The sequence below is a fragment of the Psychrobacter cibarius genome (genome assembly GCA_030686115.1).
Classification (GTDB): domain Bacteria; phylum Pseudomonadota; class Gammaproteobacteria; order Pseudomonadales; family Moraxellaceae; genus Psychrobacter; species Psychrobacter cibarius_C.
The window spans coordinates 2,478,903-2,594,245 of the sequence record CP131612.1 but is presented as its reverse complement, the minus strand read 5'-3'; the positions used below and the strand labels follow the sequence as shown (position 1 = coordinate 2,594,245).

Genomic DNA, 115,343 nt, shown 5'->3' with positions numbered 1-115,343 from the left:
CCAATCAAAAAAAGCATCTCAAAGAAAACGCTTAAAAAAAGACAGCCCATATAAAGTGAGCTGTCTTTTTTATTCTAAGCTTAGTTTATTTTAAGCTTGGTTCATGCTGCTAAGAGTCTTTTTACCGAAATATTGAGCTGTCTGCCACTTTAGCCAAGCGTTTTTCTGTGCGCTTAAGGTCTCTCACTAGCATGGCTGCAAACCAGCCAGCGCCATACAACGCAATGCTATCTGTCTTCGACTTTAATTGATAGCGCTGTTGGTACATTTTATGATTATGATATTTATTCAAAGTCTTTTGCGCTTTTGCTAAGTATTTTAGCCAGCGTTTACTTTCCTTCTTGGCTTTTTTCTTTTTTGACTTTTTCTTATCTAATAATGGCGTGGCAAACTCACTGATATAAAGTAAGGTGGTTAACTGCTCATGCAGCTCGTGCTCTGCATTATTATCGTCTAGATCAATATTTTCTATATCGTCACTTTTTGAATCTACGTTTTCTAAGTCACTATCGTCTAAGTCAACACTTTGTAAATCATCATCTTTTAAATCATTGCTTTCTATATTAATGTTATCTGAGCCAACGTCTTTTTTACTCTGTAGCTCTTGTACTGCCTTGCCAAGCTTTGCCTGCTGTTTGGATAAGGTTTTTGCCAGTTTATCGATGGCGAGTTGATTAGCTTGCGGTTCAAGGCTTGGGTCGCTCATGGTAAAGGCGATCAGCTCAAGTAAGGTCATCTGAAAATCGTTGGCACTGATGGCATCTTTCGGAGTAATCTTCAGCGCATCCATATCTGTTGCCCAATCGACAGTAGGTGCACCTTGTTGTTGCAAATTAGGCTCTATATGTGAGGCAAGATGGGCAAGCTCTTGATATTCATTCAATAACATAGCTGTTGGTTTCAGTATCGGCAGCCAGTCTGGATTGATTTCGTCAGAATAGCTGGCAAATGCTTGTAGGGCAGCTTGCAAGCGGACAATACCAATGTATAGTTGTAATGCATGGTCGTCCTCTTCGCTGCCAGCGACGATAGCGCTGCTATTGGGCAGTATTTGCAACAGACAGTTATGTACCGCTGCGCGCACAAAGGCAGGCATGCTGATTTTTTTATCGATATTTAGCTGATCAAGGTCAGCGTGGACAGCTGGACTATGCTGCTGTTCTGTGATGAGTAAACCACCGCGCTCAGCTTTGGTCACCGTAGACAAACAAAGCTTGTAGCGCTTACACCAAGTTTTGGCGGTTGCAAATAAAAAATCGATATCTCCTGATATCAGCTCAAACTCAATCTCTTGAATAGCATCGCGCTGAGTATCATCGTTACCGTGAATAATCTCTCCATAGTCGTACGCCATCTCGACATGGTTATTTGCATCACTATCACCGCCATTATCATCCACTAGCAATCGTGTGGTACGCTCTACATCGGTCACATATAACCGTGTGAGATTTTTAGCCAGTTTTTTTAGCTTAAATTCAGCTAGGGCAGGGGCGACAGAGGTGTTTTTATAAATAGTTAAATCAGGCATGAGCGTATTATTATCGAGCATCGCTTGTACTTGTTCATTATCCAGTACCGCATTATGCTCTAGGCGTGCTGCAATGCCATCGCTGCCCGCTTTGATGGTCTGTACCCAAGCATCACCTTCTTTACGGATACGCAAGCCAATGCCTGCCTCTGCAAGCTGTTGGTCTGGGGTATCATAATAATGGGCAGCCAGTTGCGTCACCTCAGAAGATTTGACTCGTGCTTGGCGCATCAAACCTTTCAGTCGCGACTCTGGTACCAAAAACTTTAGCTCTATCTCTTGCATGATGGCTCCCGATTATTTTAATAAATTTGAATGACTACCATCGTATGAAAGCTATCGGCGAATAACAAGCAAAATTTTTTCTATAAATACTCTGAGCCAATATTAGAGATATACTTTTAGTAAGTAATCATTATAATTAACGTAAATTATTAAACAAAAGTAGGATAAAGGTGGTTGGCTTTATAATAAAGGCTGAAATATTTTTATCCAATATGTTTACCATATCTCATAAAATGCCGGATTATAAAATAATGACGCAATGCAATCAAAAGAAGTATGACACGCATCAATCTCATTCAATATTACTGCCTAAAGCCTTGTTTCCATCAGTTTTATGTCTACCAATAATGCTTGGGTCTGTTTTATTGATAGGCGGCTGCGATAGCTCTTCTGAATATGCAGAAAGCAGCGCAGATCTGACAGAGGTGGTAACCGAAGAAGTTGCAGACGCTACAGAAGGGGAGATGGTTGGCATCATGTCCGATGTGGCAGCTGATAATGCCTCTAACGCTGATGATTTAGAGGTTGCAAACCTATCGAGCACTAGTGAACAGACCCTTGGTAGTCAGGCAGCAGACATTAAAATTGCGGGAAAAGCGCTATTGATAACTGCCAGTGCTGATTTTAAAGTTGAAGATGTCGTCAAAACTAGTGATGCTATTGAGAGTTTGACACGGCAACAGGCTGGTTATGTGGCACTTAGCAATATTAGTAATCATCCACGTGATAGTCGAACCTTTGTACAAGGCAATAAAAATATCACGATTACAACCTACACTCGTCAAGCTGACATGACGGTTCGTATTCCTCGCGCCAATGTCAGTAAGTTCCTAGCGCAATTACAACAGCAAGTCGCATTTTTAAATGGGCAGCAGTTTAGTGCTCAAGATGTGACATTAGATATTTATCGTGAACAGCTAGCGAGCCAGCTAAATAGTGATATGGCAAGCGAGCTTAGCCAAGAACGCCTCAATAGTAAAAATGATAAAGACCAAGGTAGCAATGTTGATGCTATTACCGCGACTTATGCGGCACGTCGTCAGCAAGAGCTTGCCAAGCTTGAGCAACTGGCTATCGCTGATAAAGTTCAATATAGCACCATTAACCTGACCTTTATGCAACCAGATATCAGTTATAAAGAAACCACACAAAATCTGGATGTGCTATTAGATGCTGAGCAGCCAAGTTTTAGTAGTCAAGTGAGTCAAGCATTTAAAGATGGCTGGGAGATACTTAGATCAGTAGCGCTTGGATTGATACAACTGTGGTGGCTGCTTGTACTTGGCGGTATTTTTTATCTAATTTACAGAATAATAAAAGCAATCTATCGTAGATTTTTTAAACATGATCCCCGTATAAAAAATATGAAGCGTGAGCTGATGGGTGAAAATCCAAAAAGTCACGATTCAGTCGGTATACAGAGCAGTCAGGAAGAGGGTAATAGCAATAATATGAAAGAGACTGATAGTAAGGATAATAAGCACTCAAATTAAGAATTAACAAGCTCACAATGCTCAAAATCTTACAATAATAGAGTGCAAATAAGTAGACATAAAAAAAAGCCGCCCTATAAGATAGGACGGCTTTCTCTATAACTGGTACTTACGAGATGTACTTATAAGTGGTCGGTGATTAGAACTGGTTCATCGTGTTCTTGCCGCCGCCAGCTTTAAGGGCATTTTCACCAGAGAAGATCTCTTTGTGATCATCGCCAAGGTCAGAGCCCGCCATTGCTTGATGCTTAACACAAGCGATGCCTTCACGGATTTCTTTACGTTGTACGCCAGCAGCATAAGCAAGCATACCATCTTCACCGAAGTAGCCTTTAGCAAGCTCATGCACGCTAAGCGCAGTGGTGTGATAAGTAGGTAGCGTGATTAAGTGATGGAATACACCTGCTTCACGTGATGCATCACGTTGGAAGTTTCTAGCCGCTTCGTCAGCTGCTGTATCAAGTTCAGTACCATCGTAATCCGCACTCATCAAGTCATCTTTATTGTAGGCAGATAGGTCTTTGCCTTCTTCTTCCCACTGAGCGATGATTTGCTTACGGAAGTTCAGTGTCCAGTTGAACGATGGGCTGTTATTGTATACAAGCTTAGCTTTTGGCTGTTGCTCTTTAATACGATCAACCATCATTTTGATGTGTGCGACGTCTGGAGTCGGTGTTTCGATCCATAGTAGATCCGCGCCATTTTCTAGAGCCGTTACACAGTCAAGTACGACACGGTCGATGTTCGTTTCTTCACGGAATTGATATAGACCATTTTGAAGACGAACTGGACGTACTAGTTTGCCGTTATGCTTAAGCAAGCTGTCGTTCTCTTTGGCGTTTTCTAGCGTGACTTCTTCCATCTCGATAAAATCGATGTACTGAGAAGCAAGGTCGCCTGGCTCATTTGATACTGGGATTTTTTGCGTTAGTGACGCGCCTTCAGAGTCAGTACGAGCAACGATAACGCCGTCTTCAACACCAAGCTCTAAGAATGCATAACGAATAGCGTTGATTTTTGCGATATAGTCTTCATGCGGTACAGTGACTTTACCCGCTTGGTGACCACATTGCTTCGCGTCAGATACTTGGTTTTCAACCTGAATAGCACAAGCACCCGCTTCAATCATTTGCTTGGTTAGCAAGTAAGTGGCTTCTTCGTTACCGAAACCTGCATCGATGTCAGCAATGATTGGCACAACATGTGAATCAAAGTTTTCGATTTTTTCTAGGATGGCTGAGGTATCTTGACCCGCTTCTTCTGCAGCGTTTAGCTCACGGAAGTAGTCGTTCAATACTTTAGCATCAGCTTGACGTAAGAAGGTGTAGATTTCTTCGATTAGCTTAGGTACAGAGGTTTTTTCATGCATAGATTGGTCAGGAAGAGGACCAAACTCAGAGCGAAGGGCTGCAACCATCCAACCTGATAGGTAGATGTAAGTTTTAGCTGTTGTACCGAAATATTTTTTCTTAGCGTACATGGTTTGTTGAGCCACAAAACCATGCCATGCACCTAAAGACTGCGTGTACTGAGACGTATCATTGTCATAGTCTTCCATGTCTTGACGCATGATTTTTGCAGTATATTTGGCGATATCTAAGCCCGTTTTAAAACGGTTTTGTGACATCATACGTGCCGCATCGGTTTCGCTGATATTCTGCCAGTTACCGTGCTTTTGCTTTAATTCACGTACTAAGTCGATCGCTGATTTATATGCAGTTGACATCTATGTCTCCTTGGGGTGGTGAAAATTAGTAACTTAGAAAATTACAAGTATTGAGGTAATTTTGATATATGTAGAAAGATGCTGGCAGAAGTGAAAATCTAAAATATAAACCTTATGCGTTAGCAATCTCTACTAAACTATAAGAAAATTATGATAAAAGCAAATAAAACCTGTCGAATTGGTCAGCTTTTATTATTGGGTCTTTCGTTTTAGGTTGAATGCGCTTTTTTATAAGTCTTTTTCAACTGTTAAAGTGCTTATTGCCCTAAAAAGTGCCAACTACTAATTCAAGCTTAAAAAAATAAGAGCAAAAAATTAAGTTTGCGTAATAAATGTTATGTCCGTATTTTCGCATGAAAATGCGATAAAATACTTATGGTAGTCAATCCATCAAAACGCACGGCGACTGCCTAACATTAAACAAGAACTGATTAAGCGCTTGCTAGCCACTATAGCTAGGTTACCTTGATTTATCTAGTTTATGATTATTATCTTGGGTATTTAATTTTATGATAGTACATATAAAACAATGACTTATGATGAATGATTTCAGTTATAATAAGCATATATCAAAATAATTAATATAAAATTGTCCTTATTTCATGCTGTTATAGATGATTTATGCTAAATAGCAGGGCAAAAAACGCCGCGTTTGTAGTGGTATTTATTTTAAGGTAAAGAGACATATATGAATTTGCAGCGGGTAGATTTAAATTTATTGGTACATCTAGATGTGTTGTTACGAGAAAAAAACGTTACTCGTGCAGCTGAGCAGCTTGGCATTACCCAACCTGCGATGAGTAATATTTTGCGCCGGCTGCGTAAGCTATTTAATGATCCATTGCTGGTACGCTCATCTGAAGGTATGACGCCGACTGAACGCGCATTGGAGTTACAGCCTCGTATCCGTGAAATACTTGCGGATTTGACACAAGTATTAGAGCCACGCACAGAATTTCGTCCTTACAGTACCTCGCGCGTTTTTCGTATCATGACCTCAGACTATGCTGAAGCGACATTGGTACCAAAATTGGTCAAAGCATTGCGCTCAGAGGCACCAAATGTCATCTTAGATTTCTTAACGCCATCGGACGTCTCATATCGTGATATGGAGCAGGGGCGAGTGGATTTGGCGATCAACCGCTTTAATGAAATTCCGCAAAGCTTCCATCAAGTGTTAGTATGGCGTGATACTTTTAGCTGTTTATTGTCCTCTGACAGTCCTTATGCTCATCGCTTTAATCTCAAAAATTATCTTAAGGCGCAGCACGTTTGGGTCTCTAAAACTGGTATGGGTGTGGGATTTGGTGTCAATCCAGAAAAATCTGGTGGCCTAGGTTCAATTGATCAAGCACTGCAACGTTTAGGTCAAAAACGTCAAATCAGTGTTTTTACCCGCCACTATCAAATGCCAGCCATGCTTGCAGCCAATAAAGATTTGGTTGCAACTTTGCCTACGCGTGTGGCAAAAATGCAGGCTAATAACGACAGTATCATGATGGTCGAGCCACCATTTTTTATCCCTGAATTTGAGCTAACGATGGCGTGGTCGCCTTTGTTGCAGCATCATCCCGCCCATCGTTGGTTGCGTCAGCTTATCATGCATGTGGCTCGTCAAATTGTTGACGAAGAAGAGAATCCACCCCAAGAAATTCCTGTGATGAATCATTTGTTTTAAGCCATTTGTTTGTGGCTATCGATTGCTTATTTATTAAACCAGCCCAAGCGCTGGTTTTTTATTGGCGTAATTTTACTGAAAAATCTCGTCCAAGATTTTGACCTAATAAATCAGTCAGTCACATTCTTAACATCTTAGGAACACTTCTTTATAACTTGTAAAACTACTCGTTGTACATTTTGCTATGATAAATCCCACTTAAGAAAAAAGACAAATACATAGCCTATTGTTAAGTTATACGACAGTATCGGATTTCATAAAATCGTTGATGAAGTTGTCCAATTTAACCATATCCATTTATAAAAATGACGATTCTCGGCTTATGTGTCTTTTAAAACTTCAAATGTTGAAGCGATCAATTTTCAAACCAATAAAATAGTGTAATGAATAAGGATAATAATCATGGCAGATATTACTACTATAAACCCAGCAACGGGTGAAGCGATCAAAGAATACGATTATATGAGTAATGATGAGGTGAACAAGATTGTTGAATCCTCGCACCAAGCATTTACTGAGTGGCGTAAAACCAGCCACGAAGCGCGTGCAAAAGTCATCAATTCTATCGGTGAGACATTGCTCAAGTACAAAGAAGAGTTGTCTAAACTTATGACTGAGGAGCGTGGCAAGCTCTATAGTCAGAGTTTGCAAGAAATAGATTTGTGTAAAGCAATTTGCGACTATACCGCAGAAAAAGGGGTGGCTGCACTTGCTGACGATGAGCGTGATATTGAAGGCTTGAAGAAAGGTATTGTGACTTATCAGCCTATCGGTGTCATCTATGGCATGCAGCCATGGAACTTTCCTGCTTACCAAGTATTCCGTTATACCATCGCAAATTTGATGGCAGGTAATAGTATTTTACTCAAGCACGCGTCAAACGTGACTGGTTCAGGCTTGTTAATCGAAAAAATCTTCCATGAGTCAGAGTTACCAAACGATTTGTTCCGTACGATTTTAATCGATCACGACCAATCAGAAGCATTAATCGGTCATGACAAAGTGCGCGGTGTCACACTGACAGGTAGCGACGGCGCTGGTAGCATTGTGGGTCAGCAAGCAGCAAAAGCCATTAAAAAGGTGGTGCTAGAATTAGGCTCAAACGATGCTTTTATTGTCTTAGAAGATGCTGATGTAGAGTTAGCGGTAGAAACTTGTACCCAAGCGCGTCTCATTAATAATGGTGAAACTTGTGTCGCCGCTAAGCGCTTTATCATCGTTGATAGCTTATACAATGATTTCCGTGAACGCATTGTCAAAAAGTTTGCAGACGCTAAATCTGGCGATCCGATGGATGATGCCTCTGATCTTGGTCCATTAGCTCGTAAAGATTTACAAGAAAAATTGCATGAGCAAGTAGAAGATAGTGTGGCAAAAGGCGCAACGATTGCTGTTGGTGGTCAATTGCCAGAAGGCAAAGGCAGTTTTTATCCAGCAACTATCTTGGAGAATGTCGAAAAAGGCCAACCTGCCTATGATGACGAATTATTTGGTCCTGTCGCCTCATTAATACGAGCCAAAGACCAAGATGATGCATTACGCATTGCCAATGACAGTCGCTACGGTTTGGGCGGTGCTATCTTCTCTAAAGACGAAGACAAAGCCATTCGCCTAGCGCGTGAAGAGTTTGATACGGGCATGGTCTACATCAATGGTTACGGTCTTGCAAATCCAGCGTTGCCATTTGGTGGAGTGAAAAACTCAGGTCATGGTCGCGAGCATGGCGGTTTTGGTATCAAAGAATTTGTAAATATTAAAGGGCTACATGTTCATAAAAGTCAATAATAGCTGACGTCTTCGGGATTAATATGCTTTAGAAGATTTTAAAGGTAGCTATTAGAAAGCCCAGTCATTCATTGAGTGACTGGGCTTTTTTATGCAAAGAGTTTAAGCTTGATAGTTGGTGCCTGATAATTTGTGACTGTCGCTACTTACTCAGTCGTTCAAATATAGTTTTAATGGTAGCGTTGGTAAAGACATACTTTGTTGATTGGCTGCTTGAGCATGGTCTAGCGAGAGTGCGCCTTTGGCCAATAATAAAATCGTCCAAGGGAGCAATTGATGCTCAAGCTTTTGCACGCGTGCTTGCAAGCTATCGGCAGTGTCTCTTTGATGTATCTCTAACAGCGCTTGGGTCAAAACAGTACCCGCGTCGAGCTCAGCGGTGACGACATGAATACTACAGCCATGATGTCGCTCACCTGCTTGTATCGCACGCTGATGGGTATCAAGGCCTTTATAGATAGGTAGTAAAGAGGGGTGCAGATTAATCATCGGCGCTGGTGCATTATCGATAAAATCTGCACTCAAGACACGCATAAAACCAGCTAACACAATGAGATCTGGTTGCCATAAGGCTAGTTGGCTGCTGGCATGATTCTCAAAGGTCTTGATTCCCATGCGTTTGCCGCTAGCAACATGTGACAATACGGCTACGGGAATGTCAGCGTCTTTTGCACGGGTGATGGCATAAGCATCTTCACGGTTACTAATGACGCCAACAATCTCAATCGGCAGTGCGCCAGCTTGCATCGCATCTATCAGTACTTGCAAGTTGCTACCACTACCAGAGACCAGTACAGCAATCCGTAAAGGGTTATTATCAATTTTTTTTTGACTGTCTGACATTAACGGTACACCACAGAATCCGCTTCGCGCTTCACCATTTCGCCTAATTGCCAAGCTTTTTCACCAGCATCGTTCAAAGTTTGAATGGCCGCATCTGCTTTATCTTTAGGCACGACAATGACAAAACCAACGCCGCAGTTAAAGGTGCGGTACATCTCGCTTTGTTCAATATTTCCTTGGGTTTGTAACCAAGTGAATAGCTCTGAGAACTGCCAGCTAGTCGTATCAATGCTAGCAGCTAAATTCTCTGGTAATACACGTGGTAAATTATCGGTTAAGCCGCCACCAGTGATATGTGACATTGCATGCAGCGCTGAGCTACCAAGAGTATCTTGCAACGCTTTAATCGCTTTAACATAGATGCGAGTAGGGGCCATTAACGCGTCTTGGATAGGCTGACCGTCTAATTGCTCATCACTGCTCGTCACATCAATGCCGCTGACTTCGATGACTTTACGTACCAATGAATAACCGTTTGAGTGTGCACCACTTGAGGCAAGAGCGATCAATACATCGCCTTCCGCGACGTTTTCGCCAGTGATGACTTCTGCTTCTTCGACCACACCGACACAAAAGCCTGCCAAGTCATAATCGTCGTCTTGATACATACCTGGCATCTCAGCGGTTTCGCCGCCGATCAGGGCACAGTTTGATAACTTACAGCCTTCACCAATACCAGTGACCACAGTCGCTGCTACATCAATATCAAGCTTGCCAGTCGCATAGTAATCTAAGAAAAATAATGGCTCTGCACCGCAAACCAATAAATCGTTGACGCACATGGCGACCAAGTCGATACCGATCGTGTCGTGACGGTTTAGCTGTAACGCCAGTTTAAGTTTGGTGCCCACACCATCAGTACCTGAAACTAATAACGGTGAGGTGTAACCAGTTGGTATACGACAAAGCGCTCCAAAGCCGCCAAGTCCGCCCACAACTTCAGGACGAGAGGTGGCTTTTGCCACTGATTTAATACGTTGTACCAACGCATCGCCAGCATCAATATCAACACCAGCATCTTTGTAGCTTAAAGAAGGCTTGTTACTCATGGTCATCTCACAAATTTTATAGGGAATGAAGGTCTGTCAGTAGAAAATCGAGTTGGTCGTGTTAATTCTGAATATAGTGCGCGCATTATACCCAAAAATGACCCTTACTCGCAAAGCAACTTGCGGATATTTGGCGGATATTTCACGAAGACTGACTTTAAGTAGTAAATAAAAAGTTAAGAAACAAAAAATGACGGATTTTTTGCTGTACTCTGCGATAATGGAACGCTAAATTTATTGTCGATAACAGTTCGCTATTACGCCGTTGTTGTACGATAAGACGTATCATTTCTTTCAATTATACCTCCATCTTAAATCAGCCTATCATAGGATTCCTTGTCATGATGAACCAACCAATAGATCCTTTTTTTCGGCGCTTATTTATTGTCGTTGCGATGGTGGTGGGTATATTGTTACTGTATTTGATGATGCCAGTCATTATACCGTTTGTCTTTGCTTTCGTACTGGCTTATTTGTTCAATCCGCTGGTCAAACGCTTATCGAAGTATATCAAACGCTGGGTGGCGATTATCATTGTCTATTCCACCATCACTTTAGGAATGGTGCTACTGCTTTGGTGGTTAATACCGACTTTGTGGCATCAGTTGCAAGCGGCGTGGGAGTATCTGCCTAAGGTCTTAACTTGGTATAATGAAGTCGTACGTGAATGGTTCGTTAACAACAGTCGTATCAATCTGCCAGAGTTGGAGTCTAAAGGGTTTTCTGAGACATTGGTTGAATACATGCAGACCAATTATAAGTTTGAAGATGCCAGTACCATGATGAACCAAATATTGGTGTCGAGCATGAACTTCATCAATAATGCTGGACTCATTGTGCTAGTACCGATTTTAACCTTTTATTTTTTGTTCAATTGGGATCAGCGTCTGCAGACATGGAAGCTGGCGATTCCCGCTGCGTATAGCGAAAAAGTCATTCAGATTGCTCGAGAGTGTGACCTTGCATTGATGGCATTTATCAAAGGTCAGCTATTGGTGATGGTCTTATTGGGCGCTATTTATGCGGTGCAATTACAGCTTATTGGGCTTGAGCTTGGGCTTATTATTGGTATGGTTGCCGGTATTGCTAGCTTTGTTCCTTATTTGGGTTTTGGCATTGGTTTTATCGCTGCCATTATCGCCTGCCTGTTCCAGTTTGGGCTAAATTGGACGTATTTGTCGCTGATTGTCGGAGCGTTTTTAGTTGGGCAAGCCGCCGAAGGTTATATCCTACAGCCGTTACTATTGGGTGATAAGATAGGTCTATCGCCGCTTTGGGTGATTTTTGCAGTATTGGCAGGCGCAAGCTTATTGGGTTTCGTTGGTATGCTCATCGCACTGCCAGTGTCTGCCGTGCTTAATGTACTGTTTCGCCATTTATACATCTACTATCGTTCGACTGATTTTTATAAAGGTCGTAAGCAATTGGCTTTGTTTGAGAAGAGATAAGTATTTTATCGTTAGAGTAACGAGGTCATCATAATGGGATAGTAAAATTGATGACGGATAATAAATGGTGATTGATAAGGCTTAATAGGTAAAAGACTTGTCAGTCATTTTGCAAATATGTTATATATAGGCGCAGTATTGACAGTATCAGCCGTTATCCAGTTGGTCGTTAACAAGATGACTTTTGATTAGGTAATTCTCAGATATACTCTCGATTAAAACAACGAGATGCTAACGCAGCAAGTTTATATCAGGTAGTATAAGAGCATCTCAAAGACAGTTATTAATAATTTATCCTTTTATTTATTGCATTACGCAAAACGAGTTGATGATTCATGGCAGAAGCACAGCTAAGTCTCAATCTGGACATTAAGCATGATGCAAGTCTAAGTGACTTCGCCGGTCCTGGTTGGATGTCAATTATTGATGCAGTGCGGCAACTACATGTCGGCCTGATTGGTCAGCTGTACCTATTTGGCAGTCCTGCTACGGGCAAGTCGCACTTATTATCTGCTATCTGTGAGTCATTTATTGAGATGGACAAGTCCGCGATTTGTTTGTCACTCAATGAGTTGATTCATACCGATGTGCACGTCCTCTCCTCTCTAGAAAACTTCGATCTAATCGCGATCGATGATTTAGAGGTGCTGGAGCAAAGCAGTCAATGGCAAGAAGCCTTATTTCATTTGATTAACCGCAGTCGTGAAGGTCAGCGTCAATTGTTGTTTGCAGCCAATAAGCCTGCTGGTGATTTGCCCTTTCAATTGAGGGATTTGCTGACTCGTTTGGCACAAGCACCTACGTTTAAAGTACCCAATGGTCATGACTTAGCCGACCGTCAGGCGTTATTACAATCCATCTTGCGTCGGCGTGGTTGGCAGTTTGATGATCGAATTATTGATTATTTGCTTACTGAAGGACCACATCGCATCGGTGCGATGATGGAAGTACTCAATTATATTCAGCCGATGTTTTCGAACCTTGGGCGTAGCAATATATCCAAAGCAGTCATCACTGACGCATTGCGTACCATTGATGAGCAGACACTAGCAGCAGAGCTTGCTGATATTGCGCAAGAGACACAAGTAGATAACGATTCAGCGGAACAAGATCAACATACGATGCCACTCGATTTTTAGCATTAACAACTAAAGTCTTTTATCCAAAACGCTTTTACTATTGCCAAAACGTTTTCACTATTAATGGAATCACTTATGAAATCCAATGCTTCTTTGCTAAAAAAACTGACCATCAGCACGTTGCTTATTGGTGCAGGCTCTGTCTCTATGCTGTCGCATGCTGAAGTAACGCTACTGGTTGATGACCATATCAAAGTCACGGCTATTAATGGGCAAGAAGTGCAGCAGAGCGCTTTTCAACCATTGACTAAAAAGTTTACGCTTCAGCCGGGTCAACATGCGATTACTGCGAAGTATGACCGCTTATATGACTTGCGCCGTGATGAGCATGACTATTTACGTTCGGGTAATGTGAGCGTGACGGCAGAATTGGCGGACAATCAAACCTATCGTCTGACCATGCCGAATCAGCCAGAAGAGTATGCAGCAGCTAAAGAATATGCCAAACGTCCGATACTGGCAGTAGAGAAAAACAATACTGTGGTTGCAAGTCAGCAAGGTATCGCTGGTAATCAAGGTGGATTGTTGTCAGGTTTAGGCAAGGCGTTCGGCGGTGTGTTTGGCGGAGCAGATGATGCAGAGCTACAGAATCAGCGTGCGATTGCCGCATTAGATCAACCGAATGTGAATACGGGTACGGTAGCGACCACTAAGCAAATCACTAGCGTTAATTCATCTGCTAATACCTTAGATCAATTTATGCAAATTTGGTTACAAGCCACGCCTGCTGAGCGCGAAAAAATGCGTCAATGGATGCAAAAATAAGGTTTCATTAGCAACAGCAAGTACAAAAAAAGCACCTAAAGTAGGTGCTTTTTTATGATTTAGATTTTAGTTATGTACTGTTTTTTTAGCAATGATTAACCCAAAAAGGCGTTATACATCCAGATGAGCTTTTCTTGCTCTTGTACATAGGCATCTACGAGGTCAGCTGTTCCTTGATCTTCGCTGTCTGCTGCTAGAGCAGATACTTTACGCTGCTCTGTAATCAAAGCTTGTAAACCCGTTACCACACCTTTCACACAAGCATTGCCATCTTTGACGTTTTTATCTTCTTGAATGCTAGTATGCTGAGTAAAATCGCTATAAGCATGCAGCGGTGTGCCGCCCAAAGTTAAAATACGTTCAGCGATTTCATCAATTTGTAATTGTAGCGCGGTATACAATTCTTCAAACTTTGGATGCAAGGTGAAAAAATGCTCACCTTTTACATTCCAGTGATAGCCACGGACGTTTAAATAAAATACGTGATAAGTTGATAATAAATTGTTTAGTTGTGCAATGACTTCGCTCATGTCAGCTTTTTCTAGACCGATTTGATTAGTAGCGTTACTCATAATATTATCCTTATAGTTTGAGTGTTGAGATAAAACATTAAATGAAGAAGATGAGAAGTGTAGCAACTCGTGTGCTGCATTACTATGCTCGTTAATATATTAACGCTTTTCAGCCTTAAAAAGTAACAATCTTAGAAAATAGTATGATAAAACTGCCATATAGAATGGCGTCAGCTTAAGCTAAAATCATAACTATACATTCATATAATTTAGAGCAATTATCACCTTTCTTTTGATAACTATTATAATAGCAGAGCACCATCGATAAGTTAATTTCAATAAATTTATAATTATGATTGGTTTTGTAAAAAGTGTTTTTTATTGATCATTTCTTTATCGCTCATATAGTAAGCGATAAAGAAGTCTTCTACTATTTTATGCTGGCGGCTGTAAGTTTTCAGGATTTAAGCCTTTAACGGGGATAACTTCTTGCAAATGCTGACGTACCGTATCGATCGGAAACTTCTGTGCTTCTAAGCGTTTTGGTACAATTTGGCTGCCTTGTTGACCTTTCATCTCAAACATCATAAAGATATAGTCGTCCGTCTCATCCCAGCTTTTGACAGCTGACCATGGAATGACGGCTTGCTGGGTCGTGCCTGCTCGCATTTGCATGCCGCGCATTTGGTTGTTATTAAATGTGTCAGGCTGATTCACTGGCATTGCCATGACGAGGCCATGCTTTTGTACGCCCAATTTCATCTGACGCATCTCGTCTGGCATCTCTTGATCGGCCACTTGCTTGTCAAACTCTCTTTTCACATACCATTTAAAGCCAAGGGTACGAACCAGTAAATAAATGACGACTGAAACTAACATCAGCCAAAAGATAATGGTTGAGTAGCCGGTGACAAAAACCAACCCTGCGATCGCTAGTACCACGGTTACCGCCATAATGATCCATTCTTTCATTTTGATGCTTTTTAGACCGAAAGAAGGGCTGGCACTGGCAAATAGCTCGTATTGTGCTTGGTGAAATTCTGCCTCAGTTAGGTTTAAGGCGACAGGTTGTAGCGTATAGGGGTACAAGGCCATAAAGGTTTCTCAAATACTTGTATTGAAAGTGTTGGGTTTAAATCGACAAAACGTAGCAGCTACGTCGTACTTGGCTAGAAGTCGAATAAAAGGTATGCGCTTATCTTACCGAAAAGTACCTCTAAATGAAACATATAAGCCGCTCTGTTCGTTGATAGAGGTGATATTAATGGTTTTAATAAAGATGGGCGAGGCTTATTGAGGTAAGCTGAACTTTGAGAGATGTATTTAAAGCAAATATAACTGGCTACGGATAATGAAAGTAATAAATGAAAATTCAATCAGCAGCGGTCAAAACATGGTCAAATCTGCTGTGTCTTGGTATTATAGCGGCTATCACTTATTTTGATAAAATCAGCACCTTTAAAAACAGTATCTTTAAAAATAACACTTTCGAACCTCTTCCTCACTTCTAGCGTTACAGGCAACTATTATGATTGATCCAAAACTCTTACGCGGCGATTTAAGCGATTTACAACAGCAACTGGCCACTCGTGGTTATGCACTTGACATAGATTTTTGGCAAACGGTTGAGTCAGAACGTAAATCTTTGCAGATCAAAACCGAAGAGTTGCAGTCGAGCCGTAATGCGGGTGCTAAGCAAGTGGGTGCTTTGAAAAAGTCAGGCGAAGATGCCAGTGAGCTATTGGCTGAGATGCAGAATGTCAGTGGTGAGATTAAAACAGCCGAAGACGAGCTGCGCACTCTACAAGAGCGTATCAACAAAGCTGCTATGCAAATTCCAAATATTCCAGCAGCCGATGTGCCAGTGGGTACGTCAGAAGATGATAACGTAGAAGTGCGCAAGTGGGGCACGCCGCGTACGTTTGATTTTGAGATTCAAGATCACACTTATATTGGCGAGACACTTGGCATGCTCGACTTTGAAGCAGCGACCAAGCTGACTGGTAGCCGCTTTAATGTGCTAAAAGGACAGTTGGCGCAAATGCATCGCGCCCTGATTCAATTTATGCTCAATACCCATACCATGAAGTACGGCTATCTTGAGACCTATGTGCCTTATATTGTGAATTCAGATAGCCTAAAAGGTACAGGACAGCTGCCTAAGTTTGAAGATGATTTGTTTAAGCTCAAAAATCATACAAACAACGAAGATATGGACTTTTATCTCATTCCTACTGCTGAAGTGCCAATGACCAATTTGGTACGTGGCGAGCGTTTGGACATCAGTGAATTACCGCTTAAGTTTACCGCGCATACGCCTTGTTTCCGTAGTGAGGCGGGCTCTCATGGGCGTGATACTCGTGGTCTGATCCGTCAGCATCAGTTTGAAAAAGTCGAGATGGTCAATATTGCCACGGCTGAGCAGTCTGATGAGTTACTAGAAGCAATGACTGGACAAGCTGAATATATCTTGCAGCAGTTGAACCTACCATACCGCACTGTTCAGCTATGTACTGGTGATATGGGTTTCGCAGCACAAAAGACCTATGACATCGAAGTATGGTTACCGAGCCAAGATACCTATCGCGAAATCTCTAGCTGCTCTAACTGCGGTGACTTCCAAGCGCGCCGTATGGGCACACGTGTCAAAGACGGCAAACAAACCAGCTTAGCACACACGCTAAATGGTTCAGGCTTGGCAGTGGGTCGTACACTATTGGCAGTGATGGAAAATCATCAAAACGCTGATAGTAGCATCACCATTCCAGAAGTATTGCGTCCGTTTATGGGCGGTGCTGAGACTATTTCAGTTTAATAGCTATATTGCTTATACTAGCTGTGAGTTACTAAGATGACTCACAGCTTTTTAATATAGGGTAGTTTGATAAAACTGATATGAATAATTATTAAACACAAACGATTCTGTCATACCATTTCTTAGCTAGCCTCATAGCAAATATGTTAATATTATACTTTGATTTTATAGTCTATAACTTAGGGGCGCATTTGGCGTCCTTATGCTTATACTCCTTTGAGTAAACTCTCCTCTTAGCCCAATACTAGGACACTCTATGCCAGCTCCAATTAGCGAACGTAAATTAGCCAATGCCATCCGTGTACTGTCGTTTGATGCGGTTCAAAAAGCCAACTCTGGACATCCAGGCGCGCCAATGGGTATGGCCGATATTGCCGAAGTTTTGTGGCGCAAGTTTTTGAAGCATAATCCTGCTGACCCGCAGTGGCACAACCGTGATCGCTTTGTATTATCGAACGGTCATGGCTCGATGCTTATTTACTCATTGCTGCATTTATCTGGTTATGACGTCAGCGTTGATGATCTGAAAGGTTTCCGTCAGCTGCATTCAAAAACCCCAGGTCATCCTGAGCTTGGCTATACACCAGGTGTCGAGACAACTACTGGTCCGCTAGGTCAAGGTATTGCCAATGCGGTTGGTTTTGCGATTGCAGAGAAAACGCTAGCGGCACAGTTCAATCGTGAAGGCCATAATGTCGTAGACCACAATACCTATGCATTTTTAGGCGATGGTTGCTTGATGGAAGGTATCAGTCATGAAGTGTGTTCACTGGCTGGCACGTTAGGTCTTGGCAAGCTGGTCTTCTTCTATGATGACAATGGTATCTCTATCGATGGTAATGTCGAAGGCTGGTTCACAGATGATACTGAGGCGCGTTTTGAGTCTTATGGCTGGCAAGTTATCAAAGTCGATGGTCATGATGCGGATGCGATTACGCAAGCAACTGAACAAGCGCTAAAAGAGACTACTAAACCAAGTCTTCTGATTTGTAAAACCACAATCGGTGCGGGTAGCCCGAACAAACAAGGCTTAGCAGCCAGTCATGGCGCACCACTAGGTGATGACGAAATCGCCTTGACTCGTGATGCATTGTCTTGGAAACATGCACCGTTTGAATTAGATGATGAAATCTATGAAGCGTGGGATGCTAAAGCTAAAGGTGACGTACAACAAAAGAACTGGGATGCTGACTTTGACGCGTATAAAAAAGCCTATCCTGAACTGGCGTCTGAGCTATTGCGTCGTCTAAATGGTGATTTGCCTGCTGACTTTGATAGCCAAGCACAAGCCTACATTCAGCAAACACAAGAAGCGGGCGGTGATGTCGCCAGTCGTAAAGCCAGTCAAAATGCTATTAATACTTTGCAGCCATTATTACCAGAATTGCTAGGCGGTTCAGCGGATCTAGCTGGCTCGAACCTCACGCTATTCAAAGGCGCTAAAGGCATCGAGAAAGATGCTGACGGCAATTATATCTATTATGGCGTACGTGAGTTCGGCATGACCGCGATTGCTAATGGCATCGCATTGCATGGCGGTTTTATCCCTTACGTCGCAACGTTCCTGATGTTTATGGAATACGCACGTAACGCGGTACGCATGGGTGCACTCATGAAGCAGCGCGTCATCCATGTCTATACGCATGACTCTATCGGTCTGGGTGAAGATGGCCCAACGCATCAGCCAGTTGAGCAATTGACTAGCCTACGTACCACGCCAAATCTACGCACATGGCGTCCTTGTGATGCGACCGAATCTGCCAGTGCTTGGGTAGAAGCTATTAAGTCTGAACATAATCCATCAGCATTGATTTTTAGTCGTCAAAGCTTGCCACATCAAGCCCGTGATAGCGAGCAAGTAGCGAACATCACTAAAGGTGGTTATGTACTTGCGAAAGAGCAAGGCGAGCTACAAGCCATCATCATCGCGACTGGTTCAGAAGTTGGCCTAGCGATGCAAGCATATGAAACGTTGAGCGCAAATGGTGTTGGCGTTCGTGTCGTTTCTATGCCATGTGCTGAGATTTTCGTTGAGCAAGATGCTAGCTATCGTGAAGCGGTATTGCCTGCCAATATTCGCGCTCGCGTTGCAGTCGAAGCCGCGCATGTGGATTACTGGTATAAGTTTGTTGGTTTAGATGGCAAAGTCATCGGCATGACGACTTATGGTGAATCTGCTCCTGCAGATCAGTTATACAAAGAGTTCGGTATTACCACTGATGCTGTGGTTGAAGCAGTAAATAGTTTGGTGTAATAAACCTAACTTAGTCAGTATTTAAAAAAAGAGCTGCCGGAGAAATCTGGTGGCTCTTTTTATTGGCTAAATAATCAGTGTATTCATAGTGGTATTTAGTCCATAATTAAAAAAAACAGAGTACGGACTAATTATGAACTGGGATTTGTTGAGTATTTTTATCACGGTCGGCTTGGCGCATTTTCTTGCACTATTGAGTCCTGGACCGGATTTTGTATTGATCGTAAAGAGTGCGATTAAGAACGACAGTAAAGACGCAATAGGGGTTGCGCTCGGTATCACCTTTGCTAATGCAGTGTACATCGGTCTATGTCTAATTGGTGTTGGCTCAATTTTAGCCGCCTCTGCACCTATTATGATTACGCTAAAAATCATTGGTGGGTTGTTTTTAATGTACCTTGGGATACAGGCGTTACGCGCACGAAAAGATGCGTATGACCAATTTCAGGTAGCCCAATCAGCCCATTCAAATATACCTAAGACAACTTTTTTAAAGGAATTTACTGCAGGGTTTTTGTCTGGAATATTTAATCCTAAAAATCTACTCTTTTATCTCAGTTTATTCACTGTAGTGTTGACACCAGAAATAAGTTTTGTGTTCAAATTGGGCTTAGGTGTTTGGATGACTGTTGTGGTATTCGCGTGGGACACTGCTGTCATATTTCTATTGTCGACTCGCAAAGTACGCGCTAAATTTACCCAAGTTGCTTATTACATCGATAAAGTTACAGGGGCATTGCTTGGCGTCATTGGTTTAACTATCGTCAGAACAGCAATTGTAGATCGGTAATTTTAACCAAAAGTAATTAGTATATTGATATTGAACGTTATTTATTTTTTCATAACCACTTTCAAGAAAAAAACCATGTCCCTAAAATCCAGCTTTAAAGGTTTCCTAGGTGAAACCGTCATCAACGTCGCCATGTGGCTAAAATTAGAAAAAAATGTCTATCACCGATTAAACAGTATTACCTTGCCAAGAGCCAATGGTGGCAGTACCCAAATCGATCATATTATCGTCTCTGTATACGGCATCTTTGTCATCGAAACCAAGAATTATAAAGGCTGGATATATGGTAGCGAAAAGCAAAAGCAGTGGACGCAAGCTTTCCCAAATGGAAGTAAGTATAAATTCCAAAACCCATTACGCCAAAACTACTTGCACATTAGGACTCTCGCAGATTTATTAGGATTGGAGCTGAGCTACTTTCATTCGATGATTGCTTTCATCGGTGAGTGTGAGCTGAAAACTCGTGATGAGTTACCTGAACACGTATTGACAGGTGGGATGGTCTCTTATGTGAAGAAGAAACAAGATGAGATACTGACTGAAGACGAGGTCAAGTCTATCGTTGAGCAGATTAATAGCAACAGATTTAGCAAATCTTGGCGCACCAATAGAGAGCATAAAGCCTATCTAAAAGACAAGCATAGCCCCTCAAACAAACAGCCTAGCAGTAACTCTACTGATAAAACAATTGCTAAAACTGCCAGTAAGCCTACACTCGAGCCGGTAATAAAAGAAACCGCTAAACGAGCCACGCTGAAAAGTAGAGAAGTGCTGCGATGGTCGGGTCAGACTGAGATTGAATCTAGCGATTTACCAGTTGATAGTTTTAGTACTCAGCAGACAAATACACCATATGATATGGCTAATAAAGTGTTTCTTACACCGTTTGAGGTTGTAGAGCTTGAGCCACAGGTGGAAGCACCTGCAATATTTGAGGCGACAAACCCTACTGCTAATCTCGTTCAAGCGCCAACTTGCCCGAAATGTAATGGAGAGATGATCAAGCGAGTAGCAAAAAAAGGCCTGAATCAAGGTCAAGCCTTTTTTGGTTGTAGCAAATTTCCTAAGTGCCGCGGTGTGGTAAATATTGCTTAGCCTTTAAAGAACACCGACGCATGCTTCGCATATTTCCCCGCTTTTAAAGCATCAGATGCTGAGGCTAATATTTTTGTTTTTTTGCTTGGTTTTGTTCACGAAAACCCAGCGACAAGATGACCGTCGAAACAAGTTTTATCGATGCGCTGGGTACACTCTACAAACTAAACTTTACTTCATAATAAAAGCCACATCAACATCGTGCGTTGGCATAAAGTTAGTCTCTTTAATCTCAAACGTCGTTGCGCTTACCTTTTTGACTTTACCCTTTCCTTTCCAGCAAAACGACACCAATTCATTAGGATCGCGTTCTACGGTAAGTTTGAAATTGCTAATCGGTTTGGCCCAGTTAGCCCCCGTAGTCAATATATAGCTTAAGGCATGATAGGGACGACCACCACCCTTGTGAAATCCTCTCTGAGTTGAACTGTCTACGCAAAAATCTGGGAATTGTTCTTCACCTAGATGAACTGAGCCACCTACAAGCGGTGTATATGAATGCTTGATTTTGGTCGTCGCATTGGCTTTGAATTTTTGCTCCCAACTATAGATAACCTGCGAATCCCAAGGTATATAAAGACTTTCTCTATCATAGATGAATCTATCTAGTGCCTTATTATTACAATCTAAAAGCTGTTGATTGACATATTCAGTGTCAACTTGATACGTCCAAGGTCCCATCATATCAGCCTCGTTAAGACCACAGGATTTAAATATTTCAGTCGTATCAATAGAGGTGTCTGCATAGGTTCTATCGCCATCTTTGAAGACTATTGGGTACATAAAAGTGCGAACATGTAGTTCTGGATCAATGGGTTTGCCATTGACCCAAAGTTTAAAATTATTATAAGTTTCGCTAGTATCAGCAAAATCTGAGCCTGTAAAACTAGGAACAGCGGGCATAGGAAATAAAACGGTTTCGGTAATATCCTTATTGCTTAAGTTTTTAAACTCATAATTGACGCGGATTTTATCTTTGGAGATATATAAGTCTTCACTGTGCATGCTGATATTTTTATTTTTAAGATATTCAACACCGCCTGTACCTATGTAGCCAGTAGAGTCGTTTGCTTGGGCAGCAGTCATTGCTAGCAGCACAGTGTAAGCTAATGTACCGCTAAACATCAGATGGCGCTTATCCATATATTTCTTCTAAACGTAAACAAGCCACCAATCGACCGTCCCACTCGCGCAGTTGCGGCTCTATCTCGCTACATTGCTGCTTGGCATATGGGCAGCGTTTGTGCAGGGCGCAGCCACTTGGTGGATTGAGCGGGCTTGGTAGCTCACCTTGTAGCGTTAAATCGTTCTTATGACCATTTACCGTTGGTGCCGCAGCCAATAGGGCGATGGTATATGGGTGTTTTGGCGCATTATAAATCGCTTCTTTAGGACCGTGTTCGACAGCCTGACCTAAATACATCACCATCACATCATCAGCCACATGACGCACGACTGACAAGTTATGCGAGATAAAGACGTAAGCAGTACGATACTCGTCCTGCAAGTCCATAAACAGATTCAAGACTTGCGCTTGAATCGATACATCGAGCGCGGAAGTTGGCTCATCAGCGACGACAATTTTAGGGTTGAGCATCATGGCGCGGGCGAGGGCAATACGTTGGCGCTGACCTCCAGAAAACATATGCGGATAACGGCCAGCGTGTTCGGGACGCAGACCGACATTTCGCATCATCTCGTTGATTTTGTCACGCTTTTCATCTTTGGACAGTTTGGTATGAATATCTAATGGTTCCGTCAACTGATAACCGATAGTATGGCGTGGATTGAGGCTGCCATAAGGGTTTTGAAACACCATTTGAATTTCGGTACGCAGCTCTTTTAGCGCTTTTCTGCTATAGCCGGTAGTGCCTTCATCATTGATAAATAGCTCGCCATGAGTAGGTTCTTCGATGAGTGTTAGCTGGCGGGCAAGAGTAGATTTACCGCAGCCTGATTCACCGACGACGGCCAGTGTCTTGCCAGCCTCAAGCTCAAACGACACACCATTCAATGCTTTAACGTAAGCTTTTGCTTTACCCAACCCTTGCGATACTGGGTAGTGTTTATGTAGATTGTCTGCTTTCAGGACCACTTTATTACTCATACTTGTGACTCCAAGGTAGCAGCGTGAGAGGTAGATGAATTAGAAGGCAAGCTCGGCAACTCTGGATGAATACAGCGCACCTTGCCATTGGGCGTATCCAATATGGGCGGTGGCACTTCACAAGCCGATTCTTTGTACGGGCAGCGAGGAGACAATAAGCAACCACTCGGGCGATCGTATTGGCTGGGTACGACACCGGGTAAGCTGTTCAGACGGTCTTGACCGATAGCCAGCTCTGGAATGGCTTGTAGCAACGCCTCAGTATAAGGGTGAGCAGGCTTTTGAAAAATCTCCGGCACGGTACTGGTTTCGACCATTTGTCCGGCATACATGACCGCGACATCACGCGAGTTTTGCGCGACCAAACCCAAGTCATGGGTAATCAGTATCATTGCCATCTGTTTTTCGCGTTGTAATCGGTTGAGCAAATCCATGATTTGTGCTTGTACCGTGACATCCAGTGCAGTGGTTGGCTCATCGGCGATGAGTAGTTTTGGCTCACAAGCAATTGCCATCGCAATCATAACTCGTTGACTCATGCCGCCTGAGAGTTGATGTGGGTAAACCTTGAGTCGATTTTTGGCATCGGGCATTTCGACCAGCTCTAACAGCTCTAAGATACGTGTCTGTACTGCTGAACCACGCAAGCCTAGATGCTTACGTAATACTTCACCCAGTTGCATCTCAACCGTAAAGCTTGGATTTAAGCAAGACATGGCATTTTGAAAGATCATAGAGATATCTTTGCCCATGATGCCGCGTTTTTCTTTGGCTGACATACTGAGCATGTCTTTATCATCGAACATCACACGCTTGGAACGGACAGTCGCAGAGGGTGGCAGTAGCCCCATCAGTGCCATCATAGTGACCGACTTACCCGAGCCAGATTCACCCACGACTGCGATGACTTCGCCTTGTGTAATCTTTAACGAAACATCATCGACTGCACGAAAAGCGCGCACACCTTGCCCGAAAGTAACCGAAAGATTTTCAATATCTAACAACAATGGTGATTCTTTTTTTGATGCGTCATTCATAGAAGTGTGAGTGGTAGGCGTTTTAATTAATGGTTCAGTCATCTTAGGTCACCTGCTTTAATTTGGGATCTAGCGCATCGCGTAGGCCATCACCAGTCAAGTTAATCGACAATGCGGCTAAGAAAATAGCGACACCGGGCCAAATCGCTAGCCAAACATTACTCTGAATATACTGACGTGCTGTACCGAGCATCGCGCCCCATTCTGCATCGGGTGGCTGTACACCAAAGCCTAAGAAACCAATTGCACCTGCTTCTAAAATAGCAGACGAGAAAATCATCGTCGCCTGCACGATGAGTGGTGCCATACAGTTGGGCAAAATGGTGATAAATAACAATCTAAGCACACCAGCGCCCATCACTTGTGAAGCGATAAAATACTCACGCTGTAGCTCTACCATTGCAGTAGCACGAGTCAGCCGAATAAAAGGTGGCGTACAGACCAAGGCGATCGTAATAATCGTATTGGTCATAGAAGGCCCTAAGATAGCGGCAATGATGATCGCCAACAGTAAACTCGGGTAAGACATCAAAATATCATTGACCAGCATGACGGCTTTGCCCCAAACCTTGGGCCAAAATGCAGCACTAAGTCCTAATGAAACACCGACTAACATGGCAAGAGTCGTCGCGCTCAGACCGATAAATAGAGAATAACGCGCGCCATACATCACCCGAGATAATGTATCTCGGCCAGCATCATCCGTGCCTAGCCAAAACATTGTATTGCCGCCATCTAGAAAGGCAGGCGGCAACTGCTCTTGACCAGTAAATAACTCGTAAGGGTCATGGGGCGCAATGGCAGGCGCAAGGATGGCAATAATGACCATCAATGCCAGTACAATAAAACCAAGCACCGCGCCTTTATTTCGGCAGAATGTCGATAAAAATAGCTGCCAAGATGACGGCGGTGTGGCGGCCATAAGATTGATATCAGAGGGAAGAACAGAAGGCTTCATGAGCAGTTCCTATAGTGGCTAACGCGTTACAAGTATGTAGAGTTCCATTTCTAGCAATCATTTAAAATGTGCTAAAACTCACTCAAGACCATACAAACACTAATAACCACTATTTATAATATGAGTATTTATCAATGTTAAATTAAGAAGTATGTCGAATACGCGGATTGATAAGACCATACAAAATATCAATAAATAAACTAACCAAAATCAGGGCGGTGGCGACCAATAAAATACCGTTTTGCACGATAGGATAATCACGAGTGAAAAACCCATCGAGCAGCCAATTACCAACACCTGGCCAACTAAAGATAGTCTCAGTGATAATAGCCCCCGCGAGCAAGGTCGCCATCTGTAAACCAATCACCGTCACCACAGTTATCAGGGCATTGCGCATGACGTGTACCAATATCACGCGGCGCGGCGATAGGCCTTTGGCGCGCGCTGTACGCACGTAGTCCTCATCTAACACCTCTAGCATCGCCGAGCGTGTCATGCGTGCAATCATTGCGAGTGGTATGGTCGATAAGGCAATAGACGGTAGGATAAAGTGTTTTACCACGTCCCAAAACGCGCCAGGTTCTCCTGATGTTAAAGAGCCCAATAACCATGATCCATATAAAGGTTTGACGTCTAAAAACTGCGCGACAGATATGACACCGGCGACGGGTAACAGGCCGAGATAATGGGCGAATATACCCGTGAGAATAGGCCCTAATAAATAGATGGGCATAGAGTAGCCAGCCAGCGCCCCTGACATTAGAGTGTAGTCAATCCATGTACCACGTCGTAGCGCGGCAAAGATACCTAAGCTCACACCGACAACGCTGGCAATGACAATGGCACACAAAGCCAGCTCTAAGGTTGGTACAAAATGAGCAAAGAAATCTTGTAATACCGGAGTACGAGTACGAAAGGATTGACCAAAATCACCGGTCAATATTCCGGTTAAGTAATCCCAATATTGGACAATGAGGGGTTTGTCTAAGCCAAGTCTTTCTAACGCGCGAGCATGTAGCTCTGGATCTACCATACGCTCACCCATCATAATCTCGACAGCATCTCCAGGGACGAGCCGAATTAGGGTAAATGTCGATAGTGTTAAGCCAAGATAGACAGGAATTAGAATGGCAATGCGACGCAAAATATAAAGTAGCATGGGCTGCTCAATTCAATAGTTGTGGTTCAATCGTTTTAGATCGATGAGTAGAATGTTGGCAGAGATGAGAGAGTCGGTGACAAAATGCTTAATAAGTGCTTAATAAGTGCTTAATAAGGCGCTTAACTCATATAAATACGGCTGGAGCAGAGTGTCTGACCCAGCCGAATATAAATTAAACAATCATGCATGTCTTACCGGACGTCATCAGCTCAGGTTATTCAACCTTTACACCATCGAAGCGTATTGAGCCAAGCGGACTAATTTTATAATCGACGACGTTTGGTGCGGTGAATACCGTGACCACCGAATGCGCCATTGTCGTCCAAGGCAATTGCTCTTTGAATATCTGCTGAGCTTGTACATAGTCGTTGACGCGCTCATCTTGATTGGTAATCTGACGGGCGTTAGTCACCAAAGTGTCAAAGTCTTTATTACACCAGCGTGAGTAGTTATTGCCACCGACCGCATCACAAGATAGTAGCGTACCAAGCCAGTTATCAGGATCCCCATTGTCACCAGTCCAGCCCGCTAGAATGACATCAGGCTCACCTTTAGCAGCGCGGTTTAGATACTCGCCCCATTCATACGTCACAAGCTTGGTATCGACACCAATTTTTGCCCAATCTGCTTGTAGCATTTCAGCCATGAGTTTGGCATTAGGATTGTATGGGCGTTGAACGGGCATATACCATAGATTAATCGCAAGTTTGTCCGCGCCTGCTTCTTTTATAAGGGACTTGGCCTTTTCCACATCATAAGGTGCATCTTTGATAGATTTGTCGTAACCCCATTGTGTGGGTGGCATTGGATTGGTGGCTTTTAATCCTTCGCTTTGATAAACCGCATTGATAATAGCGTCTTTATTAATGGCCATATCTAATGCTTGGCGAACTTTAAGGTCGCTAAGCTTCGGTTTTTCAACGTTATAGCCCACATAACCGACGTTAAAGCCAGGTTGATCGAGAACGGTGACCTTACCAGATTTTTTGACAGAGTCAATTTCGGCAGGTTTTGGATAAGCGGACACATGACATTCGCCTGCTTGCACTTTTTGCGCACGAACCGCTGAATCTTTGGTGATGACAAACACGAGGTTATCGATATGAATATCGTCTTTGTTCCAGTAGTCTGGATTTTTGGTATAACGAATTTGCGCGTCTTTTTGATAAGAAGTAAAGACGAAAGGTCCTGTACCCACAGGTTTGGTGTTGATATCAGCAGCATTACCAGAAGCCATTAACTTTTCTGCATACTCAGCAGAATCGATATAAGCGAAGGGCATCGCTAGGTTCTGTAAAAATGGTGCATTGGTTTCGCTTAGGGTGATTTTTACGGTATTGTCATCAACTTTTTCGATATTGGAGATAATATCAGGTAGCCCCATACCGACCGAATAGGGGAACTCAGCAGGATAGGCTTTATTAAATTCAAACTCTGGATTGGTGATACGCTCTAGCGTAAAGACAATGTCATCTGCGTTGAAATCACGGGTTGGGGTAAAGTAATCGGTCTTACCATATTTAACCCCTTTACGTAGGTTAAAGGTATAAGTCTTGCCGTCTTCACTAATATCCCAGCTTTCGGCTAAGGCTGGCTGAATCTCAGTACCATCTCTTTTGAATTCTACCAAGCCGTTGTAGATGGGAAAGGCGCTCGCATCAAAATCGGTACCTGCAGTGTACTGTGCTGGATCGAATCCAGCCGGACTACCTTCTGAGCAATAAAGTAAGGTTTTGGCTGCTTTAGCATCTGAGCTGGCAGCAGATTCATCGGTGGTTTTGTTGTCGCCGCTACAGGCACTGATGCCTAGAATAACTGTCGCCAACATCGTCAGTTTGAAGAGTGATTTTTGCATTATTACATCCTATGTAATGATAAATAGTCGCCAATATATTTATAAGATCGTTTTTGACCTATAAATATAATGAGCGTGCTTTTAATTCCCTTTAAAGCAATTGTTTATATGGTGTTTCTAATATGCAAAATAAAAAATATTTCAGGTTGTATTAACCATTATTCAGATTTGCAAAAAATACCGATATAAATAAGTGGTTTAAATATACTCTGTTCAACAGTGGTAATGCAAGACATCCATAAGCTAATTTGATAGAAAACGTTCTGTTTTACTATCTTTATTGACAAGTTTGTTAGAGTTTCTCCTTATTTTAGAAATGCTGATAAAAATAACCACGAAAAAACAAGGGTTAAACTTTTATATAATTCGCTTATTTTCATTTTATTGAATATAAAGTTTTAATATATAAGCTTCTTAAATAAAAATACTAATTATAAGACGCATATCTTCCCATATTTTATGGCGTGACTGGTTCGATATGACCGTGATTTGCTTTGATAAGGTCTGCGAGTTTTTCAGCAATCATAATCGTTGGCGCATTGGTATTACCGCTGATTAAAGTCGGCATGATTGAGGCATCGACGACCCTTAAGCCATTTACGCCGCGTACTTTTAATTGCAAATCAACCACGGATTGGTCATCTGAACCCATACGGCAAGTGCCGACAGGATGATAAATGGTATCTGATTTGTTGCGGATATAGCCGAGCATACCGTCTTTTTCGATATAGGGAGCAGGGTAGTCTTCAGTAATATATTTGGCGATGGGTGATTCTTGCATGATGGCGCGCGTACGCTCCGCGCCTGCAATCATATATTCCACATCTTTTGGGTGTGAGAGGTAGTTTGGATCAATCAATACCGCATCTGAGGGGTCGGCGGAGTCCAGTCTGACCGTACCGCGGCTTTCAGGGCGTAGGTAGCAACTGTGACAAGAGACCGCAAAGCCACGTCTGAGATCACGACCGTGCTCAATCACACGGGATATGACAAAGTGCAGTTGGGTATTTGGCCACTCTTTTGGATCATCACCGACACTAAAGAACGCGCCCGCTTCAGCATAGTTGGTAGACAAGAGGCCTGTACCATCCTTTCTCCACTGCCGAATACTTTTGGTCAATGTCGAAATCGTCGCCATACCAATACCGATGACGTCAGTGGTATTGACCTCGTAATCAAAAACGACATCTAAGTGATCTTGTAGATTACCACCAACATCGGGCGCATCTACCACGACGTCGATGCCATGCGATTGTAGATGCTCAGCAGGTCCAATACCTGACAACATCAGGACTTTGGGTGAGCCAAAAGTGCCTCCAGATAATATCACTTCATGACGCGCCATAACCGCATGCTCGACGCCATCTTTTTCATAAGCGACACCAACGGCTTGTTTGTCTTCAAAAATGACGCGGTTGGCTTGGGCGTGGGTGATGACGGTCAGATTTGATCGGTTTTGTACTGGATGTAGATAAGCCGCTGCCGCAGAGCAGCGTTGACCTTGTTTTTCGCCATGAAAATGGGTGACTTGATATAGTCCTGTACCGTCTTGCTTTTCGCCATTAAAATCTTGATTATGATCTAAACCATTGGTGATGGCGGCTTCTACGAATGCTTTGGAGATATCACGCGGACTCAGTAAATCACTGACATGCAGCGGGCCACTATCACCATGCAGCTCGCCGCTACCATGAATATTATTTTCTGCTTTGATAAAGTAGGGCAGTACATCATCAAATCCCCAGCCAGTACAGCCTTGTTCTACCCAACGTTCATAATCGAGCGCACTACCACGCGTATAAATCATGGCATTGATAGCGGATGAACCGCCTAAGCATTGACCACGTGGTTGGAAGCCACGGCGGTCATTCAGGTGCGTCTGCAGCGTGGTGTGAAAGCACCAATTATTCAGTTTCAGCGGCTTGCCTGGCACCATCAAAATCAGTCCAGCAGGGACACGGACAGCAAGGTCTTTGCCTTCACCACCATATTCTAATAAACAGACACTAATGTCTGGGTTTTCTGTTAATCGGCTAGCAAGTACGCAGCCGGCTGAACCACCACCCACGATGACGTAATCAAATTTTTTATCAAATTCCATTTTACATTCCTTCTAGCATCCATGCTGAGTAAAACGTGCTCGTTAAAACGCGTTTATTGAAATAGGGTACGCATTACAGTATCTATTATTTTGCTGGAATAATAAAATAAAAATGACTAAGGGGTGTTTATCGATCAACATATGGCATGGCAAAACAATACTAGGTCGTTAAAACGCTGGTGGATGCTATTTAAACTTATACAGCACATATCTCTGAACGTACGATAAAGCGCTTACCTTCTGGTATTTCAAGCGAAAAACTGGCTCCGCGTCCATCGACCACATCTATTGTTAGATCGGTATGTTGCCAGAGCTTATGCTGAGCTTTACCCATATAAAATGGACAGCCAACCAGCTCGCCGATGAGTACGTCTTGTCCGCCTACTTTAAATTCGCCCAATGGATAACACATGGGTGAACTGCCATCGCAGCAGCCGCCTGATTGATGAAACATCAGCTCACCGTGCTTAGATTTTAGTAAGTCGATTAATGCTTTGCAGGACTCTGTCGCTGTGACTTTCATAATGATTTCCCTATCGTTAGACCCGAACGGATATCTTTCATAATCATACTGAGTAGAAAATAAAGGGTCGCATCATATTCACTCACATCATTTATCATATGTGGTTGAAAACGATACGACCCTTTACTAATGATTACTCTAGCCAGTCATTGAGACGGTGTTACGAATCTCAAAATATCATAAAGCATGCGGCTACGTAATGGTTGCTACAGACTATAGTCAATGACAATGCGACCTTCGATTTTGCCATCACGCATACGATCAAAGATATCATTGATATTTTCTAGTGGCTCAGCGGCAACGGTGGCTTTTACTTTGCCTGCTGCTGCCATGTCTAGCGACTCTTGCAAGTCGAGACGCGTACCAACGATTGAGCCACGAATGGTAATACCGTTTAAAACAGTATCAAAAATGGATACTGGGAATTCGCCCGTTGGTAGACCATTACAGACCAAAGTACCACCGCGTCGTAACATGCCCAATGCTTGATCAAAAGCTTTTGAAGATACTGCTGTCACGAGCGCACCGTGAGCACCGCCGATTTCTTTTTGTAGATATTCAGCAGGGTCAGTATTTTTCGCATTGACAGTGACTTTGGCGCCCAGTTTTTTAGCGAATGCCAGTTTTTCGTCATCAATATCAACAGCAGCAACGTTCAATCCCATCGCAATGGCATATTGAACTGCCATATGACCGAGTCCGCCAATACCTGAAACAACAACCCAATCGCCTGGCTTGGTGTCGGTCATTTTAAGACCTTTGTAGACCGTGACACCTGCACATAACACTGGTGCAATTTCAATAGAGTCAACGCTTTCAGGAATGATGCCGACATAGTTGGCATCTGCTAGTACATATTCTGCAAAGCTGCCGTTTACAGAGTAACCAGAGTTTTGTTGGCTTTCGCATAAGGTTTCCCAACCACCTAAGCAATGGGTACAGTGGCCACAAGCAGAGTAGAGCCAAGGGATACCGACTCGGTCGCCTTCCTTCACATGAGTGACACCTTCGCCAACGGCAGTGATAAGACCAACGCCTTCGTGACCTGGGATAAACGGTGGGCTAGGTTTGACTGGCCAATCGCCCTCAATGGCATGCAAATCGGTATGACAGACACCTGATGCCTGCATTTTTACGACGATTTGACCAGCACCTGCGGTTGGAATATCTACTTCTTCAATTTCTAAGGGTTGTCCGAATTCATGCAGCACGGCCGCTTTCATTTTATTACTCACGTTGTAACTCCTTGTCATCGTTCTTTACATTAAGATGCTCGGCGAGCATCGAGGTCGCACTTTACGGTTTTGCCATAAAGTGCTTTGAAAAACAGAATTAAAAGAAGCCCATCGCCTTAGGACTATAAGAGACCAGCATGTTCTTAGTTTGTTGATAATGGTCTAGCATCATCAGATGGTTTTCGCGGCCAATACCAGACTGCTTATACCCACCAAACGCTGAATGCGCAGGATAGAGATGATAGCAATTCGTCCAAACGCGGCCAGCTTTAATGCCACGACCGAAACGATAAGCACGAGTACCATTACGCGTCCAGACACCAGCACCAAGACCATATAAAGTGTCATTGGCTAGCGCCATCGCTTCTTCATCGTCTTTAAACGTGGTGACAGCAAGCACAGGACCAAAGATTTCTTCTTGGAACACGCGCATATCATTCGTGCCTTCAAAGATAGTCGGCTGCACATAATAACCGTTTGCCATATCGCCATCATACTTGGCAAGTTCACCACCGACCAAGACTTTTGCACCTTCTTTTTTACCAATATCAAGATAAGATAGGATTTTTTCTAGCTGATCTGAACTGGCTTGCGCACCAATCATGGTATCGGTATCAAGCGGGTTGCCCATTTTTATCGCTTTCACGCGAGCGATACAGCGTTTCATAAATTCATCATAGATGCTTTCGTGTACGAGCGCGCGTGATGGGCAGGTACAAACTTCACCTTGGTTTAGCGCAAACATGACCAAGCCTTCGACTGCTTTGTCTAAGAAGTCATCGTCTTCGTCCATGATATCGGCAAAGAAGATATTTGGGCTTTTGCCGCCCAGCTCTAGCGTGACCGGAATGATATTTTCACTGGCGTATTGCATAATTAAGCGACCAGTGGTGGTTTCACCCGTAAAGGATACTTTATCGATACGTGAGTTGGAAGCAATTGGCTTACCGGCTTCTACACCAAAGCCGTTAATGACGTTTAGTACGCCTTTCGGTAAAATATCCGCCGCGCCTATGACGTCAAGCATGTATAAAACAGAAGCTGGCGTTTGCTCGGCAGGCTTGAGGACGATACAGTTACCCGCAGCAAGGGCTGGGGCAATTTTCCAAATCGCCATTAAAATAGGGAAGTTCCAAGGAATGATTTGACCGACGACGCCTAGAGGCTCATGAAAATGATAGGCAACCGTATCTTCATCAATTTGGCTAATGCCGCCTTCTTGTGCGCGGATAACGCCCGCAAAATAACGCAAATGGTCAATGGCGATTGGAATATCAGCGGCGAGGGTCTCACGTACTGGTTTGCCATTCTCATAGCTTTCAGCGATAGCGATTGCCTCTAAATTGGCTTCGATACCATCGGCAAGTTTGAGCAACATATTGGAGCGATCAGTGACACTGGTTTTGCCCCATGCGTCTTTTGCAGCATGAGCGGCATCTAGTGCAGCTTCAACATCGGCAGCTTTAGAGCGCGCGATCTGACAGAAGGTTTTACCATCGATTGGACTTGAGTTGTCAAAGTATTCACCATCGATTGGCGCGACCCACTCACCATTGATGAAGTTGTCATATTTTTTGCGGAATTGAACAGGACTATTTTCAGTATTGGGATAGGCGTATAACATTAACGACTCCTTGTTGTGTATTATGGCTAGTTAAGAACAAACGACTTAAGCATAAATATTTGGCCATCCTGACCAAGCTATGACCCTATCGTACTGAGCTTTAGCGATGAGCGATAATGACTTTTTATAATGATATATTTCGTATCGTATAACTTTAAGTTATGTGGCTTATCAGGGTTAAAGTCGTCCGCGAAACGGATGTAGCTGTTATAATTGTTGGCAGCTTTTTCTCTTATTATTTGCTCTTAAGCTGTTTTTCTTATTACTATTAACTTAATTGGTTTAGATATATGCGTCAATCTTCTGCTCTTGATATCTTAAAAACGGGTCAAAATGTCTTTTTGACTGGCTCAGCAGGTTCAGGTAAGACTTATACTCTCAATCAATATATCGACTATCTGCGTGCGCGCCGTGTGCCTGTCGCCGTCACTGCGAGTACTGGTATTGCTGCCACACACATGAATGGTACAACGATTCATAGCTGGTCCGGCATCGGTATCAAAGATGAGTTGAGCGACCGCGACTTGACTACGTTATCACGCAAGCAGTTTTTGGCAGACCGACTAAAAGACACCGCGGTATTGGTCATTGATGAGATATCGATGTTGCATGCTAAGCAGCTCAATTTGGTCAGCCAAGTACTCAAGCATGTCCGAAAAAATGACAAGGCGTTTGGTGGTATTCAGGTAGTCGTCGCAGGGGACTTTTTTCAGCTGCCGCCGATTGGTAGTAAGGGTGAAACCAACCGTGAAAAATTTGCCTTTATGTCTGAAGCGTGGCTTGATGCCAAGTTCCATATTTGCTACTTATCTGAGCAACACAGGCAGGTTAGTGAAGCGGCAAATGGCGGGCTTGATTTGGACGATATTCTCAACCAAATTCGTCGTCAGGAAGTCACTTTTGAATCGATTGCCGCGCTGGAGGCGACTTTTGACCAAAATGTTGATATCAAACGTACCCGTCTTTATACGCACAATCTCAACGTTAATAGCATCAATGATAAAGAGCTTGCGGCGTTAGAGGGCGAGATGATGCGCTTTACCGCCACGTCTACGGGCGATAGTAAATTGGTTGAGACGCTTAAAAAAACGGTACGTACCCAAGATGATTTGGTACTAAAAGTCGGTGCCAAGGTGATGTTTATCAAAAACAATACCGAACTTGGCGTGTCCAACGGTACGATGGGTGAATTGATTGGTTTTGCCGCTGTCAAAATTGATGATAGCAAAGAAAGTAGTGATGATTTAATCGAAGACGATGACGACAGTGCTGAAAGTGAGACGAATAAGACTGTAAAAGGCAAAAGTAAAAAAGCCATAAAAGAGAAACCCAAAGCCAAAAAGCCAACGACGCAAAAAATGCCCGTGGTTCGGCTCAATTCAGGGCGTGAAGTTGTCGCTGAGCCTGAAGAATGGATCATCGAAGATGAGACAGGAGATGTGCTGGCAAGCTATGAGCAAGTGCCGCTTTGTCTGGCATGGGCAATTACCATTCATAAATCACAAGGCATGACCCTCGATGCTGCTGAAATAGACTTATCGCGCACCTTTGAGCTAGGGCAGGGCTATGTGGCATTGTCACGGTTAAAGTCGTTGGCAGGTTTGCAGTTGCTGGGTATGAATGATATGAGCTTGCAGCTTGATCCGCTAGCACGCGGCGCGGATAAACGATTTTTGGTGCTGTCAGAAGAAGCTGATGCCAATTATTCGATGCTTGATGAAGAGAGCATGACGCAGGCACATGAAAAATTTATTTTAAAATCGGGCGGTACGCTGAGTAAATCAGTGATTGACGCTTACTCCACTTTGCAAAAAAAGCGCCGCGAGCAACAACAAGCGCAAATAGACAAAAAACAGAAACTGGGCAATCAAGTTTCTGATAAGTCGGACAGTACCTTGCTTGCGACGCGATTATTATTAGAAGAGAGCTTGTCGATTGCAGAAATCTCACAAGCCCGTCAGCTTTCACAATCGACCATCATGCGTCATATTGCTGACCTAAAATCTCAAGATCCAAGTCTCGCTTGTGATCATTTGCGGCCAGAGGATGAGGTGATGACGGCGGTTGGTAATGCCTATGTCGCGATTAAAGTCGCCAATAATCCAAATGATTTCAATGATGATGGCAGTATTAAATTGCGTCCAATATTCGATCATCTTAAGCAAAGTATTGATTATAATGCCATTCGTTTGGCACTGATTTTTATAACGCCCTAATACTGAATGGCGTTTTGATACTGAGTATGACAACTCAGGGTTCAAGCATTCACCAAAGCCATTTAGTTTTTATATAACAATTCTTAGAGCCGATTAACAACTTGTTGGTTTTGTTTCATTGTAGCGCTGACTTTGTAGTGCTCAATTTTTTTATCCCTTTATAGCGATATCTTTTTATGCCTGATTTTTCGAGCGCCATTTATCAATTAACGTCTGACCCAGTAGCAGCAGCGACGTTTCATGCATCTAGTGAGCATACACAGCCACTGAGGATTGCTATCAATGGTTTTGGACGTATAGGGCGCAACGTTTTGCGGGCATTGCTAGAGCGCTTTGAGGTATTAGGCCGTGCGATCCATGTCGTGGCGATTAATGATTTAGCCCCAGCGGATATTTTGCTGCATTTATTAAAGTTTGACAGCACGCATGGTCGCCTAAGTCGCCTTGGGGTCAGTGCTGATATTGTGGCGAGTAGCAACGATGAAGCTAGCGATGACGGTAACAATAATAGCGCCACACAGCTTTGTCTGACAAAAAACAATTATACCTATTGTATCAATTTATTTTCAGAACCTAACCCTGCGCAGTTGCCTTGGCAGGCGCTGGGTGTCGATGTGGTACTAGAGTGTACCGGACATTTTCGCTCTTATGAGCAAGCACAACTGCACATAGTGGCTGGCGCGCAGCAGGTGATTATCGGTGCGGCACCATTCGATGATGTCGATGCTTGTATCGTTATGGGCGTTAATACTGATGAGCTAACACGTGAGCTGCCGATTATATCGAGCGTTTCTTGTACCACGCAGGCCTTGGTTCCCTTGATTGCGACGCTTGATACCGCATTTGGGGTAAAGTCAGCGATGATGACAGAGATTCATGCGGTTACCGCTGATCAGACAGTGCTCGATCAAGCCCACCGTGACCCAAGACGCGCGCGCGCGTCTGGTTATAACATTATTCCAACCACCTCTAGCAGTATCGCGGCGACAGAGCGTGTGCTACCTGCTATGGTAGGCAAGATAAATGGGCATTCGATACGAGTGCCTACCATTGATGTAGCGGCTATTGATGTGACCTTTGTTTTTGATACGCCCGATGTGTCTGTCGAGGCAGTCCGCGAGGCACTCAAATCTGCCAGTCAGGCACATTTGCATGACATCATGGCTTATACGGATGAGCCACTGGTCTCTAGCGATTTTATCCATCAGACTGAGTCTTTGATCATTGATGGTCAGCAGCTCATGCAAGTGGGTAGCCAGTACAAGGTTTTTGCATGGTATGACAACGAATGGGGTTATGCCAATAGACTGCTAGATATGTGTCTACATCTGGCATCTCATAAAAAACATATCGTCAATTCTCTATAATAGAGTGACCGCGCTAACCTCGCGGCAAGCATCATATATATATCTGCATGCAGTTGCCTTGACTCTCTTTTAAACTGAATCAACGATAGCATCAAAATAATTTAAATTCGTGCAATTAATTGCTTGCATTCTTATGTTATATCGCTATAATAACGCACAAATGGAGACGTGGCAGAGTGGTTGAATGCACCGGTCTTGAAAACCGACAAGGGTTTGTAGCCCTTCGAGAGTTCGAATCTCTCCGTCTCCTCCAAATTCGAAAGCCGCAATCATTATTAATGATTGCGGCTTTTTTTGTTGCATTTTTATTTTATATCGTTATAATAATGCACAAATGGAGACGTGGCAGAGTGGTTGAATGCACCGGTCTTGAAAACCGACAAGGGTTTGTAGCCCTTCGAGAGTTCGAATCTCTCCGTCTCCTCCAAATTCAAAAAAAGCCCTAATCAGTGATGATAGGGGCTTTTTTTATGCTGGTTATTTATCCTATAATTTTATAAATACTCTGCAGCACTTTTTTATCTCATTAGCGACTCATCAAATTTAATTTCCTGCCCATTCTCCAATATCAATGTGCCTTTACTGATCATGATGGTCAAGTCTTTGGTGTTTTTAATGGCACGCATAACGTTGATGTCTTCAATACTGCTCTCGATGATGATCTTGCCAGACTGCTCTGGTTTAATAGGCGGGTCAAACTGTGTTAGTGGTACGTTAAAGCTTTTGCCCTGCGCCAAGTTAGCATCTTGCATGGTCAGTGTGCCCTTAAAGCTTTGAATGGCGACCTTGCCGTGATTAGAGAGCATAAACTGCAGTTTTACTTGATTTAAGCTGTCACTATCGCTGGTTTTGACTGGTAGTAGAGCGACAGGGTAGTTCTGCGCATTGGCACTATAAGCTGGCTGGCTGCTGACGATGGGGCTTTTTTTACCTGTTGGATTGTTTGGATGTAATCGTTCGTATTCACGCTGTTGCACAAGGGCTTGCTTGATAGTGGTACGCGGCATCGCCCCCGACTCATAGGCACCGCTGAGTTTCATTCGCAACATGTAGCGGCTGAGTAATTGCTGCTCAGATTGAGGCAACTGCTCAAAAGTGGTGCCGAGTTTTTTCTGCCACTGATCTGAGTTGGTCGGTATGGTTTTTTTGGTTGGATCCGCGGTTGGCTGTGAGCAACCAGAAACGATTGGTAGTATCGCTAAGGCAATCGTCAATAACAAAGCTTTATTCAAGCGTTGATGTAAACTCGCCATCGTACACCTCCTTAAAAATCTTTATGGATAATAAAGAATGACAACAAAATAATGAGCGTTTTCTTAATATACCTCGTTTGATGAGAGGTTGTGTTTAATTATCGCTAAATGCTGTATCGCAAGCAAAATAGGCATATTTTTGTTATATGACAGCAAAAAAGGGCAGGAGACGTACTATTTATAATAAGTTCTGACAAGCAATCATGATCGGTATTTTTATTCACAATAGCTATTTTTATTACGCCCACAAAAAAAAGACTGAGTGCCGTTAAGCAAACTCAGTCTTTTTTATTGACAGCAGTAACAGCTAACGACTGTTTGAATAGTTAGTCATGAGCTTGGTCATTTTCTTGCAGCTCAGATAGTGAGTGAGTAATATTATTATTGTGGGTCACAACAATGGCCTCATCAATAATACGCTGGCTGACTCCGCGTTTACGCAGGCTTTCGATGAACACCTCGTCATGGGCTAGGGTGTAGTCTTGATGATCGCGGTCAAGCCCTTGGCGAATATATAAACGAATAAGCCCTTGGATGCGTTTAAACCCCAACTCTTTTGAAGTGGCTTCTAATAGCGAAATCATCTCTTCAGACAAACGAATACTGATCGGGCGCATGATTTTTTGCGGATGATCAGAAAACTTATTTTTCACACGTACAGGTATCATAATAAACCATTATTTTTAGTGAGTAAGAGTGAAGCACTCAGACAAAAATTAACCCAATCAAAACTATCTTTACCATACAACAAAAACGCCTAAAAGAACACCGTAGCCATGCCAATCGTACTAGGACGTGTCCTCAATTCAATCGATTAACCTCTAAATGGGATAAAAATGGCTAAATTTTGCCAAACATCGTCAAATAGCTTATTAATATCTCGATATTATTTGTGCTACTGTCCTTGTTTGACGGCAATTTATCTCATTTTTGTCACCACTTTTAAAATGAGGACACGCCCTAAGATTGCGGCTATCCTCTTAATTGAAAACGGCAACCATAAAAAAACCTTCATCAAATAATGATGAAGGTTTTTAGTATATGGCTCTCCAACCTGGGCTCGAACCAGGGACACACGGATTAACAGTCCGTTGCTCTACCAACTGAGCTATTGGAGAATAAGTTGGTATAACGATAAGTTAGATAAGCGCTATTGCTTGTCTTGTTTGCGTTATGTGGGGCATATTTTAGCCAAGTTGTTATAGGCTGTCAACCTTATTATGCCATTAATTATAAATATTGTTGTTATCTATCAAAAATAACCAGCAATCCCTTATAAAGCGGGCTGTTTTGGCAAATTTTGACCGCTAAAATATTATTTTTTGACTAGGGCGTGTCTTCAATTCAATCGATAAATCTCTAAATGGGCTAAAAATGGCTAAAAGTGGTCAAAACCCTTATTTATGTAGGTTGGATATAAAATCTAGCGGTAATTTGATTAGACAAGTCGCCTATCTTTTTGAATAGTAAAACAATCTGTATCTCCCTCGAAACAAAAAAGTCATAAACAGCTCTTCACATTGCTAGAATATTTCTATAGAATACCGACCGTATGGTTTCTTTAATGTATATACATTATTAATATGTGATCAATCTGAGACAGGTAACCTAATTATGAGTCCCACCACTATTGCCTACGGTTATCTAGCCATCGCCATTATTTGCGAAGTGGTTGGCACGACCTTTTTAGTCAAGTCAGAGCAGTTTACGCGTTTGGTGCCGACCCTGATTATGGGTGTGCTTTATGCCATCTCGTTTTACTTATTAACACAAACCATCAAAACCATACCGCTTGGTATTGCTTATGCACTATGGGGCGGGTTGGGGATTGTGCTGACATCGCTCGTTGGCTTGATTTTTTTTAAGCAAAGTCTTGATACGGCAGCTGTGGTTGGTATCGCTATGATTGTGGGCGGTGTCGTGGTGATGAACTTATTCTCTAATTCTGTGGTGCACTGATATGGAAATGGAAAACGCTTACAAACGTAAAAAACAGCCCGAAGTTGTCCGTCGTGCGCTACTAGATCAGGCAGCGCGAATCACATTAGAGCAGGGCTTATCAAAAGTGACCTTTCAGGCGGTCGCTGATGCGGTCGGGGTGACCAAAGGCGGGGTGATGCATCATTTCACCACTAAAAATGCACTCATTCTTGAAGTGTTTCATGATGCGATGGCAAAATTTGAGGCAGAAGTCAATCAAGCCATGGCAGAAGACCCTGTGCGTTATGGCTCTTTTACTCGTGCCTATATCAATGCCACGATTAGCTTAGGCGAAAAAGGGCAGGAAGAGCTCGATAGTCAAGCAACCTTATATGCATTGATGCTAGGCGATAGCGAGTTACGTGAGTTGTGGGCCAAGTGGGCAAATGCACAATTAAAGAAACATCAAGCAACCGACAATACCGAAACATTATGTATGGTGCGTCTGGTGGCTGATGGTATTTGGCTTTCTGATTTTTCAGGGATTAGTATCTCAGATAAAACCTCTATTCATAAGCGTTTGATAAAAATGACGCAACCTGAGAGTGAATAAAATACTGTTCTCAAATGATTGATCAAAGCAGCTTTTTTATTAAAAAAGCATTGAAAGACAGGCTTGTAGCAATAGGCTATATAAATTCATTTTCAACATTTAACCCATGACGACATCATTTAGCATTAGTTTGTTTATAAGGCTTTTGCCAGTCGTTAATAGGAGCACCGCATGACAGATTCAAAAACAGACCCAAACAACTTAACAGACATCATTGATTTACAGAAGGTTCAAACCGCTTATATTAATGGCTGTTACTTAGCAATCGACGAATCGCTTGCTGCTTTTGAAGACATCAATCCAGCCACGGGTGAAGTGTTAGCTACCGTTCAGCAAACGACCAGTGAACAGATTAATGAAGCCGTAAAAGCGGCACAAAAAGGTCAAAAGGTTTGGGCGGCGATGACGGCGGTTGAGCGCAGTCGTATTTTGCTAAAGGCGGTTGCGATATTACGTGAGCGCAACGATGTACTCGCATTGCTTGAAACCAAAGACACGGGCAAAGCACTTTCTGAAACCAAATATGTCGATATCGTGACTGGTGCTGATGTCGTTGAGTATTATGCAGGGCTTGCGTCGATGATTGAAGGTCGTCAGATTCCATTGCGTGATACTAGCTTTGTCTATACTCGCCGCGAGCCACTTGGCGTCGTCGCAGGTATCGGCGCGTGGAACTATCCTATTCAAATCGCGATGTGGAAGGCAGCACCAGCGTTAGCCGCTGGTAATGCGATGATTTTCAAACCATCTGAAGTCACGCCATTGACTGCATTAAAGTTAGCGGAAATATTGACAGAAGCGGGTCTGCCAGATGGCGTCTTTAACGTTGTGCAAGGCGATTATAAAGTCGGCGAAGCGTTAACACAGCATCCTGATATCGCCAAAGTCTCATTTACCGGTGGTGTACCAACGGGTAAAAAAGTGATGGCAAGTGCCGCATCTTCGTCGCTTAAAGACGTAACCTTGGAGCTTGGCGGTAAGTCGCCCTTGATTATATTTGATGATGCGGATATCGATACCGCCGCTGATATTGCGATGATGGCGAACTTCTATAGCAGTGGTCAAGTCTGTACCAATGGCACGCGCGTGTTTATCCCTAAAGCACTGCAAGCTAAGTTTGAAGAAGCCATATTATTGCGTGTCGAGCGTATTAAATTGGGCGATCCGATGGAAGAAAATATTAATATGGGTCCATTGGTCAGCTTCCCGCATATGGAAAGAGTACTTGGCTATATCGAGCAAGGAAAAGCGAGTGGCGCTCGTCTGCTAACAGGCGGCGAACGTATTACGGTAGGCGAACTTGCTAAAGGCGCATTCGTTGCACCGACTGTGTTTACGGATTGCAGCGACGATATGCCCATCGTGCGCGAAGAAATCTTTGGCCCAGTGATGTCGATATTGACTTATGAGACTGAAGAAGAAGTGATTCGCCGCGCCAATGATACCGAGTATGGTTTGGCTGCAGGAGTCGTGACCGCTGATTTGACTCGCGCTCATCGCGTGATTGCACAGATTGAAGCGGGTATCTGCTGGTTAAATACATGGGGCGAGTCAGCCGCTCAAATGCCAGTGGGTGGTTATAAGCACTCAGGTATTGGCCGCGAAAACGGCATTGAAGCCCTTGAGCATTATACGCAGACTAAGTCTATCCAAGTAGAGCTTGGTAAGTTTGAATCGGTATTTTAATCACTTGTGCTGTGAAATTTTTAAAACGGTAAGGCTGAATTATTAGGACTAATTTGTCCTTTTGGCACCGCCTTACTGATATGAAATGATGGATTTTTTAATATTATGGAGCGTTTTATGACATCAACCACACCTGAATATGACTACATCATCGTCGGCGCAGGCTCAGCAGGCAATGTGCTGGCCACCCGTTTGACCGAAGATGCCAACATTAAGGTGTTGCTGTTAGAGGCGGGTCGTCCAGACCATCGCTTAGACTTTCGTACGCAGATGCCAGCAGCGCTCGCGATGCCGTTGCAAGGTACTACTTATAACTGGGGTTATAAAACCGATCCTGAGCCTTATATGAATAACCGCGTCATGGATTGCGGTCGCGGTAAAGGACTGGGCGGCTCGTCTCTGATTAATGGGATGTGTTATATCCGTGGTAATGCCTTGGATTTTGACGATTGGGCGAAAATCAAAGGTTTAGAAGATTGGACCTATTTGGACTGCCTGCCGTATTTCAAAAAGTTAGAAAATCGCGATGCTGGTGAAAATGACTATCATGGCGTTGGTGGTCCCGTCGAAATGACCACTTCAAAGCCAGGGGTTAACCCATTATTTCAAGCGATGATCGAAGCAGGCGTGCAAGCAGGCTATCCAAGCACGGATGATTTAAACGGCTATCAACAAGAAGGCTTTGGGCCGATGGATCGCTTTGTGACGCCTAATGGTCGCCGCGCTTCGACTGCTCGCGGTTATCTCGACCGCGCCAAACCGCGTAGCAATATCACCATTTTAACGGGTGCATTGACTGACGTGATTTTGTTCGATGGCAAGCGCGCTGTTGGCGTTAAAGTCGCCCATCAAGGTCAAACAAAGAATTTCTATGCGTCTCGTGAGGTGATTGTTTCATCAGGTGCGATTGCCTCGCCGCAATTATTGCAGCGCTCTGGTATTGGTCCTGGTCAATGGCTCAAAGATTTGGGTATCAATGAGATTTTAGATTTACCGGGTGTTGGTAATAATCTACAAGACCATTTAGAGCTGTATATGCAGTACGAATGTAAGCTGCCAGTGTCGATTGCGCCTGCCAATAAATGGTGGAATAAGCCTGCCATCGGTGCCGAGTGGTTGTTCAATGGCACAGGACTTGGCGCGTCAAATCAGTTCGAAGGTGGCGGTTTTATTCGTACCGATGAGAAGTTTACCCATCCTAATATTCAGTACCATTTCTTGCCATTAGCAGTGCGCTACGATGGTCGTAGTGCCGTGAAGTCGCACAGTTTCCAAGCGCATGTGGGCTCATTGCGCTCGCCAAGTCGTGGTCGCGTCAAGCTGACCTCGAAAGACCCAAGTGCGCATCCGAGCATCTTGTTTAACTATATGTCTCATGATCAAGACTGGCACGAGTTCCGTGCGGCAATGCGTATCACCCGTGAAATTATGCATCAGCCAGCGCTCGACCCTTATCGTGGTCGCGCCATTGCGCCAACCGATGACTTGGTGACCGATGCGCAGCTAGACGAATATGTTCGTAATCATAGCGAAACGGCTTATCATCCGTCGTGTACTTGTGCGATGGGTGAAGGTAATGATTCGGTGGTCAATGGCGAAGGGCTCGTACATGGTATCGATGGCTTGCGCGTCGTTGATGCGTCGATTATGCCAAATATCATCAGTGGTAATCTGAACGCCACCACCATTATGCTTGCCGAAAAAATCGTCGATAAGATGCGCGGCAAGCAGCTACCACGCTCGACCGTAGATTATTACGTTGCTAATGGTGCACCGCTTAGAACTGAGCCGATGCGTGCTTACCGCTCTACTGTCTAAAGAGCTATATGAGCTATTAGGCAATGAAATATATAAGCAATTTCAATAAGAAGACCTTTCCACGTAAAGGTCTTTTTCATCAGCGCTAACATATTAAGCATTTTTAATACTGTTGTGGCTGCCTTTGATTGTCATTTAATTTTTTATTTAAATCGCAATTTTTATTTATTGGTACTGCTTTGTGCGTCATACAGTCCTCAAGTTATGACGGACAAATCAATATCAGACCCTGTTTAATTTACCTATTGAGGTCTTTTATGTACAGCTCGCCATCAAAAGATGCGACGAAACCCCTGACTCTAAACAAGACGGTTTTTTTAGGTTCAGCTATTATTTCTATTTTATTAATTATCTGGACGATTGCGTTTCCAGATTATAGTGAGACATTATTAAGCTCAAGCATGGCATGGGTATCAGAGAGTTTTGGCTGGTATTACATGCTGGTGGTTGCCGCTTATAGTATATTTGCACTATTTGTTGGTTTTTCTAAATACGGCGACATCAAGCTTGGGCAAGACCACGAAAAAGCCCAGTTTCCTTTCCTAGCATGGGCGGCGATGCTGTTCTCTGCGGGTATCGGTATTGATTTACTGTTTTTTGGTGCCTCTGAGCCATTGATGCATTATTTAACGCCGCATACGGGGCTGGAGCCTGCCAGTGCAGAAGCGATGCGCGAAGCACTTGCGCAAACCTTTTTACATTGGGGGCTACATGGTTGGGGTATTTATGCCTTAATCGGTATGGCATTGGCGTACTTTGCGTATCGTAAAAACATGCCGTTGGCGCTGCGTTCACCATTGACGCCTATCTTTGGCGAGCGTTTAATCAAGGGCTGGCTTGGCGATGGTATTGATACTTTTGGTGTTGTTTGTACCTTGATGGGTATTGCGACCAGCTTAGGCATCGGCGTATTGCAAGCCAATGCTGGATTGACCCATGTTTTCGGTATCGAATCGAGCAAAACAGTACAGACGCTTATTATTGTAGGTGTCGTTGCTGCTGCGGCTATTTCGGCGATGACAGGTGTGGAAAAGGGCGTCCGCCGCTTATCTGAATTTAATATGCTATCATCGATATTGCTATTAATCGCGATATTAGTCATGGGTAATACGGTCTATTTGCTGAATACCTTTACCCAAAATATTGGTCAATATTTCCAAACCATTCTCTTTAAAACTTTTGATGTATATGCCTATGACGGTACTGCTGGTGCCGATTGGAAGTCAGGCTGGACAATATTTTTCTGGGCATGGTGGGTTGCTTGGGCACCGTTTGTTGGGTTATTTATCGCGCGTATTAGCCGTGGTCGTACCTTACGTGAGTTTGTCTTTGGCGTGATGTTTATTCCGCTTGGTTTCATTTTTGCCTGGTTCTCTATTTTTGGTAATTCGGCGATAGACTTGGTTGCCAATGGGGCGACCGAACTTGGTGAAATCGCTGTCAATGATGCTGCCATGGGTATGTTTGCCTTGTTTGAGTATTTTCCTTACAGTGACGTTTTATCATTCGCTGGTGTGGTCATTGGTTTAGTATTCTTTGTGACCTCAGCGGACTCAGGCGCGTTAGTATTAGCGAATTTGAGCTCACGCGGCATGACCAATGACACTGATGCTCCTGTTTGGTTGCGCTTGTTTTGGGCAGCAGCAACGGGTCTTATCACTTTAGGACTATTATTTGCTGGTGGCTTTGCATCATTGCAGTCAGTATCTGTGATTGCTGGTTTGCCATTCTCGCTTATCCTTGTGCTCTATATGGTGTCGATGTGGAGATCATTAAAAGAAGAAGGCAATAAACGTAAGGCCAGTACGATTGGTACGGCTAATGTGCTGGATAGTGGTAAGAGCTGGAAAGCACGCTTGCAACGTATCGTCAGTTTCCCTAGACATGCACAAGTTGAACGCTTTTTACAAAATGTGGTTAGACCTGCCATGACGGAAGTTGAAAAAGAATTTGCGGCAGGCGGTCTAAAAACCTCTTTGGACATCCGTAACCCTGAACATATCGGACAAGATATAGATGAAGGCATGGATGAAAGTAGCGGTCAAATAGATGGTCTAAAATTGCGAGTTGGACATGGCGATGAAGATGACTTTATTTATGAAGTGAATTTGATCAAAGCTGAGCGTCCTAATTTTACTTTGAGCACGTCAACTAAGAATGCAGAGTACTATTATCGTGCCGAAGTGTTCTTGAGTGAAGGCTCACAAGAGTATGACTTGGTAGGTTACTCCAAAGAGCAAGTGTTGGTCGATATCTTAAATCAGTACGAGCGCCATTTGCAGTATCTACATTTAGAGCGTTAATTGATTTATCAACACGTCCTGAATATTTAAGTAAAAACACTTAAGTAAAAACATCGTAACAAACAACCCCATAAGTTGAATGCAGCTTATGGGGTTGTTTTATGAAAAATAAAATAAGTAGATATAGGGTAAAATATATAAAGATACGTTTCGGATTATCAGTTTCGAAATATTAGCAAAGGATAAGCTTGTGACCACATTAAAGTACATCGCTCATTATTCTGAGCAAGTTCAGACCCAAGCGGCATTGCTGATTAGCGATGGTAAATTGGGCGCATATCTAGAAAAAAAGTATCCCACTCAGCACCAAATAAAAAGTGATAAGGCGCTTTATCAGTATATCAATGACATAAAAAACCAATATATGCGCAAAGTGGGACAGCTATCAAATGTCAGCTATAGCAGTAAATTAACGGTCCTCAAACATGCGCTGGGTATTCATACCACCCAGTCTCGCATACAGGGCAGCAAGCTCAAATCGCATAACAGCATCACCGTAGCCAGTTTATTTCAAGAAGCGCCGCCTGAGTTTTTGCGCATGATTGTCGTGCATGAGTTAGCGCATTTTAAAAAGCATGAGCATAACAAGGCGTTTTATCAATTATGCTGTCATATGGAGCCTGAGTATCATCAGTTTGAGCTTGATACGCGGTTGTGGTTGCACTGGCGCGAACTGAGTTGATCTCAGTGCTTTATTGTTTTCTTCTCAAAATGAGGACACGCCACAGATTGTATTTCTTATCATAACTTTCTTATCATAACTTTCTTATCATAACTTTCTTATCATAAATAATATTATACTTTTTATTAATATATTTTAGTGTATAATTTAATGATGATGATTTTAATGATTGTTGATAAATGGAGAAGATGATGAAACGGATAGTTGCTACTGCACTTGCTATAAGCGCCGCCTCACTGATGGTTGGCTGTACAGCGACCAACGCTATGTCACAAAAGAGTGACGTCATTCCAGAGAATAAAAAACCGACGGCATCGGTGTTGATAAATGTGACATCAGAGCATGCTCAAGTGCAGCTCATGTCGATGGTGCTAACTATGCAATCCGCGCAGCAAGGTGCCAATACTCGAGTATTGCTCTGCGGTCCAGCCGGTGATATGGCACTCCGTGATGCACCTAAAAGTGTGACCACAGCGCAACCGCCTAAAAATATGAGCCCACAGGGTTTGATGAAAATGGTCATGAAGAATACCAATACCAAGGTTGAGGTTTGTGCACTTTATCTACCAGGTAAGGGTATTGACCAGTCGGCACTGATTGACGGCGTGAGTGCTGCTGATCCTGCTGATATCGGGGCGCTACTGGTCGATCAAACCACCAAGATAATGAGCTTTTAGGCAGATAAAAAATAATTAGTAGTTTGAGGAATAAAAAGGGTGTGATATCGACTATCGCATCCTTTTTTTGTGTCAGTCATTTTGGCTAGTGGAATTGCGTTATAATCCCAGCTAAGCACTGTTTACCAAGTAATATTCGCCAAGTACTATTGGCTGAAAAACAAGTACCATAGATCCTAATTCATAAAAGGTTATGAGCAATGATTAATACCAAAATTTATAAAGCAATTTATACCTTAGCTGAAGAGTTATTGGAAGCTGATCGTATAGGCAATCAAGCAGCATTTGATGGGTTTTATGCTGAATTAGAAGCCATTTGTAACGATAATGAAAATACCGATAAAGACCATCCAGAACAGTGGGAAACATTGGCTGACTTTACTGCAGATTTAGACGAAGCCTTAGTTATTTATGACAAGGCCTTAGCCAAAGCGACTGCGATTAATTCAAAAGACCACATGTCATCGATTGCCTTTTCTATGGCGGTTCTACAGATCGAAATGGGTGAAAAGGATGCGGCTATTCTAAATCTACAGAATGCCAAAGTCACGGCTAATAAGATTGAGGATAAAGAGTTTAAGGTTGAGATAGACGAGCTACTTACCAAGTTGTTGGCAGAATAATCTCAATGCTAATAGCTTCAACTAAGCAGGAATGATTTGTTATGCAAAACCTACCTATTGCAATTATCGGTGGTGGTTTGAGTGGCTTATATGCGGCTTTTTTATTAGAGCAACGAGGTATCGATTATATATTGCTTGAGGCGCGTGATAGATTGGGTGGGCGCATCGCTGTTGCGAAATCATCAGTAGATCAGAATGCTAGTAGACAAAGTGTCGATAATGAAAAATCAAACGATGGCTTCGACTTAGGGCCATCGTGGTTTTGGCCAGAGTATAAGCCGCAGTTGAGCAGCCTTATTGAAATGTTGAATTTAACATGTTTCGCTCAGTTCGAGGACGGCGACATGATGGTGGAACGTGCCGCCGATAAGTTACCTATCCGTACCCAAGGCTATCAAAGCTCGCCACCGTCTATGCGCCTCGTCGGTGGTATGGCAGCGCTCATTGATGCTCTGTATGCGCGCTTAAATCCTACGCGCATTATCACGGGGCAAATCGTAAAGCGTGTAATCAAGACTGAGCGCTGTATCAGCATAGAGAGCGAGAGCAGCGCTGAACAGATAACAGCTGGTCAAATAACTACTTATCAAGCGCAGCATGTGCTTCTTGCGCTACCGCCTCGTTTGGTGGCGAGTAACATCAAGTTTGAACCGACTTTACCGCAGGATTTGGTGGCAGAGTGGCAAGAGACCGCGACATGGATGGCGCCACATGCCAAATATGTGGCGGTTTATGATTCACCCTTTTGGCGCAATCAAGGACTATCGGGTTCAGCGAGAAGTGCAGTAGGGCCACTTACTGAGATTCATGATGCGTCCTTGGTAGAGGGCGAAGGTGCATTATTTGGCTTCTTTGGCGTTCCTGCTCACGTCCGCCAAAGCGTCTCGGAGTCAGAGCTAAAAGCCCATTGCCGCGCGCAGTTGGTACGTTTATTTGGCGCACAAGCAGAGATGCCAACGGCTGAATATCTGAAAGATTGGGCGCAAGATTCATTTACCGCGACGCTTGCTGATTCCAGTGGCGCAGGTCAACATGCTGGCGCACCTACTGCTAAGCCGAATACAGGTGCATGGCAAAACTGCCTAACGGGTAGCGCAAGCGAATGGTCAGAGGCGTTTCCTGGTTATATTGCTGGTGCTATCGACGCAGCACATAAGGCGGTACAGGGTTTAGATTTAGGTTTGTCTGATGAGCTATCGTCATCAGCGTCGCTACTCAATAGGATAGTTGATGAGTGAGTCTTTAGAACAGCAAGCTTCTCGCAACACCAGCACATGGCTCATCCCTTTTGCTTGCTTGTTAGGCGGAGGAGGTCTGATTGGTATTTCTACCAATTTGGCAAAATATGCTGGTGAGATAGGTATTACACCACTGGCATTTCTCTTTTGGTCCATCACGGGCGCTGCTGCTATTTTATTGATCGTTGCATTAATACGGCACGAATTGCCTCCCTTAAATGCGCGTAGCTTTGAATACTATTTTGTGGCGGCGCTCATCAGTGTTGCAGGTTCTAATTTACTACTGTTTTCGGCTATCCCACATGTGGGTGCAGGTTTCGTCGCGCTCATTATCTCGCTTCCACCATTGCTGACTTATCTTGGTGCATTGGCACTGAGGATGGAGCGATTTAATATCGTCCGCGCTTTGGGTGTGGCCGCGGCGCTTCTTGGTGCAGGAGTATTGGCAGCGCGTAAGTTTACAGCACCCGATGCCAGTGTTTTTTGGATTTTGATCGCGCTTTGCGGTCCAGTATTATTGGCTATTGGTAATATATATCGCACCTTACGCTGGCCTGATAAAGCGTCGCCTAGTGCACTCGCGCCAGGTATGCTAATCGCGGCGTCGCTGTTGCTGCTGTCATTTAGTGTGTTGCCTAATTTTTCAGTCAAAATGCCGCTAGACTGGTTGCCGCTAGGTTTGATTGGCATACAAGCCGCCGTATTTGCGGGTCAATTCTTATTGTTGTTTTTATTACAAAAAACCGGCGGTCCTGTTTTATTAAGTTTATTAGGCTCGGTCGGCGCAGTTGTCGGTGTGCCAGTGGCTATTTTTTTGCAGGGTGAGATGCCGCCAGAAGGGCTGTTTTTGGGTGCTTCATTGATCGCACTGGGCGTTGGTTTGGTGACATGGGGCGGGGTGAAAATGGCGACCACATCGACAGAAACTACGTAAAGATGATTATTAGGATATATCGCTCATAAATACGCCAACCTATAAACTAATGAACTTACTAGGGCATATGTTTGCACTGCAACTATCCAAAAATGTAGCCATGGAAAAATGTCACTATATAGAAATGCCACTATGCGACCCTCACAGTGATCATTTTTTATCTAATCCAACCTCACAAAACCTCGTTAAAACGTAAATATTACCGTTACTGCCAATCTATAATTTATCTACAGCCATTTTAGCAATCAGCATGGCTAGGTATGAGTGTTCAATAGGGCATCATAATTGGTTACGATTATCTCAAATCAGTTTTTGTGAGTAACACAAAAAAGGAGTATAAATATCGTGGTTATTCCTATCATGGATTAGGGCGATGCATGCAGCCAAGCGTTATCGATTGTTAAATAATGTCACGATTGTTATTAGTATTATCGGCGTAGCCATTGCTTTATTAGACAGTGGTTTCACGCTGCCGATGTGGTTACAACAGGTTTTCCATATTTTTTATCTGGCGATTATCTTTTTAGGCTTTGTTGTGACGGCAGGGCGTTACCTCTATAGCAAAAAGCCGCTGACTCTAAATAAAGTCGCGGTCTTTGACTTACTGACCAGTATCGCGATTGTCATTTTACTGGTAGCGCATTTCACTGATTTGGTGCGCTCTGGGATGTCGGTCGCTGTTGATGGCTTTGTTGCCATCAAAATTGCCGTCTTTGTGACCTTTATTCGTGAAATATCTGACCACGATTTTAATCTCAATCGTACCTTTCTAAACCCTGCACAGTTTTTTATCTTAAGCTTCCTGTCATTAGTATTGGTCGGGGCATTGCTACTGATGATGCCCAATGCAACGACGCAGCCGCTGTCTTTCATGGATGCGCTCTTTACCGCGACCAGTGCTGTCTGTGTGACTGGTCTCATCGTGGTAGATACGGCGACTTATTTCACAACTTTTGGGCAAGTCATTATCATGGGGCTGATACAGATCGGCGGCTTGGGTATTTTGACTTTTGTGACGTATTTTAGTTATTTCTTTAAGGGCGGTGTCAGTTATGAGACGCAGGCGAGCATCAGTGAGATGTCTTACATGCGCGGCATGGGTGATGTGGTATCGACCCTCAAGTCCATCCTATATGTGACATTTGCCGTTGAGGCAGTGGCTGCGGCACTCATTTATATTAGCATTTATGACATACCAGATATGGATTGGTCTGAGCAGTTATTCTTCTCTGTTTTCCATGCGATTTCTGCGTTCTGTAATGCTGGATTTTCTACATTTAGCGCTGGCATGTATGATGACGCGCTACGTTTTAATTACCCCCTACAACTGATCATTGCCACTACTTTTATCTTTGGTGGCATGGGTTTTGTCATTGTGGTCAATGTGCTGCGTTATTTACGTGATCGTGCCGAGCGCCTGATATATCGCCATGATCAGCGTTATATTTATCGACCATGGTTGCTCAATATTAATAGCCGCATAACCTTGATTACGACGGGTGCTTTATTGTTGGTAGGTCTCATCGGTGTGATGATATTTGAATATAACAATGTGCTGGCAGACCATCGCAGTTTTTTCGGTAAGCTTGTCACAGGGCTGTTTACTGCTGCCACGCCGCGAACCGCAGGATTTAATACCATCGACATGGGGGAACTCGCGTTTCCCACGATTATGTTGACGATATTTTTGATGTGGATTGGTGCCTCGCCAAACTCGACGGGCGGTGGTATCAAAACCAGTACGTTTGCGATTGCCCTGTTAAACACTTTGAGTTTGGCACGTGGTCAGACCAATGTTGAGGTATTTAAGCGCCAGATTGCCGACATCTCGATTCGCCGTGCATTTTCTATTATGTGGCTGTCTTTGTTGGTCATCGGTATGGGGGTAACGCTCATCAGCTATGATCAACCAGAGCTTGATTTAATCAAGGTGGTTTTTGAGTGTTTTTCAGCTTACAGCACGGTGGGATTAAGTTTGAATTTGACGACAGAGTTATCAGATTTTAGCAAAATGGTGGTATCTGTCATTATGTTTGTTGGGCGCGTCAGCATGTTGACCATCTTTATTGCCCTACTTAAAAATAGACGCCAGCGCAATTATCGCTACCCAACTGAAGAAATCACGATCAATTAAATGGTCGTAAATAAGCCATTTCATCATTAAAAAATACTGAAAAAGGTTAATAAGGTTATGAAATATATCATCGTAGGGCTAGGGAACTTTGGCTCATCGCTAGGCATGGCTTTGACCCGTCAGGGGCACGAAGTGATTGCCATTGACAGCAGCATACAAAAGGTTGAGGCGTATAAGGAAGTCATCTCTCATACCATCTGTATGGATGCTACGGATGAATATACCGTCAATGGGTTACCGATTATCGACACCGATATCGTTATTGTCGCAATCGGTGAAGACCAAGGCGCAAACGTTATGGCGACTGCATTATTTAAAACCCTAAAAGCGAAACGTTTGATCAGTCGTAGTATCAATCCACTGCACGAAAAAGTGTTGCAAGCTATCGGTGTGGACGACCTTATTCATCCTGAAAAAGAGGCGGCCAATCGCTGGGCCAAACGGCTGTCGCTACGTTATTTCGTCGACTCGTTTGAGCTGAGTGATCATTTCAGTATGGTAGAGATTAGCATTCCCAAGTCGTTGATTGGTCAGACTGTTGATGACTTGCAGTTGGAGCAAAAGTTCAATATTCGATTGCTTAGTACCTTGCGCTATGAGTATTATGAAGACAGCTTTGGTCGTACGCAAAGTAAGCCTAGTATTAAAGGCTTGGCTGCGCCTGAGCAAGTATTGCAAGATAACGACGTATTGGTCATCTACGGTGCTAACAAGCATATCAACGAGTTTCTGCGTAGTGTCGGTGTGAAAATCAAATAAACATTTGCAACAGCCGTGACATGAAAAGGCAAAGGGGAAACTTATGAGTAAGCGCACTATATCCATCTTGTTGCTTGCGACGATGGCGTTGTTGTCAGGCTGTGATCAGACGCCGCAAGACCCGAACGTGTTGTATTCAGAAAAACATCAAGACCCCATTCAAGAGCTGGAGATGACAACAGCGGTTGATCGTAGCCAGTTTGCCTATAAACAAACCTTTTATGTGCCCATTTATTCTGACATTTATACCGACAGAGACAATCGTAAAGTATTGCTATCAGCGACTTTGAGTGTACGCAATACCACGCTAAAAAAATCACTGTATATCAATAAAATTGACTACTATGGCACTGATGGAACCTTTATCAAATCCTATTTAACCAAACCGATTGAGCTTCCAGCAATGGCCACGCTCAATTATATCGTCGAAAAAGAAGAGGATAAAGGCGGATCGGGCGCCAACTTTATCATCGAAGTCGAAGGGATAGACGAGACGGTCAAGCCTGTCATTGAGGCGGTGATGATTGGTAATTTTAGCAATAAAGGCTTTGCATTTAGTACAGAAGGTACGCCAGTGGTGCATTGATTAAGGATAATAAAATCCAAGGAAGGGATATGTCTGCAACCAAAGAAGAAATTGTCGCCTTTATGGCGTTGGAATTTCCACAAACCAAATGTGTCATCGAGGCAGTCGGTGACAATCGCTCGACTTTATCACACGATATTGGTATCAATGAATTGCGTCCCGGTGGTACGGTCTCTGGACCAGTATTGATGAGCATCGCTGATGTGGCTCTCTATGTGGCGATACTTGGTAAAATAGGTATTGTGCCATTAACGGTGACGACGAGTTTGACCATTAACTTCCTGCGCAAACCCTCAGCAGAAGCACGTATTATCGCTGAGTGTACGTTGATGAAAGTTGGGCGCACCCTAATCGTTGGCGAGGTTGCGCTTTATTCTGAAGGCTCTCGTGACATGGTGGCTCACGTAGTTGGCACGTATTCCGTACCGCCTCAGCACGTTTAGCTATTTTTAGCCTATATTTAAAATGAGGACATGCTCTAAAAAAGCAGTGCTATAAAAATCAATGTCATAAAATTAATGCTGATAAGGACTGCTACTGTTTGGTTGCCTCGACCTGAATGTTTAAGTGAAGGTTTTTAGTGACGCCAAACCACGCATATTTATCGATATTCCATTTGGTGCGATCAATCATCGCCGTAAAATCCCCACCACAAATATCTTTTTTGAGCGTAGGGTGTAGATAACAGTCAAACTTAGTCGCTGTTAAGCTAATAGGGTGGGTTTCGCCATGCAGCGTTAGATGACCGTCTACTTTTGTGACCATTGGGCGTGATTTGTCTTGGCTAAAATACCATTTGTTAGAATCAAAACGTGCCAACGGAAAGCGCTGCATATCAAAGAAGCTAGGGCCTGTCAAAGTCTGGTTAAATGCTTTATTTCCCGTATTTAGAGAGCTGATCGGAATGACCAAGGAGATATTGCCAGTTTTTAAACTTGAGTCATATTGCAGTTGACCTTGGACATTATAAAAGCCGCCCGCAGTGGCAGGGGATTGGAAGCGTTCAATGGCAAAGCGCACATGGGTGCCAGCAGGATTGATGGTATAACTGGCGGCATGGCTGCTATGTGCAGCGCTTATTATTAATAATGGCAGTGCCAATGTTAATATCAATGTCAGTAAAGGGTAGAGATGTGATTTTTTTAGAATAAAAGATAGGATGCTCATAGCTACATTCCTTTGCGGGCTATTGATAAATAAAGAACGTCGTCGACGAGCGCAATCCATGCTGTTACTCAATATTAAGTCAGGCAGTCATAACTATTTATACATTATTTATCAAATACTCAGTAGCTTTATTTTTATAAGAATATCATTGTTAATTTGGCTATTATTTAACAGTTAAGATTGGGTTTTCGACGATTTTTGAAAGCTTGCCGCATCAGGTTTTTTGCCATTAGCATTGATACTGTTGGCTTTATTCGCTACTGGGTATTTAAAAAACAGCGTTGCAAGCACGCAGGTTATCGTCAATGACAGAAGCATCGATACTAATGTATGACTAAAAAAGTGATCACCAAACAGCATCTTATACAGTCCCATCGTCCATCCTACAACCGTGACTATTTCAAATATTCTATAGCGATACTGATGCAGAGTGGGTAAAAATGCCAAGCCATACAGAGAAAATCCGGCACTGGCATGAGCCGCTGGGAAGCACTTGGCAGGCGTGTTAGCGACTATATTTTGCCAAATATTTAGATAAGGCAAGTCGCCACCAAACAGTATTAAATGATTGGGGCAACTGACATGAGTGACACCTTTGAGTAGCGCAATCATACTGGGAACGGCAATTAAAACAAGCAGTAGATAACCTATTTCACGCGTGGATAAAGGCGTGAGCCGTTTATCGTACTGAGTATTTTTTATTACCAGATTGATATCTGTATCCTGTTTATGTCTCAGGATTAGAACGGCTATGAGATAAATGCCAAGCAAGATGAGTAGCAATTTAGGCAAGTCATAAAAAATAAAGGCAAAAGGTTGTGTGCCTTTTTCTAGTAGCCAGTGTCCATTAGTGTAAAAAAGCTCACTAATATGAATGTCTAATTGGCTGTGCTCAAACAACAGTGTCGCTATGATGGTCAAGCATAGGAGTTTAAGCCAGACTCCATTGGCTGAATATGTTTTCAAAATACAACACTCAATAATGCCATCATCCACAAGATAAATAGCAGCAGTAATGCCAAAAATTGCGCCGCAGAGCCAACATCTTTGGCTATCTTTGCCAGTGGATGCTTGGCGGTCGATGTGTGATCGACACTGGCTTCGATTCCAGTATTAATGAGTTCGACAATTAATGATAAGAAAGAGGCGACGACCAGCAGCATTTTGATGCTGATAGTAAAAGGGCACAATATAATCGCCGTGAATAATATGAGATTGAGCCAAAATACTTGTCGAAAAGCCGCCTCAAATTTGTAAGCTGCTTTAAAGCCGTCCAGAGAGTAACCAGCGGCTTTTATAATGCGATAAAATCCTGTTTTACCCTTGGCGTCACTGGCATAGCTATGAGGTAGCAGCTGTTTTTTGCCTGCTATTGGGCTTAAACCCCCACCACTCGTCGACTGGTTTTCAAAATTAATAGGGTTTGCTTTATTCATATCCAATGCTTCACAGTCTATTAATATCAAGATATGCGATAAATTTTAATAATTTAATCGTGGTCGAATGTTCAACATGCCCTAAGTATAAGCGGGCAGGCATTAAGAAAACGTTAAGCTTTTTTAAAATAGAGATCTTCTCTAATGATAATTGATGATAAAAGTACTGCCACCTAGCGGGTTGATTTGGTGAGTAAGTTGCCAGCCCATATGTGTCATGATGCGCTGTACGATACTGAGCCCCAAGCCTGTGCCTTCTACTGGATAATGGGCGTCAGCTGCCGATGACGATTCTGTATCCAATGAGATGTCTTTATACTGCTGCTCTAGACGCTCAAATCTCTCATATAGCAGCGGCATCATCACCTCAGGAATACCTAGACCAGTATCAGTGACGGTGATTTTTTCAGCATCGATAGTGATGATGACCTCACCCTCATCGGTGTACTGAAACGCATTTTTTATCAAATTACCCAGGGCCATTTTTAGTAGTTCAGGTCGTACGTGTGCGACATACAGCTGTTCTGCGACTATTTTACAAGTGACTGACTTATGGCGAAGCAAGTAATTTAAGCGCTGTACTTCATTTAACGCGATGTCATTGATAGACGTTGGCGGTGCATCCAGTTCTTCAGGAGCACGAGACAGCAATAATAAGGCGCTGATAATCTCCGAGGTTTCTTTGGCGGTCGTACTGATACGAGTGGCAAATGCGCTCAAGTGAGGGTCGTTTTCTAGTTGTGAGGACAATACTTCTGATGCCCCCATGATAATCGTCAAAGGCGTGCGCAGCTCGTGACTGACATCACCAGTAAATAGCTGCTCGCGTTTGAGGTACTGCTCAAGTTTGTGGTTTTTTTCATCGATTGCGCGTGCTAACACGCCAACCTCGGAGGGCAGATGCGTCAATTCCGTCAAGTTGCGATGATCTGTTTCTACGGCTTGCTTTAAGTCTAATAAAGGTTTAATGATTTGCTTGGAGGACAGCGATGAAAATATCGCTGCAATCAATAAGCTCAAAATGACTGCTACTTTTAGGGCGTTGGCAAATATGTCTTCTAAATGCTCAAATATGGCCAAAACAGGGTAATTCCCCATCACCATTTCAGTATTTTCTAAGTAAGTTAAAATGTAGTTTTCTTTGTCTTTTTTATAATTAAAAAAATGTAACTCTGTCGTCGATTGACCCTTTTTAGTGGTGACAGTGACGGGCATCTCTTGTACGGTTTGGGTGGCCAGTTTTTGCAGATTGCTCGGTGCGTTATCGAAGCGATAAATTTTAATACCCGGTTCAGCCGTATAAATAGGTTGATCGCCTTCTTTTTCTTGGCTAAGCTCTAACTGTTGCAATAAGCGAGCTTTGACCAGCTGTTGCTCCATTCTGACTTCGGCATACATGAAAATACTGACGAAAGTGGCACACAGCAATAGGGCAAATAACAAGTAGGAGAGTCGAAACTTATTGGCGATGGAGTCGATATTAAACATGGTGTTTACTTCGTTGTGAAAGAAGATATGAAAGACAGTAAGAGTCAAATAAGGACATCAGACGATGATTTTTTAGGCTTTATCTGGATCAATAATCTGATAACCGACACCAGGCAACGTGACTATCATGATTTTATCGAACGGCTTATCTACCTGCGCACGGACCCCATGCATGTGAGTACGCAGTGCATCACTGCTTGGTATGTCTTCGCCCCATACTTTTTCTTCCAGCTCGGTTTTGCTAACCACGCGCGGCGCCGCACTCATCAAGGTATGTAGTATTTTGAAGCCTGTTGGTGTGAGTTTTAGCGACTTACCTTCACGTGTAATCGTATGCTCACTATGGTTTAAAGACAACGTGCCAACGGTTAAACCATGCTCAAAATGATCATCTTTATGTCGGCGTATGAGAGCCTTAATACGAGATTCTAATTCCACCAATGAGAAAGGCTTAACCAGATAATCGTCAGCGCCACTATCGAATCCTGCCACTTTATCTAAAATCGTATCGCGAGCGGTCAGCATCAATACTGGCGTTTTGTCATGCAGCTCTTCCCTGAGATTTTTGCACAGTTTAGTGCCGTCCATACCCGGCAGCATGACATCTAACAAGATGACGTCATATCGATTATTCGATGCGAGCGTTAAGCCACTAATGCCATTATGGGCATTGTCTAGCTCAAAGCCTTTCGGCTCAAAAAAAGCATAAATATTGGCGACGATATCGGGATTGTCTTCAATGATGAGTATCTTGTACATGAGTATTATTACCTAAAAAGGCGGAGCGATGATAAAGAGTTCAATTAGCCACTTTAAAAAAGGTGGGTGCTGCTTTGGTTTCGTCAGTGGTGATACCAAAAAACTGAAGCAAGGTTGGCGTAATAAAATCATGTGATACAGGCTGATCAATCATGTTAGCTAAGCTACTTTTAGCAATAGTGCTGCTATCAATGCCATTGCCAGTCGGTGACCAAATAATCACTGGCACATGCTTTTGTGCATTTGGCGCAATAGCGTATGGCAGACCATGCAAGTAAATATTGTTTTCGCCCAAACTTTCTCCATGATCACTAATATATACCATCACCACCTCATAATCTTGCTCATAGGGTTTTAAGGTGTCGATCACGCTATTTAAAAAATAATCTGTATAACGAATGGCATTGTCATAACCATTGATAACCGATTGGTTGTCGCATTTTGATAGCTCATTGGTCATACAGACGGGCTGATATTCTGCAAAATCTTTAGGGTAACGCTTAAAATAGGCGGGTCCATGATTGCCCATTTGATGCAGCAAAATAAGTGTGTCTTTAGGTGTCTCTTTCTGTGAGCTGCCTGACTTAACCAGTTTATCAAAACCATCAAGCATGCCTATATCTCGACACTCAATATCACAATCTGGATTGAGCGCGGTTGTTTTATAATCCTCAAAAGTTACGCGGTCAGCCACCCCTTTGGCGCTAGAGTTATTGTCTCGCCAAACGACATTGACGCCTTGCTTGTGTAGTGTATCGAGCACGTTTTCATTATAGCTAGCGCTATCAGGGTCATAATTTTCTCTATTGGCGTAGCTAAACATGCAGGGTACTGAATAGGCGGTAGATGTGCCGCATGACGAGGCGTCTTTAAAGCTGTAAATGTCTGATTTTTTTGAAAGCAAAGGCGTGGTGTTGCGTTCATAACCGTTTAAGCCAATATGGTCAGCGCGAACGGTTTCTCCTACTACAAATACCATCAACTTAGGTTTTACAGCGCTGTTGCTAGTGTTAATAATAATGCTGCGTTTTGCATCTGTGGCATGAGGGATTAGCGTATCGGGACGACGGCGCTCAGCGATATAATCAGTACCCAGTTTGATGACAGAATAAACAGGAGTAATAGGATTAACATAACTACGGACTATTTTGTGCTGGCGAAAAAAGCTGGCGTATTGGTCACCAAATGGCACCAGACACACCGCTATCAATACGATAGATAATAATAGGGTGACTGATTTTTGAAGGGTTGCTTGTTGCCAAGATAATCGCTTTAGACGAATGTTACCAATCATGAAAGCAGGTACTATACCTAGTAAAAACAGGCGAATAAATAGACTGGGCGCCATTAATCCCATGGCTTCTGCTTGATCAGTTTGTAAGCCGTTAATGAGCATATCACGATTAAATATCGTCCCGTAGGCGTCGGTAAAGTAACCACAGATAGCTGCAATCAGCACCATTATGATAAGCACTAATTTTGCCGTTGAGCGATGACACAGCAGTGACAACACCAACCACATCAGCCCAAATAATAAGCCTATGATGGAAAAAATAAAGCCCGTGTTTGTGCTAAATGGATAAACGCTGAGTACTTGCTCAAAAAAGCCAATATTCGCCGTCGCTACTAAGTACAGAGCAACGACTATGACCAGATGATTGAGATTGATCTCGCGATTATAGAGCTTGCTTAGGGAGTGGCTTTTTTTATTGGCTTTGGGCGCATCGATTTTGGCGGCTTGAGATATTGACATACAAGTACTTCTCAACAGGATGGTAAGGAGTGTAATGCCTTACAGTAACAAGTACGCTGTTAAGAAGATGTTAAGGTGGTTGAATTCAATGAGATATTAGGACATATTAGGGTCTGTTGAACATTCACAAATAGGCACTGCTGATTGATCAAATCGTTTCAGACAAGGCGCAAATTGAAGATAATGCTCGTGCCTTAGCTAGACTTGCAACACAGTATGAAGCGATTTTAACATCAGCTCAAAGAGACAGGACTCTTTTTTGCCGCTTCGTCATTAAAAACATCCGCTTAGAACGACTAAACTAGATATTTTTAATCTAAAATCGACTAAAAAATAGTCACTGTCAGTGCCGTGGTCGAATGTTCAACAGACCCTAATAACCTAAACGATGACACGTCCTAATTTAATCCTGTGCGAAAGAGCGTACCAACGACAACAAAGGCGACAGAAAACAAAGTGACCAATATGATATTGATTGAAAATCCTTTCAGGGTCTGAATAGACAATCTGGGTATTCGATAGAAACGAGCGTGCAGGGCAACCAGAACAGTCATTAGCAATAATAGTAATTTGAGACTAATAAGAATACTAAAATCATTATCAAGTTTAAACCATGCAGCAATGTTGGGTAATATCTGGTAGGCCATCCAAAGTCCAGTGATTATTTGCAGCACCAAAGCCGGCATCCCAACCCTCTCAAACAGCTGCTCAAATTGCATCAGACCATCAATATTTCGGGATGATAGTGCTTTTGGTAATACCACCAAGGTCAAAATCAGATGACCACCTGTCCAGACAGTAGCGCTTAACAAGTGTAGTATGAGTATATAGTTAAGCATAGATAACAATCCTTAAATGCCACTGACATAGGGCTTTATGTCGATTAACTGAGGTACTTAATCATGAAACGCGCCGCACAATTACAACCATTATCTCGTCAACATCATCTAGGTCTAAATCTATCTCGCCATGCTAAAGAGTGTGCTGATGAACCTAACGCAATTGCCGAGCATTGGCTAAATATCACGTCTTATATTAACGAGATGCAACAGCATTTTCAGATTGAAGACAATCTAATGGCTCATGCCTTACAGCCTCATAGCAGCTCCAAACCTGAGGTGGCATCGGTACTAAATACACTTGATGCGCAGCACAAGTCCCTGCATGCACTCATGGCAGAGGTTCAAGATTTGCCGCAATCTCAAAGCAATCACGTCACCGTTGGACAAGTCAAAAAACTCGCCACCTTGCTATATGATCATATTCGTTTTGAAGAACGAGAATGGTTTCCTATCGTTGAGCGCTATCTGACAACAGAAGAATTAGAGGCTATTTATGATGCCAGTCCAGACAGTATCAAACGCTCAGATGAGAACCGTTAGAGCACGTTTTTTATCAAAGTTGTCTTACTCTATAGCAAGATAACCTGCGTCAGAAAAATACTGCTGTCCAGCAGGCGAGCGCAGATAGTTTGAAAAATCGGTCGCGGCAGTAGTGTCACTAATCACCAACCCGTCTTGCAAAATAGGAGGATAAGCGTCTGGCGCTAACGTATAGAACTGCTCAGGCATGGCTTTAATCGCTGTCAGTTGTGATTGAGCGACAAAGCCATAATCGACATTACCAGTGTGCGCATATTGAAACGCTTGCCCGATATTTTCAGCTTGAATAATGCGACTTTGCTCAGTGAGAGTGTCAAAGATGTTTTGTGATTGCAGGTACGCTTGCGCCGACTTACCATAAGGGGCGAGTTCTGGATTGGCAATGGTGATTTTGCTATCAGATTCAGACATCAATAATGCATTTAAGGTAGTAGGGTTGAGTCCTTTAAGGGACTTGTTAACACTATAAAGTGCCAGCTGACCTTGGGTATAAGTAAAGGGCTCGTGGGTTGCTTCGTCAGCAGATTTTGCGTTATCTAGTTTTTCTTTGGCAAGTTTGGCAGGGAATTCTTGATTGGCGGATAAAAATATATCGTAAGGTGCGCCAGAGGTAATCTGCGCATATAATTTACCTGAAGAGGCATAAGTCACGTCAATCGCTTGTGCAGGCAAGTTCTTATCCATTTTATAACCCGCAATAATCTCAGGCAATACATCTGATAAGTTGGCAGCCGCTGCGATGCGCAGTGTTTGACTTTGCTCAGTGGTGTTGTCGACATCTGATTGGACTGGCTGAGTGGTTTGCTCTTTGCTACAAGCGGTGAGCGTTAATGCTAAGCAAGCTGATATTGTTATTATTTTAATCATTATTATGAAGCCTTCTTATTATTGCTCGCCAGTGTCGTTCACTGTTATTGCTAAAGGTTAGCTATCGCTTTGAGTAGTCATTATTACCCATTATTACTAAGCCATTTAGAGGAATCATCTTGGTAATATTCTTGCTTCCAAACTGGAATGTCGGCTTTAATAGTATCCAATATCCAGCGACAAGCATCAAAGGCAGGATAGCGATGGGCGGAAACCACGCCAACCCAAATAGCGACATCACCAATTTCTAATGCACCGATACGATGGATGGCAATGGCATGGGTAATCTCAAAGCGCTTTTTGGCTTCTTCAATAATGGCGCGACCTTGATTGATGGCAAGATCTTCGTAGCCATAATAAGTCAAACGATTGACGCTACTGGCATTATTATAATTGCGTACCCGTCCTTCAAAGCAGACAAACGCGCCGCAACTGTCATCATCAAGGGTGCTTTTAAGACGACCTTCATCAATATCGGTATCTAACAGCGCAAAACCATCACGTTCAGCGATGAGGTACGCCTCATCAATGGTACGTTTAATGCTCATCGATTGACCGTGTACATTGTCTGTCATAACCATTTTCTCTTATTATTTTTAAGATTCTTAGTGATACAAATGATAGTGTGGTTTTAACCACCAGCCACTGGGGTGATAAAAACCACACTATCACCCTCATAAATCTCATCTGTCCACTTTGCAAAATAGTCATTGACCGCCACGCGTAGCTCTGACTGCGGACGACTAAAGCGATGCTTTTGGCTCAGCTGTTCATACAGTTCGGTCAATGAAGTTGACTGTGGCACAGTGACTGTTTCTTCATGACAATTGGCTTCATCAGCTAAGCTAGCGAAATATAAGACGTTAATATTCATCGTGGTGTCTAACTTAGAATTTGTATTGCTTTCTATTAAAGTGCTCATAGCAATCTCCCTTATTTCTGAACTGCTTATTAACAGTTTAATTTTATAGTTTTCAAATTACTTTCAGGCATGTTGATAATCGGACTTACCGCCGGTTTTTTTCATTAAATGAATATTATCAATCACAATGTCATGCGAGATGGCTTTGGTCATGTCATAAATGGTCAAGCAAGCGACACTGACGGCGGTTAATGCTTCCATTTCTACCCCCGTTTTATGAGTAACTTTAACCGTGGCAGTCACAGTGATACTGTTTTGGTCATCATCGTATGCAAAGCTTAAGCTAATTTTATCTAAGGGCAAAGGATGGCAAAGTGGAATCAAGTCGTGGGTGCGTTTGGCTGCCATGATACCGGCAATATGAGCAGTCTGAGTGATGCTACCTTTTTTGGTCATGCCGTCAGCGGCTTTGATTTGCGTATAAATGTCTGCAGGAAAAACCACTTGTCCGAGAGCACAAGCTTCTCTGGTGCTAGCCGTTTTGCCACTCACATCGACCATGGTAATATCACCGTCGCTGTCTAAATGGGATAAGCCAGATTGATTGTTTTTATTATTGTTGTTCACTTGGTCGCTATTCATTTTTCATTTCTCTTAAATGGCCAGTTTTTATCAGATGGTCAGCTTCTCTCAATAAACCTTTTTATAAGTCGTTTAGTTTATAAGTCATTTAAAGCTAAACAAGCACGTGCAAAATCTTTAGGCGTATTAAAATTGGTCAAATACTGCCAGTTTTTTGCAAAAGGGACGGGCTGCACAATCGGCTGAATAAACTTCATCACTTGCCGTTGCTCATCGTCAATATAACGCTTTAAATCAGGCTCAATACTTAAACGATATAAACCTAACAAGGGGTATAGGTGATGTTCATCGGTTAGGCAAATCACAGTTTTATCAGGATTTTTCGTGATATAAGGTTGCAGTTTTTGCCATAAATCAGTGACAGGAATTAAGCTGTCACAGCTGATAACCATTAACCAAGATATATGTGGGCTTGTGTCTGTCGTTAATTCTATTGAGCTTGTCACAGATTGCAGCGCTGCTTCAATCGCTACCAACGCGCCGCCGGTTTCAATCGGTTTATCATCATTGCTTGACAGAATCTTGTTAGAAAGATCGTTAGCAGATAGATAATCAGTAATATAAGAAATTGATGACTGCGGGTTTTTTTCGATCAAATCGTGATTGACTGTAAAGTTACGCCCATTATCGGCAATCATAATAGATATATTGCTTATCATCGCAGCACTCAATTCAAGTGCCTGTCTGACATGATAATCAAGCAAACGCTCACCTGTCGGTAGTATCAACTCAGCTTTTGGCGATCCCATACGTTTGGATGCGCCGCCCGCCAAAATAACGATACCTGCTAAATGATTGAATCTATCTACTTCGATTAAGCTACCCACAACTTCAAGCATGAATTAATCGTGACCTGGATTGGTGCGCATAAAGTGTGGGACAAAATTACAGGGGCGTGTGCGGCTATCAAGCTGCTCTTGTAAGATACCTTCCCAAGCAGTGCGGCAAGCGCCTGATGAGCCGGGTAAGCAAAAAATGCCCGTGCCATTTGCCATGCCAGCGACGGCGCGAGATTGAATCGTCGACATGCCGATATCGTCTTTTGAGATTAAGCGGAACATCTCACCAAAACCATCGACCGATTTATCAAATAATACGCCGACCGCTTCTGGCATGCTGTCGCGGATATAAAAGCCAGTACCGCCCGTGGTGATAATAGCGTGCACATCTGGGTCGGCAATCCAACCGCTGATGACGGCTCTGATTTTATAAATATCATCAATAATCAGCTGACGATCAGCCAGCTGATGACCTGCTGTGGTCAGTTGGTCAACCAAATACTGCCCTGAGGTATCTTCTGCAAGAGTACGACTATCAGAAACCGTTAAGATGGCGATATTAAGCGGGGTAAAGGGTGCTTGCAGCTTACTCATGAATAATCCTTAATAAATACGCTTGTTATGGAAATAGAAGTTTTTATTATTGATACATTATTGATTTTACCCACCAATCATCGACAAATTATTCATCATGCCGCTGTTTGATTCGTGAAGATAATGATGTTCAGGTTTGATTGGCATAAAGCTATGCAGGGTATTAACAAGTCCTGCGACATCATCTTGTTCCAGATGCTGACGAATATCGTAGTTACCTTGGTCAAATAAGCACAAATGCACCTTGCCTTGGCTACTGACCCGCAGGCGATTGCAGCTGTCACAAAAATGAGCGGCATAAGGAGCAATTAGTCCGATACGCCCTTGAGAATCTGGATGGCTATATTCTATGGCTGGCCCATCGTTGCTGCCACGTATATGAGTTTGCCAGCCATTTTTTAATAAATAATTGGTAATAATATCGGACTGTGCATGCTGCGCAAAAAATAAATCGCTATTATCACTGGTCTGCATAAATTCAATAAAGCGATAAGTGACCGCTCTGTTTTTAACATAGTCGATAGCATTCATCAAATTTTCAAAAGCAGTCTCAGCCATTAAAATACTATTTATTTTTAGCTTAATATCTGTGGTCGCAAGCAAAGTATCCATGTCCGCCAAGAGCTGCGGCAACATATCAAAGCCAGTCATTTTATGGAAGGTTGCGGCATCAAAGCTGTCCATACTGATATTAAGCTGATTCAGTCCAGCCGCTTGCCATCTGGCTAAGTGCTTACCAAGTTTATAACCATTACTGGTCATGGCGACGGTTTCAATGCCTTCAGTGTTTTTGATGGTTTTAATAATATCGACCACATCACGGCGTATAGAGGGTTCACCGCCCGTAATTCTGACTTTTTTAGTACCAACTTCGGCAAATCCGCGGACTAAGGTAGCAATTTCAGTAACGCTAAGCTCGTTTTGTGGTGGTTTGCCTTGATAGCCATCTGGCAGGCAATATTCACAGCGAAAATTACAGAAATCAGTAATCGACAGACGCAAATAGGTGAGACGTCGTGCGAAACCATCGGTTAATGGTTGAGAGAGCGTGACCGGAAAATACGTCGACGTGCTAGCAGCTTTTGTTGCAACGTTCGATGATGAGTCACCATCAAAAATAACGGGTGCAGCGGCAGGCGAATACAATTGCGCATTACCTAGGGTAGGGGCAAGATGGTTCATAGATGATTACCATTAATATTAAGTATAGTGTGTACTTTTAGGCGTTGCCTCAGGTTGTGAGTGGGAAGTTCTATTTAAACACGATTATGACAGCTTGCTAGCAAATAACCATTCACCGTAAGTGACCCAAAAACTACCACTAAAGTAGTAGATGCTACTTGGTTATGATTTTTAAAATCAACATACGCCCCAAGCAGTTTCTCATGATTCATGGCTAATCAATAGTATAAAGAATGATTAACTGTGTAACGCTTTACACCCTTGATTAGCCATGAATCTTTTTAGCTATACTGTTATTAATGATTCAATTATTTAGCTGTTGTTTAGCGATTATTTAGTAATGCAACCAAGGGAAAGGTTGCACTTTTACGGTTTCACCAGCGGCTACATTGCCAGAATCTTGTGCTAGTACAATGAAGCAGTTGGCGTGGCTTAGTTGTTTGATACGGTGTGATTGTTGCTTGGTAAAGCTTTCAACTTGGAAATCGCCAAGTTCGTTTTGGGACAATATACCTCTTTGAAAATCCATCCGTCCCGCTGATTTTTTGACATCATTTTTAAGCGTTGCAGTGAGACTCAATTGTATGGGTCGCTCTTGTGGCGCAGCGCCTGCCATCTGCCACAAGGCTGGAATGACAAATTGTAGGCTACCAACGATGGTCGATAAGGGATTGCCGGGCAAGCCAAAATATAGCACGGGCTTGGCAAGATCTTTAGTCAGCTCGCCAAAGACAAATGGCTTACCGGGTTTCATCGCAACTTTATAGTGGTTAATCTGTCCAAGCTGCCCAATGACAGTGGTTAAAAAATCATAGTCGCCAACCGATACCCCAGCCGTGGAGATAAGGACGTCGCACTCTTGCATGGCTTGGGTTACGGCGGCGATGGTTTTATCTAAATCATCTGGGATAATGCCATAATCACGAATAGTAATGGGTAAATCAGCGAGTAAGCTTTTTAAAGTGGGGGTATTAGAGTTATAGATTTGCGCCAAACTGGTCAGCTCATTGCCAATCGCAACTAGCTCATCACCTGTTGCGAGTACACCAACGGTTAAAGGCTGATATACCGTCACTTGACCAAAACCCAAATTAGCCAGTAAGCTAATATCAGCAGGATTTAGGCGCTTACCCTTTAACAAAACTGCTTCGCCAGCTTCAATCTCTTCGCCTTGTTTACGGATATTGTCATCATGCTTAGCGTCTTGACTGAGAGTAATGGCATAGGGCTGCGATTTATCAATGCTATCTTTTATGGCGGTAAAGTTGGTATTTTCTTGCATGATGACCGTATCGCAGCTGTCAGGAACGACCGCACCGGTAAAAATACGCACCCCTTGTCCTGCTGAAATGTCGCCACTATAAGGACTGCCCGCTTGTGATTCACCCACGATATCAATCGTGCTGTCTGCTGAGAGTAGACTGTCTTTAGCGATCGCATAACCATCCATCGCCGATAGATTTTGTCTTGGTATAGCAAAAGGCGAGACGATATCTTCTGCCAATATATGATGACGGCTGTCTAATAAGTCGTAGCACGCGACCACTCTTTTATATAGCGGATAGTCGTTAGTATTATAAGTTTCTATGCGCTGCTGTATTTCAGAGATAAGTCCTGCAACCGTAATCATAAACGTCTACTCATTTTATTAATATTGAACTGTGTTATTGATATTGAACGACACATAGCATAAAAAGTGTGTTGTATCACAAGAACCTTTATACCATAGCAGCTACTTTATAACATAAGAATTAAGTGACCGACAGCGGACTGCTTAGCCGCGGAATATATTCTCTTGCTCAAGCGTCATCTCGATACCTTGGATATCAGCCTCATGCGCTAAGGTAAACAAGTAATCGCATAATGATTGGTGAAAGGCTTGTTGGCTCAATTTATTATGGATTGCAGGACTGACTTGCTCATAAGTCATCTGTATCCCAAGTTCTTTATTGAGCACCTCAACGATGTGAAAACCGTAACGGCTTTCGATAGGGCTTGGCGCAAGTCCTTTATCGAGCTTAAATAATACACCTTCAAATTCTGGTACGGTTTGACCTTTGCTAATCACACCCAGTTTGCCACCTTGCTCTTTTGAAGGGCAAGCCGAATGTTGGCGTGCTAACTGGATAAACTCGGCATCAGGATTGGCGTTATTTTTGATTTGCTCGATAAACTCGTACGCGGTCTTTTTGAGCTTTAGGCGCTCATCGCCATCTTCAGGCGGGCATGCCAATAAAATATGGCGTACGGTCATAATGGGATCAGTCTTAAAGTCAGTCATATTCTGCTTATAATAGCGCTCACAAGTTGCCATATCTGGCATCGTTGCTTGAACGTTTTTGTCTATTAAAGTAGAAATGGCTTGCTCTTCGTCGTTTTCCCATGCCGCTTCACCAAGGCTTGGCTCATCTAAAACTGCCAATCTCAGTAATTCGCGCACGACCAGCGCTTGTGTCGCTAAAAAGACGGCGTCTTCTTTGTTTTCTGCTGGATGATATTGCAGCTCTTGAGCGATATTGGTTCTATCTATCATCACCCCATTGACCGTCACTGAAGGCAGCTCATCACGGCTAGAGGCAATCAGGTTTTTATGGTTGCTGCGCTCTTCCGCCATCGCTTTTTCGATGAACTCTTGGTCAGAATGCGGTTTTTGCAAATCAGACAAGGTTGGCATTACTCTAAGAATATCATCACCGCGACCAGTAGAGGTGTGATCGGCATGACTGTGACTGTGACTGTGACTGTGATTGTCATTATCATGGCTGTGATGATTACCACTGTGCACATGAGCGTTTTGGTTGGTCGCATGGTCGGCTGGATTGTAGGTACTGACAGTCATGGCTTTGCTCCACTAAGGATTCTGGTAATAGAAATTCTAAAATATAGGGCGTGTTGATTTATCGTTAAAGGTAGGGTAAAGAGCAGTATCTAGGTGAGGATAGGGTTAAAAATGCCGTTCCATTTAGATACTGCTCTACAGCCTTACTGAGAGTTCTTTTGTCTGACAATTTGATAGCGACGCCCGAAATACCAAATTGGCGCACTAATGATATGAATAAGCCGTGTAAACGGAAATATCGCAATCAGGGTGATGCCGAGCGCCATATGCAGCTGATAAATTAAGTCAGTTTGCTCAATGCGCGCCGCTGCCTGCAAAGGTCTTAAGATTGTGATGTCCTGTGCCCAGCCTGCCAAATTCATCATGGTATAGCCATCTAAATGCTTCACTGACGTAAAGATGGACAGCAGACCTAAGTTCAGCTGGATAAATAACAGCACCAGTACCAGCTTGTCTGAGAACGATGAGGTGTTTGAGATACGGTCATCAGTAAAGCGTCGCCACATGAGCATGACCAAACCGAACCAACAAAACACGCCTGCGATACCTCCAACGACCACTGCTAATATCTGCTTATGCCCAGCGCTGATAAATCTGTCATAAAGAAAATGCGGCGTCAACATGCCAAATAAATGACCGAGGAGCACCACGATAATGCCAACGTGGAATAAGTTGCTGGCAAGGCGCATGTTTTTGCTTCTGAGCATTTGCGTCGAGCCTGTCTTCCATGAATACTGAGATAAATCAAAACGTACCCAAGTACCAATAATAGCGATGGTCAATGCCACATACGGATAAACGCCAAAAAGGAAAATTTGTAGCCAGTTTAGGTTGGCTAAAGACTGCACACTAGGATCTGCGATATTCATGTCCTTTCTCCTTATTATGATTTAACCGGCTGGTTGGTTTTAAAATCTACCCAGTGCACTGGAGCATCGACCGCATTTGTAGCAGAGGCATTTTTTATACCAGCTTTTGCTGCAAGATTTTGGGTACTTGTTTGTGACGGGCAGCGCTCTTCTTGTTGCGCATCCAAAAACGTCACCACTTCTTCTTCCCATTCTTTGTCTAATGCCTCAAAGCTGTCATCACGCTTCTCTTTGCTGATTTTTTCTTGGTACTCTTCAACGATATCGAGCGGTTTACCAGCGATTTGCAATAGCGCATTAAAGCAGCCTTTATACAAGCTACCGCGACCTTCTAATCTGGCGGCAAGCAAAGCGAGGATATGGCTAACATCAGCGATATCCATACGAATTTGAATGTCGTCTTCGATAATGGTTGCTTGATACGCTAAAAATTCAAGATACAAAGGCAGATAATCAGGCAGCTCTTTGACGCTAATCTCAAAGCCAGCCTCCTGATACTGACCCATCAAATCGACCATCGCTTGACCACGGTCGCGCGATTCGCCATGTACATGCTCAAACAACCATAGTGATAAAGAACGACCGCGCTCAAACAAACCGTCATAACGCGCTTGCGCCTCAAGAGAGCCGGTATCGATCAAATCTTCGATCAAGTCGATGATTTGCGTCCGTACTTCTGGGCTAATCAGCGTTGATCTGGCAACAATCTCTGTGCAATCAGCAAGCGTATCGCCTAAAAACAGCTCATTACTTGGATAGTCGATAAGTAGGCTGAGTACCTTGAGTAGCTTTAAGTCTGAAGCGCCAATCATCGGCGACTCAATCGCTGAATTAATTGGCTCATGCACTGAAGTGCTGTTATTGAGTTGAGTAGTTTGCATCTTATGACTCCCACTTTTGGACAGTATCGATGAAATCGCGGCGATTGGTTTTGCGTTGTCCAAACATGCTATTGTCCGAATGTCCTGAACAGCCTTCGCCAAAGGTGAATCCGCAACCATTACGCTCAGCGAATGCATCACTCAATGCTTCTTCACGATGCGCCGTTGGAATCACAAAGCGATCTTCGTAGTTAGCAATAGCCAAGTAGCGGTACATCTCTTCCACTTGCAGCTTGGTCAAACCCACATCATCCAAAATACTTTGGACTTCTTGTTTTTCAACCAATTGCATACGCTTGTAGCTACGCATAGCCAGTAGGCGCTTCAATGCTAGACGAACTGGCTCTTCATCGCCTGCGGTAAGCATGTTTGCTAAATAGCGCAAAGGAATACGTAAACTGTCGACATCTGGAATCAAACCATCCATACCGACTTTGCCTGCTTCAGCAGCATTTTGAATCGGTGATAATGGCGGTACATACCAAACCATCGGCAGCGTGCGGTATTCAGGATGTAGTGGTAGCGCAAGCTTCCAATCCATCGCTAGCTTATAAACTGGTGAGCGCTGCGCTGAATCAATGACCGATTGCGGTACACCGTCTTTTAATGCTTGGGCGATAACCGCAGGGTCATTTGGATCTAAAAATACGTCTAACTGTGCTTGATAAAGGTCTTGCTCGTTAGGGGTGCTTGCTGCTTCAGCGATTTTGTCCGCGTCATAAAGCAGTACGCCCAAGTAGCGGATACGACCAACACAGGTTTCTGAACAAACGGTCGGCAAGCCGGCTTCGATACGGGGATAACAGAAGATGCATTTTTCAGATTTCCCCGACTTCCAGTTGTAGTAAATCTTTTTATACGGGCAACCTGAGATACACATGCGCCAGCCGCGACATTTTTCTTGGTCAATTAAGACAATGCCGTCTTCTTCACGCTTATAAATCGCACCACTTGGGCATGACGCCACACAAGTAGGGTTCAAGCAATGCTCGCACAGACGTGGCAAATACATCATAAAGGTGTTTTCGTACTCGCCATAAATCTCCGCTTGAATATTGTCAAAGTTCTTATCTTTGCGACGTTTTTCAAACTCTGAGCCGAGGATTTCTTCCCAGTTAGGACCCCATTCAATCTTTTGCATCCGCTTGCCAGTGATGGCTGAGCGCGGTCGGGCGATAGGTTGATGGTTGCTGATAGGCGCAGTATGTAAATGCTGGTAATCAAAATCAAACGGCTCATAGTAATCATCAATTTCTGGCAGGTCAGGGTTGGCAAAGATATTGGCGAGTACTCTGAACTTACCACCGATACGCGGATTGATGGTGCCATTGGCATTGCGTATCCAACCGCCTTTCCATTTGGTTTGGTTCTCCCATTCTTTGGGATAGCCGATACCGGGTTTTGACTCAACGTTGTTAAACCACGCATATTCCATACCTTCACGGCTGGTCCAGACGTTTTTACAGGTGACTGAGCAGGTGTGACAACCGATACATTTATCAAGGTTAAGCACCATGCCGACTTGCGAACGAATTTTCATGGATCTGTGCTCCAAATAATAGTAAAAAAGCAACTTTATGTTCTTCCTAGATATCCTGAAATCAGGATATCTTTTCGATAGAAGAAACAGCTTTACCCTTCAATGCTGGTTGGTAACGGACGTGGCAATTCGTTGTCGGGTTTGTCCTCTAACCAGTCGATTTTTGACATTTTACGAATCACGACAAACTCATCACGGTTACAACCGACGGTGCCATAATAGTTAAAGCCATAAGACTGCTGGGCATAGCTACCAATCATATGCGTCGGCTTCAAAATCGTCCGAGTGACTGAGTTATGGATACCGCCGCGCGTGCCTGTTTGCTCAGAGCCTGGAATGTTGACCAATTTCTCTTGGGCGTGATACATCATGGTCATGCCTTCTTTGACCCGCTGGCTAACGATGGCACGAGCGGTGATAGCACCATTGGCATTGAACAGCTCAATCCAATCGTTATCGACGATGCCAGCTTTTTGCGCATCGACTTCCGACATCCAGACACAAGGTCCACCGCGACTTAGGGTCAGCATCAGCAAGTTTTCAGAGTAGGTACTGTGGATGCCCCATTTTTGGTGCGGTGTTAAGAAGTTCAGTACAATCTCTTTATTGCCATTTGGTTTGGCGTCTTTGAGCAGCTCAGTGGTCTTGGTATCGATAGGTGGACGATACTGCTGCATTTGCTCACCAAACGCCTGCATCCAAGGATGGTCTTGATAAAACTGCTGGCGACCAGTAATCGTACGCCATGGAATCAGCTCATGGACGTTGGTATAACCAGCGTTATAACTGACCTGATCCGACTCAATACCTGACCATGTCGGGCTTGAGATAATTTTTCGCGGCTGTGCGACGATATCTTTAAAGCGGATTTTTTCGTGCTCGCTAGATTTAGCAAGATGAGTATGGTCGCGACCAGTAAATTCAGAGAGTGCAGCCCAGCCTTTTACGGCGACATGACCATTGGTCTCAGGCGCGAGCATCAAAATCATCTCAGAAGCATTGATGGCTGTATCGAGACGTGGTCTGCCTTCAGAGATACCCGTTTCAGTCACGCGGTGGTTTAAATCCCCCAGCTGTTTGACCTCAGTTTTCATATCCCAATTCAAGCCTTTTGAGCCATTACCCAGTTTTTCTAAGGCAGGACCCATAGAAGTGAACTTTTTATAAGTGCTCGGATAGTCACGCTCAACCACTTTAATCATCGGGCAGTTTTTACCCGGTACAGGTTTTTCGCCAGCCGTTTTCCAGTCAGTGCCACCAAATGGTTGTGCCAACTCACCTGGGGTGTCATGTTGCATCGGCAAAGTGACAACGTCAGTTTCAACACCTAAATGACCTTTTGATACTTCAGAGAAGCTCTTGGCAATGCCTTTATAAATTTCCCAATCGGTCTTAGATTCCCACGCAGGGTCAGTCGCGGCGGTTAATGGGTGAATGAATGGATGCATGTCTGAGGTATTCATGTCATCTTTTTCGTACCAAGTTGCAGTCGGTAGCACGATGTCAGAATACAAACAGGTAGAAGACATGCGGAAGTCTAACGTGACAACCAAGTCTAATTTACCAGTAGGGCCTTTTTCTACCCAATCGACTTCTTTTGGTTGCAGGTGACCTTCTGCATTTTCTTTATTGAGCAAGCCGTTTTTGGTGCCCAAGAAATAATGCAGCATATATTCATGACCTTTACCGGACGAGCCCAATAGGTTTGAGCGCCAGATAAACATGTTGCGAGGGAAGTTGGCTGGGTTATCAGGTGATTCACAAGCAAAACGTAAGCTGCCATCTTCGAGAGAATCGACAACATACTCTTCCACGCCTTTGCCGCTTTCTTTGGCTTTGGCAGCGATGGTCAGTGGATTGCGGTTGAGTTGTGGTGCTGAAGGCAACCAGCCTGCGCGCTCTGCTTGAATGTTGTAATCAAGCATATGCTCAGGGAAGAACTTTTTATCGACGAGAGGCGAGAGTATCTCATGGGCAGAAATGGTTTCGTGACGCCACTGTGAGCTGTGATTGTAGAAGAAGCTCGTGCCGTTCATATGACGCGGCGGACGATGCCAATCAAGCGCAAAGGCTAATGGCAGCCAGCCCGTTTGAGGACGCAGTTTTTCTTGACCAACATAATGTGCCCAGCCGCCGCCAGATTTACCGATACAGCCGCACAGCATGAGCATATTGATCACGCCGCGATAGTTCATGTCTAGGTGATACCAGTGGTTCATACCCGCGCCGATGATAATCATCGATTTACCATGAGTCTTATGGGCATTTTCAGCGAATTCACGTGCGACTTGGATGACGCGCTCACGGCTTAGACCGGTGATGACTTCTTGCCAAGCAGGCGTGCCCGGTACGGTTGCATCGTTATAGTCGTCGGTGATGTGTTCGCCGCCAACACCATTATCCACGCCCAAGTTGGCAACGGTTAGATCAAAGACGGTCGCAACGATAGCGGTGCTGCCATCGGCAAGGGTAATGGTTTTACAAGGAACGGTTTTTTGCTGTATCGCTTCGCCCGGTACCGAGGTGAAATGAGGATGATCCACATGACCAAAGTAATCAAAGCCGACTTTGCAGGTCTCATTGCTGTCTTTTAAAGTCAATGTTAGGTCAATTTCTGCGCCTGTGGTGCCATTTTTTTGCTCAAGGTTCCATTTGCCTTTTTCGCCCCAACGATAGCCAATCGAGCCTAGTGGAGAAACCAGTTCACCATCACTATTTAGACCGATGGTTTTCCATTCAGGATTGTTTTCTTGACCTAAATTATCGATTAAGTCAGAAGCGCGCAGATAGCGACCAGCACGGCGCGCGCCTTCTTCACCTTCTAGCATCACAAGGACTGGTAAATCGGTATAGCGTTTGGCGTAATCTAAGAAATAGTCACTTGGCTGCTTAAGATAAAATTCTTTGATAATGACATGACAGAATGCTTGCGCCACAGCCGCATCAGTACCTTGTTTTGGGTTTAGCCATAAGTCAGTTAACTTAGAAACCTCAGCATAATCAGGGGTGATGGAGACTGTCTTAGTGCCTTTATAACGAACTTCGGTAAAGAAATGCGCGTCTGGTGTACGCGTTTGCGGAACGTTTGAACCCCACGCAATAATATAATCAGAGTTGTACCAATCGGCTGATTCTGGCACGTCGGTTTGCTCACCCCAAACCATTGGCGACGCTGGTGGCAGGTCACAATACCAGTCATAGAATGACAAGCAAACACCGCCGATAAGTGATAAATATCGACTACCTGCCGCGTAACTGACCATCGACATCGCAGGAATCGGAGAGAAACCAACGATACGGTCAGGACCAAAAGTTTTGGCGGTATAGACATTACTGGCAGCGATAATTTCATTGACTTCTGCCCACGTTGAGCGAATAAAACCGCCCAAACCGCGCTTGGATTTATACTGTTCTGCTTTGATAGGGTCTTGGACAATACTGCCCCAAGCATCGACTGGATCAGGATACTGCGCTTTGGCTTCACGCCATAATTTTAGAAGCGGCTTACGTACTTTAGGATATTTCACACGGTTCGCTGAGTACATGTACCAGCTATAACTTGCGCCACGAGGACAGCCACGCGGTTCGTGGTTTGGTAAGTCTGGACGGGTTTCAGGATAGTCAGTTTGCTGCGTCTCCCATGTGACCAAGCCGTTTTTTACGTAAATTTTCCATGAGCAAGAGCCAGTACAGTTGACCCCATGCGTTGAACGCACGACTTTGTCATACTGCCAACGGCTACGATACACATTTTCCCAGTCACGAGACTCGTCGCGCGTCTCACCATGCCCATCGGAGAATTCGCCCTTTTTACGTTTAAAAAAACGGAATTGGTCGAGTAAATGGCTCATTTCGCTATCCTCTGTATTATTGCCTATGGGGTATCTAAAGCTGAATGGCGTGGTAAAAACAACCCTTTGCCCAAGCTGTAAATGTTTTTCGATGGTATTATTTTAAGTAAGACATCGCCCTCTTGCTATCCGCTAACATGAGCAGAGCACTACCACCTTAGTAGTAGCGGTAAATGATAAAATTTGCTTAAAAAATCGTTAAGTATTTATAAGTCGAGCTTATTTACAAGCAGAATATGGATTGGTAAAAATAAAAAAAGTGCTACTTACGCTGGCAAGTAGCACTATAAAGAGCGATATTTTTAATTTAAAAATCTGTTTCCAAAGAAGGATTTATACAAGGCTGCTTTAGCAAGGAATCTCAGCATTAGGGCGACTGTAATACCACCATGTCAACACAATACAGAGAACATAAAAGACAATTAAAGCGATAAAAGTACCATCAACACCCAGTCCTGAACCAAACATTTTTGGGACAAAGAATGCACCATAGGCCGCTATCGCTGAGGTAAAGCCAACCACTGCTGCTGATTCTTTACGTATCTCGACAAACAATTCCTCTGTACCTGCTTTTTGAGGTTCAAGGCGTTCATGAAAGGTTCTGAAGATAACGGGAATCATGGTAAAGGTAGAGCCGTTACCGATACCCGTGGTAATAAACAGCACCATAAAGGAGATAAAGTATCCGACAAAGCTGCCCTCATGAGTCTCGCTAGGGAGGAAATACATCACCGCCAATACCGCCAATACCATCACGATATAGTTCCAAAAAGTCACTTTTGCGCCACTGGTTTTATCAGATATCCAGCCACCTAAAGGACGAAATAGCGCACCAACTAAAGGACCTAAGAAGGCAAACTTAAGCGCATCAATGGCGGGAAATGAGTTTTTAATCAGCATCGGAAACGCGGCTGAAAAACCAATGAAGGAGCCAAAGGTTGCCATATATAGGATACACATGATCCAGTTATGTTTGCGTTTAAAGATAACGGATTGGTCTTTAAAGGAAGCTTTAGCAGTGGCAATATCGTTCATGCCAAACCATGCCAGTGCTGAAAATAGCAGAATAAAGGGTACCCAAATAAAGCCTGCATTTTGTAGATAAAACAGCTGACCGCTTGCAGAGACTTGTGGGTCGCCGCCTAAGCTACCAAAGGCTGCTACCAATATAATCATCGGTACAACGAATTGCATGACCGACACGCCAAGGTTACCCAGACCCGCGTTTAGCCCAAGAGCAGTGCCCTGTTCTGCTTTTGGAAAGAAGAACGAGATGTTGGACATGGAGGAGGCAAAGTTACCACCACCGAAGCCACAAAGTAGGGCAATGATGGCAAATATCATAAATGGCGTATCAGGATTCTGAACCGCAAAGCCCATCCATAATGCTGGAATTAACAGGGATAAGGTAGATATCGCTGTCCAACGTCGCCCACCAAAGATAGGCACCATAAAAGAATAAAAAATTCGCAGCGTTGCCCCTGATAGTCCGGGCAGCGCGGCGAGCCAAAACAACTGCCCATCATCAAAATCAAAACCAATCTCTGGCAGACGGACGATGACGGCACTCCATACCATCCATACTGCAAATGCCAATAGCAACGATGGAATGGATATCCATAAATTTCTACGCGCGACTTTTTTGCCGCCTCCTTCCCAAAATTCTTCTACTTCAGGTCGCCAGTCAGTGATGAGCTTACCACCTTTGAAGTTGTAATTATTGCCCATGTTATTCCTCACTTAGTATCAGCTATGCCTAGTTATGTTCAGTATTTTTTATCATCAAATGGCTGTCTAAACTTACAGTAAACCGTAGCACTTACTCCTGTTATTGTTGATAACAAAGAGCCGCCGTACTGGCTTATGAGCGCTATGAATCACTTGCTCTATCAAAAAATGATAACTCACGGTACTGTGTTATCACGGTGAGTAGTATTCATACATAGTGGTATACTGATGACTAAAAGGGGTATATTGCGGGCAGGTTTATCACTAAGGTTTTGCTTGTCGATGGACTGCTAAGTGCGCTGTAGTATTTTTTATGCTGTATGTTTTTTGCTTTTGCGACGTTCAATTTTAAGATCTCAACTCTTTTGTGCAGAAAGTGTTTGATGGGAGCGCTATTAATCATGTCTAATCTACGACGGCAGTCTTTGTTCCTTCATACTTGGATTGCTATTACGATCATCGCTACTTTGTTTTTGATGTCAGCGATAGGCAGTGGTGCGCTCGCTTGGGTCTCAAAGTCTGATGCTGAGGCGATTAATGCCGCAGGCTCGATACGCATGGCAACGTATCGCATTAGCTTTCAGTTAGCGACTGACTTTGCGGATAACCATCCCTTTAGCTCAAGCCTAAATATCAAACAAGATGGCTTAGCTAGTGACAATGCGCCGCAGATAGAAAAGCAAGACAGACTGGATTTCTCCAATAAAAGTGAGTCTGAAAAAATAGACATACTGGTTGAAGACATGGAGAGTCGTCTCAACAAATTACAAGCGTATCAACTGACCAGTGCTAACAGAGATAAGGCGATTAGTGCTCAATGGAGCCAGATAAAATCACAATGGTTTCGTGATTTAAAACCAGCATTGTTGGCACAAGACAAGCAAGGCTTTTATAGTAATTCAACCAAGTATATTGACGATGTTAATCGTTTTGTTGGCGCGTTACAGGATAGAAATGAGCAGCGTCAGACATGGCAGCAAAACCTACAAATACTCTCACTGATACTGAGCATGATTATTATGCTGATAGGCGTACGGAGATTACAGAACTCAGTGCTAACGCCTATTCAACAACTCATTAAAGCCAATCGGGCGTTTAAAGAAGGCAAATATGATACGAGAGTGTCTATCAGCGGTTATAGAGAATTTGAAGCGCTTGGCAATTCTTTTAACGGTATGGCCAGTACCATTGAGAGGTATCAGCGCTCACTTGAGAGTGAGGTACAGACAAAGACTCAGCATCTGGTAAAAGCCAACCAAGCCTTATCATTGTTTTATGATTTTTCAAAGCAATTGACCAGTAGCCCTGTGAGCTTACACCGGCTTGATGAATTGATTACTGGCTTTGGGTGTATATTCCCATATTTAGATTTTACGCTGTGTATCCAAAGCAATATTCTAACCAATAAAAACTCTATAGCCCTGCACGATGATAGGATGAAGGAGCTATGTACCAAACTCACTTGTGATAGCTGCTCTATTAAAGAAGACGTTTATACCAAAACGTTTCCGATTATTCATCAAGATATAGAGTTTGGTGAGCTAAAGGTCAGACCGAAATCTGTCTTAATGACCAATAAAGCTTATGCAGAAGATAAGAAAAAAAGCGAGGAAGATTCAACACGCATCAAAGTAGTAGAGGTGGATAGTAGTTACTTAATTGCTAAAAATAATGAGTTGATCGTTGTGCTGACCAATCTCGTCAGCACCGCCTTATCCCTACGCAGACAAAGGCAGCAAGACCATCAACTTATTCTACTTGAAGAGCGCTCGACCATTGCTAGGGAGTTGCATGACTCTTTAGCACAGTCATTGTCTTATCTAAAAATACAAGTCAGCGTGCTCGAAAAACATCTGCAACTGTCTGCTGATAAAGACAGTGGGCTGGTGGTATTTGATGAGCAAAGTCAAATCAAGGTTGGGCAGCATATCAGTCAAATAAAAATGGGTCTGAACTCTGCTTATCATGAGCTGCGAGACTTATTGACGACTTTTCGCTTGACGATTGATAGCGGCAATTTTGATGAAGCTTTATATGAGGCGGCTGATGAGTTTGCTGTAAAAGGGCAGTTTGACATAAAGGTCAACAATCAAATCCTATCCTTGAATCTAACGGCAACGGAACAAGTGCATCTCATTCAAATTATAAGGGAGGCGTTGTCGAATATCAGTCGCCATGCCCACGCTAACAGCGTCACTATCGATTTGGTTTATGATGATGAAAGTAATTATGTAGCGATGATGGTCAATGATGACGGCATCGGCATATCAGGGACTGTCAATCAGACCCAGCATCATGGTCTAATGATTATGAAAGAGCGTGCCTATAAATTAGGCGGTGATTTGATTATCTCTAATAATGTACCCGCAGGTACCAGCGTCATTGTCAGGTTTGTACCCAGTTTCTTTACGGATTATATGGCTGAGCAAAACTAAGTGAATAGGCTTAGTAAACGCTCTTAACCACTGCATTGTGTTTTTTGTAGCATTTTTCAATTTGTGAGTATTTTATGACTACTAAAGTTTATACGTCTGCTTCTCCGGCTCGGCTGTTATTGGTCGATGATCATCCTATGCTGCGCCGCGGTGTCGCAGAACTGCTCAGTCTCGAAAGTGATGTCACCGTCGTTGGTGAGGCAAATAACGGACAAGAAGCGTTGGATTTTTTGGCAAACAACCCAGTTGATCTGGTTATTTTAGATCATAAAATGCCAGTGTTGACTGGTATCGAGACCTTAAGAGAAATCAAAGCCAGAAATATTGACGTGGCTACCTTGCTATTTACAGTTTCTGACAGCGGAGAAGACGTACAAGAAGCGTTGAAATTAGGGGTGGATGGTTATTTGCTAAAAGACATGGAGCCTGAGTTAATCATCGTCGATATTAGAAAAGTGTTGCGCGGTGAGCTGGTTATCAGTCCCAATTTGGCCTCAATACTGGCACAAACATTACGTACACCAAGCATTGAAGATATCGCTGGCAATCTCACTACTAGAGAGTTGCAAGTGATTCAAATGATTGCTGAAGGCTTAAGTAATAAAATGATCGCCAACAAACTGGATATCGCAGAATCCACAGTAAAAGTGCATGTTAAGCATATTTTGAACAAAACTGGACTACGCACACGGGTAGAGGCGGCGGTATGGACCGTGAATCATTTGTCAAAGTAGTCGTTTGTCAAAATGGTTATTTATCGAAGTGGTTGTTGTTTTAAAATGCTACTTTTTGAAATCGTTACTTTTTATAAAAAATCATGGGTCATCTGAATAACCCCTATGACATGTCTAGATAGCTCTCTATATAAGTCAAAAAAAAGCTACCGAGCAGTGATGCTGGGTGGCTTTTTTTTATAAGGTAATCAAATTATCCTTCTTCAGCGGCAATTTGACGATCGACCGAGGACATTTTGTATTCGTCACCAAAGGCATCTTCAGGCTCTTTTAACCAGAAGAAACAAAGTACCCAAGCGATAAATGCACCTATCGCAATGATAAAAAAGAATTGATTTGGTTCGACCAAGGTAAATATAAATAGATAGAACACAGCGCCCACGTTGCCATAAGCACCCGCCATACCAGAAATTTGACCCGTTAAGCGCCGTTTAATTGAGGGGATAATACCAAAAGTTGCACCTTCTGCCCCTTGCACAAAGACTGAGCATAGAATCGTAAAGACGACCGCGATAAACAATGGCCACTCTGCATTCAGCAAGCCCATCAATCCAAAGCCGATACCGATACCGAACATGTATACCAACATCACCAAGCGACGATTGCCAACCTTGTCAGAGATATAGCCGCCAAGTGGTCGCGCCCATAAGTTAACAAAAGCAAAGGTCGATGCGACTAACCCTGCGACGGTAGGGTCAAGCTTCCACGTTGCGGCAAAGAACATCGGTAGCATAGAGACGACCGCCAGCTCTGCGCCAAAGTTAGCAAAGTAGGTGACATTTAGGGCGGCAACAGAGGTAAAGGGGTATTTGTCATCCTCAGGGATACCCGCTTTGAGCATGGGTACGTTGACACTGATGGCTTTATAAATTTGGTAAATAACCACCACAGCGATGAGAGTATAAAACCCCCAAGCGCCTGTTTCGCTCAGGAATCCCATGTTTTTAGTACGATAAACCAATACACCCAATATGCCATATAAAGGAATAATAAATAGGCAATATAATAATAAATCTCTCCAACTTGATACCTCTAAAGCACCCGCCTTACGTGCTTTTTTATGGGTATCTTGTGTAGGGCCATCGGTGATCAAAAACCAATAGGCCACCCCGTAAGCGGCCATCAGTAAGCCAGATAATGCAATTGCCCAGCGCCAACCGTCATCACCACCAAAGAACTGTAGCGCAACCGTCGGAATGGTAATCGCTGCGGCAGCTGAACCAAAATTACCCCAGCCTGCATAAAACCCTTCGGCAAAGCCAATGTCTTTTGGCTTAAACCAAAGGGCGGTCATGTGAATGCCAACGACGAACCCTGCGCCCACGATAGACATAAATAGGCGAGCGACGAACAGCTGCATCGCGGAATCACCAAACGCGAAGAACCATGTCGGTATCGCCATGACGACCATCAGTATGGAAAACACGCGACGCGGACCGAAGCGATCCAATGCCATGCCGACTACCACTCGTCCTGGAATGGTCAAAGCAACGTTGGCAATGAGAAATAATTTGATATGTTCAGAAGTTAGATAGCTTTCAGCCTCTAGCATAGAAGTGGCTAGTGGTGCCATATTGAACCAGACATAAAAGGTCAGAAAAAAAGCAATCCACGTATAGTGGAGCGCTCTTATATCACGGCGTTCAACCTCAAGTAGCTCTTTTGCATGCATGACAAGTATTCTCCACCGTCGAACTGGATAGTTTAGATGGAGTTAATGTAGCAATAAGTAAGCTCGCTAACCATTAGGCGAAAGCAGTATGAATGTCATTTCACATACTACTTAATGGGGATTAAAAAGTGGCTTCAATATCCTATATATTGATGGTTAACTAAGATGATATGAGGATAGCAATACATTTGAAAATATGATGCGCTATAGTAATAATAACCATTACTGTGCGTGTTTTTCTCGTTTACCAATCCTTTTTATTCACAAGTAAGCTGTTAATAAACAGGATTGGGATACACCCATCAAATTAGCTAAGGAGTTACCATGAGTCATACTGTCGCCTCAAACCCTGTCATACCTAGCCATTGGAAAATAAAGCGTTCGACCCACTTTTTTACTAAAGATAAAGTCCCAAAAGCCTTGTTGACTCATCACAATACAGCAGAGGGCGTATACGGCCAAATTTGTGTCATGCAAGGCACGGTTACCTTTTATGGCTTTGCTGATGAAGCCGCTACTGAACCTGAAAAAACCATTGTGATTACAGCAGGGCAGTTCGCGGTCAGTCCGCCTCAATATTGGCACCGCGTAGAATTAAGTGATGATGCCCAATTCAATATTAATTTTTGGACAGAAGCGGATACTGGTAATAAGTCGCTGTTCAATAGCTCAAAGATACACAGCAAGCCTATCGAAAAGTTATTTGATCAGTCGGATGAATCATAAGGGCTATATATATGAATCAGCTATTAGAAATATCCTATTTATAAGCAAAAAAATAAGGCCACGAATGGCCTTATTGTATTAAGAGTTTTGATAGTAAGGATAATCATTATAGCCAATTTCGGTGCCGCCATACATCGTGGTAGGATCTGCCTCATTGAGTGGCCAATGATTGGCGATGCGCTCAGGTAAATCGGGATTAGCAATAAAAGGACGACCAAAAGCAAATAAATCGCCATAACCTTTAGCTAGCATATGCACCGATTTTTCCGTCGTGTATTTACCTGCATAGATAATGCGTCCTGAAAACTCAGCTCTGACGGCTTGATAAAACGTCTCTGGTAAATCAGGAGCATTGTCCCAGTCAGCTTCTGCAATAGATAAATAAGCGATGCCCGCTTGTTCAAGTACTTTAATCGCTTCAATATACGTATGATGTGGATCTGATTCCACCAGACCTAAATATACGCGAGTCTCATCTGTGCTAGCAAACAGTGGCGCGAAACGTACGCCTAAGCGATCAGCACCAACCACTTCACTGACGGCAGCCACGATTTCTTTTAAGAAATGCAAGCGATTGGTCAATGAACCGCCATACTGATCATCACGTGTGTTGCTATGCTCAGAGATGAACTGATTCACCAAATAGCCATTGGCACAGTGCAGCTCGACGCCATCAAAACCTGCCTCCAATGCATTGCGCGCGGCTGCCGCATACATAGCGACCAGTTCACTAACTTCATCAGTACTGAGTGCGCGTGGCTCACTAGGATCGGCTAACGCGCCTGCACCTGGTGCTGTTTCGATAAATACTTTTACATTGTCAGCAGTGATAGCTGATGGTGCAATTGGCTGAGCGCCTTGTGGTTGTAAGCTGGTATGAGACACGCGACCCACATGCCAAAGCTGAGCGAAAATGATACCACCTGCTGCGTGTACCGCTTGAGTGACCTTTTTCCAGCCTTCGATTTGGGCATGTGAATGTATGCCTGGCGTCCACGCATAACCTTGACCCCTTGGCTCAATTTGCGTGCCTTCAGTGACCATAAAACCAGCAGAGGCGCGCTGTGCATAGTAGCTTGCCATTAAGTCATTAGGAATATTGTCCGGTTGCGTGCTGCGAGAGCGTGTCAACGGTGGCATGACAATACGGTTTTTTAACGTATATGGTCCAAGTGTGACAGATGCAAATAACGGGCTGGTATCGATATTAGATGGTTCCATAAAACTCTCTTTTAAAACAAATAGACGGGGTTATTGTTTAAACCATTGAGCTTGTTTTGGTGCTTTATTACTGCGTAAGTAAGGTTGGTAAGCATAGAGTTTTATGGATACAATTGGAAACAGGGTTTTGTTGTTTAAGATACAATTACAAATGGTACATATTATGAATGGAATTAACCGACTCGATATCAAGCAGCTTAGAGTGCTACATGCGTTGCTTGATCTAAAAAATCTCTCACAAGTTGCGCGCAAAATGGGGCTGACACAGCAAGCAATCAGCGAACAATTACGTAAGCTGCGTGATTTGTTTGATGATCGTTTGTTTATTCGTCAAGGCAATAGCATGGTGGCAACCCCCAAAGCGCTATCGATGCAGCAACCCATTAGTCGCATATTAGAGCAGTTAGAAGCACTATTAGAGCCAGATGTGTTTTCGCCGCAGACGTATAAAGGCGTATTTACGATTAGCGCGACCGACTATGCGACGCAGGCATTATTACCGCAGTTGTTTCATATAACGCGCCGCGACGCGCCTGATTTGAAGTTAATCGTGCGCGATTTTGCCTCAGACAATATCAATCAGCTTATTGCGGCAGGCGAGCTTGATCTGCTGATTACTTTCCCAGAATTTATTCCTGATAACTTGGCTTATGTGACGCTGCTTGAAGAACAACATTTCTGCATTACTGGTTGCAATAATAGTTTTACAACAGAGCCGCTGTCACTGGCGCAAATTGCTGAACACTCGCAGCTGGTGGTGTCACCTTCACGCGCTAACTTACGTGGTTCTCATGACCAGTGGTTTGCAGAAAAAGGTCTCAAACGAAACATCGTTATGTCCGTTCCTAGCTTTTCTGCGGTGCCAGATATCCTTTATACAACCGATATGATTGCATTTTATCCCTCGCGTTTATTACCAAACAGTCGGGTTAAAGAGCTTAAAGTGGAAGCCCTGCCACCCACATTTAAGGTGATAGCAGCATGGCACCCACGTACCAGTCACAGTGGTATACACCGTTGGCTGATTGAGCAGTTACAGCAGTTATTCAAGTCTGACTAAAGCATACCCTCAATTCAATCAATGAACATTTAAATGGGCTAAAAATGGCTAAATTTTGTTAAAAATCGTCAAATAGCACTGTTAGTATTCGTAACGGTGCTATTTTCCTTGTTTAACGGCAATTTATCTCATTTCTATCTGCATTTTTAAAATGAATGCATCCCCTAGAGCGTTATCGCTTTTATCAAAACTAACATTACTGATGCCAGACCTACTTATGCCAAAGCCCTTTGATTGCCTCCCATTGCTGAGTAAATATTGAGTCGTTAGCGTTGGTGGATTGATTGGCTTTTGGCAATATGTGCTCGTAATAAGTACCTTTAAGAAGCTTAGTTAATAGACCTTCGCCGATGAAACCTTTACCATCGTTGAGTGTATTCGCGGCTTTTAGTAATTGACGGATATCGTATTGTAATGGGTTTATATCGGGGACTTGTTTTTGCACATTTAGTAGCTCATAAACTGCGACACGAGCAGTACGAACAGAGCTCTCCATGGTAAATACCACATCATTATGTGTCTCGACGAACTGACCGACTAGACCCATATTGACACAACCATCAGGGACTATCTCAGGACGATCACCTTTAGCACGAGGCATAAACATCGAGGTAATGTAGGGCATATAAGCCGTTCTGACGATGGTATTGGTCATGATATTCTCTATATCATCGAGGATGCCAAGGTGATGACAGAGTTCGCTCAAGATCTCTTTGCCTGTACATTCTGGGATGGGTTTTTTGACATAATTGCCTTCTTTATCCATCAACAAGGCATATAGCCATACGACTAGCGTGTCTTTTGGCTGATCAGGGAAATGCGGTTGACGGTTACAAGTAAAGCTCATCAGCCAGTTTGAATCCGTAATCGTAATGATGCCACCGGTCACTGTTTTACCCATATAAGGATCGTTGACAGACAGCGTTTTGAGCTTATCAATAAAGGCAGACGGCTGGCAGGTCAACGTCGCCGACATCCAAGCAGATTTATCCACATGCTGATTAAATTTTTCTGGGTGACCAAAGACGTCAGATTGCTTAGCCAGATTATTCCATACTTTCCAACCAGACGATTGTCCCATGCTGTCTTTTGTAAAGTCTAGCGTCGGCGCAGTATTATCATCACCATAGCGGGTATCTTCGGTCATGGAGCCAGTCGTCACGATGACGAAATCATTGCTACCCATAGGAATGGTGGTTTGCTCACTCGCTTTCTCCGTGATGATGGCTTTGACCTTTTTGGTGCCTGTTACCTTGTCATCATGCTCAAAATCAATGTCTAAATCGGTAACGAGCGTGTCATACTGAAACTGCACACCTTTATCTTTCAAATAATTTTGTAGTGGCTTAACAAAGCTATCAAATTGATTGTATCTTGGGAATACCAGCGCAGACATGTCATTTAGACCGTCCAATGCGTGTAAAAATCGATGCGTATAAAGCTTAAACTCAAGTAAGCTGTGCCAGTTTTCAAAAGCAAACATGGTTCGCCAAAATGTCCAGAAGTTACTACTCAAAAAGCTGTCATCAAAATACTCTTCAATAGTGATATCGTCTAGCTCTTCCTTGGGTTTTAATAGCAAACGAATTAACGCGAGTTGGTTGGTTTTACTCAATCCCAGTTGACTGAAGTCTTTTATCTCGCCTTGCTTATGGATCAGGCGTGCAATAGAGTAATTGGGATCGGTGTCATTTGCTATGCGATACTCATCCAAGGTGCTATAAGGCGCAGGCATTTCAAGAGCGGGGATATCTTGGAATAAATCCCAAAAGTTTTCGTAAGTGAAATCCATTTCACGACCGCCGCGCACCATATAACCCGTTTCAGGATTGCCGCTACCATCTAAAGAGCCACCTGCCACGTCAAGATGCTCTAAAATAGTAATGTTTTCAGCGGATACTTTGCCATCTCGGATGCAGTAATAAGCACTGGCCAAACCTGCAATACCGCCCCCAACGATATAAACCTTACTGTCCTGATAAGCGTCAGTGGGCGTCCCAATATTGCGCTGATAATTACCAATTTGATCAGGGAAGGGTAAGCGCTTGCCTGGTATGTTTGCTACACGGGTTTTACTGGCATCAGGCTGATGGATAAATGTGTCGTGGTCTAACGGATTATTGGTTTGAGTCTTTATAGTTTTCATAGGTTCATCCTTATTTAGTAAGACTGATATAAAAGGTTATTTGACTAAAATGAAGGGTTTATAGACAGACTATAGGGTGTTTTTATTAAACAAAAATGACATCGGTTGAAAGTAATATAAGTACTTATTTGCCAAATTATGCGTTATCCATTGGCTAATGGCTGGCTAATGGCTGGCTAATGGCTGGCTAATGGCTGACTATTTATGATGGTTGCTAACCGCAATAAATTCTATGCAATTACGTAGGCGCTGTTTCATACGCTCCAGCAACGGCGCAACCTTGATAGCTTTTATTATCATAAGTTAACGTCACCGTAAATTCATTTTGATAGCCATTATCATCGGTACAAATCTGGCTATTTATATTCATAATAATAGGTTTGCCGCTAACGGTGCTCACGTATTCCACACCTTCGGCATAGGTCGAACGAGAGACAACGATGGTCGTTGGTTTCAAAAAATCTGCTTCAATGCTGAGTTGGTTGCCATCAATTACTGTGCGCCAACTTTTTTCTGTATTACCAAAAGCGGTGAATGCTGATAACGGTTCTTCGGGGCTGGACGGCTCCACGCTTAGCTGTTCGTCAGCGTTTTCTTTTGTCGTGTTGGTAATGATGGCTGTTGATTTTTTTGCTGTGGTTGGTTGATGACTACTACAAGCCATTAGTGAAAGACTGCTTGCTAAGCACAAAGTACTAAAAAACAAAGGACGCATCGCTTTTCCTTTAATATTTAAAAGAGAAAGACTTTGTGAGCGCCTTTCTTTAGGGTTAGTTGAATAGCTGTATGAGCGAGTGATATCAAGCTCTAAGTGTACAACAGACAGCTATGGCAATCAGTGATAAGTGACGGTGATCCGCGATATTATATAAAATACAAACACACCCTCTATATTAGTATTATTAATATAACATATTTATAAAATTTCACAGTATAGAGCAAGATAAACTTGGCAGACTCTATAATCATAGAGATATTGATGACATCAATAGAAAAATTAGCGATTGACTTGAATATGAAGAAGCCACTTAAAAAATAAGTGGCTTTTTTGTGCCTTGCAATAGCGGATAGTACAGCTATGCGCTTAATAAGGTGCATGATGTTATTGATGATAAAAAGAGAGCAGCGCTAAATGAGTACAAGGTTGTATTTACCAACGGCAAGCTAACTGTTGTTAATTAAAAGGTGCTGGTCGACAGATAAGAAAACAAAACTTTTGTCATCATACTGTCATGATGGCATCGTATCCTTGAGCCCACTATAAATGGTGGTTGCGTATCACTGATGTCTTTATTCATTAAGTGATGCATTGATGATGGTAGATGCATCAATATAAGGTTTATCTATGAGTGTTGCTGGTCGGCTTGGTAGTATTTCCACACGCATGCTGATTATTTTAGCATTGGCTTTTTTACTAATTATCCTGATGGTGTACTGGGTCATCGAAACCCAAGCTAAGCCTCGTATACTGGAGATGACTTCAGAGACAGTGGTTGAAACGGGTAACGAAGCCATTAATAGCATTATGGCGAATATCAGCCATGTCGACGGACTGGCAAAGGCAACCAGTGCGATGGCGGGCGGCTTGCCAAAAGAAGACATCCTTTATAGAGAAACCTTTGGTAATCTCATGCAACAGACCGATCAACGGATTGTGGGCGGCGGCGTGTGGTTTGATCCAAATATGTACGCTCAAAACCGAGAGCGCCAGTCCTTTGTGTGGGCGCGGGATGACTCAGGCAACATGCAACCGTTAGAGCAGTATAATCAAGTGCGCCAAACGCCGAGTCCCTATTATAGAGAGTGGTGGTACATTCCTGCGATGTACGCACGTCATGACCACTGTGTCTGGAGCCGTGCGTATGTTGATCCGCAAAGCAATCAGCCGATGATGACGTGTGCCAAGGCATTGTATGACAGTCGCAATCAGGCTTTTGATGGAGTGGTGAGCTTTAATCTGCTATTAGATAACCTCGATGACGCTATGAAAAAGTGGCAAGATAAGCTGGGTGGTTATGTCTTTTTGGTAGACTTGGACAATCGATTTTTGACCTTTCCTGATCAATCTATGGTCACGCAAGCGACTGAAGATAATCCGCAAGGCGAAATGGTAACCGCACATCAATTGGCCGAGAAACATTCAAGCTTTGCCCCTATTGCGGACAGCCTAGATAGCATTAATCAAACACTCATCGATGAGGCAGTTGCCAAAGATGAAAGTCGTTATACGCTCGCGGCACGTAGTATTTTGAGTACGACCAATCTGAATAAAATCAGCGAACAAGAATCCAAGTTGCTGTCAGCATTGCTGCTATTGAATATTGACCAAACGTTTAATCTGGTAGACAGTCACTTGATTGAAACCATCGCTGTGCCCAATGATTTTTTGCTGCAGCAGTCCGCCACCGCCTTTGTGTTTCGTATGCCGTTTACCTATTGGAAGATGGTCATCGTCAAGCCCAATAATGACATGATGAGCGTAGCAAATGCATTGTCGAACCAGCTGATTCAAACCATGCTACTGGGTTTTATTCCTATCCTGTTGTTGACCGCGTGGGTGTTTCGCCGCTACTTTACACGGCCGCTAAAGCACATGGCACTAGCAGTGGCTGATATGGGCGCATTAATTGAGCAAAAAAAATACCAACAATTAAGCGCCCTTAAACTGCCACACTCAAATGTCAGCGAGATTCAAATCATCAGCGAGCAGACCAACCAATTGATCGACCGCGTCGTCGAAAACGAAGGCGCACTTGCCGAAATCAACGTTCATTTAGAAAAACAGGTCGTCGCTCGCACACAAGACTTGCAGCAAGCTATGGATGAATTGAAAGCCTCGCAAGTACATTTGGTACGCTCCGAAAAAATGGCCACACTGGGCCAAATGGTGGCAGGTGTCGCTCATGAGGTCAACACACCGCTAGGCTATGTGCGTAGTAATATGGAGCTGGTCGGTGATAATCTCGTGCGTTTTGATGAATTGCTACAGCATACCGATCAATTATTGCAGGCGTTAAAAGCGCCAACTATCAATCAAGAGCAAGTCAAGATACTGATAGAAGAGACTTTACAATGCTGTGAAGAGATTAAAGAAGATGAAGTCAGTGAAGATTTGGCAGATTTAATCAAAGATGGACTGTATGGCGTCGATCAAATTGCTGAACTGGTCGTCAGCTTGCGCGACTTTTCTCGACTAGACGAATCCAAAGTAAAAGATGTCGATATCAATGATTGCATCAATACCTCATTGATTATGGCTCGCAATAATTTAAAAACCTTAGACGTCAATACCAATCTAGCGGAGCTGCCGCTCATTCAGTGTAATCCTTCACAAATTAACCAAGTATTACTAAACCTATTTAATAATGCCGCCCAAGCCATGCCGCCAGATCATAAAGGGACATTGCAAGTCAGCTCGTCTGTCGATGAGGCGCAGCAATATATCGTTGTATGCATTATAGACAATGGTGTCGGTATCGCAGAGCATATTTTAACGCATATCTTTGAGCCGTTTTTTACCACTAAAAAAGCAGGCGATGGCACAGGGTTAGGATTGGCCATTACGGCACAAATCATTGAACAACATGGTGGGCGCATTGAGGTTAGCTCAGTCGTTGGCGCGGGCACGACGTTTACCCTCATGCTACCGATACAGTCTATCGTTCATGAAAAGAAACCTTCGCAAGCCTTATTTGAAAGTTGAGAGATTTCCAACCATTTATTTAAAGAGAGCGTCATGCAAAAACCAAAAATCGCTTTTATCGATGATGAGCCGCGTATCTTGCGCAGCTTAAAAATGCATTTTCGCCAGTCACATGACGTATTTATTACTACCGATGCCACTGAGCTAATGGAATATGTTAGCCAGAATGAAGTACAAGTGGTCATCAGCGACCAACGCATGCCAGATAAGCAAGGTACGGAAGTATTGAGTGACATCAAAGCAGCTTCACCAAATACTATTCGTATCTTGTTAACTGGTTATGCGGATCTAAATGCCGTGATGGATTCTGTGAATGAGGGCGAAATTTATCGCTATATCACTAAGCCATGGCAAAATGATGAACTCAAAAAAATTGTTAATAAAGCCACAGAAATTGCTCAGCAAACGCAAGAAATCACACAAAATACTATGGAAAATGATGCAACTCAAAACTGTGTTAATAGTGGCACGGTTAGCAATCGCAATATATTGGTATTAGACGATGATGAGAGTGTCTATCAACAAATAAAAAGTCATTTTAAGAGCGCTTATACCGTGAGCTGGGCGAGTAACCTTGAACAGGCCGCAAAGTTATTACAAAAAAAACGCTTTGGTGTCACGATTACAGATTCGACGCTCAATAAAGAAAATATTACCCCCATCGTTTATGCCTTAAAAAATATCCAGCCAGATCTGATGGTGCTGATGTTGACTGAATTCAAAGATGCCCATATGGTCATTGAATTAATTAATAAGGGTCAGGTATATCGCTGTCTACCACGTCCGACTAACTTCTCTATCATGAGTATCAGTCTTGATCGGGCTTTCGATCATCACGAACGATTGGTGCAGCAGCCGATATTGGCAGCTCGTCATCATGTTGAAGAAGTGCCGGAGTCAGAGGCTTTTAATTTTTCTGAAAGGTTGAAAGGTTTCTTTGCCAAATTCAGGGGTTGGCGCATTAGCAGATAAAAAAATAGGGCACGCTAAAAATGCCCTATCTATGATTTAAACGTATCATTGCCTCCTATGTACATGAGAGACGTTTTTATTGCTCGTGATTCATTTGCTCGTGATTCATTTGCTCGTGATTCATTTGCTCGTGATTCATTTGCTCGTGATTCATTTGCTCGTGATTCATTTGCTCGTGATTCATTTGCTCGTGATTCATTTGCTCGTGATTCATTTGCTCGTGATTCATTTGCTCGTGATTCATTTGCTCGTGATTCATTTGCTCATGGTTCATTTGCTCATGGTTCATTTGCCCGTGTCCACCATGCATATTGGCCATGACCATCGGCACCGCTATGACGGCTAAGCCAGATAGCATCATGATTGCGCCATTCACTTGCCTTAGGCGCAAACGCCCAATTTGATTGCGCATCCAGTTGACCGTTTCGTGCGTGGCGACGAGCATGGGTACGGTTCCTAGACCAAAGACAAACATTAACACGGCACCTGTGAGCGGGTCATGACCGACGACCGCAATAAGTAATGCGCCATAAACGAGACCACAGGGTAAAAATCCCCATAATAAACCTGCTGTTAATGCTCGAGGAAAGGTGTTTAAGGGGAATACTTTCTGCCGCAGAGGTGATAAAGCTTGCCAAACATGCATACCAAGACGTTCAAGCCTGTTTAAAAAAGGCAACCCTAGCATGGTTAATCCTACAAATACCAAGACCAACCCTAGTAGAATGCGAGGTGTGCTATTGCCAACCATCAGAGGGGTTAATACCGTGGTGCCAATCACTCCAGCAATTAAGCCCAATAGGGCATAACTGAGTAAGCGCCCCAAATGGTAAGTCGCAATGAGACCGCGTTTTTTTGCTGGACTGGTTTCTTTCATCGATAGCCCAAATGCGGTGACGATACCGCCACACATACCTAAGCAATGCGGCGAACCAAAAAATCCCATTAAAAATGCTGCAATTAATAGTGCCATAGTCATGAAGGTGCTTCCTAAGATATAAAATAAATAAAATCCGTTGAAGGTTTAATCGTTATGTTAGTCAGTTAATGACCTATCTTAATGACACCTAAAACTTATAGTTGACACCCACATACAATGATCGTCCCGCGCCAGGAACGGCAGTACCCCAATTAGAACCGCTACCTATTTCGCCATTCATCGACATGGTTTTGCCTTGACCCATGTATGCGCCCCCTAGAGGTAGGGCATAGTTTTTATCGAATACGTTATCGATACCAGCCTCAATCGCTACCTCTTTAAACTGATAGCCTGTACTGAGATTTAAGAGACCATAACCCGCCGTTTTAATTTCGTTACGAGGGGTTGAGATATCATTTTTAGCCGAGACGCCCACCACTTCGATTTGGTTTGTCCAACCGTTATTTTCCCGATTCAGGGCAACACTGCCATTGAATGGCATGATGTTATATAAGTCTGAGCCGCTGTCTTTATTTTCCCCTTTGGTATAGCTTAAGGAGCCTACTATATTCCAGTATCCCCAAGCATTTGCTGCCAGCTCCCGATTGGCTGAGATATCTATGCCATATATCTCAGCATCTTGGTTGGTATAGCGCAGCACATTATATTGATTAGCTGTTTGAGTGCTAGCTGCTGTGTTTGCCATGGGGTTCCACTGTACGGCATCGACATAGTCGTCAATGTTTGAATAGTAAGGAGTGGCTTTAACGCCCCAGCTATCATCAGCACCGCGCCAGTCTAAGGTGGCAGATAGGGTGTTGGATTTTTCTGGGCGTAGATTAGGATCACCAAAATAGCCATTACCGTCACCAACGGTATTATTCATGATGGCCGCCATTTTCCAAGTGGACCAGGTATAGCGTTCATATAAGCTTGGCGTGCGTTCTTTGTGCGATAGACCTAAGGCTAGATTTTTTTGTGAATCAATGTCGTAGCGTGCGAGTGCAGTAATATCAAAGTTGTTATCAGTGGTTCGGCGGTCACTGGCATTAAAGTTAGCGCTATCTCGCACCTGATTGGTCATATTGTTTTGACCATCGATTTGATAGCCATGTACTTCATCAGCACTGGTACGTACGTTTTCATAGCGAGCGCCAAGCTGGGTGCTCCAGTCAGATGAGATATCTTTTTCCCATTCGCCATAGATACCGATACGCTGACGCTGACCATTGTTGATATTTTGAAAGTCGTTTGGCGACATCATACCGTCGCCAGATGCCGCCCACGTGTCATCGAGCGTGTAGTCTTGATATTCAGCACCTATATTGAGCGTGCTTTGGTTGGTTAAATCAATAATACCTTTAAGATTGGCACCGATGGTCTCGCTACTGGTGTACATCGGCATACCTTTGGCATTACCGTACACGAACTGTTTGTCTTCCCCAAAGTTCATATAGTGATCGACATCTTCATGATAGGCCTGTGCTTCTAACTGTCCCCAATTTAACTCGCTTTTGTAGCGCAAATTAATGCGGTCAAGCTGATTGTCAAGCATGTCCATCCGTTGATTTGGATATAACTCTTTTGGGATGTTTTGCCACAAATAAGTGCCTTGTAGCAGATGATTGCCGTTCTTATAAGCCACATCTACTGACTGGTTTTTGCTTTCATAGGCGGTTGAACCAACTTCGTCTTTCGCTAAGGTTTTACCAGCGTTCCCTGTCTCTGTATAAGATTTAAAATCACCACCAGCTTTATAATTATCCGCCTGCGCAAAGCTGCCTTTATAGGTGAGGCTAAGCTGCTCGTTTGCTGCTGTGGTAGATAAATTGGCACCATAAGCGTCACCATTACTACGATAAAATGTGCCAATTTCACCTGAAGTTAGTATGTCGCTATCCGTTGAAAACATAGGCTCTGCTGTTTCGACGACGATGGTGCCGCCAATACTATTACCACCGATACTCACAGGCGTCACACCTGCATAAACGGTGGTCTTGTCTATAGCGCTTGGCGCAATATAAGACAAGGGTGAGTTCATACTGTTTGGACAGGAGGCGATTGAGTCAACGCCATCCACTAAGATACGCAGACGGTTGTCCGCCAAGCCTCTCATCACGGGCAAGTTTGAGATACCACCGGCACTTTGGACATTTAGACCGGGTATTTTTGTCAGTATAGTGGCCGTATCACTGCTTGCCACTTGTTTGCTGTTAATAAATTTTTGATCAAGGTTTGCGGCTGTCCCGAGTGCATTGGTACTAGAGTGCTTATCCGCTGCTGTCGCATAAACGACGATTTCTGGCAATTGAATATGTGGCTCATCATCAGTAGTAGGCATGTGCGCCTTTACGGTTGTGGAATCCGCATAAGCGCTACTGATATGCAATAAAGACAAAGCTAAAACACTTAGTTTTAAAATAGGTACAGCGTTTATTGATGAAGATAACATCTTACTTTCCTAGAAATTTGCAAAAATATTTTATGAAATCGGTTATTCAGTTTTTACCAAGCTGTAATGTCAGCCAAGCCATTTATGGACTTAGACTAGGTGCTTACTGAATATTTTCCGATATAAATAGATAGCATTTTGAGCACAATATTATGAGCACAGTTTTGAGCGCAATGTTTTAGGCAAACGCATACAAGTGCCTCAATCAGAGCTCAAATGAGCGCGTTGATTGAGAGCATTGTCACTAATGCTCTAGGGCGTGTCCTCAATTCAATTGATTACTTTCGAAATGGGCTAAAAATGGCTAAATTTTGCCAAACATCATCAAATAGCTTATTAATATCTCGATATTATTTGCGCTACTTTTCTTGTTTGACGGCAATTTATCTCATGTTTATCACCATTTTTAAAATGAGGACACGCCCTAAAAATATTGGACTATAAATGTAGATAGTTATGTAGATAGTTATGTGAGTGTGACGGGAGGAGCGCGTGCGAGGGGTCGTAAAAAATTACTAGGAGAGTAGGTATGTGAGCGATACAAAAACGTAACTGAGACAGTAGACAGCTCAATCAAAGCCGAGTCAGTATGTGTAAAAGCGACTGGCAATAGTGCCGCAGACATGGCAGTGCAAAGGTCACAGCCAGTGTATTTTACGGCATCAGGGTTAGATTCAGAGCTTGCAACCTTATCTTTGCTATACAAAGCTTCGTGCGAAGGTGCGGCGTCAACCGTTATAACTGGCTCAACGGTCGCAGGCGATGCTAAAGATAAGGATGCATTATGATGAAGTAAATGACGGGCGGCACTATCAATGGGTATGTTGTGATTCGTTTGCGCAATATCAGTCTGTATTTGCTCATACTGCTTAGCTGCCGATACAATCGGTGCAAGCTCTGCACAGATACCATGACCTAAGTGGGCATTATCATCCCATAGAGGTGTGAGCAACAGCGTGATGTGCATGATCCAAGCAAAACATGCGACCAACATGCCGAACCACATCGTTACCGGTGATGAATATCGTAAAACAAGCTTACGGCGCTTAGTAGACATGATAGGGTCATCGTATTACCAGCATGCTGATGATGCATAGGTAACATTTATAAGTAAGAAGGTGTGCTAACTTGAAACGTCAGTTTAAAGCATTTTAGAAAGAATACTTAACAAAATAGACGTTATTCATTAACAATGCCATTCTAAGACAAGGGGTATGCTCTTTACAAGTCTTGTATAGAGATATATCGGGCATTCTAGAGAAATCGGTCACAGCGTCGTCATGTTTGCTCAGCCTGCTATTTGCCGTACCTTAATTTGCCGTATTATCCTTTGCTGTACCTATTCATCTTGTACTGAGAAGACTATATGACTGAAGTAGCTAGACGATAACCAAGCAAATGGGAAAGAGCTAATAAGACCCAGCGGAAAAGATAGGCTAATGTAATGCGGAGTGCGATTTTTTGTTTTACGCGACCAATGTTGATGGTGCTAGCGACTTAAAAATAGTGAAATTTTTCGGTAAAAAAGAACACTTTAACAACTATTGCTCTCTATATTGTTTTTTTCGATAATATCGATTTTTCTCTCTAATTCTATAATCTGTAACTTACAGCTCTTATAGTGATCTTCTTGATTGCCCTCTGTGTCTTTAAGGGTTTTTTGATAGATACGGTCGTACAGTGAGGTTAGAGCTTTTTTAATTGCTTTGATTTCTCTTGAGGATAAATCCATTTGCTTATCAAAATCAGGTGCTTTTATTTTTGCACATAGCTCAAAAAGTGTGAGATTAAAATCTTGATAGTATTGTTGCACTGAGTGTTCTTTTGATTGATCGCTATATTGGATGTTTTTTTTCATCAGAATGAGCAAAGCACTATCGATCAAGTTTTTTTCATAATCTGTCAAACATAAGTAATGGTTCATTACATCGATTCTCAGTTATTTCAAAATTTCTATTCAGAACGCCATAAGTGTGGCTACTTTAAAAAAATCCCAACTCCAACGACTCTTGCAAAATACTTATCTAGCCTGCTTAGTTTGGTCTTTACTCTTTAAAAGTCTTTATTGTGATGCGGCATATCGCTAATGGCTTTGAATAATCAACGCATTTTATAGGGTGGAAATGAAAGTATCGTGACAACGTCTACACTTTATAAAAAATATGCCAAAGCCAGTTACCCTAATCTATATATAAGATATCTTTTCATTCGCGATTACTTGCCCGTCTAGAAAAGCGCCAATATGACGCTTATAGCGTACCACTTAAGAAACCTTCCCTCATTAAGGTTACCTTTCTTTAATCTTCATAAATCTACTTAACGTTTGAATCATTTATCATTCTCGTTGTCGATAGAGCAAATTTTTATCATGATGCTTTTTATCACGTGAATGCTTTACTTGATATTGAGTAAGGCAGTTTCAACCACAACTCATAACCAATATGACTTTATACGAGAAAAAATAATGAAAAAAATAATGATAAGTTCAATGCTAGCCATTACTGCTTGCTTCACAATGGTTAGCCAAGCAAGTGCTGCGCCGCAAATTGCTAAGCATCATGTTGCTCAAGTGAAGCATCAAAAGGTCAATGCAAAGTTTGATAATAAACATCAGCATGTTAAAAAAAAGGCAGTAGTGTCAAAGCATCAATCAAAAAAACCAGCGGCTCATCTCAAAGCAAAAAGCAAGTATCAAGCTAAGCATACTCATGGACATCGTTCTTAATCGTTCAGCTGACTGATATAAAAATAGCGCCCATATTAGGCGCTATTTTTTTGTTTCGTTGTTATGTAATAAATGCTATGTGACGAAAGCTATGTAGCAAGGCTATATGATAAAGGGCATGTCACCATGATAATAGCTACTGACTGTTTAAAGTAACCGTCTTAGTACTACCATTACTACTAGGCTGACTCAGTGTCACTTTGCTTGCTAAAATATCGCCTTTGGCATTGATCTTATAGCATTCTGATGAGGTGCCTGCAGGGTCAAAGCTGAGTAATAGATTGCCTGAGGTTTCTATGCAGAACCATGCGGTATTATTCGTATCACGCGATAAAGACCAGTCTTGGTTATAAGTCCCTATCTTGTTACGCATGCTGCTATCGGCATAGACATTTTCCGTCAGTAGCTTACTAGAAGCGCCCACCGTCGCCACTTTAGGAATGGTGGTCGTCTGGTTAGATAGTGAGTATTTACCTGTACCGTCTGTAAAACCATGGAATATCAGTGGATTCAGGGTGAAGTAATTGATAGCGACTGATTGATTGGTGATTTGATTATTCATCTTATTGATGGTATTTATTTCGGTACCTTGTACAGACTTATTATTAAATACCATACTGCCTTTAGGCGTCACTTGAATCTCTGCTGACACGCTTTGACTGCCGACAACCGCAACTAATTTATCACTGCGTTGTTTGGTATAGATGTTGAGCATGGCAGTCTCAACAGGGTATTGAGTGACGATACCATTGACATTATTGTTTTGACCCGTGTTCCCTGTCATTCCACCAGCACAAGCGCTTAAACCCAGTCCTGCTGCAATACATAAACTTAGTGTCTTCATTATTTTGTCCTCAACTTTTAAATGTATGATTCGATATCTACTATAATCGAATTTTTAAATAATGACATCTGCTAACTGTCTTAGACTCTGCTATTTTTAGTCCGCCCAAACCAACGGTACTTCGTGAAATTATTGAGAGATTACTGAGAGAGTATTGGTACAAAGCGATGATAGTAGCCAACGATTTTATAGTATGGCAGCGCCGCAGCAATTATCACCAAATGTTCTATCAATATCGCATTAAGAGAGATTAATGACTTAATAGAGCAGGGGATGCCGCAAGAATTTCAAGCCTCAGTGTTTAGTACGAGTTATGAGTTGGCTTTATAATAAAAATTATTTGGTTGAGAGAATCTGCAGGCAACAAAAAGCCAGACAACTTAAATTGTCTGGCTTTTTGTGCAGTATTTCTTATCAGCTGTCTTAATTAGTTAACCATTACCCATCAATCTATGATCGCGATACTGCTACCGCTTAGAACTTCGACCTTTTGCAGGGCGCTTACCATTTGTAGCAGGTTTGCCATTGCCCACAGCCTTCTTGCCATTACCAAAAGGACGTCTATCTTTACCTTTAGAACCCGCTGGTTTTCTCGCATCATCCTTGGCGTGTTTCTTGTTGCCCTTTGCTGCCCCCGCTGATTTCGAAGACGTTTTTGTCTTTGATGAATCATCAGTACGAGCGTTTTTTCGTGGCGCATTACGAGGTTTCTTGCCCGGATTACTGGCATCTGAAGAAGAACCTTCTATGGACTTAAGTAAAACAGACAACTCTTTTTCGGTTAAATCTCGCCAATCTCCAACGGGAGTACCTTTAAGACTGATATTCATAATCCGCGTACGCTCAAGCTTCACCACTTCATAGCCAAAATGCTCACACATACGACGAATTTGACGGTTTAAACCCTGCACTAGCGTGATGTTAAACACCGTGGGTGCCACCTTAGTAACTGGGCATTTCTTGGTCATCTTCCCCAGCATTGGCACGCCACCAGCTAAACCCTCAATAAAACTATCTGTTATCGGCTTGTTCACCGTCACCAAATATTCTTTCTCGTGGTTATTACCAGCACGTAATACTTTATTAACCAAATCACCATTACTGGTCAAAAAGATTAAACCCTGAGAGTCTTTATCCAAACGTCCAATTGGAAAAATACGTGTACTATGTCGAACGAAATCAACAATATTATCTTTTTCTGAAGCTTCTGTGGTGCTCACAATACCTACGGGTTTATTCAAGACAATGAACACAAAATCATCCGCCTCTCGCGGCTCAATGAGTTGCCCGTTGACTTTTACCGTATCTCCAGCAACCACTTGATCGCCTACTTGAGCACGCTTACCATTGATGTATACATTACCTTGTTCAACAAAGCGGTCAGCGTCTCGCCTGGAGCAAATACCGCTTTCGCTGATGTATTTATTTAAACGAGTTGAGGAAGCGTTAAACATAAAGCACCGTTTTACCTGATAAGAAGCATTTTTTTACTAAGAAAAAAGCCTAAATTAAAGGGGTTATCAACAAAGAGATGGCTCACATTATATAGGAAATTCAATATCCATTTCGGGAGAGAAGGGCAAAACCTTAGAAATATATCCAGTATCGTATTTGCGCCTATTAAAATCAATATTATCCCAATTTTGTTTCTACGGATTTAACGGTAGAGGTCATACTTTATTCACTGATTTTTATCGCAAGCTGAGTACTAAGAAATGGGCAATGATGACCAGGTGTTCTATAGACCCAGTACTACGAAGTATCAATGATTTGATAGAGAAGGGGATGTTGGAAAAATCTGATGCTTCTGGGCGTAGTACAAATTACGAGGTTGCCTTGTGAACAAACTTGCTAGGGGTTTGAATTTTACTGTCCAGTTGGTTAGTTAGACTCTCTCAAGCTAGTTTCTACAGGATTGTCAGCATAGGTCAAGGATAACCAAGCTGAGTACATTTCAAAAAATGTATCATGTGCATGTGCTAAATTGGTAAGGATAAGCGATGTAAACTCACCGCGATTATCTATGTAAATTTGCTGTGAATAGTCACAGCATCGAATGAAAGGCTTATTAAAACAGCACATTCAGGTTTCTTATTATCATTATTACGCCACTGATAACCATTAGCATGAGTAGCATTATTCTAAACTGACTAATACTCATACCGGCCAAAAAGCGTTTGCCGATGATATTGCCAATAACGGCACCTAATCCTAAAACAATGCCATATACCCAAAGCTTGACGGTGAATATACCAAAAAAAGAATAGCTGCCGATTTGTACCATACCTACAAAAAAAGAATTAGCCGTTTTGGTAGCAATAAGGTTTTCTTTTTCTAGTCCAGCATTCATATAAAAAGGGTTAAGGATAGGGCCGAGACCGCCCACTAATGTGCTCATGAAAGCAATAATAAAGCCCAAAGGTATAAAACCTGCTTTTGGCATATCAAAAGTTTTATTTACCTTACCAAACTTATATTGGAATATGGTAGACACCAAAAACACGCCAACCAATAACTGGATCCAGTTTGCATCCAAACGACTAAAAACCAATGCTGCTAACCACGCACCGACAATGGCACTTGGTACATAGTATTTGGTCAACGACCAATCAATATCATTCCAGAATAAATATAGTCGAGATGTATTACTAATCAAAGTAGCCAAATTGATCACAGGTGGTGCAACCGCTGTCCCTATCATCCAGGAAGTGGCTGGTATCAGTAACATAGCACCGCCACCACCCGATATAGTAGAGATAATAAAAGCGGCCATGCCAGCGAAAAACAAGCCTACTAAATGCCAACTTGGGATGGATTGTAGTAAATCTAAAACAAGGAGCACTATAAAATCCTATTTCATGAGTGACATCAAGTGGTAGTAGTCAACTAAATCTGGCTAACTGATAAGAGGTTTTATTAGAGTAGCATTTTCATTCCTCTAGCAATTTCAACGCGTTCATTGAAAGTATCGGGTGTAACTATTTCCTAAAAAAATGGTGGTCATACATAGAGTATAACCACCACCGGAGAAGTATTTTGAGAACAGAGTAACTAAAACTTAAATAGCAGGCTTAAATTTTCTACGGTAGATACTACGTATAACTGGCATGAATACCATCAAAATAGCCAACAACCATAGCACTACTGTAATAGGGCTGCTCCATAAGATACTAAGCTCACCTTGAGAGATAGATAGGGCTCGTCTTAAGTTAGACTCCATGAGCTCACCCAATACATAGCCCAAAATAAGCGCTGATAATGGAAAATTTAGTTTACGTAAAAAGTAACCAAATACACCAAGTGCCACCATAAAGACCAAGTCAAAAGTCGTGCTATGGATAGAATATACGCCAACGAAACTGACCGCAGCAATGGCTGGTATCAAGATGTAGTTTGGTACATCAAGCAGTTTGGCGAATAAACCCACCAAAGGGATGTTCATGATTAGCAAAATCACGTTACAGATAAATAATGAGGCAATCAGACCCCATACGATATCTGGCTGCTCAGTAAATAACTGTGGACCCGGTGTAATGTTATATAACGTCAACGCACCCATCATGACTGCTGTCGTACCAGAACCTGGCACACCTAGCGTCAACATTGGCACAAATGAGCCACAAGCTGAGGCATTATTAGCTGCTTCTGGCGATGCAACACCGCGAAGATCACCATCACCAAAGGTTCCAGTATCACCAGCGATTTTACGTTCACTAGCATAAGTCATTGCACTGGCAATCGTTGCGCCTGCACCTGGTAAGATACCAACGACAAAGCCCATGAGACCACTACGTAGCATGGCTCCAAAAGCAAAAGTAAACTCTTTAAAATTTAATAGACTGCGCTTACCTTGTTCAATAACCTTGTGTCCCGTCGTGGTTTTTTCGAGCAAGATTAGAATTTCACTCACACTAAAGAAACCAATCACAATGGTAGTAAATTGAATGCCATCAGACAGATTAACCGAATCAAAGGTAAAGCGGTAAATACCAGTAACAGCATCAACCCCAACAGTTGCTAGACCAAGACCAATCAACGCGGCAATACCCGTTTTAACTGGCTGATCACCTACCAAACCACTTAAACACGTGATAGCAAATACCATCAGTACAAAATATTCAGCAGGTCCAAATGAGATTGCCCATTTGGCTAATAATGGCGCAAATAGCACCACGCCGATTGTCGCGATAGTGGCACCGACGAAAGAGCTGACAGCAGATAAAGACAGTGCAATACCAGCCTTGCCTTGTTTTGCCAATGGATAGCCATCCAAAGTCGTCATAATGGCGCCGGCATCACCGGGTACGTTAATGAGAATGGCAGAAATACGACCACCATATTCACAACCAAGATAAACGGCTGCTAGCAAAATGAGCGCACTCTCAGGCGGCAAACCAAGGGCAAAAGCAAAAGGCAGTAATATCGCTACACCGTTAATAGGACCGAGACCCGGCAACATACCCACAATCGTACCTAAAAAAGCTCCGATGAGTGCAAGAAGTAAGTTTTTTGGGGTAGATGCAACAGCAAAGCCATGCATCAAAAAATCAAAAGTATCCATATTGGCTATCCTATTATCCCTGACAACAATCCGAGTGGTAATTTGACATCTAAAAATAGGTCAAATAAGACATATAAGCCAATACTGATTAACACTGAAAAGATAAAACTCTTGAGAGGATTACCTGCAAACAGTAAACCTACGGCGAAAGACATCAGAATAGTGGCAAGAATAAAGCCCAATACTTCAAAAATGAGACCATAGACCAATAAGGCAAGCGCACATAAAATAAGATTACGGATGATCGTTTTATTTAAACCCAATTCAATCGCTTTAGTAAAACTGGCGGGACGAAAAGCAACGACTAAGCAGCCAAAGGCAAGCAGGGAAAAGATTAAAATAGGGTAAGGACGAGGACCAATTGGGTCATAAGCAATAGGGGCAACATAACCAATGGCTAAGTATATTAAGAATATACTGACCAGTGCCATCAGCCCGGAAAACAAACGTTCCATTGTCATAAGGAGCATTCCTTGAATTTTGGAGCAAAAGGCTGACAGATAGATATCCTGCCAGCCCTTTGAGAAATACCAAAATATTTGATATTCAATTGCTAAAGGTTATTAAATCTCAACGTAACTATTTGGTTGGTGCTGCTTCAACAAGACCATATTCAGCAGATAACTCGCGTAGTTCGCCCGTACGTTTATAAACGTAGGCTTGTAGCTCATCGCCAGTCATAGAGAAAGGCAGCAATTCTTGTTGCTCACGTATTTCAGCGAATTTCGGATCAACAAGCATCTTATCGAAAGCCTCTTTCCACCAGTTATAAGCACTAGGGCTTACGTCTGGACCCATGTAGTAACCACGAACGACTGGCCAGGTCACATCATAACCTTGCTCTTTCGCAGTAGGAATATCGGTCATCGTGCCGCCCAATCTTTCATCTGCAAATACTGCTAATACACGTAATTTACCTGCATTGGCTTGCGGCATAATCTCGGCAATACCAGCACTAACGACCGTAATATGATTACCCATCACCGCTGTGATCGCCTCGCCGCCGCCTTCCATGGCCACATAGGTCATGTCACTAGGCTTGACACCGACGGCTTTGGCTAAAATGGCCGTTTGCATCCAATCTTGGCCACCAACGCTACCACCAGCACCGAAGCTGATAGCTTTTGGATCTTTTTTGAGCTCAGCAACTAAGCCGGCCAAATCTTTAATAGGAGAGTCTGCATTGACCGCGATAGCGCCATAATCAGTACCAACACCCGCGAGCCATTTCACATCTTTTTCAGTGAACTTACCAAATTTACCTTGCGATAAATTAAGGATAGAGCCGGTAGAGAAGGCAATAATTGCATCGCCATTGTCACGATCATTGGCAACGATTTTGTTATAAGCAACAGCGCCGACGCCGCCTGGCATATAGGTGACGCGCATAGGATCTTTTAAGATGCCAGTATCTCTTAAGCCAGCTTGGGCAAGCTTACAAGTCAAATCAAAGCCGCCGCCCGGTTTGGCAGGTGCGATACATTCTGGACGTGAAGGGGCAGTGAGCTCAGTTGAGCCATCTGCGGCAGTCGCATCTGTACTGGCAGTTTCGTTTGCATTGTTACAAGCGGTCAAAGATAGGACAGACAGGCCAAGAGCCAGATAGGATAGTTTTTTCACACGACACTCCTTGTGTGTATTTTTACAGTAAAAATTCAATAGAGTTTTGGCCAAAATATAAAGTTATTACAGGTGAAGGTAGCATTCGATTAATGTGTCTCATTAACTTCATAAACGTATGCTTTTCATTACTATGCAAAAGTAACAGAATATTTTAAAAATAACAAGAAACATATGTATGTATATATGAATTTTATAGTAATATATTAAATTGAAGGCAGCATAAGGTCTCCTGTTATAGCAATATGCAGGATGAATAAATGATATTGATTTCTTCGAAAAAAATATTTAAATTAATTAAAACAAACAAATAGATAAGATGATTTGGTGATGGCGAAGATTATTGAGACATCCTAAAAATAACGTTGATATCAGTATCATTACGAGGCTATGACAACGATTTAAGAAGTTATGAATTTAGTGAGAAAAATAGATATATTGGGATCAAAATATAGCAAGCATATTTAAAAATATTAAAAAATCACGGTATATTTTACCTATGAGAAGTTAAAATATCAGCTGGATAAGTAAAATTGCGAGTATTCCGATACCAATATCTAAGGGCACTGCCTTGAATAGTAGCGCATTAAAAAGCTTGTCTTTGTTTATAACGACTTGAGAAGCGCCTAACATCAGACTACCTCCTGATGAGAAAGGCGAGAGTGATGAGCTTTGCGCGCCCACAACAATACAGGTAAATAATAATAAAGGGCTTAGTCCAGAGGCAACGGCTAGGGGTAGCACCATAGGGAATAAAGTAGGGGCGACTACCCCGAGTGTACTGGCAAATATCGACATAATGGCGCTAATAACAAAGACTAAAATCGGTATCATCCAGATAGGTACATTGGTACTTAGCCATTCTGTCAGCTCATAAATAACGCCTATTTCTACTCCGAGGCTGATTAACATACCAACACCACAAATCATAATGAGGGTATTCCAAGGTATTAGAGCAATCACTGCTTTTTCATTGCCTAATTTTAAAAATAAGCTCACTAAAGCAAAAAATATGGCGATAAAACCAATGTCAATCCGAGCGTTCAAAAACTGAATCGCTGATACTTGTGGCATGAGTAGATTTAAAATGGGCACGATAAGTACAATAGCCATCATAATAAAGATCAGTACAAGAGACTGTTTTTGCTTACTGTCAAAGGGCTCTGGTATGGTCGTCTGAATCGCTATTTTGCTGTTCTTGGCATTGATAAAGCTATAAGCACCCAATACAATCATAGGCATTATAAAAGTGACAGCGAACACCCCTAACACATAAGTAAAGGTATTGTCATTTGCGACGCCTGCGCCGCGCATCAGCTCTCTAAAAATAACACCGCTTTGTGAGGTGATAAAGTTAGCACCCGCTAAGGCACCATAGTTCACCGATAAAGTAGCAATGACAAGATTCAAGTTAGTGCGTTTAGACAACAGCAGGATCATTGGTGCCATCGTCGCTAAGACGGTGTAATAACCGGCTCCTAGGCCTGCAATAATCGTGGCAACAAGAAAAATAACCAAAGGTAAGAATGCGGGAAAGTGACGGCACTTATAGATTAAATGATTAGATAGCTTCTCTAAAGCACCGTTAGCTAGGGGAAAGTTATAGAAAAGCGTCACTGCAAAAATAACAAAGAAAATTTTGAGAGGCCATAGCTCAACAATTTCATGTGCCTTCATCCCCATACCGAAACAACCGATCAGATATGAAAATGCAATAGCAAATAGGCCAATATTAATCTTAGTGGTATAGCCCAAAATGATACATATCACGATGGCGACGAGAATATAAAGAGTCACGACTACTCCTTGACCTTAACTGTATGAGTTCTATAAAAAACCATAGCAGTTTTTACAGAGTAAAGAGCATTGCGCTAATATTGACGGATAGCTTTTTATATCAGAAGCTCATCTGAGCTTTAAAAGCGTATCATTGAGTGGAATGATAGCAAAAAATTTGGCGTTAATTAGGAAAGATTAATCATAAAAATATAATAATGCTTTAATATTAATATGATACCTATCGAATGCGCTGAAAGCTTAAGAGAAATTGATCAGGGATAACGTAGTTTTACAGCAATAGCAGTGCTTGACGAGATTGAAACAGTTAATAAAAACCTTTCCACTGTGGTGAAAAAAATGCTAAATAATTTCAAAGAATTTAAAATGCCACGTTATGAGCAAGTGCGATGGCATATACAGACGTTACTGACAGAGAGTAAGTGGGATGAAAACACGCCCTTACCGACGGAACAGGAATTTGCAGATAAGTATGAAGTATCTGTAGGAACTGTCCGAAAAGCGGTCGAAAAATTGGTAGAAGATGGGGTGTTAATAAAGCAGCAAGGCAAAGGCACCTTCTTAAAACGTCCAGATTTTGCAAGCTCATTATTAAGGTTTTTTAAGTTTCGTGATAAAGATGTTCGCTATGTCACACCGAAGGGCATAATTAAAAAAACCATGGTCATAAACGGTATTGATGACATTAATAAAAAACTAAATATAGGTAAAAATAAAGCGCTCATTTATATAGAACGTACGCGTATGGTTGAAGACAGAGTCTTGTTAAGTGAAAAGATTTGGTTACCTAAGAGTCGTTACGAAGCCTTTGCAACCCTAAATCCTGAAGATTTTGAGAATCTTCTCTATCCGTTTTACTATACAAAGTGTGGTCAATTCGTATCGTCTGCTGTAGAGACGCTGTATTTTATAACCGATCACAGTGATGATTATCTGGGCAACAATAAGCAAGAAAACTTAGTTAAGGTATGCCGCATTGCGAAGAATCTAGAAGGCGATCCTATCGAATATAGAGAATCATATGGACTGGCAGAAAAATTCAGTTATGAGATTAATATTATTTAGCGGTCTATCAAAGTAGTGGTCAACTCATTCAGATTATTTGCAAAGGGGTTATGCAATTGATAATATGTAAAACTGATACAGTGTTTATAACAACTTTATTTAAGGGGCTGTCCTAGATAAGTAAAATAATCTAGGATAGTCATATGAGAAAGAGTAGATTAAGTTGGTACAAACAAACTAAGCTTCTCAAACTATTTGTTGCAGATTCTACACTTGTTGCAGATTCTACCGCGAGAATAGCATCAAGCTTAGTGGGTGTTAATAAAACAACAGCCAGCTATTACTTTCACAGGCTAAGACTACTGATTTATGAAAATAGTCAGGAGCCTGGCCTTCTAGAAGGCGAAATAGAAGTCGATGAGAGCTACTTTGGCGGCGGGCGCGAAGGCAAACGTGGTCGCGGTGCTGGTAACAACGTGCCTGTGTTTGGACTGCTTCAGCGTAATGGTAGCGTCTACGCATGTATTATCCCTAATACCAGAGCCGATACCTTAATCCCTATTATAAGAGAGAAAGTAAAGCCTGATAGTATTGTTTACACTGACTCCTTTAGAAGTTACAACGCCCTTGATGTCAGTGAGTTCACCCATTACCGTATCAATCATTCAAAAGAGTTTGTACAAGACATAAACCATATCAACGGAATAGAGAACTTTTGGAGCCAAGCCAAGCGACATATGCGTAAATATAATGGCATCCCAAAAGAGCATTTCCATCTGTTTTTAAAGAAATGTGAGTGGCGTTTTAACTACAGTGACCCAAAACGTCTATTATATCAGCTAAAACAATGGGTTAAACAGGAACTGAACTATTTATCTAGGACAGCCCCTTAAAAAAAATTATGATAGCGCAAACTAGAGTTTTTCTGCAAGTCATTGTTATCGTGCAATATTAAATTAGAGCTTAGGCTTGCCACTGCTTGTTATCTTGATGAAAGTACCACGTCATTATTATAGGTGCGAGCAGGCTTAGCCAAATACCATAAGTAATCGATAGCCCTTGCGCTACTATGGTATAGCTCAGCAAAATAATAACGGTGGCAAGAATAAGAGCGGTCATATTGTGACTTGATTTGCGGCACATCAAGGCTCGAAGTAAAGTTAGGGTCACTAAAAAGCCACATAGCATCATCAATAATCCCATAGCATAAGGCTGGGTGACCGTACGATTTAGAGCCTCTGCCCAAGCATCGGTCACTAAATTAAGCGCGCTGTCTAATGCTGCAAGCGTAGCGAAAACAAAAAAGTGTCCATAGCCAAATAAGAATAAATCATAACGGCGACGCTCATTGTCCAAAATAGTACCAAACGGGATCGTAAAATAGAGCCACCATAAGGCGAAAACCAATGCTACAAGGCTTGAACCTAATAATATAATAGCGCTAGCAGCAGACTCGGAGTTGACTAAAAAGGTTCGAATGCTGTTACTGACCCCTAGCACGCCTTCGCCTAAAACAATAATGGTCAACAGACCATAACGTTCAGCCATGTGATGAGGATGCCAATTGATATTCTGTGCAGCACGCGCCCATATAGGCATCAGTAATTCAGCAGCTATAAATAAAAACAACGCAGGCGTTTGTATCGAAGCAGGTAGAAACAACCAAAGTATCCAAACACTTTGTAGCGTTAATAAGCCAATAATACTGCGACCAGCCACCCGTTTGTGACCTTCTACTTGGCGATAGACACGCCACCACTGGCTACAGCTGGCCAATCGCATGATCGCGTAACCAGTGACTCCTATCCATGTTAGCCCTTGTTCAAAAAACTGATTGATATTGGCGGCAATCATTAATGAGCCAAACATTTGTAGCAATACTGAGAGACGATAGTACCAATCATCAGGATCGTAGCCGGAAGCAAACCATGTGAAGCTCGTCCAAGCATTCCATAAAATAAAGAAGGCTATAATAAAGGTCAAAAACCCTAAAAAGTCATGCTCAAGCAAGCGCTGGTGAAGACCGCTTGCTGCTGCTGAAACAGCAATGACGTAGACTAAATCAAATAATAACTCAAGCGTTGTTGATGCCCGATATGGCTCATTGGGATCGCGGGCACTTATGTTATTGAGAGCAGGTATAGTGTTCATTTAAGCTTGTCCGTTAAGTGTTGAGCCGTAAATGCTTATCAAAAATTATCCCAGTACGGATTATCACCAAAACGCTCGGCAATAAAGTCAATCAAATAACGACAACGCTGCGATAAGAATCGATTTTTAGGATAGACCGCATAAGCGTTTAAAGTGGGTAATTGATATTGCTGCAGGATAGGCACAAGCTCACCGCTGATTAAGGCTTGATACGTAATAAAGGTCGGCAAAAAAGCAATACCATGACCTTTGACTGCCATCTCCCGCAAAAAGTCCCCATTATTGGCTTTTATTTTACCGTTTACGGCGACTTGATGCTTCTTACCTTGCTCATCTATCAATTCTATCGCGCTAGATTTGCTCATACCATATTGTAAAAACTCATGTTCTGACAGATCGTCAAAAGTCTTTGGCGTACCCATTCTCTCTAGATATTCAGGACTGGCACATAAGGTATAACGAATCAGTGCCAGACGTTTGGCTTGATAACTGGAATCTTGCAGCTCCCTAATCCGAATCGCTAATTCAAACCCTTCCTCAATCAAGTCAGTATGCCGATCAGAAAAATCCAGCTCAAACTTTAACTCAGGATGCTGATTGGCGTATTCATCGATGACATCGTTTAAATGCATCAAACCAAAGGACAATGGCGCAGTCATCTTTAATGTTCCTTCGATACGTGTCGGAGTACCACTCGTCTCTTCATTCAGCGCATCCACTTCACTGAGTATATGGTGCACCTTTTGATAATACTGCTCACCAGCTTGGGTTAAGTTTGATTGACGCGTGGTTCGGCTAATCAGTTGACTGCCCAAGCGCGTCTCTAACTCCTTTAAACGCCGGCTTACCGCAGATTTTGCGATGTTCAGTTGCTCGGCAGCCTTGGTAATACTGCCTGCTTCGACAACACGCACAAACATTGCCATATCTTCTAATTGTCCCATGTAAACCACCTCTTAATTGTTCTACAAATAAGAACTTACATTTGCAATTATCACGGTTTATCTATGCATAAGCAACGAATACAATAAGACCGTCGCATAATCAAATAAAATTTAAAAAAACCAAACTATTATTGGAGAATACTTATGGATAAATTACAAGAGCTTAGCGCCCCAATTGGTCGCCTATTTTTATCAATGATTTTTATCTTTTCAGGCTTTACTAAAATTACCGGCTACGCGGCCACTCAAGGTTATATGGAATCAATGGGTGTGCCTGGGATGTTATTGCCTTTGGTTATCGCGGTTGAACTTTTCGGCGGCCTTGCTATTCTCTTCGGATTCAAAGCGCGTTTCGTTGCTATTTTACTCGTTGGATTCAATATTATATCAGCGCTACTTTTCCATCAATTCTGGATAGATGAATCACAGATGAACCCTTTCATGAAAAACATTGCGATGGCGGGTGGTTTCTTGATGATATTTGCTCATGGAGCAGGTGCTTATTCAATTGATAACAGTAATCATCGCAGAATATAGTAGAGTAAATGGCTTAGAAAATATCGCTTTATCATCATAATCAAGGAGCCGTTATGAGTAGATCAATCAACATCGCCTTAATTATTGGCAGCTTGCGAAAAGAATCTATCAATCGTAAATTTGCAGAATATATGGTGTCGCAGATGCCTGAAAGCGTGTCTATAAAAGAAGTCTATATCGCAGACTTACCGCTTTATAATCAAGATTATGATGACATGACCATTGACAGCTATGAGCGTGTCCGTCAGCAGCTTAAGAACGCCGATGCGGTATTGATTGTCACCCCAGAGCATAATCGAACCATGCCTGCTGCCCTAAAAAACGTCATCGATATCGGCTCTCGTCCTTATAAAGAAAACGTCTGGACCCATAAAAAAGTTGCGGTAGTGACGGCCTCGCCAGGCAGTTTCGGCGGTATCAATAGTGGCCTTGATGTCAGAAAAAGCATGCAAATGCTCTCGGCACAAATGATGATTGATCCTGAAATCCATTTAAGCCGTGCAACGGACAGCTTAAATGAAGATGGCAGCGTCAGCGAACGTACCCAAAAACTCTTACAGCGCTTTGTGACTGATTTTGTGGATTTTGCTGGACATACTAGTGAGTAAAACGGTAACTAATGATGATACTGCTCCTGTAAATGACAAGCCACCAAGCTTTTGGCAACGCTATCAAGCGCCTATCCTATTAACGATAGTTGGTGGGGCGATTGATACCATTGGCTTCATCACTTTATTTGGCTTTTTTACCGCTCATGTCACGGGTAACTTAGTACTGGCTGGTAGCGGTTTGGTTAAAGGTGAAGATGGCTTGTGGATCAAGCTGGCATCGGTGCCACTTTTTATAATAACGGTGGTTATTACCAAAATATACATTGATAAAAGTCGGAAGCAAACGTTAGTACTCAGTCATTTATTTTTGGCAGAAGCGCTATTTTTAAGCGCCTTTATGATAGCAGGATTGTCCTTTCAACCTTTCACTGAAGCAGGCGATATAACCGTCGCCATCACTGGTGGTTTGGGCTTAACGGCACTTGCCATTCGTAATACGGCTAGTAAAACAGTCATCAAACATATGAGTCCAACGGTATTAATGACAGGCAATACCACCCAACTGGGTATTGGTTTGTCAGATTATATTGCCAACCGTAGCGCTGATAATGCCAAAAAATTGGGGCATAGCGCGGCACTGGTTATCAGCTTTGTAATTGGCGCGCTACTCGGCGCGGTGCTGTACGTCAATCTTAGTTATTGGGCAGTCGGTTTGTTTGTCATTCCTGTGCTGTACCTATCACTACTAGCGCGTAATCCAGAGTTCTTACAGCATATTAGCTAATAAAAGCTCTACCGTTATTGAGTAATGTCATTAATCGTAAAAAGCCATGATGATTTATCATGGCTTTTTTTATGCATATTGTCTTAGGCTTTCGCACCATGAAACACCGAATTGGCTTGGTATTCTGGGTGCTTATCAATATAGGATTTCACATAAGGACAGGTTGGTTTAACGCGTAAATTTCTAGAAGCGGCATTATCTAAGATGATTTTGACTAAATAACCAGCAATACCACGACCACTAAGCGACTCAGGCACGAATGTGTGCTTATACTCAATACCTTCTTCACCTGTGGATGTGGTAAAAAACTCATACTCTTCAAAAGAAACCTGATCGTCGATATGAATCTCAAAACGTTTTTGAGCCTTGTTATCGATAACTTCATTATTCAATGTATGTAGATTTGACATGGTTTCCCTCTCTTTATCATTAATATTTTTTGCACCTGTTTATTGGTACTGACGGGTAACGCGAATGATGGCGTGACTATTATATTACGTTAATTCTAAGCACTTATTGTTCTATAAATAAGAATAGTCATTTGCAATA

96 protein-coding genes and 3 tRNA genes are annotated in these 115,343 nt (G+C 42.9%); 41 read left to right on the top strand and 58 right to left on the bottom strand.

Features of this window, described 5'->3' with window-relative positions; genetic code table 11:
- Nucleotides 1-121: 121 nt before the first annotated feature.
- Nucleotides 122-1,813 carry a CYTH and CHAD domain-containing protein gene (locus Q6344_11000; protein ID WLG13122.1) on the bottom strand — a complete coding sequence of 564 codons (1,692 nt, stop codon included), beginning with the start codon at nt 1,811-1,813 and terminating at the stop codon, nt 122-124.
- A 347-nt stretch (nt 1,814-2,160) separates the two neighbouring features.
- Between Q6344_11000 and Q6344_10995 the strand changes: the two genes are divergently transcribed.
- The gene (locus tag Q6344_10995; protein WLG13121.1) at nt 2,161-3,306 is read left to right on the top strand and encodes a DUF4349 domain-containing protein; all 1,146 of its coding nucleotides are present in this window, start codon (nt 2,161-2,163) and stop codon (nt 3,304-3,306) included.
- A gap of 139 nt (nt 3,307-3,445) precedes the next feature.
- Here Q6344_10995 and Q6344_10990 read toward each other — a convergent pair whose 3' ends face one another.
- The gene (locus Q6344_10990) at nt 3,446-5,032 is read right to left on the bottom strand and encodes an isocitrate lyase (protein WLG13120.1); all 1,587 of its coding nucleotides are present in this window, start codon (nt 5,030-5,032) and stop codon (nt 3,446-3,448) included.
- Nucleotides 5,033-5,720: 688 nt separating this feature from the next.
- Between Q6344_10990 and Q6344_10985 the strand changes: the two genes are divergently transcribed.
- Together Q6344_10985 and Q6344_10980 are read left to right on the top strand one after the other, a co-directional pair.
- Nucleotides 5,721-6,710, top strand: coding sequence for a LysR family transcriptional regulator (locus tag Q6344_10985; GenBank protein WLG13119.1), 990 nt, complete (start codon nt 5,721-5,723; stop codon nt 6,708-6,710).
- A 402-nt stretch (nt 6,711-7,112) separates the two neighbouring features.
- Nucleotides 7,113-8,495, top strand: a complete 1,383-nt coding sequence (locus Q6344_10980; protein WLG13118.1) for an NAD-dependent succinate-semialdehyde dehydrogenase — start codon at nt 7,113-7,115, stop codon at nt 8,493-8,495.
- A 150-nt stretch (nt 8,496-8,645) separates the two neighbouring features.
- Here Q6344_10980 and purN read toward each other — a convergent pair whose 3' ends face one another.
- Nucleotides 8,646-9,338, bottom strand: coding sequence for a phosphoribosylglycinamide formyltransferase (gene purN / locus Q6344_10975; protein WLG13117.1), 693 nt, complete (start codon nt 9,336-9,338; stop codon nt 8,646-8,648).
- Nucleotides 9,338-10,387, bottom strand: coding sequence for a phosphoribosylformylglycinamidine cyclo-ligase (gene purM, locus Q6344_10970; GenBank protein ID WLG13116.1), 1,050 nt, complete (start codon nt 10,385-10,387; stop codon nt 9,338-9,340). Before purM ends, purN begins: the two co-directional genes overlap by 1 nt.
- A 341-nt stretch (nt 10,388-10,728) precedes the next feature.
- Between purM and Q6344_10965 the strand changes: the two genes are divergently transcribed.
- The 3 genes from Q6344_10965 (at nt 10,729) to Q6344_10955 (ending at nt 13,739) form a co-directional block, all read left to right on the top strand.
- Nucleotides 10,729-11,835 carry an AI-2E family transporter gene (locus Q6344_10965; protein WLG13115.1) on the top strand — a complete coding sequence of 369 codons (1,107 nt, stop codon included), beginning with the start codon at nt 10,729-10,731 and terminating at the stop codon, nt 11,833-11,835.
- A 335-nt stretch (nt 11,836-12,170) separates the two neighbouring features.
- Nucleotides 12,171-12,974 (top strand): DnaA regulatory inactivator Hda, encoded by an 804-nt coding sequence (hda, locus tag Q6344_10960; GenBank protein WLG13114.1) that lies wholly within the window; start codon nt 12,171-12,173, stop codon nt 12,972-12,974.
- 75 nt (nt 12,975-13,049) lie between these two features.
- On the top strand, nt 13,050-13,739 hold the full coding sequence (locus tag Q6344_10955; GenBank protein ID WLG13113.1) for a DUF2057 family protein: 690 nt from the start codon (nt 13,050-13,052) through the stop codon (nt 13,737-13,739).
- A gap of 95 nt (nt 13,740-13,834) precedes the next feature.
- Here the strand turns inward: Q6344_10955 and Q6344_10950 are convergent, their stop codons facing one another.
- Together Q6344_10950 and Q6344_10945 are read right to left on the bottom strand one after the other, a co-directional pair.
- Complete coding sequence (locus Q6344_10950) at nt 13,835-14,311, bottom strand: Dps family protein (GenBank protein ID WLG13112.1); 477 nt, start codon at nt 14,309-14,311, stop codon at nt 13,835-13,837.
- A gap of 375 nt (nt 14,312-14,686) precedes the next feature.
- Nucleotides 14,687-15,346, bottom strand: a complete 660-nt coding sequence (locus Q6344_10945) for a YcxB family protein (GenBank protein WLG13111.1) — start codon at nt 15,344-15,346, stop codon at nt 14,687-14,689.
- A gap of 433 nt (nt 15,347-15,779) precedes the next feature.
- Here Q6344_10945 and serS point away from each other — a divergent pair, with 433 nt between their 5' ends.
- The 4 genes from serS to Q6344_10925 all read left to right on the top strand — a co-directional run bounded on the left by serS (nt 15,780) and on the right by Q6344_10925 (nt 21,205).
- Entirely contained in the window at nt 15,780-17,066 is a 1,287-nt protein-coding gene (gene serS / locus Q6344_10940; GenBank protein WLG13110.1) for a serine--tRNA ligase, read from the top strand.
- Nucleotides 17,067-17,322: 256 nt separating this feature from the next.
- A complete protein-coding gene (tkt, locus tag Q6344_10935) occupies nt 17,323-19,320 on the top strand; it encodes a transketolase (protein WLG13109.1) in 1,998 nt (665 codons plus the stop codon).
- 133 nt (nt 19,321-19,453) lie between these two features.
- A complete protein-coding gene (locus tag Q6344_10930; GenBank protein ID WLG13108.1) occupies nt 19,454-20,110 on the top strand; it encodes a LysE family transporter in 657 nt (218 codons plus the stop codon).
- Nucleotides 20,111-20,185: 75 nt separating this feature from the next.
- Nucleotides 20,186-21,205, top strand: a complete 1,020-nt coding sequence (locus Q6344_10925; protein WLG13107.1) for an NERD domain-containing protein — start codon at nt 20,186-20,188, stop codon at nt 21,203-21,205.
- Between the two features lie 171 nt (nt 21,206-21,376).
- Here the strand turns inward: Q6344_10925 and Q6344_10920 are convergent, their stop codons facing one another.
- The 10 genes from Q6344_10920 to Q6344_10875 all read right to left on the bottom strand — a co-directional run bounded on the left by Q6344_10920 (nt 21,377) and on the right by Q6344_10875 (nt 33,807).
- Nucleotides 21,377-22,348 (bottom strand): DUF4424 family protein, encoded by a 972-nt coding sequence (locus tag Q6344_10920; protein ID WLG13106.1) that lies wholly within the window; start codon nt 22,346-22,348, stop codon nt 21,377-21,379.
- Nucleotides 22,341-23,312: a peptide ABC transporter ATP-binding protein gene (locus Q6344_10915; GenBank protein WLG13105.1), complete on the bottom strand. Its 972-nt coding sequence runs from the start codon at nt 23,310-23,312 to the stop codon at nt 22,341-22,343. Before Q6344_10915 ends, Q6344_10920 begins: the two co-directional genes overlap by 8 nt.
- Nucleotides 23,309-24,391, bottom strand: a complete 1,083-nt coding sequence (locus Q6344_10910; GenBank protein ID WLG13104.1) for an ABC transporter ATP-binding protein — start codon at nt 24,389-24,391, stop codon at nt 23,309-23,311. The genes Q6344_10915 and Q6344_10910 overlap by 4 nt, the downstream gene beginning before the upstream one ends.
- A 1-nt stretch (nt 24,392) precedes the next feature.
- Nucleotides 24,393-25,307, bottom strand: a complete 915-nt coding sequence (locus Q6344_10905) for an ABC transporter permease subunit (protein WLG13103.1) — start codon at nt 25,305-25,307, stop codon at nt 24,393-24,395.
- Between the two features lie 142 nt (nt 25,308-25,449).
- Nucleotides 25,450-26,466, bottom strand: a complete 1,017-nt coding sequence (locus Q6344_10900) for an ABC transporter permease subunit (GenBank protein WLG13102.1) — start codon at nt 26,464-26,466, stop codon at nt 25,450-25,452.
- Nucleotides 26,467-26,683: 217 nt separating this feature from the next.
- A complete protein-coding gene (locus Q6344_10895) occupies nt 26,684-28,324 on the bottom strand; it encodes an ABC transporter substrate-binding protein (GenBank protein ID WLG13101.1) in 1,641 nt (546 codons plus the stop codon).
- 457 nt (nt 28,325-28,781) lie between these two features.
- Complete coding sequence (locus tag Q6344_10890) at nt 28,782-30,425, bottom strand: GMC family oxidoreductase N-terminal domain-containing protein (protein WLG13100.1); 1,644 nt, start codon at nt 30,423-30,425, stop codon at nt 28,782-28,784.
- A 196-nt stretch (nt 30,426-30,621) separates the two neighbouring features.
- Nucleotides 30,622-30,948 carry a DUF779 domain-containing protein gene (locus tag Q6344_10885; protein ID WLG13099.1) on the bottom strand — a complete coding sequence of 109 codons (327 nt, stop codon included), beginning with the start codon at nt 30,946-30,948 and terminating at the stop codon, nt 30,622-30,624.
- A 206-nt stretch (nt 30,949-31,154) separates the two neighbouring features.
- The gene (gene adhP, locus Q6344_10880; protein WLG13098.1) at nt 31,155-32,183 is read right to left on the bottom strand and encodes an alcohol dehydrogenase AdhP; all 1,029 of its coding nucleotides are present in this window, start codon (nt 32,181-32,183) and stop codon (nt 31,155-31,157) included.
- Nucleotides 32,184-32,280: 97 nt separating this feature from the next.
- The gene (locus Q6344_10875) at nt 32,281-33,807 is read right to left on the bottom strand and encodes an aldehyde dehydrogenase family protein (protein ID WLG13097.1); all 1,527 of its coding nucleotides are present in this window, start codon (nt 33,805-33,807) and stop codon (nt 32,281-32,283) included.
- A 290-nt stretch (nt 33,808-34,097) separates the two neighbouring features.
- Between Q6344_10875 and Q6344_10870 the strand changes: the two genes are divergently transcribed.
- The 4 genes from Q6344_10870 to Q6344_10855 all read left to right on the top strand — a co-directional run bounded on the left by Q6344_10870 (nt 34,098) and on the right by Q6344_10855 (nt 37,817).
- A complete protein-coding gene (locus Q6344_10870; protein WLG13096.1) occupies nt 34,098-36,023 on the top strand; it encodes an AAA family ATPase in 1,926 nt (641 codons plus the stop codon).
- A 176-nt stretch (nt 36,024-36,199) separates the two neighbouring features.
- Nucleotides 36,200-37,390 (top strand): type I glyceraldehyde-3-phosphate dehydrogenase, encoded by a 1,191-nt coding sequence (locus tag Q6344_10865; protein WLG13095.1) that lies wholly within the window; start codon nt 36,200-36,202, stop codon nt 37,388-37,390.
- A gap of 162 nt (nt 37,391-37,552) precedes the next feature.
- Nucleotides 37,553-37,643, top strand: a tRNA-Ser gene (locus Q6344_10860).
- A gap of 83 nt (nt 37,644-37,726) precedes the next feature.
- Nucleotides 37,727-37,817, top strand: a tRNA-Ser gene (locus Q6344_10855).
- A 91-nt stretch (nt 37,818-37,908) separates the two neighbouring features.
- Here the strand turns inward: Q6344_10855 and Q6344_10850 are convergent.
- The 3 genes from Q6344_10850 to Q6344_10840 form a co-directional block, all read right to left on the bottom strand.
- Nucleotides 37,909-38,643, bottom strand: coding sequence for a hypothetical protein (locus tag Q6344_10850; GenBank protein WLG13094.1), 735 nt, complete (start codon nt 38,641-38,643; stop codon nt 37,909-37,911).
- 326 nt (nt 38,644-38,969) lie between these two features.
- Nucleotides 38,970-39,311: a CopG family transcriptional regulator gene (locus tag Q6344_10845; GenBank protein ID WLG13093.1), complete on the bottom strand. Its 342-nt coding sequence runs from the start codon at nt 39,309-39,311 to the stop codon at nt 38,970-38,972.
- Nucleotides 39,312-39,685: 374 nt separating this feature from the next.
- Nucleotides 39,686-39,761: transfer RNA gene (locus Q6344_10840), tRNA-Asn, on the bottom strand.
- A 496-nt stretch (nt 39,762-40,257) separates the two neighbouring features.
- On the opposite strand from Q6344_10840, the gene Q6344_10835 reads away from it, so the two are divergent.
- The 14 genes from Q6344_10835 to Q6344_10770 all read left to right on the top strand — a co-directional run bounded on the left by Q6344_10835 (nt 40,258) and on the right by Q6344_10770 (nt 55,059).
- On the top strand, nt 40,258-40,602 hold the full coding sequence (locus tag Q6344_10835) for a multidrug efflux SMR transporter (GenBank protein WLG13092.1): 345 nt from the start codon (nt 40,258-40,260) through the stop codon (nt 40,600-40,602).
- A 1-nt stretch (nt 40,603) separates the two neighbouring features.
- Entirely contained in the window at nt 40,604-41,176 is a 573-nt protein-coding gene (locus tag Q6344_10830; GenBank protein WLG13091.1) for a TetR/AcrR family transcriptional regulator, read from the top strand.
- A 210-nt stretch (nt 41,177-41,386) separates the two neighbouring features.
- Entirely contained in the window at nt 41,387-42,862 is a 1,476-nt protein-coding gene (betB, locus tag Q6344_10825; protein ID WLG15202.1) for a betaine-aldehyde dehydrogenase, read from the top strand.
- A gap of 117 nt (nt 42,863-42,979) precedes the next feature.
- Nucleotides 42,980-44,680, top strand: coding sequence for a choline dehydrogenase (gene betA, locus Q6344_10820; GenBank protein ID WLG13090.1), 1,701 nt, complete (start codon nt 42,980-42,982; stop codon nt 44,678-44,680).
- Between the two features lie 257 nt (nt 44,681-44,937).
- Nucleotides 44,938-46,983 carry a choline BCCT transporter BetT gene (gene betT, locus Q6344_10815; protein ID WLG13089.1) on the top strand — a complete coding sequence of 682 codons (2,046 nt, stop codon included), beginning with the start codon at nt 44,938-44,940 and terminating at the stop codon, nt 46,981-46,983.
- Between the two features lie 190 nt (nt 46,984-47,173).
- The gene (locus Q6344_10810) at nt 47,174-47,665 is read left to right on the top strand and encodes a M48 family metallopeptidase (GenBank protein ID WLG13088.1); all 492 of its coding nucleotides are present in this window, start codon (nt 47,174-47,176) and stop codon (nt 47,663-47,665) included.
- Nucleotides 47,666-47,853: 188 nt separating this feature from the next.
- The gene (locus tag Q6344_10805; protein ID WLG13087.1) at nt 47,854-48,342 is read left to right on the top strand and encodes a hypothetical protein; all 489 of its coding nucleotides are present in this window, start codon (nt 47,854-47,856) and stop codon (nt 48,340-48,342) included.
- Nucleotides 48,343-48,542: 200 nt separating this feature from the next.
- A complete protein-coding gene (locus Q6344_10800) occupies nt 48,543-48,965 on the top strand; it encodes a tetratricopeptide repeat protein (GenBank protein WLG13086.1) in 423 nt (140 codons plus the stop codon).
- Between the two features lie 41 nt (nt 48,966-49,006).
- Entirely contained in the window at nt 49,007-50,203 is a 1,197-nt protein-coding gene (locus Q6344_10795; GenBank protein ID WLG13085.1) for an FAD-dependent oxidoreductase, read from the top strand.
- The gene (locus tag Q6344_10790; protein WLG13084.1) at nt 50,196-51,137 is read left to right on the top strand and encodes a DMT family transporter; all 942 of its coding nucleotides are present in this window, start codon (nt 50,196-50,198) and stop codon (nt 51,135-51,137) included. The genes Q6344_10795 and Q6344_10790 overlap by 8 nt, the downstream gene beginning before the upstream one ends.
- Before the next feature lie 373 nt (nt 51,138-51,510).
- Nucleotides 51,511-53,271 (top strand): potassium transporter TrkG, encoded by a 1,761-nt coding sequence (locus tag Q6344_10785; GenBank protein ID WLG13083.1) that lies wholly within the window; start codon nt 51,511-51,513, stop codon nt 53,269-53,271.
- Nucleotides 53,272-53,328: 57 nt separating this feature from the next.
- Complete coding sequence (locus Q6344_10780) at nt 53,329-54,030, top strand: TrkA family potassium uptake protein (protein ID WLG13082.1); 702 nt, start codon at nt 53,329-53,331, stop codon at nt 54,028-54,030.
- A 43-nt stretch (nt 54,031-54,073) separates the two neighbouring features.
- A complete protein-coding gene (locus Q6344_10775) occupies nt 54,074-54,616 on the top strand; it encodes a DUF3124 domain-containing protein (GenBank protein ID WLG13081.1) in 543 nt (180 codons plus the stop codon).
- A 29-nt stretch (nt 54,617-54,645) separates the two neighbouring features.
- Nucleotides 54,646-55,059: a PaaI family thioesterase gene (locus tag Q6344_10770; protein ID WLG13080.1), complete on the top strand. Its 414-nt coding sequence runs from the start codon at nt 54,646-54,648 to the stop codon at nt 55,057-55,059.
- A 91-nt stretch (nt 55,060-55,150) separates the two neighbouring features.
- On the opposite strand, the gene Q6344_10765 is transcribed toward Q6344_10770, so the two are convergent.
- The 7 genes from Q6344_10765 to Q6344_10735 all read right to left on the bottom strand — a co-directional run bounded on the left by Q6344_10765 (nt 55,151) and on the right by Q6344_10735 (nt 62,058).
- Nucleotides 55,151-55,783: a YceI family protein gene (locus tag Q6344_10765; GenBank protein WLG13079.1), complete on the bottom strand. Its 633-nt coding sequence runs from the start codon at nt 55,781-55,783 to the stop codon at nt 55,151-55,153.
- Nucleotides 55,784-55,957: 174 nt separating this feature from the next.
- Complete coding sequence (locus Q6344_10760) at nt 55,958-56,749, bottom strand: PAP2 family lipid A phosphatase (protein WLG13078.1); 792 nt, start codon at nt 56,747-56,749, stop codon at nt 55,958-55,960.
- Nucleotides 56,746-57,219, bottom strand: a complete 474-nt coding sequence (locus tag Q6344_10755) for a diacylglycerol kinase (protein WLG13077.1) — start codon at nt 57,217-57,219, stop codon at nt 56,746-56,748. The genes Q6344_10760 and Q6344_10755 overlap by 4 nt, the downstream gene beginning before the upstream one ends.
- Nucleotides 57,220-57,360: 141 nt before the next feature.
- Nucleotides 57,361-58,707, bottom strand: coding sequence for a HAMP domain-containing sensor histidine kinase (locus Q6344_10750; protein WLG13076.1), 1,347 nt, complete (start codon nt 58,705-58,707; stop codon nt 57,361-57,363).
- Between the two features lie 72 nt (nt 58,708-58,779).
- Nucleotides 58,780-59,466 (bottom strand): response regulator transcription factor, encoded by a 687-nt coding sequence (locus tag Q6344_10745; protein ID WLG13075.1) that lies wholly within the window; start codon nt 59,464-59,466, stop codon nt 58,780-58,782.
- 40 nt (nt 59,467-59,506) lie between these two features.
- Nucleotides 59,507-61,219: a phosphoethanolamine--lipid A transferase gene (locus Q6344_10740; GenBank protein ID WLG13074.1), complete on the bottom strand. Its 1,713-nt coding sequence runs from the start codon at nt 61,217-61,219 to the stop codon at nt 59,507-59,509.
- A gap of 398 nt (nt 61,220-61,617) precedes the next feature.
- Nucleotides 61,618-62,058, bottom strand: coding sequence for a CopD family protein (locus tag Q6344_10735; protein ID WLG13073.1), 441 nt, complete (start codon nt 62,056-62,058; stop codon nt 61,618-61,620).
- Between the two features lie 63 nt (nt 62,059-62,121).
- Here Q6344_10735 and Q6344_10730 point away from each other — a divergent pair, with 63 nt between their 5' ends.
- Nucleotides 62,122-62,601 carry a hemerythrin domain-containing protein gene (locus tag Q6344_10730; GenBank protein ID WLG13072.1) on the top strand — a complete coding sequence of 160 codons (480 nt, stop codon included), beginning with the start codon at nt 62,122-62,124 and terminating at the stop codon, nt 62,599-62,601.
- A gap of 24 nt (nt 62,602-62,625) precedes the next feature.
- Here the strand turns inward: Q6344_10730 and modA are convergent, their stop codons facing one another.
- From modA to Q6344_10660, 14 genes are all read right to left on the bottom strand, one after another.
- Nucleotides 62,626-63,468: a molybdate ABC transporter substrate-binding protein gene (gene modA / locus Q6344_10725; protein ID WLG13071.1), complete on the bottom strand. Its 843-nt coding sequence runs from the start codon at nt 63,466-63,468 to the stop codon at nt 62,626-62,628.
- A gap of 83 nt (nt 63,469-63,551) precedes the next feature.
- Nucleotides 63,552-64,043: a molybdenum cofactor biosynthesis protein MoaE gene (locus Q6344_10720; GenBank protein ID WLG13070.1), complete on the bottom strand. Its 492-nt coding sequence runs from the start codon at nt 64,041-64,043 to the stop codon at nt 63,552-63,554.
- Nucleotides 64,044-64,099: 56 nt separating this feature from the next.
- A complete protein-coding gene (locus Q6344_10715; GenBank protein WLG13069.1) occupies nt 64,100-64,390 on the bottom strand; it encodes a MoaD/ThiS family protein in 291 nt (96 codons plus the stop codon).
- 63 nt (nt 64,391-64,453) lie between these two features.
- Nucleotides 64,454-64,972, bottom strand: coding sequence for a cyclic pyranopterin monophosphate synthase MoaC (moaC, locus tag Q6344_10710; protein WLG13068.1), 519 nt, complete (start codon nt 64,970-64,972; stop codon nt 64,454-64,456).
- A gap of 77 nt (nt 64,973-65,049) precedes the next feature.
- On the bottom strand, nt 65,050-65,811 hold the full coding sequence (locus tag Q6344_10705) for an NTP transferase domain-containing protein (protein ID WLG13067.1): 762 nt from the start codon (nt 65,809-65,811) through the stop codon (nt 65,050-65,052).
- Between the two features lie 3 nt (nt 65,812-65,814).
- The gene (moaB, locus tag Q6344_10700; protein ID WLG13066.1) at nt 65,815-66,345 is read right to left on the bottom strand and encodes a molybdenum cofactor biosynthesis protein B; all 531 of its coding nucleotides are present in this window, start codon (nt 66,343-66,345) and stop codon (nt 65,815-65,817) included.
- A gap of 66 nt (nt 66,346-66,411) precedes the next feature.
- Nucleotides 66,412-67,527: a GTP 3',8-cyclase MoaA gene (gene moaA / locus Q6344_10695; protein WLG13065.1), complete on the bottom strand. Its 1,116-nt coding sequence runs from the start codon at nt 67,525-67,527 to the stop codon at nt 66,412-66,414.
- 334 nt (nt 67,528-67,861) lie between these two features.
- Nucleotides 67,862-69,157, bottom strand: coding sequence for a molybdopterin molybdotransferase MoeA (locus Q6344_10690; GenBank protein ID WLG13064.1), 1,296 nt, complete (start codon nt 69,155-69,157; stop codon nt 67,862-67,864).
- A gap of 144 nt (nt 69,158-69,301) precedes the next feature.
- The gene (locus Q6344_10685; protein ID WLG13063.1) at nt 69,302-70,366 is read right to left on the bottom strand and encodes a peptidylprolyl isomerase; all 1,065 of its coding nucleotides are present in this window, start codon (nt 70,364-70,366) and stop codon (nt 69,302-69,304) included.
- A 143-nt stretch (nt 70,367-70,509) separates the two neighbouring features.
- Entirely contained in the window at nt 70,510-71,235 is a 726-nt protein-coding gene (gene narI / locus Q6344_10680) for a respiratory nitrate reductase subunit gamma (protein ID WLG13062.1), read from the bottom strand.
- Nucleotides 71,236-71,249: 14 nt separating this feature from the next.
- The gene (narJ, locus tag Q6344_10675; GenBank protein ID WLG15201.1) at nt 71,250-72,047 is read right to left on the bottom strand and encodes a nitrate reductase molybdenum cofactor assembly chaperone; all 798 of its coding nucleotides are present in this window, start codon (nt 72,045-72,047) and stop codon (nt 71,250-71,252) included.
- Between the two features lie 70 nt (nt 72,048-72,117).
- Nucleotides 72,118-73,656 (bottom strand): nitrate reductase subunit beta, encoded by a 1,539-nt coding sequence (gene narH, locus Q6344_10670; GenBank protein ID WLG13061.1) that lies wholly within the window; start codon nt 73,654-73,656, stop codon nt 72,118-72,120.
- Nucleotides 73,657-73,748: 92 nt separating this feature from the next.
- The gene (locus tag Q6344_10665) at nt 73,749-77,507 is read right to left on the bottom strand and encodes a nitrate reductase subunit alpha (GenBank protein ID WLG13060.1); all 3,759 of its coding nucleotides are present in this window, start codon (nt 77,505-77,507) and stop codon (nt 73,749-73,751) included.
- 348 nt (nt 77,508-77,855) lie between these two features.
- Complete coding sequence (locus tag Q6344_10660; protein ID WLG13059.1) at nt 77,856-79,235, bottom strand: NarK family nitrate/nitrite MFS transporter; 1,380 nt, start codon at nt 79,233-79,235, stop codon at nt 77,856-77,858.
- 401 nt (nt 79,236-79,636) lie between these two features.
- On the opposite strand from Q6344_10660, the gene Q6344_10655 reads away from it, so the two are divergent.
- Nucleotides 79,637-81,670: a histidine kinase gene (locus tag Q6344_10655; protein ID WLG13058.1), complete on the top strand. Its 2,034-nt coding sequence runs from the start codon at nt 79,637-79,639 to the stop codon at nt 81,668-81,670.
- A 74-nt stretch (nt 81,671-81,744) separates the two neighbouring features.
- Complete coding sequence (gene narL, locus Q6344_10650; protein ID WLG13057.1) at nt 81,745-82,404, top strand: two-component system response regulator NarL; 660 nt, start codon at nt 81,745-81,747, stop codon at nt 82,402-82,404.
- A gap of 193 nt (nt 82,405-82,597) precedes the next feature.
- Here narL and Q6344_10645 read toward each other — a convergent pair whose 3' ends face one another.
- Entirely contained in the window at nt 82,598-84,076 is a 1,479-nt protein-coding gene (locus Q6344_10645; GenBank protein ID WLG13056.1) for an MFS transporter, read from the bottom strand.
- A 324-nt stretch (nt 84,077-84,400) separates the two neighbouring features.
- Between Q6344_10645 and Q6344_10640 the strand changes: the two genes are divergently transcribed.
- Entirely contained in the window at nt 84,401-84,802 is a 402-nt protein-coding gene (locus Q6344_10640; GenBank protein WLG13055.1) for a DUF1971 domain-containing protein, read from the top strand.
- 78 nt (nt 84,803-84,880) lie between these two features.
- Here the strand turns inward: Q6344_10640 and Q6344_10635 are convergent, their stop codons facing one another.
- A complete protein-coding gene (locus Q6344_10635) occupies nt 84,881-86,008 on the bottom strand; it encodes an alkene reductase (GenBank protein WLG15200.1) in 1,128 nt (375 codons plus the stop codon).
- Nucleotides 86,009-86,186: 178 nt separating this feature from the next.
- On the opposite strand from Q6344_10635, the gene Q6344_10630 reads away from it, so the two are divergent.
- A complete protein-coding gene (locus tag Q6344_10630; GenBank protein ID WLG13054.1) occupies nt 86,187-87,083 on the top strand; it encodes a LysR family transcriptional regulator in 897 nt (298 codons plus the stop codon).
- Nucleotides 87,084-87,294: 211 nt separating this feature from the next.
- Here the strand turns inward: Q6344_10630 and Q6344_10625 are convergent, their stop codons facing one another.
- On the bottom strand, nt 87,295-89,229 hold the full coding sequence (locus Q6344_10625; GenBank protein ID WLG13053.1) for an oleate hydratase: 1,935 nt from the start codon (nt 89,227-89,229) through the stop codon (nt 87,295-87,297).
- 238 nt (nt 89,230-89,467) lie between these two features.
- Nucleotides 89,468-89,944, bottom strand: a complete 477-nt coding sequence (locus Q6344_10620) for a hypothetical protein (GenBank protein WLG13052.1) — start codon at nt 89,942-89,944, stop codon at nt 89,468-89,470.
- A gap of 630 nt (nt 89,945-90,574) precedes the next feature.
- On the opposite strand from Q6344_10620, the gene Q6344_10615 reads away from it, so the two are divergent.
- Both Q6344_10615 and Q6344_10610 read left to right on the top strand, forming a co-directional pair.
- Entirely contained in the window at nt 90,575-92,932 is a 2,358-nt protein-coding gene (locus Q6344_10615; protein ID WLG13051.1) for an ATP-binding protein, read from the top strand.
- 33 nt (nt 92,933-92,965) lie between these two features.
- The gene (locus Q6344_10610) at nt 92,966-93,904 is read left to right on the top strand and encodes a response regulator (protein WLG13050.1); all 939 of its coding nucleotides are present in this window, start codon (nt 92,966-92,968) and stop codon (nt 93,902-93,904) included.
- A 76-nt stretch (nt 93,905-93,980) separates the two neighbouring features.
- Here the strand turns inward: Q6344_10610 and Q6344_10605 are convergent, their stop codons facing one another.
- The 4 genes from Q6344_10605 to Q6344_10590 form a co-directional block, all read right to left on the bottom strand.
- Nucleotides 93,981-94,883, bottom strand: coding sequence for a sulfite exporter TauE/SafE family protein (locus Q6344_10605; protein WLG13049.1), 903 nt, complete (start codon nt 94,881-94,883; stop codon nt 93,981-93,983).
- An 88-nt stretch (nt 94,884-94,971) separates the two neighbouring features.
- Nucleotides 94,972-97,275 carry a TonB-dependent receptor gene (locus Q6344_10600; protein WLG13048.1) on the bottom strand — a complete coding sequence of 768 codons (2,304 nt, stop codon included), beginning with the start codon at nt 97,273-97,275 and terminating at the stop codon, nt 94,972-94,974.
- Nucleotides 97,276-97,741: 466 nt separating this feature from the next.
- On the bottom strand, nt 97,742-98,332 hold the full coding sequence (locus tag Q6344_10595; GenBank protein ID WLG13047.1) for a hypothetical protein: 591 nt from the start codon (nt 98,330-98,332) through the stop codon (nt 97,742-97,744).
- A 477-nt stretch (nt 98,333-98,809) separates the two neighbouring features.
- Nucleotides 98,810-99,199 carry a hypothetical protein gene (locus Q6344_10590; GenBank protein ID WLG13046.1) on the bottom strand — a complete coding sequence of 130 codons (390 nt, stop codon included), beginning with the start codon at nt 99,197-99,199 and terminating at the stop codon, nt 98,810-98,812.
- Between the two features lie 480 nt (nt 99,200-99,679).
- Between Q6344_10590 and Q6344_10585 the strand changes: the two genes are divergently transcribed.
- A complete protein-coding gene (locus Q6344_10585; GenBank protein WLG13045.1) occupies nt 99,680-100,000 on the top strand; it encodes a hypothetical protein in 321 nt (106 codons plus the stop codon).
- A 136-nt stretch (nt 100,001-100,136) separates the two neighbouring features.
- On the opposite strand, the gene Q6344_10580 is transcribed toward Q6344_10585, so the two are convergent.
- The 7 genes from Q6344_10580 to Q6344_10550 all read right to left on the bottom strand — a co-directional run bounded on the left by Q6344_10580 (nt 100,137) and on the right by Q6344_10550 (nt 108,822).
- Nucleotides 100,137-100,844 (bottom strand): hypothetical protein, encoded by a 708-nt coding sequence (locus Q6344_10580; protein WLG13044.1) that lies wholly within the window; start codon nt 100,842-100,844, stop codon nt 100,137-100,139.
- Between the two features lie 467 nt (nt 100,845-101,311).
- Complete coding sequence (gene rluF / locus Q6344_10575; GenBank protein WLG13043.1) at nt 101,312-102,298, bottom strand: 23S rRNA pseudouridine(2604) synthase RluF; 987 nt, start codon at nt 102,296-102,298, stop codon at nt 101,312-101,314.
- Nucleotides 102,299-102,912: 614 nt separating this feature from the next.
- Nucleotides 102,913-103,686 carry a sulfite exporter TauE/SafE family protein gene (locus Q6344_10570; GenBank protein ID WLG13042.1) on the bottom strand — a complete coding sequence of 258 codons (774 nt, stop codon included), beginning with the start codon at nt 103,684-103,686 and terminating at the stop codon, nt 102,913-102,915.
- A gap of 216 nt (nt 103,687-103,902) precedes the next feature.
- Entirely contained in the window at nt 103,903-105,405 is a 1,503-nt protein-coding gene (locus Q6344_10565) for a tripartite tricarboxylate transporter permease (GenBank protein WLG13041.1), read from the bottom strand.
- Between the two features lie 5 nt (nt 105,406-105,410).
- Nucleotides 105,411-105,866 (bottom strand): tripartite tricarboxylate transporter TctB family protein, encoded by a 456-nt coding sequence (locus Q6344_10560; protein WLG13040.1) that lies wholly within the window; start codon nt 105,864-105,866, stop codon nt 105,411-105,413.
- A 118-nt stretch (nt 105,867-105,984) separates the two neighbouring features.
- Nucleotides 105,985-107,025 (bottom strand): tripartite tricarboxylate transporter substrate binding protein, encoded by a 1,041-nt coding sequence (locus Q6344_10555; GenBank protein WLG13039.1) that lies wholly within the window; start codon nt 107,023-107,025, stop codon nt 105,985-105,987.
- Nucleotides 107,026-107,532: 507 nt separating this feature from the next.
- On the bottom strand, nt 107,533-108,822 hold the full coding sequence (locus Q6344_10550) for an SLC13 family permease (protein WLG13038.1): 1,290 nt from the start codon (nt 108,820-108,822) through the stop codon (nt 107,533-107,535).
- A gap of 339 nt (nt 108,823-109,161) precedes the next feature.
- Between Q6344_10550 and Q6344_10545 the strand changes: the two genes are divergently transcribed.
- On the top strand, nt 109,162-109,887 hold the full coding sequence (locus Q6344_10545; protein WLG13037.1) for a GntR family transcriptional regulator: 726 nt from the start codon (nt 109,162-109,164) through the stop codon (nt 109,885-109,887).
- 143 nt (nt 109,888-110,030) lie between these two features.
- Nucleotides 110,031-110,720: an IS1595 family transposase gene (locus Q6344_10540; protein ID WLG13036.1), complete on the top strand. Its 690-nt coding sequence runs from the start codon at nt 110,031-110,033 to the stop codon at nt 110,718-110,720.
- A 70-nt stretch (nt 110,721-110,790) separates the two neighbouring features.
- Here the strand turns inward: Q6344_10540 and Q6344_10535 are convergent, their stop codons facing one another.
- Together Q6344_10535 and Q6344_10530 are read right to left on the bottom strand one after the other, a co-directional pair.
- Nucleotides 110,791-111,978 carry a low temperature requirement protein A gene (locus Q6344_10535; GenBank protein WLG13035.1) on the bottom strand — a complete coding sequence of 396 codons (1,188 nt, stop codon included), beginning with the start codon at nt 111,976-111,978 and terminating at the stop codon, nt 110,791-110,793.
- A 38-nt stretch (nt 111,979-112,016) separates the two neighbouring features.
- Complete coding sequence (locus Q6344_10530; GenBank protein ID WLG13034.1) at nt 112,017-112,922, bottom strand: LysR family transcriptional regulator; 906 nt, start codon at nt 112,920-112,922, stop codon at nt 112,017-112,019.
- Nucleotides 112,923-113,066: 144 nt separating this feature from the next.
- Between Q6344_10530 and Q6344_10525 the strand changes: the two genes are divergently transcribed.
- The 3 genes from Q6344_10525 (at nt 113,067) to Q6344_10515 (ending at nt 114,794) form a co-directional block, all read left to right on the top strand.
- Nucleotides 113,067-113,459: a DoxX family protein gene (locus Q6344_10525; protein WLG13033.1), complete on the top strand. Its 393-nt coding sequence runs from the start codon at nt 113,067-113,069 to the stop codon at nt 113,457-113,459.
- Between the two features lie 53 nt (nt 113,460-113,512).
- Complete coding sequence (locus Q6344_10520) at nt 113,513-114,067, top strand: NAD(P)H-dependent oxidoreductase (protein WLG13032.1); 555 nt, start codon at nt 113,513-113,515, stop codon at nt 114,065-114,067.
- A gap of 73 nt (nt 114,068-114,140) precedes the next feature.
- Complete coding sequence (locus Q6344_10515) at nt 114,141-114,794, top strand: YoaK family protein (GenBank protein WLG15199.1); 654 nt, start codon at nt 114,141-114,143, stop codon at nt 114,792-114,794.
- Between the two features lie 83 nt (nt 114,795-114,877).
- Here the strand turns inward: Q6344_10515 and Q6344_10510 are convergent, their stop codons facing one another.
- Nucleotides 114,878-115,204, bottom strand: a complete 327-nt coding sequence (locus tag Q6344_10510; protein WLG13031.1) for a GNAT family N-acetyltransferase — start codon at nt 115,202-115,204, stop codon at nt 114,878-114,880.
- Nucleotides 115,205-115,343 lie beyond the last annotated feature (139 nt).

What these genes read in the sequence shown, in the direction of transcription:
- Q6344_11000 (WLG13122.1), bottom strand. Translation starts at nt 1,813, where the DNA reads ATGCAAGAGATAGAGCTAAAGTTTTTGGTACCAGAGTCGCGACTGAAA.
- Q6344_10995 (WLG13121.1), top strand. Translation starts at nt 2,161, where the DNA reads ATGCTTGGGTCTGTTTTATTGATAGGCGGCTGCGATAGCTCTTCTGAA.
- Q6344_10990 (WLG13120.1), bottom strand. Translation starts at nt 5,032, where the DNA reads ATGTCAACTGCATATAAATCAGCGATCGACTTAGTACGTGAATTAAAG.
- Q6344_10985 (WLG13119.1), top strand. Translation starts at nt 5,721, where the DNA reads ATGAATTTGCAGCGGGTAGATTTAAATTTATTGGTACATCTAGATGTG.
- Q6344_10980 (WLG13118.1), top strand. Translation starts at nt 7,113, where the DNA reads ATGGCAGATATTACTACTATAAACCCAGCAACGGGTGAAGCGATCAAA.
- purN (WLG13117.1), bottom strand. Translation starts at nt 9,338, where the DNA reads ATGTCAGACAGTCAAAAAAAAATTGATAATAACCCTTTACGGATTGCT.
- purM (WLG13116.1), bottom strand. Translation starts at nt 10,387, where the DNA reads ATGAGTAACAAGCCTTCTTTAAGCTACAAAGATGCTGGTGTTGATATT.
- Q6344_10965 (WLG13115.1), top strand. Translation starts at nt 10,729, where the DNA reads ATGATGAACCAACCAATAGATCCTTTTTTTCGGCGCTTATTTATTGTC.
- hda (WLG13114.1), top strand. Translation starts at nt 12,171, where the DNA reads ATGGCAGAAGCACAGCTAAGTCTCAATCTGGACATTAAGCATGATGCA.
- Q6344_10955 (WLG13113.1), top strand. Translation starts at nt 13,050, where the DNA reads ATGAAATCCAATGCTTCTTTGCTAAAAAAACTGACCATCAGCACGTTG.
- Q6344_10950 (WLG13112.1), bottom strand. Translation starts at nt 14,311, where the DNA reads ATGAGTAACGCTACTAATCAAATCGGTCTAGAAAAAGCTGACATGAGC.
- Q6344_10945 (WLG13111.1), bottom strand. Translation starts at nt 15,346, where the DNA reads ATGGCCTTGTACCCCTATACGCTACAACCTGTCGCCTTAAACCTAACT.
- serS (WLG13110.1), top strand. Translation starts at nt 15,780, where the DNA reads ATGATTGATCCAAAACTCTTACGCGGCGATTTAAGCGATTTACAACAG.
- tkt (WLG13109.1), top strand. Translation starts at nt 17,323, where the DNA reads ATGCCAGCTCCAATTAGCGAACGTAAATTAGCCAATGCCATCCGTGTA.
- Q6344_10930 (WLG13108.1), top strand. Translation starts at nt 19,454, where the DNA reads ATGAACTGGGATTTGTTGAGTATTTTTATCACGGTCGGCTTGGCGCAT.
- Q6344_10925 (WLG13107.1), top strand. Translation starts at nt 20,186, where the DNA reads ATGTCCCTAAAATCCAGCTTTAAAGGTTTCCTAGGTGAAACCGTCATC.
- Q6344_10920 (WLG13106.1), bottom strand. Translation starts at nt 22,348, where the DNA reads ATGGATAAGCGCCATCTGATGTTTAGCGGTACATTAGCTTACACTGTG.
- Q6344_10915 (WLG13105.1), bottom strand. Translation starts at nt 23,312, where the DNA reads ATGAGTAATAAAGTGGTCCTGAAAGCAGACAATCTACATAAACACTAC.
- Q6344_10910 (WLG13104.1), bottom strand. Translation starts at nt 24,391, where the DNA reads ATGACTGAACCATTAATTAAAACGCCTACCACTCACACTTCTATGAAT.
- Q6344_10905 (WLG13103.1), bottom strand. Translation starts at nt 25,307, where the DNA reads ATGAAGCCTTCTGTTCTTCCCTCTGATATCAATCTTATGGCCGCCACA.
- Q6344_10900 (WLG13102.1), bottom strand. Translation starts at nt 26,466, where the DNA reads ATGCTACTTTATATTTTGCGTCGCATTGCCATTCTAATTCCTGTCTAT.
- Q6344_10895 (WLG13101.1), bottom strand. Translation starts at nt 28,324, where the DNA reads ATGCAAAAATCACTCTTCAAACTGACGATGTTGGCGACAGTTATTCTA.
- Q6344_10890 (WLG13100.1), bottom strand. Translation starts at nt 30,425, where the DNA reads ATGGAATTTGATAAAAAATTTGATTACGTCATCGTGGGTGGTGGTTCA.
- Q6344_10885 (WLG13099.1), bottom strand. Translation starts at nt 30,948, where the DNA reads ATGAAAGTCACAGCGACAGAGTCCTGCAAAGCATTAATCGACTTACTA.
- Q6344_10875 (WLG13097.1), bottom strand. Translation starts at nt 33,807, where the DNA reads ATGTTATACGCCTATCCCAATACTGAAAATAGTCCTGTTCAATTCCGC.
- Q6344_10870 (WLG13096.1), top strand. Translation starts at nt 34,098, where the DNA reads ATGCGTCAATCTTCTGCTCTTGATATCTTAAAAACGGGTCAAAATGTC.
- Q6344_10865 (WLG13095.1), top strand. Translation starts at nt 36,200, where the DNA reads ATGCCTGATTTTTCGAGCGCCATTTATCAATTAACGTCTGACCCAGTA.
- Q6344_10850 (WLG13094.1), bottom strand. Translation starts at nt 38,643, where the DNA reads ATGGCGAGTTTACATCAACGCTTGAATAAAGCTTTGTTATTGACGATT.
- Q6344_10845 (WLG13093.1), bottom strand. Translation starts at nt 39,311, where the DNA reads ATGATACCTGTACGTGTGAAAAATAAGTTTTCTGATCATCCGCAAAAA.
- Q6344_10835 (WLG13092.1), top strand. Translation starts at nt 40,258, where the DNA reads ATGAGTCCCACCACTATTGCCTACGGTTATCTAGCCATCGCCATTATT.
- Q6344_10830 (WLG13091.1), top strand. Translation starts at nt 40,604, where the DNA reads ATGGAAATGGAAAACGCTTACAAACGTAAAAAACAGCCCGAAGTTGTC.
- betA (WLG13090.1), top strand. Translation starts at nt 42,980, where the DNA reads ATGACATCAACCACACCTGAATATGACTACATCATCGTCGGCGCAGGC.
- betT (WLG13089.1), top strand. Translation starts at nt 44,938, where the DNA reads ATGTACAGCTCGCCATCAAAAGATGCGACGAAACCCCTGACTCTAAAC.
- Q6344_10805 (WLG13087.1), top strand. Translation starts at nt 47,854, where the DNA reads ATGATGAAACGGATAGTTGCTACTGCACTTGCTATAAGCGCCGCCTCA.
- Q6344_10800 (WLG13086.1), top strand. Translation starts at nt 48,543, where the DNA reads ATGATTAATACCAAAATTTATAAAGCAATTTATACCTTAGCTGAAGAG.
- Q6344_10795 (WLG13085.1), top strand. Translation starts at nt 49,007, where the DNA reads ATGCAAAACCTACCTATTGCAATTATCGGTGGTGGTTTGAGTGGCTTA.
- Q6344_10790 (WLG13084.1), top strand. Translation starts at nt 50,196, where the DNA reads ATGAGTGAGTCTTTAGAACAGCAAGCTTCTCGCAACACCAGCACATGG.
- Q6344_10785 (WLG13083.1), top strand. Translation starts at nt 51,511, where the DNA reads ATGCATGCAGCCAAGCGTTATCGATTGTTAAATAATGTCACGATTGTT.
- Q6344_10780 (WLG13082.1), top strand. Translation starts at nt 53,329, where the DNA reads ATGAAATATATCATCGTAGGGCTAGGGAACTTTGGCTCATCGCTAGGC.
- Q6344_10775 (WLG13081.1), top strand. Translation starts at nt 54,074, where the DNA reads ATGAGTAAGCGCACTATATCCATCTTGTTGCTTGCGACGATGGCGTTG.
- Q6344_10770 (WLG13080.1), top strand. Translation starts at nt 54,646, where the DNA reads ATGTCTGCAACCAAAGAAGAAATTGTCGCCTTTATGGCGTTGGAATTT.
- Q6344_10765 (WLG13079.1), bottom strand. Translation starts at nt 55,783, where the DNA reads ATGAGCATCCTATCTTTTATTCTAAAAAAATCACATCTCTACCCTTTA.
- Q6344_10755 (WLG13077.1), bottom strand. Translation starts at nt 57,219, where the DNA reads ATGAATAAAGCAAACCCTATTAATTTTGAAAACCAGTCGACGAGTGGT.
- Q6344_10750 (WLG13076.1), bottom strand. Translation starts at nt 58,707, where the DNA reads ATGTTTAATATCGACTCCATCGCCAATAAGTTTCGACTCTCCTACTTG.
- Q6344_10745 (WLG13075.1), bottom strand. Translation starts at nt 59,466, where the DNA reads ATGTACAAGATACTCATCATTGAAGACAATCCCGATATCGTCGCCAAT.
- Q6344_10740 (WLG13074.1), bottom strand. Translation starts at nt 61,219, where the DNA reads ATGTCAATATCTCAAGCCGCCAAAATCGATGCGCCCAAAGCCAATAAA.
- Q6344_10735 (WLG13073.1), bottom strand. Translation starts at nt 62,058, where the DNA reads ATGCTTAACTATATACTCATACTACACTTGTTAAGCGCTACTGTCTGG.
- Q6344_10730 (WLG13072.1), top strand. Translation starts at nt 62,122, where the DNA reads ATGAAACGCGCCGCACAATTACAACCATTATCTCGTCAACATCATCTA.
- modA (WLG13071.1), bottom strand. Translation starts at nt 63,468, where the DNA reads ATGATTAAAATAATAACAATATCAGCTTGCTTAGCATTAACGCTCACC.
- Q6344_10720 (WLG13070.1), bottom strand. Translation starts at nt 64,043, where the DNA reads ATGACAGACAATGTACACGGTCAATCGATGAGCATTAAACGTACCATT.
- Q6344_10715 (WLG13069.1), bottom strand. Translation starts at nt 64,390, where the DNA reads ATGAGCACTTTAATAGAAAGCAATACAAATTCTAAGTTAGACACCACG.
- moaC (WLG13068.1), bottom strand. Translation starts at nt 64,972, where the DNA reads ATGAATAGCGACCAAGTGAACAACAATAATAAAAACAATCAATCTGGC.
- Q6344_10705 (WLG13067.1), bottom strand. Translation starts at nt 65,811, where the DNA reads ATGCTTGAAGTTGTGGGTAGCTTAATCGAAGTAGATAGATTCAATCAT.
- moaB (WLG13066.1), bottom strand. Translation starts at nt 66,345, where the DNA reads ATGAGTAAGCTGCAAGCACCCTTTACCCCGCTTAATATCGCCATCTTA.
- moaA (WLG13065.1), bottom strand. Translation starts at nt 67,527, where the DNA reads ATGAACCATCTTGCCCCTACCCTAGGTAATGCGCAATTGTATTCGCCT.
- Q6344_10690 (WLG13064.1), bottom strand. Translation starts at nt 69,157, where the DNA reads ATGATTACGGTTGCAGGACTTATCTCTGAAATACAGCAGCGCATAGAA.
- Q6344_10685 (WLG13063.1), bottom strand. Translation starts at nt 70,366, where the DNA reads ATGACTGTCAGTACCTACAATCCAGCCGACCATGCGACCAACCAAAAC.
- narI (WLG13062.1), bottom strand. Translation starts at nt 71,235, where the DNA reads ATGAATATCGCAGATCCTAGTGTGCAGTCTTTAGCCAACCTAAACTGG.
- narJ (WLG15201.1), bottom strand. Translation starts at nt 72,047, where the DNA reads ATGATTGGCGCTTCAGACTTAAAGCTACTCAAGGTACTCAGCCTACTT.
- narH (WLG13061.1), bottom strand. Translation starts at nt 73,656, where the DNA reads ATGAAAATTCGTTCGCAAGTCGGCATGGTGCTTAACCTTGATAAATGT.
- Q6344_10665 (WLG13060.1), bottom strand. Translation starts at nt 77,507, where the DNA reads ATGAGCCATTTACTCGACCAATTCCGTTTTTTTAAACGTAAAAAGGGC.
- Q6344_10660 (WLG13059.1), bottom strand. Translation starts at nt 79,235, where the DNA reads ATGGGCAATAATTACAACTTCAAAGGTGGTAAGCTCATCACTGACTGG.
- Q6344_10655 (WLG13058.1), top strand. Translation starts at nt 79,637, where the DNA reads ATGTCTAATCTACGACGGCAGTCTTTGTTCCTTCATACTTGGATTGCT.
- narL (WLG13057.1), top strand. Translation starts at nt 81,745, where the DNA reads ATGACTACTAAAGTTTATACGTCTGCTTCTCCGGCTCGGCTGTTATTG.
- Q6344_10645 (WLG13056.1), bottom strand. Translation starts at nt 84,076, where the DNA reads ATGCATGCAAAAGAGCTACTTGAGGTTGAACGCCGTGATATAAGAGCG.
- Q6344_10640 (WLG13055.1), top strand. Translation starts at nt 84,401, where the DNA reads ATGAGTCATACTGTCGCCTCAAACCCTGTCATACCTAGCCATTGGAAA.
- Q6344_10630 (WLG13054.1), top strand. Translation starts at nt 86,187, where the DNA reads ATGAATGGAATTAACCGACTCGATATCAAGCAGCTTAGAGTGCTACAT.
- Q6344_10625 (WLG13053.1), bottom strand. Translation starts at nt 89,229, where the DNA reads ATGAAAACTATAAAGACTCAAACCAATAATCCGTTAGACCACGACACA.
- Q6344_10620 (WLG13052.1), bottom strand. Translation starts at nt 89,944, where the DNA reads ATGCGTCCTTTGTTTTTTAGTACTTTGTGCTTAGCAAGCAGTCTTTCA.
- Q6344_10615 (WLG13051.1), top strand. Translation starts at nt 90,575, where the DNA reads ATGAGTGTTGCTGGTCGGCTTGGTAGTATTTCCACACGCATGCTGATT.
- Q6344_10610 (WLG13050.1), top strand. Translation starts at nt 92,966, where the DNA reads ATGCAAAAACCAAAAATCGCTTTTATCGATGATGAGCCGCGTATCTTG.
- Q6344_10605 (WLG13049.1), bottom strand. Translation starts at nt 94,883, where the DNA reads ATGACTATGGCACTATTAATTGCAGCATTTTTAATGGGATTTTTTGGT.
- Q6344_10600 (WLG13048.1), bottom strand. Translation starts at nt 97,275, where the DNA reads ATGTTATCTTCATCAATAAACGCTGTACCTATTTTAAAACTAAGTGTT.
- Q6344_10595 (WLG13047.1), bottom strand. Translation starts at nt 98,332, where the DNA reads ATGTCTACTAAGCGCCGTAAGCTTGTTTTACGATATTCATCACCGGTA.
- Q6344_10590 (WLG13046.1), bottom strand. Translation starts at nt 99,199, where the DNA reads ATGAACCATTACTTATGTTTGACAGATTATGAAAAAAACTTGATCGAT.
- Q6344_10580 (WLG13044.1), bottom strand. Translation starts at nt 100,844, where the DNA reads ATGAAGACACTAAGTTTATGTATTGCAGCAGGACTGGGTTTAAGCGCT.
- rluF (WLG13043.1), bottom strand. Translation starts at nt 102,298, where the DNA reads ATGTTTAACGCTTCCTCAACTCGTTTAAATAAATACATCAGCGAAAGC.
- Q6344_10565 (WLG13041.1), bottom strand. Translation starts at nt 105,405, where the DNA reads ATGGATACTTTTGATTTTTTGATGCATGGCTTTGCTGTTGCATCTACC.
- Q6344_10560 (WLG13040.1), bottom strand. Translation starts at nt 105,866, where the DNA reads ATGACAATGGAACGTTTGTTTTCCGGGCTGATGGCACTGGTCAGTATA.
- Q6344_10545 (WLG13037.1), top strand. Translation starts at nt 109,162, where the DNA reads ATGCTAAATAATTTCAAAGAATTTAAAATGCCACGTTATGAGCAAGTG.
- Q6344_10540 (WLG13036.1), top strand. Translation starts at nt 110,031, where the DNA reads ATGAGAAAGAGTAGATTAAGTTGGTACAAACAAACTAAGCTTCTCAAA.
- Q6344_10535 (WLG13035.1), bottom strand. Translation starts at nt 111,978, where the DNA reads ATGAACACTATACCTGCTCTCAATAACATAAGTGCCCGCGATCCCAAT.
- Q6344_10530 (WLG13034.1), bottom strand. Translation starts at nt 112,922, where the DNA reads ATGGGACAATTAGAAGATATGGCAATGTTTGTGCGTGTTGTCGAAGCA.
- Q6344_10525 (WLG13033.1), top strand. Translation starts at nt 113,067, where the DNA reads ATGGATAAATTACAAGAGCTTAGCGCCCCAATTGGTCGCCTATTTTTA.
- Q6344_10520 (WLG13032.1), top strand. Translation starts at nt 113,513, where the DNA reads ATGAGTAGATCAATCAACATCGCCTTAATTATTGGCAGCTTGCGAAAA.
- Q6344_10510 (WLG13031.1), bottom strand. Translation starts at nt 115,204, where the DNA reads ATGTCAAATCTACATACATTGAATAATGAAGTTATCGATAACAAGGCT.